A 111,792-nucleotide genomic window follows, 5' to 3' on the forward strand; every position below is an offset into this window, starting at 1 on the left:
CGACACGGTCGGCATCACGCGCCCCTGCACCAAGCACAACTGGCTGGTCAAGGATGTCAACGAACTCGCCGGAATCATCCACGAAGCCTTTCGTATCGCCCAGACCGGCCGTCCGGGGCCAGTCGTTGTCGATATCCCGAAAGACATCCAGTTCGCGACGGGTACCTATACGCCGAAACCCGAAATTGCCGCCAATATCAGCTATCAGCCGAAGACTCAGGGGGACCTCAAGGCCATTCAGGCCGCGATTGATCTGATGGCCACGGCGCGCCGTCCAATCCTCTATACCGGCGGCGGCGTCATCAATTCCGGGCCGGAGGCCTCGCGCCTGCTGCGTGAACTGGTTGAGCTCACGGGTTTCCCGATCACCTCCACGCTGATGGGGCTCGGCGCCTATCCCGCTTCCGGTGCGAACTGGCTCGGCATGCTCGGCATGCACGGATCCTACGAAGCCAACATGGCGATGCACGATTGCGACGTCATGGTCTGCATCGGCGCCCGTTTCGATGACCGCATTACCGGCCGCCTCAATGCGTTTTCACCGAATTCGCGCAAGGTTCACGTCGATATCGACCCGTCATCGATCAACAAGAACGTTCACGTCGATATCCCGATCCTCGGCGATGTCGGTAGCGTACTGGAGGACATGGTTCGGCTGTGGCGGGCGCTGCCAAAGAAGCAGGTCAAGGCACAGACGGAGGAGTGGTGGCAGGAAATTACCCGTTGGCGTGCCCGGAAATCCTTTTCCTACAAGAACTCCAACGACGTCATCATGCCGCAATACGCGCTGCAGCGGCTCCATGAGTTGACGAAAGACCGCAATACCTACATCACGACCGAGGTTGGCCAGCATCAGATGTGGGCGGCGCAGTTCATCGATTTCGAGGAACCCAACCGCTGGATGACCTCCGGCGGCCTCGGCACCATGGGCTACGGCTTTCCCGCTGCAATCGGCGTCCAGGTCGCGCATCCGGATGCGCTGGTCATCGACGTTGCCGGTGACGCGTCGATCCAGATGTGCATCCAGGAAATGTCGACGGCGATCCAGTATAATCTGCCGGTCAAGATCTTCATCCTGAATAACCAGTACATGGGTATGGTCCGCCAGTGGCAGCAGCTGCTGCATGGCAACCGCCTGTCGAACTCCTATACCGAGGCGATGCCGGACTTCGTGAAGCTTGCGGAAGCCTATGGCGCCGTCGGCATGTATTGCGACGATCCGAAGGAACTGGACGGCAAGATCGAGGAGATGATAGCGGTCAAGAAACCGGTCATCTTCGACTGCCGCGTCGCCAATCTCGCCAACTGCTTCCCGATGATCCCCTCGGGCAAGGCCCATAACGAGATGCTGCTGCCGGACGAGGCGAGTGACGAAGCGGTTGCCAATGCGATCGATGCGAAGGGCCGCCAGCTCGTCTGAGACGAGCTTCGAACCTTAAACGGAATTCTGAGGAAACGGACCCAATACCATGAATGCGCATCAGCAACCGACCGGATCTGCCTACTTTATCGCACCGGAAACGGCCAAGGCGGAGAGCCATACGCTCTCCATTCTCGTCAACAATGAGCCGGGAGTGCTTGCCCGGGTGATCGGCCTTTTTTCCGGGCGCGGCTACAACATCGAGAGCCTCACTGTTTCGGAAACCGAGCACGAAGCCCATCTTTCCCGCATCACGATCGTGACGCGCGGCACGCCGACCGTTCTCGAGCAGATCAAGGCGCAGCTGGAGCGGATCGTCCCGGTCCATCGCGTCGTCGATCTGACCGTGCGGGCGCGCGAACTCGGCCAGGAGCGGCCGATCGAGCGGGAGGTCGCTCTCGTCAAGGTCGTCGGTCGTGGGGAACATCGCGCCGAGGCGCTGCGGCTTGCGGATGCCTTCCACGCCAAGGTGGTCGATGCCACGGTCGAGCATTTTATTCTTGAGATTACCGGCAAGTCCTCAAAGATCGACCAGTTCGTGGCCGTCATGAAACCGCTCGGCCTGGTCGAGGTCTGCCGTACCGGGATTGCCGCGATGAACCGCGGCCAGCAGGGGATGTGAGCCGGGCGTTTAAGGGGATGCATGCGGATAGGGGGCGGAATCGGACTTCATGAAAGATTGGTATCCTCCCAGCGCCATGCGCTTAGGCGCCACTCATTATGTGACGCGATCTGCGCCATGGCTGAAGCACTATTTCGGTTTGCATGAACTGGAGTCGGCTTTTTCGCCGGGAATTAGGGGCATCGTATTCTGGGGCGGGCGATCCACCGCCAAGCTGGCGCGCCGCATAGCCTGGTTTCGCAGGTTGCGCTATTGGTATCTCGAAGACGGATATCTTCGATCGGTAGGACTCGGCAAGGAGAATACCTTGCCGATCTCGATCGTTGTCGATGATCTCGGCATGCCGGTGGACGCCGCGAAGGCTTCCCGACTGGAGGGGCTGATTGCAGGCTCGGCGGACATGGATGTCGGCTCGCTGGGGTCAGATATCCGCAACGCGCTCGTGGAAAACAAGCTCTCGAAATACAACAACCTGCCGCATCGCCAGCCTAAGCTCGATCGCACGACGAAGCGACGTGTTCTCTTGGTCGATCAGGTGTTTGGCGACGTCTCCGTTCCGATGTCCGGCGGTTCGCCGGAAAGCTTTGCGCGAATGCTCGATGACGCCGTGGCAAGCGGCTCTCAATGCGTGGTGCGCACCCATCCGGATGTGGTGGCCGGTTTCCGCAAAGGTTACCTCACCGAAAGAGCGGCCCAAACGCCGGGAGTGATCCTGCTTGCGGATGCGGTTTCGGTGGCCTCCATGTTGGAGGTCGTGGACGAGGTCTGGACCGTTTCAAGCCAGTTCGGGCTCGACGCCTTGCTGCGCGGCCTGCCTGTGCGTTGTTATGGAGCGCCTTTCTACTCCGGTTGGGGACTGACGGAGGACAGGCTAAGCCAATTTTCGAGGACAATGCTGCCGCGACGGCAGGCGCGGCCGAGTGTCGATCAACTGGTCGCCGCAACCTTCGCACTCTATCCCAGCTATCGCGACACCGGGACATGGGCTGAGATCGACGTTTTCCGGGCAGTGGATACGTTGGTGGCCGAGCGGAAGGCGCTCGATCTGGACTGAATACGTTTAGATCATCGCCAGTGGCCTTTTTTCTCTCGGCGGCGGAAAGGCGGTATCAATGGCCGCCCAGTCCTCATCGCTGATATCCAGCTCGGCCGCGGCCGCATTTTCCGCAACCCGGTCGGGATTGGCGGATTTGGGGATGGCTATCACACCCTCGCGCTCCAGCAGGAAGGCGAGGGCCACCTGTGCCGGCGTCGCCTGATAGGCCTTGGAAATCTGGATCAGTTTGTCGTTGCGGAGCAGCCGACCCTGCTCGATCGGTGAATACGCCATGACGGCAATACCGCGCTCCTGACACCAGGGCAGGAGATCGTATTCGATGCCTCGGCGCGAGAGGTTGTAGAGGACTTGATTGGCAACACAGTTCTTGCCGTCCGGTACGGTCATCAGCTCTTCCATATCCGCGACGTCGAAGTTCGAGACGCCCCAGGCACCGATCTTGCCGGCACGCTGCAATTCCTCGAGACCGGCAACGGTTTCGGCAAGCGGATGTTCTCCACGCCAATGAAGGAGATAGAGGTCGAGACGGTCCGTCTTCAACCGCCCCAAGCTACGTTCGCAGGCATCGATCACGCCTTGGCGGCTTGCGTTCCACGGATAGACCTTGCTGACCAGAAACACCTCGCCGCGACGGCCGGCGATCGCTTCGCCGGTGATCTTCTCAGCTCCGCCTTCGGCATACATTTCGGCCGTATCGATCAAGGTCATCCCGAGGTCGAGGCCGCGTTTCAGGCTTTCGATCTCGGCATTTGCCTTGCGGCTGTCGTCTCCCATGTTCCAGGTGCCAAGGCCGAGCGCCGGCACGGATTGGCCTGATGCAAGGGTGACTGTCGGGATGTCGGGCATGGGAGACCTCGGTCGATCGATTGCGGACGTTCGTGACTAATCAGATATAGCTTTAATCCCGGCTGCCAAGTTCCGCTTGCAGATCGACCGGAACGATCCTATCACCGGCATACGGCCTCCCGCAGAGGAGGCGACGCAAATAACGGGATCGGATTGGCGCTCGGGAGTCATTATGCCGCTGGAAACCTTTCTGGCCCTTGTCCTGTTCGCCTTCACCACCTCGATCACGCCAGGGCCGAACAACATGATGCTCTTCGCATCGGGTGTGAATTTCGGATTTGCGCGAACGATCCCGCACATGCTCGGCATCGGCGTCGGTTTTCTTTCGCTGCTGATCGCAGTCGGGTTTGGGCTTGGGGCGCTGCTGCAGACCGTGCCGGTCGTCTATACGGCGCTGAAATTCGCAGGCGGACTGTACCTGTTGTGGATCGCCTGGAAGATCGGCACCTCGCGCAGCCTCTCGGATGGCAAGACCGGCGCGCGTCCGATGACCTTTTTCGGCGCCGCTGCATTCCAATGGGTCAACCCGAAGGCCTGGGTCATGGCGGTTACAGCCATGGCGACCTACACCAACCCCGACTATTATTTTCCGACCGTGCTCCTGGTGGGGCTCGCGTTTGCCGCCGTCAACGTGCCAAGCGTATCCACCTGGGCGGGTTTCGGATCTGCCTTGCGGGAGTGGCTGTCCGTGCCGGTCCGGCTCAAATGGTTCAACATCACCATGGCCGTCTTGCTCGTTGCAAGCCTCTGGCCGATGCTGCGATGAAGGAAATCGCCATGTCTGCAGACCATCATCACCACGATCATGGTCATGACCATGATCATCACCACGACAACCGCTACAGCGACATGCAGGCGCGGGTGAAGGCGCTGGAAACCGTGCTGACGGCGAAGGGACTGATCGATCCGGCTGCGATCGATGTGATCGTCGAGACCTACGAGACGAAGATTGGGCCGCGCAACGGCGCCCGCGTTGTTGCCAAGGCCTGGAGCGATCCGCACTTCGCCGCGTGGCTGAAGGAGGACGCAACGGCTGCGATCGCGAGCCTCGGCTATACCGGCCGGCAGGGGGAGCATATGCGGGCGGTGTTCAACACCCCCGAAACGCATAACCTCGTCGTTTGCACCCTCTGCTCCTGCTATCCCTGGGCCGTGCTTGGCCTTCCGCCCGTCTGGTACAAGGCGCCGGCCTATCGGTCTCGTGCGGTCATCGATCCGCGGAGCGTGCTTGCCGAATTCGGGCTGACGCTGCCGGAAGACAAGAAGATACGAGTATGGGATTCGACTGCCGAGCTACGCTACCTCGTCATTCCCGAACGCCCGGATGGTACTGACAACATGAGTGAGGAGGAGCTTGCGGAACTCGTCAGCCGCGATGCGATGATCGGCACGGCGATTGCGGGGGCACCGGCATGAACGGGCCTCATGATCTGGGCGGGCAGATGGGCTTCGGCCCCGTGGCGCCCGAAAAGGACGAGCCCTATTTTCACGCGGAATGGGAAAAGCGGGCCCTGGGGTTGACGCTGTCCTGCGGCGCTTTCGGTGCCTGGACGATCGATGAAAGCCGCCATGCGCGCGAAAACATCCCGCCGGCGGCCTATCTCTCCGCGAGCTATTACGAGATCTGGATGCGGGCGCTGGAAGTGCTGCTCGAAAGGCATGGATTTGCGACCAGAGGCGAGATCGACGCAGGCGCGAAGCAGATGGAGCCGGCCACCCCGAAGCGCGTTTTGAAGGCTGAGATGGTGCAGGGGGTGCTCGCCCGCGGCGGCCCTTGCGACCGTCCCGTCGACACGGAGCCGCTTTTCCAGCCGGGCGACAGGGTCAGGACGAAGAATTTCAATCCCGAGACCCACACCCGGTTGCCGCGTTATGCCCGCGCCAAGACCGGGGTCGTTGAGGCGGTGCAGGGCTCTTACGTCTTCCCGGACGGCAATGCGCATGGCCAGGGCGAAAACCCGCAATGGGTCTATACCGTCGTCTTCGATGGTGGCGAGATCTGGGGCGGGGGGAGCGATCCGACACTCACCGTTTCGATCGACGCATGGGAGAGCTATCTTGAGCGCCTGTGAAATTCGCTCGCCGCTTGCGCGTTCGCCGGGCTTGCCGAAGTCGGCGGAGGGCGATCCGACCTTTCCCGAGCCCTGGGCCGCGGAGGCTTTTGCCATGACCGTGCATCTGCACGAGAAGGGCCTGTTCACCTGGAGCGAATGGGCAGCGGCTCTTTCCGCAGAAGTACACAAGCCCGGCCGCGCCGAGGACGGCAGCGATTATTTCGACTGTTGGGTGGCGGCCCTGTCGGGCCTTCTCGTCGATAAACACATCGCGGACGCCGATGCCATTCTTTCTCTCCAGAAAAGCTGGCAGCGGGCGGCGGAAGCGACACCGCATGGCCAGCCGATCGAACTTGAGAACGATCCGCTGCGCTAGGTTTCCGCCTCAGAACCCGGTTATGTCCGGCTTGGTCAGCATCAACCACAAGATGGCAATCACCGCGAGAAAAGCGGGAAATCCGCATGCGAACCAGATGCGGTAGAGACCGAACCATTCCGGCGGCAGCGGCGCCGAGTTTCCTGCCGCGATGCGTGCGAGGTTGCGCAGTCTCATCTGGATCCAGACAACCGGAAGCCAGAACAGTCCCGTAACCACATAGAGGACGAGCGACAGCGCGATCCAACCCTCCGCCAATGACCAGCCTGTCCTTTCGGCGAGCAGATAGCCCGTGATCGGCTGCAGGAGCACCGCCGTCGCGGTGAAGACCGTGTCCGCCAAGACGACCGTGCCTGCGGTATGGGCGATCAATTTCGGATCTTCGGTGCGACGGGCAATCACCATGAAGAAGGCGATGCCGGCGCCGGTTCCGAGCAGGACCGTTGCGCCGATGACGTGGACGAGGCGGAGCAGGCCGTCGATATCCACCATCATCGTTCGTCCAGAATGGCAAGTGCGGCGAGCGTCAAAGCGACCGAAGGCAACACCTTGACGAGCGGCCCGAGCGGATCAAGCCAGAGCCATGGCTCCAGAAGGGTAGCGCCGGTGAGGTAGATGAGGCTTACGGCAATCATGCCGATCATTGCTTTCCGCGCCTGTTGGCGGAAAAGGATGGCAAGCCCAAGCAGGATATCGACAAGGCAGGCGGTGATGGCCAGTACCGTGCCTGTTCCGGCAGACATGAAGCGCGGGAAATGGGATGCCGCTGCGGCGAGGTCGAAGAACGGAATAAGACCCGAAAGCAGCCAGAAGAGCGACAACGTCACGATCATGACCGGCTTCATCAGATAGAGCCGAGCAAACCAGAGATCCTGAACGCCACTCGGATGGGCAGCCAGAGTCGCGGCGGCGTCGGCAAAAACAAGGTCCGCCGGTTTCGGCCGCGTACTCAAAACGCCTTCCGACATGACCGCCATGGCCGTGGAACGCAGCGGCGAGCGCCAGCCGAGCCGGCCGGCCAGATCGGCGGCCAAAGCGGCCGGTTTTTCCAGCCACGGGGGTAGATGAACGACACGGGCAGGAGGCAAACCGAGCCAGGCACGATGAAGCTGCATGAGGTCCGACAGCGTCGGTCCGTTGTCGGCGGCAAGATCGAGGTCGCCGCCGGGCGGGATAGCACCCTGGATGGCAAGTGATACTGCTCCAGCAACGTCTTCCACCGAGACGGTTTGAACCGGGCTTTCCGCATGGATGAGCGGCAGAACGCCGGGGAAGCTTGCAAGCGACCTCAAGAGCGCCGTGCCGCCATGCGCGTTGCGGCCGATGACCAGTGCCGGGCGGAGAATCACGAACGGCAGACCGCTCGCGGCCAGCGCCTCGTCGGCGCGGCGTTTCGTCGCCAGGAAAGGCAATGCGGCAGCCGGACCATCCGTGCGGGCGGAAATCTGTACGATGAGCTTGTCGCCCGATTCTTTCACCGCCTCATAAAGCCCGATCATCGCCCTTTCCTGCGTGGGGGCGAGATCGTCGGCATATCCGTCCTGCAGCGCGCCGGCGCAATTGACTATGACATCCCGACCTTCGATCAGCGGACGCCAGTCCTCTACGGAAAGCGTTGCGACGTCGGCTCTCAGCCACTCGGCTGCAGGCCATTTCATCCGCGCCTTTTGCGGGCTGCGTCCCAATCCCGTGACATGATGCCCGTCCGATACGAGCCGTTGCAGGACCGTGGAGCCGATAAAGCCGGTTGCGCCGAGAATCAGAACGTTCATGCGCGGATCATAGGCGACCAAGATAACAACTGAACAGCGGAGAGGCGCCGCGACTTGATCTACTTTCGTTCTTTTTCTGTTGCGATTCCCCCTCGAATCCTGCCAAGTCGCGCCCATGCAATTTGCACCGCAACAGGACGAGGCTCTCAAAGCCGTTTCACGCTGGCTGAAGGAAGGCCGCAGCCAGATTTTTCGGCTGTTCGGCTATGCCGGCACAGGCAAGACGACGCTTGCCAAGCATTTTGCCGAAAATGTCGATGGCGACGTGCTGTTCGCCGCCTTCACCGGCAAGGCCGCTCAGGTGCTGCGTTCGAAGGGCGCTCGCAACGCCAAGACCATTCATTCGCTGATCTACCGCCCCCGCGGCGAGGAGGCAGTGGAGGACGAGGAAACCGGCAAGACGTCGATCGCGCCGATGTTTTCGATCAATCGCCAGAGCCCGGTCGCCAAGGCGGCACTGATCATCATCGACGAATGCTCGATGGTGGACGAGGCACTGGGCAAGGATTTGATGAGCTTCGGAACGCCGATCCTGGTGCTTGGCGATCCCGGTCAGTTGCCCCCGGTTTCCGGCGGCGGTTTCTTCACCGAGCAGGAGCCGGACTATCTGCTTACCGACATCCACCGCCAGGCCCGCGACAACCCGATCATCCAGCTCGCCATGAACGTGCGCGAAGGCAAGGAGATCATGTATGGCGACTACGGCACGGCGAAGGTGATCTCACGCGACGAGGTGACCCAGCCGCTGGTGCTGGAGGCCGATCAGGTATTGGTCGGCACCAACAAGACCCGCAAGCGCTACAATCAGAGACTCCGGGAGCTGAAGGGCTTCACGGCCGACTATCCCCAGTCCGGCGACAAGCTGGTTTGCCTGCGAAACGATCAGGTGAAGGGCTTGCTCAACGGGTCGCTCTGGCAGGTAATGAGCTCCTCGCGGGAGACCGTGAAGCCTGGAATCAATCTCATGATCCGGCCCGAAGACGACGACATGGACCGGGGTGCGGCGAAGATCAAACTTCTCAAGCAGGCGTTCGAAAGCGACGAGGAAGTCCCCTGGTCGACCCGCAAGCGCTACGACGAGTTCGACTACGGCTATGCGTTGACCGTGCACAAGGCGCAGGGTTCGCAGTGGAACAATGTCGTGCTGTTCGATGAAAGCTTTGCCTTCCGCGATACACGGGAGCGCTGGCTCTACACCGCGATCACCCGCGCGGCGGAGACACTGACGATCGTTCGCTGATCAGTTGGGCACCATGCCAAGGAGCAGCGCCTTGGCGACGGCCTGGAAACGGTTGGTAGCCTGAAATTTCCGGATGATGCCGTCTTCCATTTCACGGAGTTCTTCGAACTGCAGATCGAGGGTGCGTGCGAGGCGGGGCGCGGAATAACCTTCCGCCATCAGTGCCAGACACCGTTTCTCGATGTCGGAGAGGACCAGCGACATGGGGCGCACCGTTTCGGTCGTGCCATCCTCCTCGTCCGCAGAAAGAAGGCTCTCGATCTGCTGCATCTGCCGGCGGATATTGGATATGTCCGCGGTCAGTTCGCGCTTGCGCCGCGCCAGCATGTTCTGGAACAGTTCGTCCGCTTCCGTCTGGGAGGTCGTGCCGGCCAGCTCGTCCATCAATTCCTGGATCACCGCAACCGACATGCCGATCTCCCGGCAGGCATTGATGACGGCCATGCGCTGGATATGTTCGCTGCCGTAGACCCGCATGGTACCCGATCGTTCCGCCGTGATCAGGCCTTTTTCCTCATAAAAGTGCAGGGTGCGATGAGTGACGCCGAAGAGATCCGCCATTTCGGCAATCGCCAGCGGTTCCTCCGGCAAGTCGAAGGGCAAGGAAACCTGGGGAAGAAACTTGGTCTGTCCACCGGCTGTCACTGCATTGAATCCGGCTGTCGGGTATCTGGCGTCGCTTCGCATCGGGCCTCCCTGCGAATGGCGTCTGGCTAAAGCCTCATCTCAGAGTTGCACGCATATCGCGCGCGCCCTCGGGTGAGCTCTCGGTACTGAAAATGCGGACCCGATATGATTGGCTAACAGAATTCGCCGGCAAGTCCTATATTCCGCCGCTTTTGGTCCGGCCGGCGAATTCTGTTAGCAATACATTATGTAAAATTTTAGAAAATGATAGTCCCTTGAGCCCCGTGGATTCTCGTCGATGAAAACTCTTTATAGGTGTAATTCCTCAAAGCCGGTGGTGTTTGTGCGGTCCATGTCCTAAAAGCTCGGCACGTCCTCTGAAAAACGGATATTGCCATGCCGACCAAGCTCTCCGTAAACCTCAACGCAGTCGCCATGTTGCGCAACCGCCGGGACCTTCCTTGGCCGAGCGTCGAGGGATTGGGGCGGATCGCGCTCCAGGCAGGGGCGGCAGGACTGACCGTGCATCCGCGTCCTGATCAGAGGCACATCCGTTTTTCCGATCTGCCGGTGATCCGTGCTTTGATCGATGACGAGTTTCCGGCGGCGGAGTTCAATATCGAAGGTTATCCCAGTGAAGACTTTTTGGCGCTCTGCGAGAAGATCGAGCCGGAACAGGTGACCCTGGTGCCGGACGATCCGAGCCAGGCGACGTCGGACCACGGATTTGATTTCCGCGCCAGCGGCGAAATGCTGAAGCCGATCGTCGCGCGTCTCAAGAAGAAGGGCATGCGAGTGTCGCTGTTTGCCGATGGCGACGGAGATGTGGAGGCGGTCAAGCTGGCGAAGGCGACAGGAGCGGATCGTATCGAACTCTATACCGGGCCTTACGGCGGCTGCTTCGACGATACGCAGCACGGCGCGGAGGTCCTCGAATTGCTCGGACGTACAGCGGACGCGGCATTGACCGAAGGACTCGGGGTCAACGCCGGTCATGATCTGACGGTCGGCAATCTGCCGGCACTTGTCAGGCGGATACCCAACCTGGCCGAAGTTTCGATCGGCCACGGCTTGACCGCGGACGCGCTGGAATATGGTATGGCGGAAACCGTTCGCCGTTTCCGCCGCGCATGTGGTCAGGCGATTTAAGCGGCCGAAAGTTTTGCCTCGCCGAGCTCGAGCTCCCAGGTCTGGCCGGTGCATTCCGGCCCGAACATCGCATGTCTCTCTTCGGAGACAAGCCTGAAACCCGTCTTTTCATAGATGTGGATGGCGGCAGACAGAACATCGTTGGTCCAAAGCGACAGCTTTCGATAGCCGGCTAAGGTTGAGAACTTGATGCATTGTTCCACCAGCGTTCGGCCGAGGCCGAGGCCCCGGGCAGCCGGATCGAGATAGAGAAGACGCAGCTTCGCAACCCCGTCGCCACCATCGGCCACGAGCACCGAACCAACCCTCCGGCCGCTGCGCTCCGCGATCCAGCAACGTTCGCGTTCAGGGTTGAAATGGGCGATGAATTTGCCGGCGACTTCCGCAACCAGTCCTTCGAACTTCTCGTTCCAACCATATTCGCGGGCATAGGCGGCCGCCTGGGCCTCGATCAGCCATCCCATGTCGCCAATCTGGTGGGATCGAATGACGACAGGCGGCGAGGGCACTGCCGACTTCGGGTCGAGGATCATCCGGATCGCCTGCATGGAGCCGATCAGCTTTTCACGGTTGGACTCGTCCACATTGCCAAGATCGTTTTCGATCTGCCGGCGCGAGCGCTCGCCGAGCATCTCGTACTCGGCTCGTCCCTCCGCCGTGATCGTCAGTACCTGGCTTCGCTTGTCGGCGGGGTCGGGTTGGCTGTCGATAAAACCCGCCTCTCGAAACTTCTTCAACACCCGGCTCAGATAGGCCGGATCAAGGCCGAGATCATAATTGAGTTCCGTGGCGGAAACCCGCCTGCGCGCGCCCATCTCGTAGAGGATGCGCGCTTCCGTCAGCGTGTAGGGGGAATCGAGATAGCCCTTCGCGAGAAGGCCCAGCTTGTTCGTGTAGAACCGGTTGAAGGCGCGAACGGTGTCCAGAAAGGCGGGATCGGTCATGGCGGAAAAACCTCCTGTTAGGAGATTTTGTCCACCAGTTAATTGACTAAGTCAACTAAATTAAGCCGCAACCTGATTTGCTTTCGCATGACCGAGAGCGAAATCCACGGCGGCCCCTGCGTGGATTGCGGTCGAATCTACACCAGGAAGCGGCAGATCTTCCGGATCGAGCAAAAGGCAGATCTCGGTGCAGCCGAGGATGATGCTGTCGGCACCTTCCGCTTTTGCCTTTTCGATCATGGCGATCGCGCGATGGCGGGACGCTTCGGCGACGGTTCCGGCGCAGAGTTCGTTGAAAATGATGTTATGGATAGCGGTGCGATCGTCGGCATCCGGAACCATGACATCGACGCCGAGAGATTTCATCCGGTCGGAATAGAATCCGTGCTCCATGGTGTAGCGGGTGGCGAGCAGAAGCGGACGCGCCAGGCCCCGCGACTTCAGGGCTTGAGCCGTTTCATCGATGATGTGGATGACAGGGGCATCGACTGCCGCCTGGACCTCGGGCGCGACGAGGTGCATGGTGTTGGTGCAGATCAGAATGCATTCGGCCCCAGCGCTTTGGAGGCTGCTGGCACTTTTTGCGAGATGCTCGGCCGCCAGATCCCAGCGGCCGGCTTTCTGCATGTCGACGACTTCGGCGAAGTTGACCGAATGGAGAAAAACATTGGCGGAGGCGAGGCCGCCGAGACGGTCGCGGACCATCTCGTTGATGAGGCGGTAATAGACTGCGGTGCTTTCGAAGCTCATCCCACCAATCAAGCCAATCGCGCGCATTTTTTCTCCAAATCAGATAGAATTTAGTAACTCCATCTAATTATCGCGAATTTTGGAGATTTGCAATCCTCTGAGAGGAATTAGCCCGAAAGCGCCGCCTTTTGGGTTTCAAGATAGGCGCCAAGCGATTGAGGTTTGCTTCCGGTCAGCTTTTCGAACGTGTCCGTCAACAGATCGAAATTGCCCGCGCGGATATTGGCGTCCGCGGAAACCAGCATTTCCACGACGAAGGGCGGGAGGCTTGCGCCGGTAAGACCGTGGGAGAGTTGCTCATCCGTGACGTGAACGACCTCGAGCGGCTTTCCGACGGCCTTCGAAACGCGCGTGGCAATGTCTTCGGCCGAGAGCGATTCGGGACCGGTGAGGGTCAGTGTCTGGCTGCCGGCGGGCGGATTGGCGAGCGCGGCGGCAGCGGCGCGGGCGCAATCGTCGCGGCTGATGTTTGCCACCTTGCCGGCGCCCGTGGCGGTGTACCACCGGCCGACCTGCAGATTGTGCGGCATCGACATGAGGTAGTTGTCGCCATACCAGGAATTGCGCAGGATCGTGTAGGGGACACCGCTCGCCTTGATCGCCTCTTCCGTTCCAAGGTGGTCCGGAGCGAAGCTGACGAGCGATTTGTCCGGGTTCGGCATCGAGGTGTAGATGATATGCTTGACGTCGGCCTTGGCTGCGGCGGCAACCGCATTCCTGTGCTGGGCGATGCGCTTTCCGGGTGTTGCGAGTTCATCGGTCGAGATGATCAGCACGCGATCGATGCCGGTGAAGGCCTTGACCAGACCTGCTTCGTCATCGAAATCGGCCGCACGGGTTTCAATTCCCGCCGCTGCGAACTCGGCCAGTTTTTGGGGATCGCGGCTTGCTGCGACGATATCGCCAGGCGCGACCTTGGAGGTCTGCACCAGGTGATGCAGGACGGCGCGACCGAGCTGTCCGGCGGCGCCGGTGACGAGAAGTCTGGTCATCTCAAACATTATCCTTCTATCAATTGACCCGACGCCGTTGGCGTGGATGTGAACGTTAGTCTCAAAAAGAGACTAGCGCTAAAATAAGAATTGACGCCTGGCTGTAAAGGAGGCAGTTTTGAGGGAGATGGTTATCTGAAGGGAACCACTGTCATGGTGCTCAAGGCGGCGCGAAAGCCTGCGCTCGGCGGTCAGGAATGCGATATGTCCGGTTGGGATGGCGGAAATTGTCCGGTGCGCGACGTGATCGACCGCATCGCCGGCAAATGGTCTACGCTGCTGCTGGAAGCGTTGTCGCGCCGGCCCTACCGTTTCGGCGAGTTGCGGCGACTGGTGCCGGATATCTCCCAGCGCATGCTCACTCAAACGCTGCGCGATCTGCAACGCGACGGATATGTCGAACGGGAAGTCTTTCCGACAAAGCCGCCGAGCGTCGAATACCGGATGACGGATCTTGGGCGCTCGCTCTTCGAACCGCTTTCGAAAGTCTTGCAATGGGCAGAAAAGAATCACCCCTCGGTCAAGGCCGCACGGGCGAAATATGACGAGAGCGAATTGGCTTGAGGCGAAAAGCAGGACCACCGGCAGCCTGCGTGAGAAGTCCGCAAATCAGCTAGATTGGCCGCATCGGAAAACGGTGCGGCCATTTTCCGTGGCACATGTCGCACTTCCACAATCTTGCTGCTAAAAGCCGGAGCAATCGCATGGAAGGAGATTCCCGATGAGCCGTTCTTGCCTTGCCGTCATCCTTGCTGCTGGCGATAGCACGCGGATGAAATCGTCGATGTCGAAAGTGCTGCATCCGGTCGCCGGTCGGCCGATGATTGCGCATGTGATGGCGGCAATCGCATCGACCGACGTTTCCGATGCAGCGTTGGTCGTCGGGCGCGACGCGGAGGCAGTCGCCAAGGCCGGCGCAGTGGACGGTATTTCCGTCGAGACATTCCTTCAGACGGAGCGGCTTGGTACGGGCCATGCCGTACTCACGGCGAAGGAAGCGATTGCCCGCGGCTACGATGACGTTCTGATTGCCTATGGCGATGTCCCGCTCGTGACGTCGGCGCCCTTTGCAGCGGCACGCGAAAAGCTGGCGCAAGGCGCCGATGTGGTGGTCATCGGCTTCCGCACCGACAACCCGACCGGCTACGGCCGCCTTCTGGTCGAAAATGGTGAGCTGATCGCGATCCGCGAGGAGAAGGACGCCACGGAAGAGGAGCGGAAAATCACCTGGTGCAATAGCGGGTTGATGGCGATCGACGGCCGCAAGGCCTTGCCGATTCTCGAAAAGATCAGCAATAACAATGCGAAGGGCGAGTACTATCTCACCGACGTGGTCGAAATCGCCCGTGCGGACGGGGGTAGGGTCATGGCTGTCGACGCACCGGAAACGGAAGTCGCCGGCTGCAACAATCGCGCCGAACTCGCTTTCCTCGAAAAGCTCTGGCAGGAGCGCCGCCGTCACGAGCTGATGGTCTCCGGCGTCACCATGATCGCGCCCGAAACCGTCTTTCTTTCCTACGATACCGAGATCGGGCAGGACGCACTGATCGAACCGAACGTCGTCTTCGGGCCTGGCGTGACCGTGGAGGGCGGCGCCGTGATTCATGCCTTCTCGCATCTTGAAGGCGCGTCTATCAGCGCCGGTGCGACGGTCGGGCCGTTCGCACGCCTGCGTCCGGGTGCCGACCTTTCGGCCGGAGCCAAGGTCGGCAATTTCTGCGAGGTCAAGAACGGCAAGATCGGTGAGGGCGCCAAGGTCAATCATCTGACCTATATCGGCGATGCCGTGATCGGCGCCCATTCGAATATCGGTGCTGGAACCATTACCTGCAACTACGATGGTGTGAACAAGCACGAAACACGCATCGGCTCCAATGCCTTCATCGGCTCGAATTCGGCCCTCGTCGCTCCCGTTTCAATCGGCGACGGCGCCTATGTCGCTTCCGGCAGCGTCATTACCGAAAACGTGCCCGCGGATGCGTTGGCTTTCGGCCGGGCACGCCAGGAGGTGAAGCCTGAACGTGCCAAAGTGATCCGGGAACGCGCCCTTGCGTTCAAGGCCGCTAAAAAAGCAGCGAAATAAACAACTGCGCCTTTACCGCCGAGCATTACTTTCCGACATCGAAAGTGACCGGCCAGCCGGTTGCGCGGCGCCGGCAATCGGCTAGGACTTCGCGCAGGTTCCAACGAAACGAAGAGGGTGGTTTATGTGCGGTATTGTCGGGATCGTCGGGAAAGAACCGGTGGCTGCGCGTCTGGTCGATGCGCTGCGGCGGCTCGAATATCGCGGTTATGATTCCGCAGGCGTCGCGACCATCCATGACGGCAAAATGGACCGTCGCCGCGCCGAAGGAAAGCTCTTCAACCTCGAGAAAAAACTCGATGCGGAGCCTCTGCCCGGCACGATCGGTATTGCCCATACCCGTTGGGCGACCCACGGCGTGCCGAACGAGACCAATGCCCACCCGCATTTCGTCGACGGCGTCGCCGTCGTCCACAACGGCATCATCGAGAATTTTTCCGAGCTGAAGGATGAGCTACTGGCTGAAGGCGCAGTTTTCCGGAGCCAGACAGATACCGAAGTCGTTGCCCATCTTCTGGCGAAGTATACGCGTCAGGGGCTCGATCACCGCGAAGCCATGCTTGCTATGCTGAACCGTGTTTCTGGCGCTTACGCGCTGGTGGTGATATTCGAGGACGACCCGGCCACGATCATGGCGGCTCGCTTCGGGCCGCCGCTCGCCATCGGCCATGGCCGTGGCGAGATGTTCCTGGGCTCGGATGCCATCGCGCTATCGCCCTTCACGAACGAGATCACTTATCTTGTCGACGGCGACTGCGCGATCATGACCCACAAGGGTGTCGAGATCATCGACTACAAGGGCAACCCCCTGAAGCGGCAAAGCCAGATCTCGCAGGCCGCAGCCTTCATGGTCGACAAGGGCAACCACCGCCATTTCATGGAGAAGGAGATCTACGAGCAGCCGGAGATCATTTCCCATGCGCTCAGCCACTATATCGATTTCGCTTCCTACACGGTGAAGTCGAATGAAACGGAGATCGACTTCGGCAAGATCTCCGGCCTCGCCATTTCCGCCTGCGGTACGGCCTATCTCTCCGGTCTGGTCGGCAAATACTGGTTCGAGCGCTATGCCCGCCTGCCGGTCGAGATCGACGTCGCCTCGGAGTTCCGCTACCGCGAACTGCCCCTGTCGCCAAGCCAGGCGGCACTCTTCATCTCGCAATCCGGCGAGACGGCCGATACGCTCGCATCGCTTCGGTACTGCAAGGACCAGGGCCTGAAGATCGGTGCGGTCGTCAACGTCAAGGAATCGACGATAGCCCGTGAATCGGACGCCATCTTTCCGATCCTGGCAGGCCCGGAAATCGGCGTCGCGTCCACGAAAGCCTTCACCTGCCAGCTCGCGGTGCTGGCCGCGCTTTCGATCGGTGCCGGCCGTGCCCGGGGCACGGTGACCGCCGACGACGAAAAGGCGATGGTCAAGCACCTTGCCGAGATGCCGCGCATCATGAGCCGGGTGTTGAACGACATCCAGCCGCAGATCGAGGTGCTGTCGCGCGATCTGGCCCGTTTCAAGGACGTGCTTTATCTCGGTCGCGGCACGAGCTTTCCGCTCGCCATGGAGGGCGCGCTGAAGCTCAAGGAAATTTCCTATATCCACGCCGAAGGTTATGCCGCCGGGGAGCTCAAACACGGCCCGATCGCGTTGATCGACGAGAACATGCCGGTGATCGTCATTGCGCCGCACGACCGCTTCTTCGAAAAGACCGTGTCCAACATGCAGGAAGTGGCGGCGCGCGGCGGCAAGATCATCTTCATCACCGACGAAAAGGGCGCGGCTGCATCGAAGCTGCCGACCATGGCGACCATTGCGCTACCGAATGTCGAAGAGATCATCGCGCCGATGATCTTTTCGCTGCCGATCCAGTTATTGGCCTATCACACGGCAGTATTCATGGGGACCGACGTCGACCAGCCGCGCAACCTCGCGAAATCCGTCACCGTCGAGTGATGCCTGCCGCTTTTCCTTGCATCGCAGTATTGCATCCGGCATTGTCGCATTCATATGAATGCGGCGGTGTTTTAGGTGATTAGGGAAGCGGAATGAGCGACAGTCCAGAGCGAATATCGCTGGCCGGCCGCCTCCGGAACAACTTCCTGACCGGGCTCATCATCTGTGCGCCGCTGGCCATCACCATATGGCTGACCTTCACCTTTATCGACTGGGCCGATAGCTGGGTTACGCCCTACATTCCGCAGCGCTACGATCCGCAATATTATTTCAACATTACCATCCCCGGCACCGGACTGGTGATGGCGGTTGTGCTGATCACCATTATCGGCTTTCTCGGCAAAAACCTGATCGGCCGCTCCATCGTCAATTTCGGCGAATCGATCCTGCATCGCATGCCGCTGGTCCGCACCATCTACAGGAGCGTCAAACAGATCCTGGAGACCGTGCTGAAGGAACAGTCTACTTCTTTCAAGAAATGCGGACTGATCGAGTTTCCCAGTCCCGGCATGTGGGCGCTGGTCTTCATTTCCGGCGATGCGCAGGGAGAGATCGCAGCAAAGCTCAATGCGGAGGGAGAGGAAATGGTCGGCGTCTTCCTGCCGCCGACGCCGGTGCCGACAGCAGGCTTTCTGATGTTTGTGCCAAGAAGCAAGGTCATCATGCTCGATATGACGCCGGAAGAGGGCGCCAAGCTGCTGATCTCCGGCGGCCTGATCGCGCCGGACTACAGGCCGAGTGCCGGCGCGCCAACTGCGGTACTGCCGCCGCCCGTCGTTCAGGGGTGATTATCCGGCCCTTAAGAAGCGGATCGCCTCGTCGCGGCGATGGAGGTAGAGCAGCACGCGCATATTCTGTCCCCGCTCACTGGTGAGCTCCGGGTCTCGTTCCAGCAGATAGGCCGCGTCCTTGCGGGCGATCTCCAGAAGATCCGCATGCGCCTCCAGGCTTGCGATCCGGAAACCGGGCGTGCCGGATTGCCGGGTCCCCAGAAGCTCTCCCTCGCCACGCAGGCGCAGATCCTCTTCCGCGATCAGAAATCCGTCCTCGCTGTCGCGCAATATGGAAAGCCGCGCCCGGCCGGTCTCGCTCAAAGGACCCTTGTAGAGCAGGATGCAGGTCGATGCCTCGTCGCCGCGCCCCACGCGACCGCGAAGCTGATGGAGCTGGGCAAGCCCGAAACGCTCGGCATGCTCGATCACCATGATCGTCGCGTCAGGAACGTCGACGCCGACCTCCACCACCGTCGTCGCGACCAGCAAACGCAGTTCACCACTTTTGAAGGCGGTCATGACCGCATCCTTCTCCGGCCCGCTCATGCGTCCGTGGACCAAGCCCACATTGGAGCGGCCAAGTTCCTGCACCAGCACCAGATAGCGCTCCTCCGCCGACATCAGGTCGGAAACATCCGATTCTTCGACAAGCGGGCAGATCCAGTAACCTTTCTTTCCTTCGGCGATCGCGGTTTTAAGGCGGGAGACGATCTCCGCGATGCGTTCGGTGGGAATGGTGACGGTCTGGATCGGCTTTCGTCCCGCGGGCTTTTCGGTGAGCTTGGAAACATCCATGTCGCCGAAGGCGGCGAGCACCAGCGTGCGCGGGATAGGCGTCGCGGTCATCACCAGCATATGCGGCGAGATACCTTTGGCCGTGAGCCGCAGGCGCTGGTGGACACCGAATCGATGCTGTTCGTCCACCACGGCCAGCAATAAATTCTGATAGTTGATCGTATCCTGGAAGAGCGCGTGAGTACCGATGACGATCTGGGCTTCGCCGGAGGCGATGCGTTCAACGATCTGGTCGCGTTCGCGGCCCTTGGTTCGGCCGGTCAGCACTTCCACCGTCACGCCCGCGGCACCCGCAAGCTTCGAGATCGTTGCGAAATGCTGGCGTGCGAGGATTTCGGTCGGTGCCATCAGAACCGCCTGGCCGCCCGCTTCGACGGCGGCCGCCATGGCAAGCAGGGCGACCAGTGTCTTGCCGGCACCGACGTCGCCTTGCAGCAGTCTCAGCATGCGATCGTCGCCGGCCATGTCCTTCAAAACATCTTCGACGGCCTTCTTCTGGCTCGGGGTGAGCGAGAAAGGCAGGTGAGTGATGATCCTCGCTGCCAGATCGCCTTTCACGCGGACTGGTTGCCCGGGCACCTTGCGGATGCGTTGCCGCACCAGAGCGAGCGACACCTGACCTGCCAGGAATTCGTCATAGGCGAGCCGCCGCCGGGCTGGCGATTGCGGATCCACATCCGTCTCGTCGCGCGGATCGTGCAGCCGCTGGAAGGCTTCCGTTACGGAAGGAAAGCCCTGACGTTGCGTTAGGTTGACGTCTGCCCACTCCGGTAGGATCGGCAGGCGCGCGACCGACCCGTCGATCGCTTTACGCAAGATCTTCGGGGAAAGGCCTCCCGTAAGCGGATAGACGGGTTCGATCAGCGGCAAGTTCTCCGCTTCGGAGGATTTCACGATGAAATCCGGATGCACCATCGACGGACGGCCGTTGAACCAGTCGACCTTGCCGCTCACCATCACCGTCTCGTCGATCGGCAGCGATTTTTCGAGCCAATTGCCCTTGGCGCGGAAGAACGTCAGCGCCAGCTCGCCGGTGTCGTCATGCAGAAAGACGCGATAGGGCAGGTTTGGTTTGCCCGGCGGCGGCGGTTGATGTCGGTCGACCCGGCCTTCGATCGTCACGATCGCGCCCTGTGGCGCAAGGGCTATTCCCGGCCGATTGCGCCGGTCGATCAACGAATGGGGGGCATGAAAGAGGAGGTCGACGACACGGCAGTCGTCCGCGTCCTCTCGGCCGGTCACGCGGGCGATCAGGTCTGCAAGCTTCGGCCCCACGCCCGCAAGCGAGGCGACCGGTGAGAAGAGCGGATCGAGGACGGCAGGACGCATGGCGCGCAAAATGCGATGAATTTTGGCCGTTTGGCAAGGTGACGAGGCGGTATTTCCGTCCTATATGAACCGCGAAACAAGGACACCGATATGACAGGACTATCGCGCACCAGCGCGGATCTGGACCCGCGCCGCCGTCGCATCCTTTATCGCTGCTGGCATCGTGGCATCCGCGAAATGGACCTCGTCTTCGGAAGCTTTGCGGAGGCTGAGATCGCCCAGCTTTCGGACGAGGAGCTCGACGAATTCGAGACGATCATGGGCGAGGATGATCATGACCTGCATGCCTGGATCACGGGGGCCATGCCCTTGCCGGAGCACCGGAAGACGCCGCTTTTTGCGCGGGTCGCCGCCTACAGACCCGATTTCGACCCTGTCACCAAAGCTTCCCTCGAAGCCAGGCTCGGGCAGACGCAATGATCCCAGGATTTGATGCCAAGAAAATAGCGGCCGCGCAGGTACCGCTGACCATCAGCAATGTGCCTCCCGGCATGGAACCGCTTGTGCTGGCCGAACTGGCAAGGGCGGGCCAGCCGGTGACCTATATCATGTCCGACGGCCAGAGCATGCCGGATCTCGAGCAGATGCTGTCCTTCGTCGCGCCGGAAATCCCCGTGCTGACACTGCCTGCCTGGGACTGTCTGCCGTATGACAGGGTGTCGCCGAGTGCCTATATCTCCGCCCGGCGACTCGCGGCGCTTTCCGGCCTAATCTCGCATCGCAAAAAGCCCCATGCCGCGATTGTGCTGGTGACAGTCAATGCGATGCTGCAGAAGATCGCTCCGTCGGAGATTATCGAGAGCCTCGCCTTCTCGGCCAAACCCGGCAATCAGATCCGCATGGACGACATTGCCGCGCGGCTGGAGCGCAACGGCTTCGAGCGCGTCGCGACCGTCCGCGAAGTCGGTGAATTTGCGGTGCGCGGCGGCATTCTCGACGTCTTCGTGCCGGGCACCGAAGAGCCCGTGCGGCTGGATTTCTTCGGCGATACGCTGGAATCGATCCGCTCATTCGATCCGGCCAGCCAGCGGACGACCGGGCAGACTCGTTCCCTCGATCTCAATCCCATGAGCGAGGTGACGCTGACCCCGGACACGATCAGCCGCTTCCGGAAGAACTACCTCTCCCTCTTCGGCGCGGCCACTCGCGACGACGCGCTTTATCAGGCGGTCTCGGAGGGACGGCGCTATGCCGGCATGGAGCATTGGCTGCCGCTATTTTACGACGGGCTCGAGACAGCCTTTGATTACCTCAAGGGTTTTCGTGTCGTCACCGACCACACCGCCCGCGAGGCGGCGAACGAGCGTTCGAAACTGGTCCTCGACTATTACGAGGCACGGCGAGACAGCGGGACGCAGGGCAAGGGTGCCGCGGCCCAGGCCGCCCCCTATAAACCGGTTTCGCCCGGCGAGCTTTATCTCAACGGCAAGGCTTTCGCCTCTGCTCTCGACGCGGTCAATGCGCTGCGGCTTACGCCTTTTAACGAAATGGACGCCGAAGGTCGCCGGGTGGTGACACTCGATGCGCATGCCGGGCCACGCTGGGCGAAGTCGCAGACCGAGGACAAGGAGGGAGACGAACGCGTCAACGTATTCGATCTGGTCGTCAAGCATATTGCCGACAAGCGAGCGGCGGGCAGCAAGGTGCTGGTCACAGGCTGGTCGGCCGGGTCGCTCGATCGTCTGCTGCAGGTGCTGGACGAGCGTGGCCTGAAGCGTATCAAACAGATCGAGAAACTCTCGGATCTCGATACGCTCGAAAAAGGTGAAGCGGCCTCGGCAGTGCTGAGCCTGGAAGCGGGGTTCGAAACCGATAAGATCGCCGTTATCGGCGAGCAGGATATCCTCGGCGACCGCATGGTCCGACGCGGCAAGCGCCGCAAGCGCGGCGCCGATTTCCTGACCGAAGTGGCAGGCCTCGACGAAGGCTCGCTGGTCGTTCATGCCGAACACGGTATCGGTCGCTTTGTCGGCCTCGTCACCATTGAAGCCGCCGGTGCGCCGCGCGCCTGCCTGGAACTGCATTATGCAGATCAGGCAAAGCTCTTCCTGCCGGTCGAGAATATCGACCTGCTGTCCCGCTATGGTTCGGATGCCGCTGAAGCGCAACTGGACAAGCTCGGCGGCGGCGCCTGGCAGGCCCGCAAGGCCAAGCTCAAGAAACGCCTGCTCGACATGGCGGATGCGCTTATCCGCATCGCCGCGACGCGTATCACCCGCCGTGCCCCTGTATTGACCACGCCGGAAGGGCTCTACGACGAATTCGCCGCACGTTTTCCCTACGACGAGACGGATGACCAGGCGAATGCGATCGATTCCGTACGGGACGATCTGGGAGCGGGCCGGCCGATGGACCGGCTGATTTGTGGGGATGTCGGATTTGGCAAGACCGAGGTTGCGCTGCGGGCTGCGTTTTTTGCGGCGATGAACGGCGCACAGGTCGCGGTCGTCGTGCCGACCACGCTGCTCGCCCGCCAGCACTACAAGACCTTCCGAGACCGTTTTCGCGGTCTGCCGATCACCGTTGCCCAGGCCTCTCGGCTCGTCGCAGCGAAGGAACTGGCGGAAACGAAGAAAGGTCTGACCGAGGGAAAGGTCGATATCGTCGTCGGCACCCATGCGCTGCTCGGCGCCGGCATCCAGTTCGCCAATCTCAGCCTGCTGATCATCGACGAGGAGCAGCATTTCGGCGTCAAGCACAAGGAGCGACTGAAGGAGCTGAAGAGCGACGTGCATGTTCTGACGCTCTCGGCGACGCCTATTCCCCGCACGCTGCAGCTTGCGATGACGGGCGTGCGGGAGCTCTCGCTCATCACCACGCCGCCGGTCGATCGCATGGCAGTCCGCACCTTCATCTCGCCCTTCGACCCGCTCGTCATCCGCGAGACGCTGATGCGTGAGCATTACCGTGGCGGCCAGAGTTTCTACGTCTGCCCGCGGGTGGCCGATTTGCCGGAAATTCAGGCTTTCCTTCAGTCGGACGTTCCGGAGCTGAAGGTGGCCGTAGCCCACGGACAGATGCCGGCCGGCGAGCTGGAAGACATCATGAATGCCTTCTACGACGGCAAGTATGACGTGCTGCTGTCGACGACCATCGTCGAATCCGGCCTCGACGTTCCGACCGCCAATACCCTGGTGGTGCATCGCGCAGACATGTTCGGACTGGCGCAGCTCTACCAGCTTCGCGGCCGCGTCGGCCGCTCCAAAGTACGCGCTTTTGCGCTCTTCACCCTGCCGGTCAACAAGCCGCTCACGACGACGGCGGAACGTCGCCTTAAGGTTCTCCAGTCGCTCGACACCCTTGGCGCCGGGTTCCAGCTTGCAAGCCACGATCTTGATATCCGCGGCGCAGGCAACCTGCTCGGTGAGGAACAGTCCGGCCACATCAAGGAAGTGGGTTTTGAGCTCTACCAGCAGATGCTGGAAGAAGCGGTAGCGGAGGTGAAGGGCGACGACGAGATTGTCGATACCGGCTGGTCGCCGCAGATTTCCGTCGGCATCACGGTGATGATCCCGGAATCCTATGTGCCGGACCTGCATCTGCGCATGGGGCTCTATCGCCGTCTCGGCGAAGTCTCCGAACTTTCGGAGATCGACGGCTTCGGCGCGGAAATGGTTGACCGGTTCGGACCGATGCCGCCTGAGGTACAGAACCTTCTGAAGGTCGTCTACATCAAGTCCCTATGCCGGAAAGCGAATGTCGAGAAGCTGGAGGCAGGGCCAAAGGGTGTGGTCGTTACCTTCCGCGACAAGCAGTTCCCGAATCCGGCAGCGCTTGTGGGATATATCGCCAAGCAGGGAACGCTTGCGAAGATCCGGCCGGATCAGAGCGTGTTCCTGACGCGGGAGCTTCCCACGCCGGAAAAAAGGCTGACGGCCGCGGCCCAGGTGATGACCCAGTTCGCGGATCTGGCGAAAGCCTGATTCTGCTGGTCACTATTGCGCTTGGATGTCGCGGTATCGGCCCTTGCGAGCCGCTTCGGTTCGCAAGGGCCGAATCTGGCGAATCAGATCATGCCTTTGCGGGCTTCGGCCTTGAGTTTCGCGATCTCCCGCAAAGCATTGACGAAGACGTCCGGGGTTTGCGCTCCACTCACTGCATATTGTCCGTCGATGATGAAAAAGGGCACGCCGGTGACGCCCATCTTCTGGGCCGAATCGATTTCGGAAAGAACCGTGTCCTTGTCCGCATCCGTTGCCAGAAGGTTTTCGATCACCTTTCGGTCAAGGCCGGATTGCTCGGCGATATCTGCCAGCACCTTGGGATCGCCGACATTAAGCCCTTCTTCGAAGTTTGCCCTGAAGAGAGCGGTTGCGACCTTGTCCTGAGCTTCGCGGCCTTCGGTCATCGCCCAATGCAGCAGGCGATGCGCGTCGAGTGTATTCGGGCCGATCTTGATTGCCTCGAAATTGTAGCGGATGCCCACATCCTCGCCGAGCTTTTGCAGCATGGCATGGGCACGATCCACCGCGTCCTCGCCCCCGAGCTTGCGGGCCAGATCGCTCTGGTGATCGACGCCTTCCGGCGGATGGTCCGGATTGAGCCGGTATGGGCGCCAGTTGATGTCTACCCCGATCTCGTCCTGCACTTCGGCGATGGCGAGTTCCAGTCGCGCTTTTCCCAGATAGCACCAGGGGCAAACGACGTCCGAAACGATGTCTATGGTCACGCGCTCCATTACGGGCTTCCTTTCCTGGGCCGGCTTGGTTCGGCTATTGCGCCCGTTTGTCCCACCAGGTGTTGAGCTGGTAGCCATAAAGCGGCAACTTCTCCGGATAGCTGATGTAGCTGCGGCGCGCCAGCCACTGTTCGGGTATGTGATAGAGCGGCACCAGATAATGGCCGGAAATCAGCAGCCGATCATAGGCACGTACTGCCGCCTCGAAATCCTCCTTGCTGCGGGCAGACAGGATGGACTCGATCAGCTTGTCGACATCAGGGTCGGCGACGCCAGCGAAATTGAAGCTGCCCTGCCGATCGCGGGAAGAGGATCCCCAGCGGCCTACCTGCTCGATGCCGGGTGAAAGCGTCGAGGGATAGGACTTGACGATCATGTCGTAGTCGAAGCTGCCGGAACGGGCCTGATATTGAGCGTCGTCGACGGTGCGAATCGACATATCGACGCCGATCATCTTCAGCGTACGCTGATAGGCGATAGCAAGCTTTTCCTGGTCCGGGGTCTGCGTCATCACCTCGAAGACGAGCGGTTTTCCCTTGGCGTCGGACATTTTGCCGTTCTTGATCGTGTACCCGCCTTTTTTCAGGAGATCGACTGCCTCCCTCATCACCTTTCGATCGGCCCCGGAGCCGTCTGTTTTTGGCAGACGATAGGTGCCGTCGAGAACCGCAGGTTGGATCTTGTCCTTGACCGGTCCGAGGATGGCGAGCTCGCGTTCATCTGCCGGTTTGCCGAGTGAAGAGAGCGGCGAATCCTGCCAGTAGCTTTCCGTACGGGTATAAGCGCCTTCGAAGAGGTTCTTGTTGGCCCATTCGAAATCGAGGGCCAGAGATAGACCTGCACGCACGTTGACGTCGGCAAAGACCGGGCGGCGGATGTTGAACACGAAGCCGAGCATGCCTGTCGGAAGCTGCGGCTTGAAGGCATCCTTTATGACGTCGCCTTTCTGCACGGCGGGAAAATCATAAGCGCGACTCCAGTGCGTTGGGCTGCCTTCCAGATAGACGTCGATGACGCCCTTCTTGAAGGCTTCGAAGAGGGTGTTTTCCTGGAGGAAATATTCGATCGAGATCTGATCGTAGTTGTCGAAGCCGATCTTCGAGGGAATGTCCTTGCCCCAGTAATCCGGATTTCGCTCATAAACGATGCGTTCGCCGGGCGACACGGATTTGACGAGGTAGGGTCCGGATCCGACTGGCGGCTTCAAAGTCGACTGGTCGAATGTCGCAGGGTTTATGACGTGTTTCGGCAGTATCGGGGTCGAGGTAGCGAGGATGAGCGGAAATTCGCGGTCGACCTTGTCGTTGAAGGTGAAACGCACGCCGCGTTCGCCCACCTTTTCCATCTTTTCCACGGGCGCGAGCCGATTGGAAAAGGGAATGCGGCCCTTCTCACGCAGGATTTCGAACGTGAAGATCACGTCCTCCGGGGTCACCGGCTGGCCGTCCGACCACCTTGCCTTCGGATTGAGGTTGAACTGTATGAAAGTACGGTCCTCATCCCATTCGACACTCTCGGCGAGCAGCCCATAAAGCGTGAACGGTTCGTCGCTGGAACGGGTCATCAGGGGTTCGTAGAGGAGGTGCCCGAAAATGGTGTCCCAGAGCCCGCGCGCGGTGGTGCGCATGCTCTTGAGCACAAACGGATTGAGGCTGTCGAAGGTACCGACCACCCCATAGGCCACCCTGCCGCCCTTTTTCACGTCTGGATTGACATAGGAGAAGTGCTTATAGTCTTGCGGCAGGGCCGGGGCGCCATGCATTGCGATCCCATGCAGGGGCTGGGCCGCCGCGGGCACGCCCATCAGAACGGCTGCGATGAGGGGAACAAAGCGTCGCATCGAACTCATGGTGAAGACGTCCTCGCTGATTCGAAGGCAAGATAACGCATACCCATATGGGGACCAACCCGGCCCTGCGCGCGAAAGAGTGAACGGCCGCGTTAACGCCTTGTGAAAAAATACGAAAGAGGGGGCTGGATATCGTGGCCGCCGCGATGTAACAGGTTTGCCGGACGGGCGGGTCATTCAAATGCCTCATTTCGCCGACAGGTGACGGGCAGTAGGACACCCCGAGGGAATAGAACGGCGTCTTGCCGTACCCACGGATTTCAGGAGACGGATCTCGTTATGATGCTTAAGGCAACCCAAGTTCTGCGGACGGCAATGTCCGTTCTCGCTCTCTCGGTTGGCGCAAGTGTGCTGCCGGCTGCAGCCCTTGCACAGGATGCCGCGGCACCTGCCGCTGCCGCTCCGGGTGCGCCGCCGCTCGGCTGGTTCAAGACTTGCAGCAAGCAGGATGACAGCGACATCTGCGTCGTGCAGAACATTATCGCCGCCCAGAACGGGCAGTTGGTCACGGCTGTCGGCCTGATCACCGTCGAGGGCAAGGTAAACCGCAAGATCCTGCAGGTTTCGGTGCCGACCGCGCGCCTCGTGCCGCCGGGCATTATCATGCAGATCGATGGCGGCAAGGGCCAGAAACTGGATTATGTCGTCTGCCTGCCGGACAAATGCACCGCGGAGGTGCCCTTGACGGACGCGATGATCGCCAGCCTCAAGAAGGGCAACGACGTCGTTTTCACCTCGATCAACTTCCGCCGCGCACCGAACCCGATCAAGGTACCGCTGTCGGGCTTCACCGGTGTATTCGACGGCCCGGCCATGCCGCAGGAGCAGATCGCCCAGAGCCAGCGCAGCCTGGAAGAAGGCCTGCAGAAGAAGGCGGAAGAAACCCGCAAGAAACTGGAAGACGCACAGAACGCTGCCAAGCAGGGCCAGTAACCGTTCTCACGTTTCATTTGAGGAAAAGCCCGACCTTCGCCGGGCTTTTCTGTTAGGTGGTCCTGACAAGAAAGGCGCCGGCTGATGCCGACGCCTTTTTGCGATTTACGATGCCGATCAGTGAGCCAGAATGACCTTGGGCTTCAGCTGGCCTGACGGACCGCGATCGAAGATCTGGTAGACCTGAGGATTGCGTAAGGGGGCATCGCTCTCGTCATGTTCCAGGTTTTGTTCCGAAACATAAGCGACATATTCCGTCTCGTCGTTCTCCGCGAGGAGATGGTAGAAGGGCTGGTCCTTGTTGGGCCGGATTTCGACCGGAATGGCATTCCACCATTCTTCGGAATTGGCGTATTCCGGATCCACATCGAACACGACGCCCCGAAACGGAAAGACCTTGTGGCGGACCACCTCTCCGATTGTAAACTTAGCGTTACGTTGTTTCATGGTGCGATGTCCTTTCGCATCCTAATGTGGGAATAGAATTCCCTGACATCAAGAGAGTAATGCGCACCGCCCACCATCGTTCCATGGATAGACTTAGGCAGGTATCTGTCTGCTTGGTTCTGTCGTTGCCGAGATTACGTCATGGAGGATAAGAACGATCGCGACGGCATGACAATACTCGAAAGTCTCATCGAGAAGAACACGGCCGCGAGATTGGAAACCGGCGGCATCTCGTGAAGGGGCGCCCGTAAAAGGTAACGGCGGGCCTGAGCCCGCCGTTCGGAAATGCCGATTGCAGAAGCGCCGGATCAGGCCGAGTAGTACATGTCGAATTCGACCGGATGCGGGGTCATTTCGAAGCGCATGACTTCCGTCATCTTCAGCTCGATATAGGCGTCGATCTGGTCGTCGTCGAAGACGCCGCCGGCGGTCAGGAACTTGCGGTCGCGATCGAGGTTTTCGAGCGCTTCGCGCAGCGAGCCGCAAACCGTTGGGATCTTCTTGAGCTCCTTCGGCGGCAGGTCGTAAAGGTCCTTGTCCATGGCCTTGCCAGGATGGATCTTGTTCTTGATGCCGTCGAGGCCGGCCATCAGCATGGCGGCGAAACCGAGATAGGGGTTTGCCAGCGGATCCGGGAACCGGACTTCGACGCGCTTCGACTTCGGCCCGGTTCCGAACGGAATACGGCACGAAGCGGAGCGGTTACGCGCTGAGTAGGCGAGCAGCACCGGCGCTTCATAACCCGGGACGAGACGCTTGTAGGAGTTCGTCGTCGGGTTGGTGAAGGCGTTGATCGCCTTGGCATGCTTGATGATGCCGCCGATGTAGAAGAGGCAGCTTTCGGAAAGGCCGGCATATTCGTCGCCGGCGAAGGTCGGCTTGCCGTCCTTCCAGATCGACTGGTGTACGTGCATGCCCGAACCATTGTCGCCGAAGACCGGCTTGGGCATGAAGGTCGCGGTCTTGCCATAGGCATTGGCGACCTGATGCACGACGTATTTGTAGATCTGGATCTTGTCGGCGTTGCGCACCAGCGTGTCGAACTTCACGCCGAGTTCGTGCTGAGCGGAGGCGACTTCGTGGTGATGCTTTTCGACGACCACGCCCATTTCGGTCAGCACCGTCAGCATTTCCGAGCGCATGTCCTGCAGGCTGTCGACCGGCGGTACCGGGAAATAGCCGCCCTTGACGCGCGGCCGGTGCCCGAGGTTGCCGGTTTCGTAATCGGTGTCGTCGTTGGAAGGCAGTTCCGACGAATCCAGCTTGAAGCCGGTATTATAGGGGTCTGCCTTGTATTTGACGTCGTCGAAGACGAAGAATTCCGGTTCCGGGCCGACGAAGATGGTGTCGCCGATACCGGACGCCTTCAGATAGGCTTCTGCCTTTTTGGCAGTTCCGCGCGGGTCGCGGTTATAGGCCTCGCCGGAAATCGGATCGAGGATGTCGCAGAAGATGACCATCGTCGACTGCGCAAAGAAAGGGTCCATATGCACCGTGGCGGGGTCGGGCATGAGCACCATGTCGGACTCGTTGATGGCCTTCCAGCCGCCGATCGAGGAACCGTCGAACATGACGCCGTCGGCGAACATGTCCTCGTCGACCGATGCAATGTCCATGGTGACGTGCTGCAGTTTGCCCCGCGGGTCGGTAAAGCGCAGGTCTACGAACTTGACGTCGTTTTCCTTGATTTGTTTCATGATTTCGCTTGCGCTCGTCATATGACCTTCCTCGATGTAAGATGACGATGAAGCCCGGGGCCGGCGGCCGCGGGGCGGATTAGATGGCGTCTACGCCCGTTTCACCAGTGCGGATGCGGATGACCTCCTCCACATTGGAGACGAATATCTTGCCATCCCCGATCCGTCCAGTCTGTGCGGCGTTACGAATCGCTTCTATGACCGCTTCCGCGTTTTCGTCAGCCAGGACAACCTCCACCTTAACCTTCGGCAGAAAGTCGACGACGTATTCCGCACCGCGATAGAGCTCCGTATGGCCCTTCTGACGGCCGAAACCCTTTGCTTCGGTGACGGTGATTCCCTGCAAGCCGACCTCCTGAAGGGCTTCCTTCACTTCATCCAGCTTAAAAGGTTTAATGATCGCTTCGATCTTTTTCATGAGAAACTATCTCTCCGCTTCTCCCTTGAAGCAGGCTTTTACCCGCTCGGCCATGCCAATGCAGTTATCGTGCCAAACTCGGAAGGGACTTTCAAAAAAATAATGCGTTTTTGAGCGAAATCCCCGCAGAACGGCGTGTTCCGTGGCGAAAATGCTTCCACTTTTTCCGATTTTTGTGCGTTGCGGTGCCAGAATGGACGTTTTTCGGCATTTTCTCGAAACGTGAGGAAATGCGAATACAAGCAGGGTTATGATTAATATAAAGGCAAATGCATATTTTTTGTGCTGGTCGAGGATTGCATCTCCGCTTGTTTTTTGACCATCTTTGCGTTCAATAGCAGCATGGGCCTTTCCATCGATCATTTGCTTCTGACACCGAACGAAATGACCGCAGCCGACACCGCCGCTGCTCGGTCCGGGATACTCTCGTTCGACCTGATGGAACGGGCAGGGCGAGCCGTTGCGGCGTCCGCCTTGCGGAATTTCTCCTCAGCATTACGCTTCGTCGTCCTCTGCGGCCCAGGCAACAATGGCGGCGACGGTTATGTCGCTGCACGCGCGCTGGCTGAGGCGGGCGCGTCCGTCGATGTCTTCCATCTCGGTGAGCCGGAGGGACTGCAAGGGGATGCGCGGCGCGCACGCGACCTCTGGGAAAGATCGTCCAAGCCGCTCGAATGCTATCAACCCGAGCAAGGTGATGTCGTAGTCGATGCCCTTTTCGGCGCCGGCTTGAGGCGGGACGTGCCGGAAGCCGTGGCGCTGGTGATCGCCAAGGTGGACGAGGCGAAAGTCCCTGTTCTGGCGGTCGATCTGCCCTCCGGTCTCTGCGGCCGCCGCGGCGTGCCGCTCGGCGCGTCTTTCACGGCCCGACATACCGTCACCTTCATGACCCGCAAGCCGGGACATCTGCTGTTGCCGGGGCGGTCACTCTGCGGAGACATCGAAGTTTTCGACATAGGCATTCCGGCTCGGATCATCCGTTCCGTTGCTGGCAAGATCCGTGAAAATAGCCCGCCTCTCTGGCGTGATCTGGTTCCGGCGCCGGAAGCGGGGACGCACAAATACCGGCGCGGGCATCTGGTTGTTTTTTCCGGCGAGGGGGCGAGGACAGGGGCCGCCCGGCTTGCGGCCACGGCGGGTCTGAAAGCCGGCGCGGGACTGGTAACCGTTTCGTCACCCGCCGATGCCTTGCCGGTCAATGCCTCGTCGCTCACCGCCGTCATGCTGCGTCAGGTCGACGAACTGAGCGATCTCCAGAGCTGGATGGGTTCGGCAAAGCTCTCTGCCTTCGTGCTCGGCCCCGGTTTCGGCGTCGGCGAGAAAACTCGTCAATTCGTCCTGACGCTCAAGGATCGGCCGCTGGTGCTGGATGCCGACGGCATCACATCCTTCAGGGAGCAGCCCTCGAAACTCTTCGACGCGTTTGCTGAGGGCGAGACCCGCCTAGTGCTGACACCGCACGAGGGCGAATTCTCCCGACTGTTTCCCGACCTAGCTGCGGATGTCCATCTCGGCAAAGTGGAGAGGGCAGTGCAGGCGGCGGCGCGGGCGCGCGCCGTCGTGGTCTACAAGGGGGCCGACACCGTCATCGCCAGTCCGGAGGGAGAAGCTTACATCAACGCCAACGGACCGCCATGGCTGGCGACAGCCGGTTCCGGCGACGTGCTGGCCGGCATGATCGGCGCGCTCCTGGCGCAAGGCATGCCCGCTTTCGAAGCAGCGGCCGCCGGCGTCTACCTGCATGGCGAGGCGGGAAAGCGTGCGGGCAGGGGCGTGACGGCGGAGGATCTAGCCGCTCACGCGGGGGTCGCGCTGACCGGCTAGTTTTTGTTTTCCAGAAGTTCGCTCATTGCCATTGCCCCGTAGGGAGCGTTGACTTTGCCTTCATGGATGAAGAAGGCGAAGACGTCGCGCGGCTCCTTCTTCGGCTTGTGGCTTTCATCGATCAAAGGCAGGTCGTCCGGCACGCCGCCTTCCGCCCAAGTTTCCAGTCTGCGCGCCCACGCCTTCATATCCTTCTCGGCATAACAGGTCTTGATATCGTCCGAACCCTTTTGCAGACGGGTATAGACGAAATCGGCGGTGACGTCGGCGATCATCGGATAGTCGAAATGATCGGCGCAAACCGGCGCGATATTGTATTTGGCAAGCAAGGCAACGAATTCGGGTACTTTGAAGCTGTCGTGTCGAACTTCGACCGCATGCGTGAGTTTCAGCCCGTCCAAGGTGTTGGGAAGCAGTTTCAGGAACGCTTCAAAGTCGTCGGGCTCGAATTTCTTGGTCGGCGCGAACTGCCAGAGCAGCGGCCCAAGGTGGCTCCCGAGCTCCGTCAGGCCTTGCGACAGGAACCTCTCGATCGACTCTCCAGCTTCCGCCAAGACCTTGCGGTTGGTGGTGAAACGGCTGGCCTTCAATGAAAAAATGAAACCCTCGGGCACTTCGGAGGCCCATTTGGCAAAGGTCTCCGGCTTTTGCGAGCCATAATAGGTTCCATTGACCTCGATGACCTTCAGCTTGCTGGCCGCGAACTCGAGTTGCTTCTTCTTCGCCAATTTTTCGGGATAGAACGTTCCCTCCCACGGCTCGAAGGTCCAGCCGCCGATGCCCGTCCGGATGATGCCGGCTTTTTTCATGAGTTCCCTCCATCCCGTTACCCGACTATTCCGCCGCTTCCACCTTCTTCGCAGGTCGGCGCTCCAGCAGTTCCTTGAGGAAGTGGCCCGTATAGGAGCGTTTTTCCTTGACGACCTGCTCGGGCGTGCCGTACGCGACCACCTCGCCACCGCCCGTGCCGCCTTCCGGCCCGACGTCGATGATCCAGTCGGCCGTCTTGATGACTTCGAGATTGTGCTCGATCACCACCACGGAGTTACCCTGGTTTACCAGCTCATGCAGCATTTCCAGGAGCTTGGCGACATCGTGGAAATGCAGTCCCGTCGTCGGCTCGTCGAGGATGTAAAGCGTACGTCCGGTCGAGCGTTTCGACAGTTCCTTGGCTAGCTTGACGCGTTGCGCCTCGCCACCCGAAAGCGTATTGGCCTGCTGGCCGACCTTGATATAACCGAGACCGACATCGAAGAGCGACTGCAGCTTGTCGCGCACCGCCGGCACCGCGGAGAAGAACTCCACCCCTTCCTCGACCGTCATGTCCAGCACGTCGGCGATCGACTTGCCCTTGAAATGCACGTCGAGCGTCTCGCGATTGTAGCGCTTGCCATGGCAGACATCGCAGGTGACATAGACATCCGGCAGGAAGTGCATCTCGATCTTGATGACGCCGTCGCCCTGGCAGGCCTCGCAACGGCCGCCCTTGACGTTGAACGAGAAGCGGCCGGGCGCATAACCGCGTGCCTTGGCTTCCGGCAAGCCGGCAAACCAGTCACGGATCGGCGTGAAGGCGCCGGTATAGGTCGCCGGGTTGGAACGCGGCGTGCGGCCGATCGGCGACTGGTCGATGTCGATGACCTTGTCGATGAATTCGAAGCCGTCGATCTTGTCGTGTTCGGCAGGTATTTCGCGCGCACCCATGACGCGGCGTGCGGCAGCCTTGTAGAGCGTCTCGATGAGAAACGTGGACTTGCCTCCGCCGGATACGCCGGTAACGGCCGTGAAGACGCCGAGCGGAATGGCGGCGGTGACATTCTTGAGATTGTTGCCGCGTGCGCCAAAAACCTTGATTTCCTTGCCCTTCTTGGGCTTGCGGCGCTCCATCGGAACCGGCACGCCGAGTTCGCCCGACAGATATTTGCCGGTCAGCGACTTGGGGTTGGCCATGATGTCCTTTGGCCCACCCTGCGCTACCACCTGGCCGCCGTGGATACCGGCGGCCGGGCCGATGTCGACCACATAGTCCGCCGTCAGAATAGCGTCTTCGTCATGTTCGACGACGATCACCGTATTGCCGATGTCACGCAGGTGCTTCAACGTCTCGAGCAGCCGCGCATTGTCGCGCTGGTGCAGGCCGATCGAGGGCTCGTCCAACACGTAAAGCACGCCAGTGAGGCCCGAACCGATCTGCGAGGCGAGACGAATGCGCTGGCTTTCGCCGCCCGAAAGCGTGCCGGAATTGCGGGAGAGGCTGAGATAATCCAGGCCCACATCGTTCAGGAACCGCAGTCGCTCGCGAATCTCCTTCAAGATCCGCACCGCAATTTCGTTCTGCTTGGCGTTCAGAGCCTCCGGCAGGGTCACGAACCAATCGCGGGCCGCCCTGATCGACATCTCCGTGACCTGTCCGATATGCAGCGTGTTGATCTTCACTGCCAGCGCTTCCGGCTTCAGGCGATAGCCATTGCAAGCCGGGCAAGGGGCGGCGGACATGTAACGCTCGATATCCTCGCGCGCCCAGGCGGAATCCGTCTCCTTCCACCGCCGTTCGAGGTTCGGAACGATCCCCTCGAAATTTTTCACGGTTTTATAGGACCGAGCGCCATCGGCGTAGTGGAACTCGATCTTCTCTTCCGTGCCATGAAGGATCGCCTTCTGGGCCTCTTCCGGAAGTTCGTTCCAGCGGTTGGAAAGCTTGAATCCGAAAGCCTTGCCGAGCGCCTCGAGTGTCTGATTGTAGTAGGGCGAGGTCGATTTCGCCCAGGGCGAGATGGCGCCGTCGCGCAAGGTACGGCCCGGTTCGGGGACGATCAGGTTTTCGTCCACCTTCTGCTGCGAACCCAGACCGTCGCAGGTCGGGCAGGCGCCGAAGGGATTGTTGAACGAGAAAAGCCGCGGCTCGATCTCCGGAATGGTGAAGCCTGAAACGGGGCAGGCGAATTTTTCCGAAAACAACACGCGCTCGTGCGTCTCGTTCAATGACTTGTTGGCCGAACCACCGGCGGCGGTCTCTTCCGCCGGTAGCGGCTTGTCGGCGAATTCGGCGACTGCCAGGCCATCGGCGAGCTTCAGCGAGGTTTCGAGACTGTCCGCCAGACGGGCCCCGATGTCGGCGCGCACGACGAGGCGATCCACAACCACGTCGATATCGTGCTTGTATTTCTTGTCGAGTGCCGGAACCTCGGCGATCTCGTAGAACTGGCCATCGACCTTGACGCGCTGAAAACCCTTCTTCATCAGATCGGCGAGTTCTTTTTTATACTCGCCCTTTCGTCCGCGGATCATCGGGGCGAGGATATAAAGCCGCGTGCCTTCCTCGAAGGCGAGAATGCGGTCGACCATCTGGCTGACCGTCTGGCTTTCGATCGGCAAACCTGTCGCCGGCGAATAGGGCACCCCGACACGCGCAAAGAGCAGGCGCATATAGTCGTATATCTCGGTGACGGTTCCCACCGTCGAACGCGGATTTCGCGACGTCGTCTTCTGTTCGATGGAAATCGCCGGCGAAAGCCCGTCGATCTGGTCGACGTCCGGCTTCTGCATCATTTCCAGAAACTGGCGTGCATAGGCCGACAGGCTTTCCACATAACGCCGCTGGCCTTCCGCATAGATCGTGTCGAAGGCGAGGGACGATTTGCCCGAGCCGGAAAGGCCGGTCATGACGATCAGCGAATTGCGCGGCAGATCGAGATCGATGCCCTTAAGGTTATGCTCACGCGCGCCACGTATGGAAATGGTTTTGAGTTCACTCATCATCATGCTCTTTGGGAGGATCGAGGTCCTTATGTAGTGATTGATCCGTGCCTGTCGAGACGAAACTGCTGCGATTGCGGGCGGTTCCGAGTCGGTTGACAGCACTATAGGAATAAAATAGAACAAATAAAGAACAATTTGCCTGTGGATTAAAAATCATGGATGCCCAACCGGGCGGATCGATGGGCTAAAGTGACACGATTGGTTTCAAGGCCGCAAAGCAGGCGGCGGACGAGGTGAGAGTTATGGCTGGCAGCGTGAACAAGGTGATCCTGATTGGGAATGTAGGCGCCGATCCGGAAATTCGCCGCACGCAAGACGGCCGTCCGATCGCCAATCTTCGCATCGCGACTTCGGAGACCTGGCGTGACCGCAATTCCGGCGAGCGGCGGGAAAAGACCGAATGGCACAGTGTCGTGGTCTTCAACGAAGGCCTCTGCAAGGTCGTCGAGCAGTATGTGAAGAAAGGTGCAAAGCTCTATATCGAGGGCGCGCTGCAGACCCGCAAATGGCAGGATCAGACCGGCAACGATCGGTATTCGACCGAAATCGTTCTGCAGGGGTTCAACTCGACGCTGACGATGTTGGACGGTCGCGGTGAGGGCGGCGGCGATCGTGGCGCCCGTGGTGGCAATGACTTCGGCGGTGACGACTTCGGTGGCGGTTATGGCGGCGCAAGCGACAATGACCGCCGGCCCTCCGGCGGTTCGAGCCGCGGCGGCAACCAGCCTTCCGGCGGCAATTTTTCACGCGATCTCGACGACGATATTCCGTTCTGATCGAAACGACTCCCGCCGGCCCGCCGTACCTGTGGGCAACCGCCCGCCCGCTGTTTCAAGCGGTCAGGCGGGTTTCCGTATTCTGGTTCGCGCTGTCCGCGAGCATCGCCACCAGCACGTCCGACTGCGATAGTATCCCCACCAGCTTGTTGGTTTTGCCGGTCACCGGCAGATAGTGCAGCCCTTCTTCCGCGAAGATGACGATCGCGTCGGCAATCGGTGTGTCGGGTGCGACGGTCCGGACGGGTGTGGTCATGATATCCTTGACGGTATCGTTCGGGGCGCTTGCTCCGGAGAGCACAAGCCGGAGCCGCTGGACAAAGCCAATTCGCGGTCGCCCCTTGGTCCAGGTCGCCTTGTCCAGGAAATCCGTCTGGGTGATGATGCCGACGACCTCCGCGCGGTCGTTGGTAACCGGCAGCGCCCGGAAATGGTGGCTGCGCATCACGTCCTGCGCCTCTTTCAGCGAATTGTCGGGGGCGACCGCCACAACATCGCGAGACATGATGCTCGCGCAGTCGAGATGCGTGGCGCGCCGGCGGTAGGATCGCAGCTCGGTTCTTCTGAGGATAGTCTCCAGGTCGTCGCGATCGATATCCAGAAATTCGTCATATTCCTTCAGGACATCGTCGAGATCGGATGATGTAAAGCCGATCCGCTGCATCGGAGCAGGGTCGGTGGTTCCGTGATCGGTCGCCGGCGGCTTGATGGAGTGAGGGTAGGGGCGCCCCGTCAGGTTGTTGAAGATCAGAGCGAGAAGCAGCAAGGCGAGCGAGTTGCCGGCCACCGGCCACAATACGAAACCGTATCCCAGGTCATGAATGGCAGGCCCGCCGAGGACGGCGGTCAGCGCGATTGCTCCGCTTGGCGGGTGCAGGCATCTCAGTGCCATCATTGCGGCGATCGCGACGCCGATGGCGATCGCGGATGCCAGGAACGGGTCGTTTATCGCGAGCGCCGCAGTGACGCCCACAAATGCGGCAACGGTATTGCCGCAGAGAATCGACCAGGGTTGGGGCAAGGGGACTGGACGGAACCGCAAACAGAAGAACTGCCGAGGCCCCCATCGGAGCGATCAGTGCCGGAAGAGAGGCATCGGCCCGCAGCGCCAGACTGCCAAGAAAACCTGTTGCGAGGATCCCGGCCAGGGCTCCCGAGGCTGCGCGCAGCCGTTCTTTCGTACTGATGGAGGTGGCTTCGGGAAGAAGCCGCCACAACACACGCCGCATGATAAGACCTTCTTTGATTCCTGTTGCGGCGGCTTTTAGCAGAAAAACCTAAAATGTCGCGCCCTATGACGGTCTCGTATTGCTAGAGATTGAAGGCGGAGCGGACGCCGTCGAGCACGAACTGCACCGAGAGAGCGGCCAGGATGACGCCGAGCAGCCGCGTGAGAATTGCGCGGCCGGTCACGCCGAGAAAACGATCAAGCCGCTCGGCCACCAGAAGCGTCACATAGACGAGCATCATGATCAGCGCGATGACCCCGATCAGCAGAGCCCGGTCGAATGGGCCGGGGAAGGCGCCCGCAAGCAGTACGGTGGCGGAGATGGCGCCGGGGCCGGCTATCAATGGAAGCGCCAGCGGAAAGACTGCGATATTGTGAAGATGGTCTATGGTGATTGCGGCCTGAGACGTCTTCTCCTTCCGCTCCTGGCGTTTTTCAAAGACCATTTCGAAAGATATCCAGAAGAGCAGCAAACCGCCCGCGATGCGGAAAGCGCCGATCGATATCCCCAGCAGACCCAGGACGTTCGACCCGAACAGGGCAAAGAGCGCTAGGATGCCGAAGGCGATCAGGGAGCCACGAAACGCGACGTGGCGGCGCTGGATTCCCGTCATGCCGACCGTCAGGCCGAGAAAGACCGGCGCCAGCCCCGGTGGATCGAGCGTTACGAGCATCGTGGTCAACGCATTGACCAGCATATCGGGGCTTGCCATATCTTCTCCTGCTGTGCTGCGATCCTTGCAGTCGGACTTGAAGATTGTTAGGACAGGCGCACGGTTTAGGAAAGCCCGCCTCACGGCTTTCTGCCGTCGTCGCGTGCCAGGGAAAATGCCTGGAAAAGACCGCAAAAGCTGTTCAAAACGACGGTGGAAATTGGCGCTCGGAACCGCTTTCCGCTATAAAAAAGAAACTGATTCCGAACAGAGATCGTGATCCGATTTGACTGAGCAAAGCACACCCGGCGGCGGAAAGCTGCCTCCAGGCATTGAACCCATTTCCATTATGGAAGAGATGCAGCGGTCCTATCTCGATTACGCCATGAGCGTGATCGTCAGCCGCGCGCTTCCAGACGTGCGCGACGGACTGAAACCGGTCCACCGGCGCATCCTCTACGGCATGTCGGAACTCGGCATCGACTGGAACAAGAAATACGTCAAATGCGCCCGCGTTACCGGGGACGTGATGGGTAAGTTCCATCCGCACGGCAACTCGGCGATCTATGACGCGCTGGCGCGCATGGCGCAGGATTGGTCACTCCGCCTGCCGCTGATCGATGGTCAGGGCAATTTCGGTTCGATCGACGGCGACCCGCCGGCGGCCGAACGTTACACCGAATGCCGCCTCGAGAAAGCTGCCCACGCCCTGCTCGACGATCTCGACAAGGAAACCGTCGATTTCCGCGACAACTACGATGGCACGCTTTCCGAGCCTGTCGTGGTGCCGGCAAAATTCCCGAACCTGCTGGTCAACGGGGCAGGCGGCATCGCTGTCGGTATGGCGACCAATATCCCGCCGCACAATCTCTCGGAAGTGATCAACGGTTGCATTGCCCTGATTGACAATCCGGCGATCGAACTGCCGGAAATAATGGACATCATTCCCGGTCCGGATTTTCCGACAGGCGCCCTGATCCTCGGGCGTTCCGGCATTCGTTCCGCTTATGAAACCGGACGAGGATCGGTCATCATGCGCGGCGTTGCGGCGATCGAGCCGATGCGCGGCGATCGCGAACAGATCATCATCACCGAAGTTCCCTTTCAGGTGAACAAGGCGGCGATGGTTGAAAAGATCGGCGAACTGGTGCGCGAAAAGCGTATCGAAGGCATTTCCGATCTGCGTGACGAGTCCGACCGCCAAGGTTATCGCGTCGTGGTGGAGCTGAAGCGCGATGCGAATGCGGAAGTGATACTTAATCAGCTTTATCGCTACACGCCGCTGCAGACCTCGTTCGGCTGCAATATGGTGGCGCTCAACGGCGGCAAGCCGGAACAGCTCACGCTGCTCGACATGCTGAGGGCCTTCGTGTCCTTCCGCGAGGAAGTCGTCAGCCGCCGTACGAAGTACTTGCTGCGCAAGGCCCGTGAGCGTGCCCACGTCTTGGTCGGTCTGGCGATTGCAGTTGCCAATATCGACGAGATCATTCTTCTGATCCGTCGCGCGCCCGATCCGCAAACGGCGCGTGAGCAGTTGATGACGCGTCGCTGGCCCGCGGCGGACGTAGAATCCCTGATTCGGTTGATCGATGACCCGCGCCACAAGATCAACGAGGACGGCACCTACAACCTTTCGGAAGAACAGGCCCGCGCTATCCTCGAGCTCCGTCTCGCTCGTCTGACGGCGCTTGGCCGTGACGAAATCGGCGACGAATTGAACAAGATCGGCGCCGAGATCAGCGACTATCTCGATATCCTGTCGTCGAGGCTGCGCATCCAGCAGATCGTCAAGGACGAAATGGCCGCGGTGCGCGACGAATTCGGCACGCCGCGCCGTACCGAAATCATGGAAGGCGGTCCGGACATGGACGATGAGGATCTCATCGCCCGTGAAGACATGGTCGTGACCGTTTCCCATCTTGGCTATATCAAGCGCGTGTCGCTCGGCACCTATCGTGCCCAGCGCCGCGGCGGCAAGGGCCGGTCCGGCATGGCGACGCGGGACGAGGATTTCGTCACGCGCCTGTTCGTGGCGAACACCCATACCCCGGTTCTGTTCTTCTCGTCGCGCGGCATCGTGTACAAGGAAAAGGTCTGGCGCCTGCCGATCGGTACACCGCAATCGCGCGGCAAGGCGCTGATCAACATGCTGCCGCTGGAGCCCGGCGAACGCATCACGACGATCATGCCGCTGCCCGAGGACGAAGCGACCTGGGAGAACCTGGACGTGATGTTCTCGACCACCCGCGGCACCGTTCGCCGCAACAAGCTGTCGGACTTCGTGCAGGTGAACCGCAACGGCAAGATCGCCATGAAGCTGGAGGAGGAGGGCGACGAAATCCTCTCCGTGGAGACCTGCAAGGGCCCCAACCTCGACCTCAGTGAGCCCGGCGACGACGTGCTTCTGACGACCGCGCTCGGACAGTGCATCCGCTTCCCCGTCGACGACGTGCGTGTCTTTGCCGGCCGCAATTCGATCGGTGTGCGCGGCATCTCGCTCGGCGAAGGCGACCGCATCATCTCGATGACGATTGTCGGCCATGTCGATGCAGAACCGTGGGAACGCGCATCCTACCTCAAGCGCTCGGCTGCCGAACGGCGTGCCGCAGGTGTCGACGAGGAGGACATCGCGTTGGTCGGCGAGGAAGTCACCGAAGAGGGACAGCTTCCTGACGATCGCTACGAGTATCTCAAGGAACACGAACAGTTCGTGCTGACGGTCTCCGAAAAGGGCTTCGGCAAGCGCTCGTCCTCCTACGATTTCCGAACCTCGGGTCGCGGCGGCAAGGGTATCCGCGCCACCGACACCTCCAAGACGGCGGAGATCGGCGAGCTTGTGGCTGCATTCCCGGTCGAGGACAACGATCAGATCATGCTCGTCTCGAACGGCGGTGTGCTGATCCGCGTACCGGTTAACGGCATCCGCATCGCCAGCCGTGCGACCAAGGGTGTGACGATCTTCTCGACAGCGAAGGATGAAAAAGTCGTCTCGGTCGAGCGCATCAGCGAGCCGGAAAGCGACGAGGAAAACGGCAACGGCCTGCCGGAAGAGATAACCGCAGAAACCGGTGATCTCGGAGCTGCCCCGGATGAAGGTCCGGCAAACGACGAGGGTGCGGCCGAATAGGTCGCACCATTCTCAGCAGTTGAATGTTTTGAATAAAATAAAAGCCGGAGGATCAAAAATCCTCCGGCTTTTCTTTGAACTGGCTGCGACGGGAGTCTGCGAACGCTCAGTTCACTACCGTGAAATGGTCAAAATGCACTGTGGCGTTTTGCGAAGTCACGAAAATCCTTCATGTCCTCGCGTTCACGGCGAAGCTCGGAAATCGTGGAGGCCACGGATGCCACGAACATGATGCTGATCAAGCCTGCAAGTACAGTCAACGTCACGAACATGGTTATCCTTTCTTGGGCGTTTACCGCATCAGTAATAGGAAAGGTCGTTGTAGTTTCCAGTTACCTGCGGATAGTTCAGATCTATCAAATCGGATTTATCTTGATAAAGGGTGACTGTTGCAGTCAACATTACAGCGATCATTGCCGTCCACACCAGGTTGATCATGGTGATCTTGTCAGGCATGATCGTTTTCCTCTTCGCGATCATCTCCGTCTGTCCTTCTTGTTTGCCTGAACGCGCATCGCGCAAACAGGTTCCACCGCATTTTGAGAGAGACTTACCTAGGCCGCTCTGAAGCATCCTTGAACGCTCTGTTCATCTGGCGTTCAGAATTCAAGGTCGTCAGGCTTGGCTTGCCTCGTAAGCAACGACTATGGCTTCCACAGCCAGGGTGAAGACAACCGCCGTCAATACCATGACTGCCAGCATTCTCTTCGTCTCTCCCTCGGTATGGACGGGTTTGTCTCCGTCACGGTGTCCATAGACCATACTTGCTGTGAAACCCGCTTGAACGGGCCATTCATCTCTTGTTCAGAAAGGGAGGGGCGCTTGCAGATGCCCCGCTTCCATGACAAAAGGCGCAGGAAATTCTGTTGAAACAGGCCAAGACCTAAGCATGACAACTGCTTTTTATCCCGGCTCCTTCGATCCGATGACACACGGCCATCTGGATGTGCTCGTGCAGGCGCTCAATGTGGCGGAGAAGGTGATCGTTGCGATCGGCGTTCACCCGGGTAAGGTGCCGATGTTCAGCTTTGAGGAAAGGGCGGAGCTCATCCGCGCGTCGCTCGCCGAAGCTGTGCCCCAAAAGACAAATTCGGTTTCGGTTGTTTCTTTCGACAAACTGGTCGTCGATGCGGCAAGGACGAGCGGCGCAACGCTTCTCATTCGGGGTCTGCGCGATGGTACCGACCTCGACTACGAGATGCAGATGGCCGGCATGAACCGCCAGATGGCTCCCGATATCCAGACGGTCTTCCTGCCGGCCGGCACCGCCTCGCGGCCCATTACCGCCACATTGGTCCGGCAGATCGCCTCCATGGGCGGCGACGTGAGCGCCTTCGTTCCTGCAGCAGTCCTTAAGGCGCTGAACAACAAGCTGAAACGCTGATCGTTTCCGAAATCCGGAGTTCCTGTCATGAAACTGTTTCGTCTCGCTATTGCCGGCGCTTTTGCCTTTGCTTCGATGGTCGTGCCGGCCGCGGCAGCACCTGACGACTTCCTGACCGTCCAGCTGAAGGACGGGCCGGTGGTGATCCAGCTGATGCCGGAGACTGCACCCAAACATGTGGCCCAGGTCAAGGCGCTTGCCGCCAAGGGCGCCTACGACAATGTCGTGTTCCACCGGGTGATCGACGGGTTCATGGCGCAGACCGGCGACGTCGAGTTCGGCAAGCAGGACGGCAAGAACTTCAACCCGGCGCGCGCCGGCACCGGCGGCTCCGATCTGCCGGACCTTCCGGCCGAATTCTCGAAGGTGCCGTTCCAGCGCGGTACCGTCGGCATGGCGCGTTCGCAGGATCCGAATTCCGCCAATTCGCAGTTTTTCATCATGTTCGATGAGGGGGCCTTCCTGAACGGACAGTACACGGTGGTCGGCAAGGTGGTGTCCGGCATGGAATTCGTCGACAAGATCAAGCGTGGACAGGGCCGCAACGGCGAAGTGACGAACCCCGACAAGATGATCAAGGTCACCGTCGGCAAGAAATAGGCAAAAGGTCGCCCAGCCGCGGACGAACGTCCCGGGCGCCGCATAAAGGAGAAAGCACATGGCCGAGATCAAGGATCCGGAAAACACTCTCATCATGGAAACGACCAAGGGCAAGGTCGTCATCTCCCTCCTGCCGGATCTGGCTCCCGGCCATGTCGCGCGCATCAAGGAGCTTGCTCGCGAGAATGCCTATGACGGCGTGGTATTCCACCGCGTTATCCCGGATTTCATGGCGCAGACAGGCGACGTGAAGTTCGGCAAACAAGGGGGAGAGAGCTTCAACCCGGCACGTGCCGGCATGGGCGGCTCCGAAAAGCCGGATCTGAAGGCTGAATTTTCCGCTGTCCCGCACGTCCGCGGCACATGCTCCATGGCCCGCTCGCAGAACCCGAACTCGGCGAACTCGCAGTTCTTCATCTGCTTCACGGATGCTCCGTGGCTCAACAAGCAGTACACGGTCTGGGGACAGGTTATCGAAGGCATGGACTTCATCGACCAGATCAAGAAGGGCGAACCCGTCAAGGATCCGGATTCGATCGTTTCTGTGCGGGTCGCCGCAGACGTCTGATTTCAATTGAACGAAGACCCGCTCTGCCTTTTGGGTGGGGCGGGTTTCGCTTTTCTGGATTTTTTCATGCGCGTTGATCTGTTCGATTTCGATCTGCCGGACGAAAATATTGCGCTGCGGCCCGCCAGCCCTCGCGACAGCGCGCGGCTGCTTGTCGTCCGGCCCGATGGGGGGGCACGACTTGCCGATCACCGCGTGTCCGACTTGGCCCAGTTCCTCAAGGCTGGAGACGCGCTGGTTTTCAACGATACCAAGGTCATTCCGGCGCAGCTCGAAGGCCAGCGGATCAGGGAGGGCGGGCATGAACTTCCGGTGTCTGCGACCCTTCACATGCGGGCCGGCCCCGAACGCTGGAAGGCATTTGCCAGACCCGGCAAGCGTATCAAGGTCGGCGACCGTATCGCCTTCGGCCACACCGGAAATGCCTGCCTGCTCGGAACTTTGAACGCAACGGTCGAGGCAAAGGGCGAGGGGGGAGAAATCACCCTGCTGTTCGATCTCACCGGGCCGGCGCTGGACGAAGCGATCATGACCGTAGGGCACATTCCGCTGCCGCCCTATATCGCCGACAAGCGGCCCGAGGACGACCGCGACCGGAAGGACTACCAGACCGTCTATGCCAGGGAAAACGGTGCCGTCGCGGCGCCGACCGCCGGCCTGCATTTTACGCCGGAGCTGTTTGCGACACTCGACGCAGCAGGTATCGAGCGACATTTCGTGACGCTGCATGTCGGCGCCGGTACTTTTCTTCCCGTCAAGGCAGATGATACGGCCGATCATAAAATGCATGAGGAAATCGGTCATGTGAGCGTCGAGACGGCTTCGCTGCTGAACGGCGTCAAGGCGAGGGGCGGCCGGATCGTCTGCGTCGGCACCACCTCGTTGCGCCTCATCGAAAGTGCGGCAACAGAAGATGGCAGCATTCAGCCCTGGAGCGGAGCGACGGATATTTTCATCACGCCCGGTTACCGCTTCAAGGCGGTGGATATGCTGATGACCAACTTCCACCTGCCGAAGTCGACCCTTTTCATGCTGGTATCCGCTTTTTCAGGGCTCGAGACCATGCGCTCGGCCTATACCCACGCAATTCAATCCGGCTATCGCTTCTATTCCTATGGCGACGCAAGCCTTCTTTTCCGGGCCTCAAAATGACCGAGACGTTTCAGTTCAATCTCAAGGCTACCGACGGCGGCGCGCGCCTCGGCGAGATCACCATGCCGCGGGGCGCGATACGGACCCCCGCCTTCATGCCGGTCGGCACCGTCGGTACGGTCAAGGCGATGTATCTGGATCAGGTACGCGATACCGGCGCCGATATCATCCTTGGCAACACCTACCACCTGATGCTGCGGCCGGGCGCTGAACGGGTCGCACGTCTGGGCGGGCTTCACAATCTTATCCGCTGGTCCCACCCGATCCTGACCGATAGCGGCGGATTCCAGGTCATGTCCCTTTCGGGCCTGCGCAAGCTCGATGAGAAGGGTGTTACCTTCAAGAGCCATGTCGACGGCAGCCTGCACCACATGTCTCCGGAGCGTTCGATCGAGATCCAGGGTCTGCTGGGCTCCGACATTCAGATGCAGCTTGACGAATGCGTGGCACTGCCGGCGGAGCCCAAGGAAATCGAAAGGGCTATGGAATTGTCTCTGCGCTGGGCGGAGCGTTGCCGCGTCGCGTTCGGAGACCAGCCGGGCAAGGCGATGTTCGGCATTGTCCAGGGGGGCGATCAGCCGGACCTGCGAATCCGGTCGGCGGAAGGGCTGAAGCAGCTGGATCTCAAGGGATATGCAGTCGGCGGTCTCGCTGTTGGAGAGCCGCAGGATGTGATGCTGAAGATGCTGGAAACCACATTGCCGGTGCTGCCGTCGGAAAAGCCCCGCTACCTGATGGGCGTCGGGACACCGGACGACATCCTGAAGTCCGTGGCACGCGGCATCGACATGTTCGACTGCGTCATGCCGACCCGCTCCGGTCGTCACGGGCTGGCTTTTACGCGGCGCGGCAAGGTCAACATTCGCAATGCCCGTCATGCGGAAGACCTGCGCCCGCTGGATGAGGAATCGAGCTGCCCGGCCGCGCGCGATTATTCTCGCGCCTATCTGCATCATCTCGTCCGTTCCGACGAAGCCCTCGGCGGCATGCTGTTGTCCTGGAACAACCTGCATTACTACCAGGATCTGATGAAAGGCATCCGCCAGTCGATTGCCGAAGGCCGTTTTGCCGATTTTTATGCGGAGACGCAGGAAACCTGGGCCAAGGGCGACCTCGACCCGGTGTAAGGCCGGAAGCGGGAAGGATCAGATGCCCTGGCTTGCGGTATTGCGGATCATCCGCACGCCGTTCACCTTGTAGGAACCGTCGTCCATCAGCCGCATCTCGTAGATCGCGGTCCAGTCCTTCCCTTCCTTGGCGCTGATCATCACCTCCTGCAGTACGACCTCGCCGCCGCCGATCATCTTGGAGCGGCCGAAAGCATAGTTGCCGGCGTCATAGACCGGCTCGTAGGTCTGTCTCACCATATTCAGGAACTGATCCTTGTTCGGATAGAGGCTACGGATGCCGGGCGAGGCGAAAGAATAGGCTTTCTCGGCGTCGTTTTTCTTCAATGCATCGATCTGGTGGGAAATAACGGCCTGCGCCTCCGCAACCGGATCTTCGGCTCTGGGATCGGTGGCGGAAAAGAGGACGAAACTCAGAACGACGGCAAGAAATCGAACGGGCATCGGTTCTCTCCAGGTGAGGGTACAAGAAGCCTAGCGCCTTTCCGTTGAAGGGGAAGATGGCCCATGCAAATTTTTCGGGCCGAGCCTTTGGAGAAGGCAGCCGAAGCCGGATGTTTGGAATGGATCGCGGCTGCAGGCGAGGGCGGTCCTGATCGGCGTCTTTCCGATCTTTCCTCTTCTCTTGCCGACGCAAGGCAGATTTCCGTTATCGGTGCTTGTCGGCTTCCTCCGCCGCTGGCAGGAAGGGCTCGGGATCTGTGATTCGCCCGGACAGCAATTTCATGAAGTTTCTTTTGCCTCCCGCGCTGCTTTATTTCAGCAACGCCATATTGTTCATTTCGCTCTTTACCCGGCTGCCCGCCATCCAGGCTTCGATGGGCATCGACAAGGCCGTTCTGGGATTTGCCTTGTTGAGCGCGCCCGTCGGAACGTTTCTGGCGCTGCCGATCGCCGGGCGCATCACCGATAGATTCACCCCGAGGCTGACCGCGCTCGTGACCTTGCCGCTTTGTGCCTTGCTGACGCCCGCGCTCACAGTTCTGCCGGTCGGCGGTTTCCTTTTGTGTTTCTTTTTCTTTGGTTTCTTCCGCACGATTTTCGACGTGGCAGCCAATATGATTTCGGCGGGCATCGAGCAGCGCAGCGGGACGAAGATATTGGCGCGCTCCCACGGTTTCTGGTCGGTGGGACTTCTGGTCGGCTCCTTGTGCTCAGGCTTCCTGGCCGAGAAGGCGATAACCCCCTTTGTCCAGCAGACGATGGCGGCTGCATTCGTCATCGCAGCCTGTCTGTTGGTATTCGCTATTACGCCAAAAGACGTCGCTCCGGAGATCCAACCGGATCGAAGGCGATCAGCTTACGTACTGCCGGATCGCACTATCCTGCTGATCTGCGTCATGGTGTTCGGTCTCTGCATCGTCGAAGGCGCGATTTACGATTGGGGAATCTTCTTCCTCCGGGAAGAGCTCGGCGCCGATCCGGCGATCGCGGGCGTGCTTTACGCGGCCTTCACGATCGGCATGGGATTGACCCGGCTCTCGGGGGACATGCTGCGGGACAGTTTCGGTCCGATCATCCTGGTGCGGGCTTCGGCCATTTCCGTTGCTGTCGGCATCACGCTGCTGGTGATAGCGCCGGGGCACATATCCGCAGGGGTCGCGCTCTTTCTGATCGGCTGCGGCGTTGCGCTCGCCTTTCCATTGGCCGTCTCGGCCACGATCACGCTCGGCAAGGGCAAGCCGTCGGAAAATCTTGCAGCGCTGTCGCTGACGCTGATGCTCTCGACCATCGGCGTCCCGCCACTTTTGGGGTTCATTGCCGAACATGTCAGTCTTGTCGCGACCTTCCTGGTCCTGTTGCCATGCGTTGTCGTCAGCTTCCTGATGGCGCCGGTTTCGGACGGCCGACGCCCGTCGTGGTTTTCGCAATTCAAATAGGTTGTGGGAAACGCGGGCAGGGCATCGGTGCCCCTAAATTGGCCACAAGAATGGATAATGGGTTGAGCCCGTGGGCCTTAGCCGTTACGACGATGAAATTGATTGCCGAAAGCAGGTGACACTGTGATCGACCCTTATGAGATGCTTGGTGTTTCCCGCGAGGCGGATGGCGCAGCCATCAAATCGGCCTATCGCAGACGTGCGAAAAGCGTCCACCCCGATGCCGGCGGAGACGTCGACGCCTTCAGTAAGCTGACGATGTCCTATGAACTGCTGTCCGACCCGGTCCGTCGCAAGGTTTATGACGATACCGGCTACGATCCGGAACTTGCCGATACCAAGGATCTGCAAGGCCTTGTGATCCTGGAGACGCTGGTCAACGAGATCATTCTGGATGAACGCGAGCCGGGAAGCTTCGATCCGGTCGCTGCCATGCGCCGAAAGCTGACCGACAAGATCGTCAATGCGCGCTTCCATATTCTCGAAATGGAGCGGCATCGGGCGCGGATCCGCAACCATATCGACCGCATCGGCAGGAAGCCGGATTCGGATGTTCTCGGGCGCATGCTGAGATCGCGCTGCGAAGCCATCGACGATGCGATAAGCAAGGCGGAGACCGAGATCGGAAATATCGAGCAGGCCTACGGCATGCTTGATGGATACTCCTACGAGCTTGAGGCGCCGGAGATCAAGACCGCCGCCGAGTAGTGCCGACGAGGCCGGCTTGACATGGCATGTTGCTTCGAGACATAGCTTTAGCTCTTTATTTCTAAAGGATTTTTCATGGCGCTGACCTTACGTGAGGCCGTTCGGGAAGATGCGGCGACGCTTCTCGGTTTCATTCGCGAGTTGGCGATCTACGAAAAGGCCGAACACGAAGTTGCCGCGACCGTCGAAACAATCGAGGGATCGATCTTCGGACCAAACTCGGTGACGCGCGCCTTGATATGTGAACACCACGGCGAACCGGTCGGCATGGCGATCTGGTTCTACAGCTATTCCACCTGGCAGGCCAGGAACGGACTTTACCTCGAGGACCTCTATGTCACGCCGAAGGCCCGCGGACTGGGCGCCGGCAAGGCCATGTTGAAGCGGCTGGCGCAGATCGCGCTGGAGAACGGCTGCGGCCGCTTCGAATGGAGTGTGCTCGATTGGAACGAGCCGGCGATCCGCGTCTACGAAGCGATCGGCGCCGATCCGATGAGCGAATGGATTCGCTACCGGCTGACCGGCGACAGGCTGAAAGCTTTCGCAGACAGCTGAGGAGGAGGCGACCTAGGCAGGGGAAGCCGTCGCCACTCTACTCCAACTCTATATGAAGATCACATAAGATAGATTATGGAACTAGCGGATATCCACAAAACGGACTGTAGCTAGAGATCGACTTCGATTTCGAAAGCCAGGCCGTCATAGGCCGGCTCCACATGCGGCGGCGTTTCGCCCATGACCGTCTCGTAATCCAGAGGAATATGCATGTGGGTCAGGATAGCGTGCTTCGGCGCAAACCGAGCTATCCATTCAAGCGCCTGTTCGATCGAGAGATGGCTTGGGTGATAACGGTATTGCAGTGAATCGATGATCAATACATCGAGGCCACCCAGCTTGCTGACGCTTTCCGCCGGAAAGTCGCTGACATCGCTGCAATAAGCCACGCCGCCGATTCTGAAGCCGAGCGAATTGATGTCGCCGTGGACCTGCATATGCGGCAGGAAGCGGATCGGCCCGCCGGGGCCATCAATGATGATTGGCTCCTCCATGGTCTCGATGAGCACGGGACGGACGATCGGCGGATAACTTCCGCCCGGCGGAGTTTCAAGGCAGTAGCGGAACCCCTGGCGGATACGCTCCATGGTGAACGGGTCGGCATAGATTGGAATGCGGTGCTTCTGAAGGATGAAAAAGCCACGCAGGTCGTCGATGCCGTGCAGGTGATCGGCATGGGCATGGGTGTAGAGAACCGCATCGACGCGCTGCACGCGGTTGGCGATCATCTGCTCCCGGAAGTCGGGCCCGGTATCGACCACCACGACAGTGCTGCCGCCGTCCGGCCCGATCTGTTCGACCATGAAGGCGGCACGGGTGCGCCTGTTCCTCGGATTGCTCGGATCGCAGGCCCCCCAGTCTCCATTCAGCCGTGGAACGCCGGGCGACGACGCGCAGCCTAAGATGGTGAAGCGCCGACGATAGCGAGCCACGGTCAGAGCCTCGGCATCCTGGAGAAGATCCGAAACGCGTTCTCGGTCGTGATCCGCGCGATCTCCTCGTAGCTGACGCCCTTGCACTCGGCCAGAACCTCGGCCGTGTTGACCACGTATGAAGGCTCGTTGCGTTTGCCGCGCCAGCGTTTGGGCGCCAGATAAGGTGCATCGGTCTCGACCAAAAGCCGGTCGAGCGGCACGCTTCTGGCAATCTCCCTCAGATCCTCCGATTTCGGAAAGGTCAGAATGCCGGAAAACGAGACATAACCGCCGAGTTCCACGCCTATGCGGGCGAGTTCGGCACCCGACGAGAAGCAATGCAGGATGAAGGGAAACGTCCCCTTCCCGCTTTCTGTCGTCAGAATTTCGATCATGTCGTCGTCGGCGCTGCGGCTGTGAATGACCAGCGGCAGCCCGGTCTGACGTGCCGCAGCAATATGCCGGATCAAGCCGGTCTTCTGGTCGGCGGGTGTCTGCGTGTCGTAGAAATAGTCGAGGCCGGCTTCGCCGATCGCGACGATTTTTTGGTGGGCATTCGCAAGACGAACCAGGTCCTCCGTCTGAATGTCGAGCTCGTCGCCGGCATTGTTCGGATGGGTTCCGACCGAGCAGAAGACGGAGGGATATCTCTCCGTGATCGCCAAGAGTCCGTCGAGTTTCAGCACCCGAGTCGAGATCGTCACCATCTGCGTTACGCCCGATTCATGGGCGCGCGCGATGATCGCATCGCGTTCTTCTGCAAAATCGGAAAAATCCAGATGGCAGTGAGTATCGATCAGCATGGCAAGCCTTGAGCCTCAGGCAGTCGCTTCCGGAGCTACATAACGCGGAAAGACCGGCGTCGGCGCCTCCAGCTGGGTTCCGGGTTTCAGGCGCCCGGCTTCGCCAAGCGCCGCGAAGCTGCGACCGTCGGCCCCGACAGCGAGCAGATCAAGCAGTCTTGCCGATGATTCCGGCATGAACGGCTGCAACAGGATTGCGATCTGCCGCACTACTTCGGCCGTGACATAAAGCACGGTGCCCATGCGCGCCTGATCCGTCTTTCTGAGGACCCATGGCGCCTGCGCGGCGAAATAGCGGTCGGTTTCAGAGACGACGCCGATGACCGCCGCCAGCGCCCGGTGAATGGCCTGCTTGTCCATATCCGCGCGGCAGGTTTCGAGCAGCGCGTCGGCGGCCGCCATCAACTCCTTGTCGGCATCGGTCAATTCGCCCGGCTCAGGCAATTTGCCGTCGCAATTTTTGACGATCATCGAGAGAGACCGGCTTGCGAGATTGCCAATGCCATTGGCGAGGTCGGCATTGACCCGTGCAGCTATGAGCTGTTCGTTGCAATTGCCGTCATGGCCGAAGGAGATTTCACGGCAAAGATAGTAGCGCACGTAGTCGAGCCCGAACTGTACGATGAGCTCGAACGGATCCACGACATTGCCGAGGGATTTCGACATCTTCTCGCCGTTGTTCAAAACGAAGCCGTGCGCGAAGACGCGCTTGGGCAGCGGCAGCCGCGCCGACATGAGGAACGCAGGCCAATAGACGGCGTGGAAGCGGATGATGTCCTTGCCGATGATGTGTACGTCTGCCGGCCAGTACTTTGCACGGGGATCGCTGGTATCATCCAGATAGCCGGTTGCGGTGAGGTAGTTGGTAAGCGCGTCGACCCAGACATACATCACATGCGCCGGATCGTTCGGTACCTTGATACCCCAGTCAAAGGTGGTGCGGGAAACCGAAAGGTCCTTGAGGCCGGATTTCACGAAGGAAATCACTTCGTTGCGGCGCTCGTTGGGACCGATGAAATCGGGATTTTCCTCATAGTGCTTCAGAAGCTTGTCGCCATAGGCCGAGAGCTTGAAGAAATAGCTCGACTCCTCGACCCATTCGACGGGCGTCCCTTGAGGCCCATAGCGCACACCGTCGCGGACTTCGGTCTCGCTCTCGGCGTAGTAGGCTTCGTCGCGCACCGAATACCAGCCGGCATAGGTGTCCTTGTAGATATCGCCGTTTTCCGCCATCCGGTTCCAGATATCTTTCGACGCCTCGTGATGACGCGGTTCGGTGGTGCGGATGAAGTCGTCGTTGGACGCGTTCAGCAGCTTCCCCATCTGACGGAATTCGCTGGAATTGCGCTCCGCCAACGCTTCCGGGGTGACGCCCTCGGCGCGCGCGGTCTGCTGCATCTTCTGGCCGTGCTCGTCCGTGCCGGTGAGAAAGAAGACATCCTTTCCATCGAGGCGCTGGAAACGCGCCATGGCATCGGTCGCAATCAATTCGTAGGCATGCCCGATATGCGGCTTGCCGTTCGGATAGGAGATCGCGGTGGTGATGTAATAAGGCGTCTTGTCGGACATGAGGCACTCGGACACTTTGAAAAAGAGTTGATGCCGCTCTTAGCGTATGTTTTGCGGATGCGAAACACAAAGTTCCTTGCGGGGTTCCCGCCCCTCATCGCCGTGCTACTGCCGCGCAGCGTCGAGGATGGAAAGAATGGTCTGCTTCCGGTCGAGATTGTAGGCCTGCGCGATGGTGATCTTTTCGCCGATGTCGCTGACGAGTTTGGCCTGCCGATCGGCGGTCGTGAGGTCTCCGGCTAGCGCCGCATTGCGGGCCTGCGCGATAAGATGGTCGCTGAGATGCTCCAGGAAAAAGCCGAAGATCACCTCGCTCTCCTTGCCGGACAGGACATCCGCCAGCCGATGCATCGCCTTGCGGGCCGTCGGGCCTTCAGCAGCGATCACCTCGTCGAACGCAGCGATGATTTCAGTGCCGCCATAGTTCAGGAGCTTCAAAGCCTGCGCAACGCTGCCCTTCGACAGCGACAACACCGTCTCTTCGGTCTTGCCCCCATCCAGCGGCATACCGAGGCCCGCCAGCGCCTGCGAAAGATCGCCGTCACCCAAAGGTGACAGCCTCAAAGGCTGGCATCGGGAGCGGATCGTCGGCAGCAGCTTTCCGGGCGCATGGGAAAGCACCAGGAAAAGAGCCCGTCGGGGTGGCTCCTCCAGGATCTTGAGGATCGCGTTTGCCGCATTGCGGTTGAGATCGTCGGCCGGGTCGATGATGACGATCCGCCAATTGCCGGTGCCGGATGTCTGCGAAAAAAAGTGTCCCGCCCTTCGAACCTCGTCGACGGTGATCGCCGTCTTCGCCTTGCCGGTCTTCTCGTCGACGGGACGCGTCAAATGCAAGAGATTGTGCGAGGCGCCGGAGGCGATCTGGCGGCTTACTGGCGAATCTATATCCGGATCGGCGATATGGCCGGGCGCCGTCGCAGGATCGGGATGGGCGAGCACATGGTTGGCGAAGCGGAAGGCTAACGTAGCCTTGCCGATCCCTTCCGGTCCTTCGATCAGGATTGCATGGTGAGCCTTGCCGGATTGATAGCTGCGCGCCAGAAAATCCTCGGCCGCGCGATGTCCGTAAAGATGCGGATTGCGCGCCGGCGGCAATGCGCCGTCGAGAATGCCGACTGATTCTTCGCTCATCCGACCGATTCCGCGCTGCTGGAATGGGTAAAGCCGAGTTCGCGCGCCAACGGTTCCACCACCGCAAAAATCTCGTCGGCGATCTCTTCTTCAGAACGCTCGGCATTCACCACGTGACAGCGTTCAGGTTCTGCTTCGGCGATCTCGAGATAGGCCGCCCGTCGCTTCTCGTGCGTTTCTATCTCTTCACGCTCGAAGCGATCGGGAGCGTTGCCGGCGCCGCGCTTGCGGGCGCGCTTCAATCCGATTTCCGCCGGCAGGTCGAGAATTAACGTGCAATCGGGCACGACTCCATCGATCGCGATCCGCTGCAACCTCTCGATGAAATCCCATTCGAGGTTGCCGGTCACACCCTGATAGACCCGGGAAGAATCGATGAAGCGGTCGCAGAGCACGACGGCGCCGCTTTCCAGAGCCGGCCGGATGACTTCTTCCACATGGTCATTCCGCGCCGCAGCAAAGAGGATTGCCTCCATGCGCACGCCGAATTCCTCCGCGGCGCCCGACAGGAGCACATGCCGCACGGCTTCGGCGCCCGGTGACCCCCCAGGCTCGCGGGTTACCAACACGTCATGGCCGCGGCGGCGCAGCTGATCGGCGAGCCGGCGAATCTGGGTGGATTTGCCAGCCCCCTCACCGCCTTCGAAAGTCACGAACAATCCCGAATGTTCTGCCACGCGTATTTCCGCACTCATCTTCTTGGAGACTTATAGACCAAATGGGTGCGCCGCGAAATAAGCGTCTCTGTCAAAGCCAGAAGAACATCAGTTCGAGCAGCGCATCCGTCGCCCTGCTCGTCAGCGTTCCCGTTCCGACAGATTGAGCGGTCATGAGCGGCACCTCCCGCACGACCCGGTCACCTGCGGAGATCCTCAGGACACCGACCTCCTGACCCTCGGTGACTGGAGCTCGCAGCGGCCATTTGTAGACAATACGACCCGAAAGCCTCTCGGGATTGCTCGTCGCCAGATAGATGTCGACCGGCTCTTTGGCGATAAGATCGACATATCGCGACGTTCCGCCATAGACGCTTATCTGGCCGATCACCTCGCCTTGTTTGAAAAGGACTTTCGTCTCAAAAGAAGAAAGGCCCCATTCAAGAACCCGTCGGGCCTCCTCGAGCCGTTCCTTGTCGCTCGCAAGCCCGCCTATGGCCAGGAAAAGCCGCGTCCCGTCCCGTTGTACCGACGCGACCAGCGCATAGCCAAAGCCTTCCGCGAAACCGGCGCCAAGGCCATCGACGCCGATGTTCAATCCCAAAAGGGGATTCTTGTTGCGCTGGAAGATCTTGTTCCACTCGAAATCGGGATGCGAATAAAGCGGGTAGAACTCCGGGTAGCTGCGGTAGATATGCCGGGAGAGTTCAACGAGATCGCGGGCCGTCGTGCGGTTTTCCACGCCCGGGAGGCCGGTGGAGTTGCCGAAAACGGAACGGGTGAGGCCGAGGTCCCTCGCCCGGGCGGTCATGCGGGCGGCAAACTCGCCTTCTGAACGGGAAAGACCTTCGGCGAGGATGATGCAGGCGTCGTTGGCGTTCTGCACGATGACGCCCCTGATAAGGGCGTTGACGGGCACCTGCGACTTCAAAGCGGCGAACATCGTGGTTGTGCCCGATGGTGCGCCGCCGGTGCGCCAGGCGTATTCGCTCACCGGATAGATGCTGTCGAGACCGACGTCTCCCCGCTTTATGGCGCTGAAGACGACCTCCATGGTCATCAGTTTCGCGAGCGATGCCGGCGGGAAGCCCTGGTTTTCGTTGGAAGCAAGCAGGACCGTTCCGGTTTTCGCCTCCACCATGTATATCTGCTTGGCTTTGGTGACGAAGGCAGGCGCGGGCTCCTGTGCGCTTGCCGCCCCTGCAAGAGGGAGACCGCCAAGGAGGATAAGGACTAGAAGGATCAGCCGCCGCATCATTACCCCGTAGCTCGTTTCACCTATGCCTATCAGCGCCCTTCATGAGGGGCAATCGGCTAGGATTTCAACGCACGGGCTTTTGAGCGGGCCTTGCAGATTCCAGGACGACATTGCCGAACATCACCTGCGGCGTTTTCGCCTGCGGTTCGGCTATGTATGCGGCTGCAACCGTTGCCGTCTGCGGCCTCGCGCCATAGCTGACCGGACGCTCGGCAGGAAGCGGTCCGATCTGCGGCAACGCGGCGAACTGGTCGAATACCTGGAATGCCTGTGGAGCGGCGGATACGGGAGCCGGACCGCTCGGCGTGCGTCCGGCAAGCGCAATGGGCGCGGGCATCGCCGAGCCGTAGCTTTGAAGCTGCTCGCGGAGTGGCTGATTCGATGCGACCATGACGCCCGTTGCGATCTGCCCCTCAGGCCGGATCGACGGCAGGCGGTCGCCCTTGCGGACGTACGAGGCCATCAGGAATGGCATGTCCTGGCCGTCCATGCGGGCTCGGCCGACATATTGCACATTGACCTTCGCGGTGCCGGTCCGCTTCATATCGAGGAGTTCGGCTGTCTTGCCCGAGACGTCGATGATACGACCCGGATGGTAGGGCCCACGGTCATTCACCCGCACGATCACCGAAGACCCGGTGTCGACATTCGTCACGCGAGCATAGCTCGGCAGCGGGAAGGTCGGATGCGCTGCCGACAGATGGGCGCTGTCATAAACTTCACCATTGGCGGTCAGGCGTCCGTGAAAGGCCGACCCGTACCAAGAAGCAAGACCGCTTTTGCGGTAGTTCGGATCTTCCTTGGGAACGTAAGTCTGACCCTTTACCTGATAGGGCTGTCCCACCATGAAGCGGCCGCCGCCCTTCGGCACGGGTCTGCCGTCGGAAACCACCCTGGGGCTCGCCTTGACGCCGTATTCTTTTTCCGAAAAATATTCTTTGCTGCGGGGCTTCTTCTTTGGCGCCTCAGTCGTGGCACAAGAAGCCACACCGACGCAGACCATCGTTATCCCGAGCCATTTCGCACCCAGCGAAAGCTTGCCGCCACTCAAACCCAAACCCGTCCGTCCCATGCCGCCTTCACCGTCTCAGGCAGGTAAAGGCCCTCGCGACCACCCCTGCCCTTGCCGGCCAATGAACCGGTTCGGGACATACCCCTATGTCCGCGAACCAATGGTGTTCCAGTTTTGCTGGCAACGTGGCGAAAATGCGAACGAAAACTGTGGAGTAGTTAAAATTCTACGCAGTATGCTTAATGGAGGGTTACGGGGCCTAGCGGTCTGGCGGACCGAGAATCTAGCTGAACACCTAAAGAGCAAGATCCAAGCCTTGCAGTCCTTATCAGAAGTCGGATATCCAACTGCTGCCAGTCATTCGTAGGCTGAATGCGCGGCCGGCCCATGTTGATCGCCGCCAGTACGACAAAAAGCTTTAGAGGTCTGTTCGGGCGCTCGCCGGACTGGCGTATAATCGGGAGTAAACATCCTAAGCGAATCTGGGCAGATCGATGACAAATCTGTCCACTAAACGCAACGTCCCAGCCAAGCGTACATCGCGGCGAGGCCAAAAAACCTACCACGAAAATATAGTGTTGTACTGGGTGAAAGCTTTTCTTAAATATCGCCTTCGATAACTGTGCGGTTCGCAGCGGTTCTGAGAGCCGCGGCCTTCGAACGGGGAAAACAGATGACGGGTAGCTTCACTTCAACCAAAATCCAATCACCCTCAGGTAACACTCTGGTTGATGGCGTTTTGAGCGGCGGTGCGTGGGCCGGAACGGTGACCTATGCCTTTCCCACAAGCTCTGCAAGCTATAGCTACACAGGAGAGCCTTTCACCTTCGGCGCGATTTCCTCGGCTCAGCAGGCGTCAGCACTCTTCGCGCTCGAAGTCTCCTACGGCCGCGCGGCCAATGACGGCTTCTCGGTGGAAGGGTTCACCAACCTTACCATTTCTGCTGGATCGGCAACGACCGCTACACTTCGTTTCGCCGAATCGGCAGCGCCATCAACGGCCTGGGCATATTTACCGGGCGAGTATACGCAAGCAGGCGATGTCTGGTTCGGACGAGGGTACGACTATCGCAGCCCTGTCGCGGGTAACTACGAGTGGCACACAATGTTGCACGAGATCGGCCACGCCCTCGGACTTAAGCATGGCCACGAAAGCGAAGGAGGATTCGATCCCCTTCCCACCGAATATGATAGCATTGAGTACTCGATCATGACCTATCGGGGATATATCGGCAGTGGGCTTGATGGGTATCGCTACGGAATAACTGATGCCCCTCAGTCCTACATGATCGCCGATATCGCGGGTCTGCAGGAGATGTATGGTGCAGACTACACGACGAACAGCGGAAATACTGTATATAAATGGCAACCTGGCTCAGGTGTGACGCTTGTCGACGGCCGGGTAGGCATAGCGCCTATGGGAAAAGAGATCTTCGCGACGATCTGGGACGGAGGCGGGTTTGATACGTTCGATCTCACCGCCTACTCGACAACCCTGAAGATTGATCTTCGGCCCGGCATGGCTTCCCTCTTCAGTGGGGTTCAGGCAGCATATCTTGGTGGCGGTCCAAATAACGGCTATGCGCAGGGTAACATCTACAATGCGCTGCTGTACAAGGGAAACGCGGCCTCGCTCATTGAGAACGTGAAAGGGGGTAGCGCTTCCGACTCCATCATTGGTAACCAGGTGAACAACGCCCTTTGGGGGTACTCGGGGCACGATATCCTAAACGGCGATGCCGGCAACGATACGCTCACAGGTGGGCTTGGGGCCGACCGTCTGTACGGCGGGACTGGCTCGGACACGGCGTCCTATGCCGGAGCCAACGCCGGCGTCATTGCCAGTCTTGCGACCCCAACCTCAAACAGCGGCGAAGCGTTGGGCGACCGCTATTCCTCAATCGAGAACCTGGAGGGATCCTCGTACGGCGACGAGCTCTATGGCGACGGAGGCGCCAACCGTTTGAATGGCGAGGCTGGCAACGATATCTTGAGTGGCGATGCCGGTAACGATCTTTTTTATGGCGGCGCTGGGGCCGATAGATTTTACGGTGGAACCGGATCAGATACGACAGATTACGCGACCGCAAAAGTGGGAGTATGGGCAAGTTTGGTATCGCCCAACATCAATACTTATGATGCCGCTGGGGATCGTTATTCGTCCATTGAGAACCTGGCCGGTAGCAAGTACAATGACCGGTTATACGGCGACGCTGGAGCTAACATATTGTCCGGCGGGGTTGGGCACGACATGCTCGTAGGCGGGGCGGGAGCTGATCGACTGATCGGCAGCGATGGAAATGACAAGCTGTACGGCCAGTCCGGAAATGATCTGATGGCGGGCGGCTTGGGTAGCGACGCATTCTATTTCGATCTCGGCTTCGGAAAGGACCTGATAGGGGACTTTTCCACCGTCGGCGGCGACGTCATACAGTTCGCGGTCGCCGTTTTCTCTAACTTTGCTGAATTGATCGACGCGGCGATCCAGCAAGGACGGGATACGCTTATCGCCGGCGACGCTAATAACGTGCTGACCTTGAAAAATGTTTCGTTGACGAGCTTTCAAAGCGATGACTTCCTCTTTGCATAAGCGCCGCTACAAGACGAAGCTTGAGGTGCCACCCGTTGTACCGAACGCAGTATTTATTCCGCGACAGTCCGCAATAACGGTTTAAACCGTCTATTGCTCTTTTGCGGTAGAGTTTACCTTCGACGAGGCTGTATAAGTGATCGGTTGATACTCGTAGTGTTAGCTTGCGCGACACTGTGTAGTGGCAACAGTCATGACAACGACGTGAACCATAGAAGGAAAACATCCTTAAGGTATAGGATCAATGTTCGTTGGAGAACGCCTACTTGCGATAGAATTTTCGATCGTTATCGGCGTTCTCAAGGCGCGTATGTCTCCGAACGGCCGCCGAGCAAGTTGACGCTGCGATCAAAGCTGCTAAAAAGCCAGCCGTCGAGTGATTAGGGTAGCAAATCGGTAGCATACGCCGATTTCGAAAAATCAACCATCTGGTGATTGTTCATCCTTTTCAATTAGATGGAAGAGTGTCCGAGTGGTTTAAGGAACCGGTCTTGAAAACCGGCGTGCGGGAAACCGTACCGTGGGTTCGAATCCCACCTCTTCCGCCATTTCATGCATGGTGATGTCCCGTGTCCAGTTCGGCGCAAGCCACGATTTCTATCGTCTCCCTAACCGGAATGATGCCGGCCGCAATTTGGGGACAATGACATGTCGAACGATACCACTTCCTTTACCCAGCCCTCCGAACAGTCGATCGCGCTGTTCCTGCAGGACAACGACGCCGACCAGTTGACCGATATCCTGGTCGAGGCGCTCTACGAAGCATTCCGCACGCTCGAAGACGAAATCCGCCTCGACACCGTCCACTGATCGTTGCCCGTCAGGCGCCGCCGGATTGAAGCGCCTGTTCGTAATAAACTTTGAGTGCCGGAATATCGCGCGCCAGGTTCGGCGCCAGCCGCTGCTGGCTGCCAACATCCCGGCGATAATGTGCTTCCAGGAATTGACGATGTGCCGCGAGCGCGTCTTCGGCGCATTTGCGCGTGACGGTGAAGACAGGTGATTCTTCTGTCTTGCCCTTGACCGTGATCCGGTCGAGTTCCAGCACGGCAAAGGCATCGCTCACCGAGCGCGCTGTCCCCTCGCCGAGCAGCAGCGGTACGCCATAGGCTTTCGATGCTCCCTCGAGCCTCGCCGCCAGATTGACCGCGTCACCCAGAGCCGAATAGTCGAAACGGCTGGTGGAGCCCATATTTCCGACGACGCATTCGCCCGTATTGATGCCTATGCCGATCCTGAGGGCATAATGGGTTCTGCCGGTGATGTCGGCCTCGGCCTTGAGATCCGCGTTCAGCACCTCGATGGCCTCGAGCATATCGAGTGCCGCAGAAACCGCATGCACCGCATGGGCGGGATCGTCCAGCGGAGCGTTCCAGAAAGCCATGAGGCAATCGCCGATATATTTGTCGATCGTTCCGGAATGCGACAGGACGATCTCGGAGAGCGGTGTCAGAAGCCGATTGATCAGCGCCGTCAGTTGCTGCGGATCGTTCTTCAGCTGCTCCGAAATCGTGGTGAAGCCGCGCACGTCGCAGAAGAGAATGGAAAGCTCCCGCTTTTCGCCGCCGAGCTTCAGCTTGGATGGATCGCGGGCAAGCTGATCGACCAGCGCCGGCGCCAGGTATTGCGAAAAGGCGCGCGTGATCTGCCGGCGGTTTTTCCGCTCCTGGGCGTAGTCAAGCGTAGCCTGCGCTGCCGCGATACCGATGAAGGCGAGCGAAGGCGCCAAGGGAGGGACAAACACCCGGCCGAAGCGCAGCACCAGATAGCTGACTGCGAAGAGGACAATGATCGCGGCGGCGCCGACCGCGACGGTGCGCCAGCCGGTCCCGTTCCACACCAGCGCGACTGCCGACAATACTGAGAGCAAAAGAAGCCCCAGCTTTACCGGCTCCCCGGCCTCTTCGATCCAGTTCCTGAGCCGCAGGTTGTCGAAAATGGTCGCCTGTATCTCCGCACCCGCAGTCAGCCTGCCGGTGTGAACGGTATAGGATGTCGCAAAGGCATCGGCTCCGCCGTTTTCGATGGAAGGCGCGTTCTGCAGGCTGAGCCCCACGATGACCGTGCGATCCCTGAAGATCCCCGCGGGCAGAAAATTTTGCGGATCGAGCGCCTGATAGTAGGAGACGGTCGGATAGGTCCTTTGGCCTCCGAATGTCTGGATCAAACCGGTCCGTTCCGGCAGCGCTACGTCCGCCCCGGCGGCGGTCGCAACCATCGCCGCAAAGCCGTCGTCATAGCGGGGCATTTCGCGCAGGACGCCATCGCGATGCAGCCCGACCGAGGCGATGCCCGTCAGTGCCAATTTTTCGGAAAACATCTGCAGCGGCAGGACGCGAATGAACTGGTCGGCCTGGTCCGACGTCACCAGCGTCTCGTCGCCGGCAAGGACCACATCCGGACCGAGCGCCGCAGCGAGCGCCTCGTCCTCTTCCGGCGTCGAGGGCTCGGAAAAAATGATGTCCAGGCCGATCACCTTCGCGCCTGCGGCACGAAGAGCCGAAATCAACTTGGCGTGCTGGCTGCGTGGCCAGGGCCACTGCACGTTGATCTCTGCAAACGACGGCTCGTCGATCGCAACGATGATCGGTCCTTCCTCCGGCAACGGTGGAGCGCCGATGGTGGAGAGATAGTCGAAAGCGCGGTAGTCGATCAGCGGCCATCCCGGAAGCCGGCTAAATAAAGCGACTGCGGCTAGAACGAAAACCGCGACGATCACGACCCGCGCGGGTCGTGACGAAAAGAAACGCGGTGCCGAACGTGATGGAAGACGCCGACGGGCCATCAGAAGCGAACTTTAAGCGTGCCCTTGAAGACTCGGCCCCAGCCGGGCAAGCCGGCGTTCAGCTCGATCTCTTCATCGAGCAGATTGTAGGCTGCCAGCTCCAGCTCGAACAGCTTGTCGAAGGGCTCCCAGACAAGGTTGGCATCGAGTGTCCAATAATCGTCGAGGTTGGTGCCGCCTTCATTGACGCGTTGCCCGACGTAATTCGCGGCGATGGTCGCTTTGACATTGGCCTCATTGACCCAGGTCAGTGCTACCTGCCCGGCCCATTCAGGAATATAGGGAAGCGAATTGCCGAAGCTCGCGGACGCAGGATCTTCGTCTTCGGAAGCGGTGTAGGCCACGGTTGAAGACAAGCCGAAACCATGGCCCAGCAGGAGGTTGGCGCTGGCGCTAGCCCGGTCGATCCGGCCTTCGGACGTGGTGAAGGGAATGGCGGACAAGGGAATTGTTATTTGCGGATCTTTGATGTCCTGATGTTGGAATTCGACAGCGGTGAAGAAATCAGGCGTCCACTCAGCATCCCACCGCATCGCGAGGGTGTCTGTGTATCCTTCCGTTTCAGTGGATATCTGGTTCGGCTGCAGACCGACAATGCCAATAGGCGAGAGGGTTGGCGTGGAGATATCGACGCTATTTCGAATAAATCCGGCCCTCAGCCATTGGCCCTCTGTCGGCGACCAAGCAAGTCCCACCCGCGGGTCAAGGCGTAGGATATTCGTCTCATCTCCCGAAAGCATTGTACCGAAAAGAGCGTACTCCGCCTTGATATTGGGGTTAATCTCGTGAAGCAGATCGACGTAGGTTCGGCCGATCCCGATGCTACTGGATGAGGAAAGAGTCGCGACAGTAGTTGGAAACGTCGTGAAATTTTCCATCCGCTGAAAAACATTGTCGTGGAGCCAGCCACCCTCGATGCCGTAACGCCACACGAAATCACCCATAGCTACTGTATGGTTCAACGCACCGATATATGATTCTTGCTCGAAGTCGCTTTGCATGGTGTCGATCGCTAAAGGTATCCCGAAGAAATCCAGGACCCTACTCATATCGCTCTGGCTATCAAGCCGATTGAACAGCAGAGCAGTGTTCACGACATTCTGATGTCCGATCGTATGGCTCCAACCGATTCCGCCATTCGTTACCGTGTTAGACTGCGACTGCTGAAGTGTAACGGGAAGCAGGAATGGCCCTGGAATCCCCAAAAGCGGTGCTACGTCGACCTCATTTTGTACCTCAAAATTGAAGTCGCTTTTTGCCTGATTGAAGTAGAATACGATCCGGTCATATGGTGTCGGGTTGGCTGTCAGATAACCGTTGCCGCCGAGGACTTTGTTTTCAGTAACGAGATCGCTCAACGCCACTACGTCACGGCTTTCCGGGACCGTTTCCCATTTCAGGTTTCCATAGAAACTGATCGGGAACGGCAGGTTGCTATAACCTCGCACTTCGCCCTCGGCGACATACCCCATCTCCCCGCTCGTCTCCGTAACCCCTCCCCCGAGCGAGGTTTCGAAAAATGGTCGCCGGAAGAAGTTCGCCGAACGCGAGCGACCCGATATCATGTGAGGTTCGAGCATCAGCGCTTGCAGAAAGCCTGAAAATGACTGCCCGTTCGCGCTGTTGTTGAAGATATCCGTGCCAGGAGAATAGTCGTTGGCGAATATGTCGGCGCTGCCGCGAATGCTCTGGTCAAGATATGCCGTGCCGGCGAAGGGATCGAATACTGCATCGCTATAGTATTCCGCCCAGGAATTCATCCCCTGGAAACGAAAGGCGTCGTTAAGCGTCGAGCCGGCAGCCTGATTTGCTCCCAGCGAGCTGTAGTGACCACCGCGTGCGCGGGAGCGCTTTACATAGTCCTGCGCGTGCCGGATTGCCCCTTCCGAGTCGTAGCTGTCGATCGCCAAAGCAGTACGAAAGGCCGAGACCGCAGGGCTGTTGTTGTCCAATCGGTCGGCATTGTCCAGTGCCTGACCGGCTGCTACCCGATCTCCCTTTTCGTAATGGGCGGCTGCGAGCATAGTCTGGCCGGCGGAATACGCCGGGTTGGCGACGGTGCCGCCGAGCATGTCTTCCAGGCCGGCATCGAGGTTGCCGGTCTGCAGGTTGTAACGGCCACGGTCCACGAGTGCGAGATCGAAGCTAGGGTCAACCTCCAGAGCCTTATCTATGAGCGCCTTGGCTTCCTTGACGCGATATTGGCTAAGATAGTGGTTGGCGAGATTTGAATATGCAATCGGATCATGGGGATCCAGCGCTATGGATTTTTTGAAAGCAGCTTCCGCCGACCTGTCGTCTCCGCGTGCTGACTGTATGTTTCCCAGTGCATTCCAGAAACCGGTTGAGCCAGGCGCTGTCTTCAGCGCGGCCTGAATATCTGCGAGAGCGCCCTCAAGATTACCTTCGAAATCGGAGCGATAGTTGGCGCGTGCTTCAAGAGCGGTCGGCTCGGCGGGATCAAGCGTCAGCGCGCGCCCGATCGCCTCCTGAACCTGCGCGCGGTCGTTCAACAGGATTGCAAGTTGCGCACGATAGGCCGGCAACGTCGGGTCATTCGGGAATTGTCGTTCGGCGTCTCGAATGACTTTGATCGCCGCGGGAATGTCTTCCAGAAACCCTGCGGCATAAGCCTTCAGAAGTGCCGCATATGAGTTGTTGACGGTCGTCGGGGGCCGTTCCACCCGCTCAGGCTTGGCAAGGGATCTCGCGTAATAGCTTCCATAAGAGGCGACGTTGCCCCGTTTTGCATCAAGACGCGGCGAAGCGCTTGCAAAAAGCGTGGCAGCCTCGTCGTATCGTCTTTCGGCGGCGGCGAAGATCCCCCTCATCAATTCAAGGCGGCCGCGTTCGGCGCTCGACAGCGTCCGGCCGTTCAACAGCGCGAGGGTTGCCTGCGCCTGCGCGTGGCCTTCAAGCGAGGTTTGGACCTCGGCCAATGTAAGAATGTCTTCCGTCTTCCGCCGGGAAGCAGGAATGGCGGCAATGCGATCGGCCTGACGGCGCATCTCGGCAACCGGTAGCGGCGAAGCCGGCATGAAATTGAAGGCATTTCTCGGGGCCAGATAATAAAGCATCTGCTCCCGATCGTCGGATTCGACGATAACGATCTTCCGCGGCGCCTGCCCGATCGAGGCCACGGCGCCCTCGCCCTGCTGCACATCGACACTGCCCTGCGGATTGCTGAGCTGCACCAGGCCTTCGAGCACCTGCAGCGAAGTCTGGCTGCCCTTGACGGTCATCGTCCAGTCGGTGCCGCGGATGGCTGCCGCGGCGGCGGGTGTCTCGACCCGTACTCCCGGCCCGCCGCGTTCGGCGCGCGCCCAGATGGTCCCCGACTGCAGCTCCAGAATGGTGTCGGCGCTCGTCCCGGCGGTCAGCTGCTTGACGACCAGCGACGAGTTGCGGCCGAGGCGCACCTGGGTCCGGTCGGAAAAGACGATCGCGAGCTGGCCGGTCGCATTGGTACGCAGGATATCGCCCGTCAGCAGGTCCTGCTTGAGATCGACGACCTGCCAGTTGGATAGGTCGATGAAACGGACTTCCTCGCCTGCTTTGCGGGCTATCACTGCTCCGGCTGCGGGCGCCGAGCGCGCAACAGGCTCCGCCGATGCGGGAGCCGTTATCGCACCCGCAAGTATAGGCAGCGCAATGGCTGCAATATAAAGTCGATTGAAATCCCCCACCATGCCTCACCAGTGCTAAGAAATATGGCGGGAGTCAAGACAGAGGCATCGTCACCGGATTGCTTTCCCGGCAAAGTGTATTAACAGGGAAACAGTTTTAGGCGGGGACGATCGACTTGAGTGACTTCGACAGCGCACCGACAGAGATGCTTGAAATGCCTATGGCGACAGGTGAGGTCACCGAGGAATATTTCAATCACGTCCGCAAGATAAATGACGTCTATTACGACCAGATCAAGATATCCGACCAGAAGGCGGCCTATATATTTACCTTCATGCTGGCGTTCCTCGTTTCGTCTACCGAAGGGCGGAACGTTTTTAATTGGGCACGTTATACAAAAGGCGACTTGCCTGAAATTACTCTGTCAGCCGCGCTGGCGCTTGCATCCGTCTTCTCGATCCTCTCGGCAATTCTCGTGGTGCTTCCGCGCCGCATCGAAAAATCCACTTCGCTTTTCTGGGGTACGTGGCCGAACCATCGGCCGCTTTTTGAGCAGGCGGCACAACGCAGCGATGTCAGCTATCTCTTCAACGAATACCTGGACAATGCCGATGTGCTGTCGCTGATCGCCAGGCAGAAATACAAGTTTGTGTCCTATGCCTTCCGCGGGCTGGTGTTCACAGTCCTTGCCTATGTGCTGCTGCTGCTGGTCAGCCAGAACGCGAGTTGACTTCCGCAGTGGCTACCGTGGAAGCGTCAATTTCGGTGAACACGCTTGTCTTTCTGCGTCGGGCATGGTTGCCGTGAGCATCTCGACCCTTCACGGATTCGCCACATGCCATCAACTGCAGTTCCCTTGGCCACAATCGGCTTCTTGATCCTCTCCAACGTCTTCATGACATTCGCCTGGTACGGCCACCTCAAATTCGAGAACAGGCCGCTTTATCTGGTGATCCTTGTGAGCTGGGGGATCGCATTCTTCGAATATTGCGCCCAGGTGCCGGCAAACAGGATCGGCTACGGCTATTTCAATGCCGCCCAACTCAAGACGATCCAGGAAGTCATCACGCTTTCCGTCTTCGTGGTTTTTTCGGTTTTCTATCTGGGCGAGCCTATCCACTGGAAGCAGATCCTTGGTTTCTGCTTTATCGCTCTCGGCGCCTTCTTCATCTTTACAAAATAGTCGCCCCGGAACTCTCGCCCCGACCGGACGTTGGGTCACGGTGATTTCAGGTGGTGCGATGAGAAAACATTTGGGCGACATCCGGATCGGCATTTCAGGCTGGACCTACAAGCCTTGGCGCGGCGTCTTTTATCCGGAAGGGCTGCCGCAGAAGCAGGACCTGAGTTATGCGGCGGAGCATTTCCGCTCGATCGAAATCAACGGCACCTTTTACGGCCTGCAGCGTCCGAGCAGCTTTGCCGCATGGTATGATGCAACGCCTGATGATTTCGTCTTCGCCGTCAAAGGCTCGCGTTACATCACGCATATGCGGCGCCTCAAGGATATCGAGATCCCCTTGGCCAATTTCCTGGCCTCCGGCGTCCTTCGGCTCGGAAAGAAACTCGGCCCGACCCTCTGGCAGTTTCCGCCGCGGATGAAATTCGATGCCGAGCGCTTCGAGGCTTTCTTCAAACTGCTTCCCAAAGATACCGAGGAAGCCCGCGATCTGGCCGGGCGGCATGATGCTCGCCTCGATGACCGAGCCTATGTTGAGGCCGATGAGAGGCGGCCGATGCGTCACGCCGTGGAAATCCGCCACGACAGCTTTCGCTCGCCTGATTTCATCGATCTCCTGCGCCGCTACCGGATCGGTCTGGTTGTGGCCGACACGGTGGATTGGCCGCTCCTGATGGATCTGACGGCCGATTTCGTCTATTGCCGCCTGCACGGCTCCGAACAGCTTTATGTCAGCGGTTATGACGACGCGGCGCTTGATCATTGGGCCCATCTGATCGCCGAATGGGTGAAGGGCCGTGATCCGAAAGAGGCTCCACGTGTCTCTCCGCCATCGCCCTCCCGTACACACGGCCGCGACGTCTATGTCTACTTCGACAATGATGTGAAGGTTCGGGCGCCGCGGGATGCCGAATCTCTTGCCAACCGCCTGAATGCGGGTGCCGCGGTCTCCCGCCCGAAGGGCTTTAAGCGCGCTTGAGCACAGGCTGCTCGCTTTTCGATCTCCATGCCTTCATTTCCGTCTCGGTTTGATTTAGAGACAGTCCTTCAAACCGCCTGACAAGGCGGCCTGACTGTTCACAAGGTATGTCGATCAATGCTTGATTCCCTCAGAAACGCCGCCCGCTCGTGGGTTGCCAAAGCTCTCCTCCTGCTACTGGTTGTTTCCTTCGGCGTATGGGGTGTCTCCAGTTCCCTTTTGACGACCAGCAGCAACACCGTGATGACGGTTGGGGATCAGCAAATCTCGACTGAGGAATTCCGTCTCGCCTATCAGCGCCAGCTCGCCAATCTGAGCCGGCAGTTCGGCACGCAGCTTACCCCCGAGCAGGCCCGCGCGTTTGGCGTCGAGAACGATGTTTTTGCCCAGCTTGCCGCCGGTGCTGCTCTCGACCAGCTTTCGGACGACATGAATCTCGGCCTCTCCGAAGATCGTCTCGCCACTTTGATCTCCGAGGACCCGGCCTTTAGGAGCGTCAACGGCCAGTTCGACCGCAACCTCTTCGCCTCGCGCCTGCGCAATGCCGGCCTCCGCGAGGACGACTATATCAAGGAGCGCAGCAAGGTCGCCGTGCGCAGCCAGGTGGTCGAGGCTGTTTCGGATGGGTTCAAGCCGCCGCAGGTTCTTGTCGACGCGCTCAAGCACTACCGCGACGAGACCCGGTCGGTCGACTATCTCCTGCTTTCCAATGCCAATATCGATCCGGTCAAGGCGCCGGCCGAAGATGTGCTTGCGGCATGGTTCGAAGGGGTAAAGACCCGGTATCGCGCCCCGGAATTTCGAACCTTCGCTTATGTGAAGCTGCAGCCCGCCGATATTGCTGATGCGTCGTCGGTCACGGACGAAGCGGTGCGTGCCCAATACGAAAAGGGCAAGGACAGCTATAAGACACCCGAAACGCGCACGATCGAGCAGCTCCCTTTCCCCAACAAGGAGATGGCTGAAGCCGCGGCAACGCAGCTCAAGGATGGCACGGCCACGTTCGACCAGCTGATCACCGATCAGGGCAAGAACAGTTCCGACGTTCTGCTCGGCGACTTTACCAGGGACAATCTCCCCGATGCCGCATTTGCGGATCCCGTCTTCAAGGTCGCTTCTGCAGGAGGCACGACACCGGTCGTCCAGGGTACCTTCGGACCCGTGATCCTGCGTGTCACCAATATCCGCCCGGAAACGACCCGTTCCTTCGACGAGGTCAAGGAAGATATCCGCAAGCAGCTCTCCGTCGGCACGGCATCCCAGGAGGTGTTGAGCGTCCACGACCGCTTCGAAGACATGCGCGGTGGCGGCACCTCGCTTGAGGAAACCGCAAAAGCGCTCAATCTCAAGGTCGTGACCGTTACCGCCGATGCGTCCGGCCGCAATGAACAGGAGCAGCGGATCTCCGATCTTCCCGCCTCTACGCAATTGTTGGGCGAAGTCTTCCGCACCGAGCCCGGCGCCGACACCATTCCGGTCAATCTCGGCAATGACGGCTATGTCTGGTTCGAGGTGCGCAATATCGTCCCCGAACGCGAGCGTCCGCTGGCCGACGTCCGTGACAAAGCGGTTGCCGACTGGACGGCCGAGCAGCAGCGCCAGGCGCTTACCGCCAGGGCAAACGAACTGAAGGGTCGGCTCGAGAAGGGCGAAACGCTTGCCGCGATCGCCGAAGAGCTGGGCCTGGCTGTCGAAACCAAGCAAGGTCTGCGCCGCGGCGCCGAGGATGCGATCTTCGGCGGCGAGGCAATCGCCGCGGCGTTCTCCGGCCCTGTCGACACGACGGCGACCGCACTTGGGGCCGACGGCGAAAGCCGCCTGCTGTTGAAGGTCACCGCAATCGATCAGGCAACGACCGATGCCCTCTCCGGCGACGAACAATTGCAGCGGATGGCCGAGTCGGCGGGCGACGACATGCTCGACCAGATGGTCAACAGCCTCAAGAACACCTATGGCGTCTCGGTCAATCAGACCGTGGTCGATCAGGTCATGCTCCAGTAACAAAGGATAACCCGGGTATGCCTGAGCTGAAGCCCCTCATTGCCAAGGTCGCCAACGGTGAAAGCCTAAGCCGCGAAGAAGCCCGCGAAGCCTTCGATATCCTGATGTCGGGCGAGGCGACGCCCTCGCAGATCGGCGGCTTCCTGATGGCTCTTCGCGTCCGCGGAGAGACCGTCGCCGAGATCACCGGAGCGGTCTCCACCATGCGGGCAAAGATGTTGCCCGTCACAGCACCCGACGACGCGATCGATATCGTCGGCACGGGTGGCGATGGTACCGGCACCTACAATATTTCCACCCTTGCCTCGTTGATCGTCGCCGGCTGCGGCGTGCCCGTCGCAAAGCACGGCAACCGAGCCTTGAGCTCGAAATCCGGTGCGGCGGATACGCTGTCAGCGCTCGGGGTCAACCTGGAGATCGGCCCGGATCAGATCGCCCGCTGCATCAGCCAGGCAGGCATCGGCTTCATGTTCGCCTCCATGCATCATGCGGCCATGCGCCATGTAGGCCCGAGCCGGGTGGAACTCGGCACGCGGACGATCTTCAATCTGCTGGGTCCGCTCTCGAACCCCGCGGGCGCCAGGCGTCAGCTTTTGGGCGTCTTCGCGCCGAAATGGCTTGAGCCGATTGCCGAGGTGCTGCGGGATCTTGGCTCCGAGACCGTCTGGGTCGTGCATGGCGATGGGATGGACGAGATCACCACGACAGGCATCACTCAGGTCACTGCGCTTGAAGATGGAAAGATCCGCTCCTTCGAGCTGACGCCGATGGATTTCGGGGTTACTCCCGCGACGCTTGCCGAACTGAAGGGCGGGGATGGCGTGGCGAATGCGGCCGCCTTGCGCTCGGTCCTCGGCGGTGCCAAAAATGCCTATCGTGATATATCTCTCTGCAACGCGGCAGCGTCGCTTGTCGTCGCCGGCAAGGCCGAAACGATCGCGGACGGCATGAGGCTTGCTACCCGTTCGCTGGAAAGCGGTGAAGCTGCGGCCGCTCTCGAGCGTCTGGTCGCGGTATCGAACGACGAGGATTGAGGCCGTGACGGATATCCTGAAGAAGATCGAAGCCTATAAGCGCGAGGAAATCGCCGCTGCGAAAGCGAGCGTGCCGCTCGCCGACCTGAAGGCCCGCGCCGCCGACCAGCCGTCCCCGCGCGGTTTTTACCGAGCCTTGAAGGCGAAACAGGATAGCGGTGCTTTCGGTCTGATTGCCGAAATCAAGAAAGCCAGCCCGTCCAAAGGACTGATCCGTCCCGATTTCGATCCTCCGTCGCTTGCCACGGCCTACGAGGCGGGCGGAGCCGCCTGCCTCTCCGTACTCACCGACAAACCGAGTTTCCAGGGCGCACCAGAGTTTCTGACGGTCGCGCGTAACGCCTGCACCTTGCCGGCTCTGCGCAAGGATTTCATGTTCGAGCCCTATCAGGTTTACGAAGCGCGGGCGTGGGGCGCCGATTGCATTTTGCTGATCATGGCGTCGCTCTCTGACGACGAGGCGCGGGAACTCTACGATGTAGCCGCAGAACTCGGGATGGATTCGCTGATCGAGGTGCATGACGAGGCGGAGATGGAACGGGCGTTGAAGCTCCCCTCGCCGCTTATCGGCATCAACAATCGCAACCTGCGGACTTTCGAGTTGAGCCTGGAAACGAGCGAGACGCTCGCCCCCATGGTTCCGGCCGATCGTTTGCTGATAGGCGAAAGCGGCATCTTTACTCATGAGGATTGCCAGCGCCTGAAGAAGGTTGACATCAACACGTTCCTGGTCGGCGAAAGCCTGATGCGCAAGGACGACGTTGCCGCGGCGACCCGATTGCTGCTCACCGGCCAGACCGCGCTGGCGGCGGAATAATGGGGAACCTGACCCATATCGGCGCCTCCGGTGAGGCGCATATGGTGGATGTCGGTGACAAGACCGACACCGTGCGCCAGGCGACCGCCGAAGGCTATGTCAGGATGATGCCGGCGACACTGGCACTCATCCGCGAAGGCAATGCCAAGAAGGGCGACGTGATCGGCACGGCGCGGCTTGCCGGCATTATGGCGGCCAAGAAGACGTCCGATCTCATTCCGCTCTGTCACCCTCTGATGCTGACCAAGGTTTCCGTAGAGATCGTCGAGGATGAGACGCTGCCGGGGCTCCGCGTCAGTGCGACCGCGAAACTCACCGGCAAGACGGGGGTCGAAATGGAGGCACTGACGGCGGTATCCGTTGCCTGCCTGACGGTCTACGACATGGCCAAGGCCGTCGACAAAGGGATGGAGATCGGCGGCATCCGCCTTCTCGAAAAGACCGGCGGCAAATCCGGAACCTACCGCGCGGGAGATTGAGAATGGCGCTATTGCCCGTCTCGGAAGCGAAAAGGCGGCTTCTGGCCAAGGCGATCCCGGTCGAAGCGACAGAGACCGTGCCGCTGGCCGATGCCGATGGGCGCGTGCTTGCCGCCGACGTAGCTGCGCGACTGACACAGCCGCCATTCGATGCATCCGCGATGGACGGCTATGCGCTGAGAGCCGCGGACGCTTCCCGGATCGATACAGAACTGACTGTCATCGGCAGTGCTGCGGCCGGCCACGCTTTTTCGGGCGCTGTCGCGGAAGGTCAGGCCGTACGGATATTCACCGGCGCACCGGTCCCGGATGGGGCCGATTCCGTGCTGATCCAGGAGGACGCCGAAAAACTCGAAGGCGACCGTATCCGTACCAAATTCGCTGTGACGAAAGGCCGTCATGTGCGCCCTCGAGGTCAGGATTTTAGCGCGGGTGAAACCGTATTGTCGGCGGGCACCGTGCTGGACTTCTCCCATGTCACCGTCTCGGCGGCGATGAATTACGCGGAGCTTTCCGTCCATCGCCGGCCCCGCATTGCCATTCTTGCGACCGGCGACGAACTCGTTCAGCCCGGCAATATGCCTGGCGCGGCGCAGATCATCGCCTCCAATACGTTCGGTATCGCGGCACTGGTGAAAGACAACGGCGGTGAAGTCCTCGACCTCGGCATCGTCAACGATCGGGAGGCGGATATAGCTGCCGCTATCGCAAGAGCGAGAGCCGCCCGCGCCGACGTACTCGTGACGCTCGGCGGTGCATCGGTCGGCGATCACGATCTCGTCCAGACGACCCTGAGAAACGCCGGCATGGAACTCGATTTCTGGCGTATCGCTATGCGGCCGGGAAAGCCGCTGATGGTCGGCCGGCTCGGGGACATGCAGGTGCTCGGCCTGCCGGGCAACCCGGTCGCGAGCCTCGTAACCGGCATGCTCTTTTTGGAGCCGCTGGTGCGAAAACTGGCCCGCCTGCCGGAGAGACGGCGGCAGATAGAAGGCACCACCGCCGCAAGGCTGCCGTCTAACGATCAGCGGCAGGACTATCTCCGCGCAAAGCTCTCCAGGGACCGGGAGGGCAATGTGATTGCCGAGGCCTTCGACAAGCAAGATTCCTCGATGATGAAGATTTTTGCCCATTCCGACGGGCTTATCATCCGCCCACCGCATGCGCCCGAGCTGCCTGCCGGCGCACCCTGCCCGATCCTTCTCATCAGACCCTAGTCCTGCCGCACCGCGTCGCCATACCGGCCATGCCCAGCATCGTCCATGCGCCGCCACGCGTGCAGGCTGGTCAGGCCGACGGCGCCATTTCTTCCGAAACCTCAGCCTCGTCCGATCGCCCGATCAATACCCAGATGTGGCCGCCCGGATCGAAGATCGACGCCACTTCCCGGTCGCGAAGGTCGGTTTGCACGGGATCTCGAATCATGCCGCCGGCTTCGAGGGCTGCGTTCACGACTTCGCCGACGTCAGGCACGGTAAGCTGGAAGATGGTGCTGACGGCACCCGGGGTCTTTGGATAGAACGGTCCGGCGTAAGGCGGGGCAGCTTCGTGTTTTGGGTTGGAGCCGCAGATGACGATACTGAACGGACCGAGCTGTAGCTCGATCATCAGCAGCCTCAGCATCTCGTAGCAGTTGAGCTCTTCCGCTCCGAAAACCGCCTTGTAGAACTCGGCGGTTGCGCGTTCCTGCCCCTGCTCTACGAAAAGGCTCAAACTCAAGCTGATTTCATTGCCAGTCATCATTCTCATCGCCTTGATTCCGGCGTCAGGATAACGGGAAATGCGTGACAGAGCCACGTCAGTCGCCGCTATAACGGATCATTCCGCCGACCGTGTGAGCGGGAGCCGATGGCGGGGCCGATATAGCGGGCACGGGGCCTGATCAGATGCCCGCTTTCGACCTGCTCCATGGCATGAGCAAGCCAGCCGACGGCATGGGCGAGCGCAAAAATGACGAGTGGCGCTTCCTCGGGAAGCTGGAATTTGGCAGCGAGCGCAGCCAGCGCGAAGTCGATATTCACCGGCTCGCCGAGGATCTCTTCGCCCGCCTCGGCAAGGTTGGTATAGAGTTCGGGGGCATCGAGGTCCGCCATCAGTGCTTTGGCGCGCGGATCGCCTTGCGGATACAACCTGTGTCCGAACGCGCGGACGAGGCCTTCCGAGGACAACGCGCCGCGGATCGCTTCCCGTGATCCAACCGATGCAGCCTGTTCCGCAAGCAGCGCTACACTCACCCACGCGCCGCCGTGACGTGGACCGGAAAGAGCGGTCAGCCCAGCCAGTACCGCAGCGGAGAGAGCGGCTCCCGAGGAGGCCGTCACTCGGGCTGCAAAGGCCGATACGTTGAGTTCGTGCTCAGCGGAGAGCACCAGCGCCTTCCGGATAAGTCCCGCCGCCTGCGGCTGCTGCCAGCTCAATGCCAGCCTATCATGCAGTGGCAGCTGTTCCGGCCATGGGGCAAGTGCTTCGGCCAGCGTCGATAGCACGTCCGCGGCCTCAACCCGAAGAACCGAGGCATTTCTTCCCAATGCTGGAAGATCGGTTGGGACGCGGGCGGCGAGCCTCATGAAAGCCGCGCCCATCCGAGACGCTCCCGGTTCAACTTGGCCGCCTGCGGAGATCCGTAAGTGGGCATTGTTCCAGAGGAGCGCTGCCGCCTCCTCCAGCGTTGCATGCCGGGAAAGTTCGACAGCGTCCAAGCCGCGATAGAAAAGCTTTCCATCGGCGATAGCCGAGATCGTCGTGGGCAGGATCGGATCGCCCCAGCGAATCGTTTCGGCCGCGACCGCCGCGGACTGCCGCCGCCCGGCGTTGCGTTCCGCCAGTCGGTTGACGTCGGCGAGCTGGTAGAGGCTGCGGCGCGGATCTGACGGGTCGGCCTTTGCGCGAATACGCCCGCGGCTGACATTGGCATAAAGCGTCTGCGGTTTGGTGCCGAGAAGGGCGAGCGCCTCTTCGGCGGTGATCCAGAGCGTGTTCATATTGATCGATTGCATCAAGATTGACGTCAATAAGACTAGGTCCGATCATCTTCACCGTAAAGGAGAAACACCCATGAAAAACGGACTTGAAGACGTCATCGCCGCAGAAACGAGGCTTTCGGACGTTGATGGAGACGCCGGCCGGCTGATCATACGCGGGGTATCGCTGGAGCAACTCGTCGAAGGTGCGAGCTACGAGGACGTTGCCGCCTTGCTGCTCGATGGACTGTTGGAGCGCCCGGTCAGCGCGGGCGAGCTTCGGACCTTTCTGGGTCGGACGCGCGCCGAAGTCTTTGTCCATGTGCAAGCCATGGACGGTTCGCTGACGAACCTGCCGCCGGTGGATGCCGTGCGCGCGCTGATCGCACGCCTGCCGGATGGCGATGACTTCTTGACGGCGCTCCGTTTGCTCGCCGCCCCCGCCGTTTTTCTGCCGGCGGTCCTCAGGCTTCGGGAAGGCAAGGCGCCAATCGCTCCCGATCCGTCGCTTTCCCAGTCCGCAGACATTCTGGCAATGTTGACGGCAAGCCTGCCGACCGCCGAGCAGATATCGGCGCTCAATGCCTATCTGGTGACAATTTCAGACCACGGGCTCAACGCGTCGACCTTTGCCGCCCGCGTGATAGCCTCCACCAAGGCCGGCCTCACCTCGTCGGTGCTGGCCGCCATCAGCGCACTCAAGGGGCCTCTGCATGGTGGAGCGCCGGGGCCAGTGCTGGATATGCTGGATGCCATCGGTACGGAGGCAAACGCAAGGAGATGGCTCGCACAGGCGCTCGATCGCGGTGAACGTCTGATGGGTTTTGGGCACCGTATCTATCGCGTGAGGGATCCCCGCGCCGACGCGCTGAAGGGAGCGCTCGCTCCCTTGGTCGCGACCGGCCAGGTTGATGCCGACCGCATCCGGCTCGCCGAAGCCGTCGAGCAGGCAGCCCTTGCAATCTTGAGAGAGCGCAAGGCCGACCGCACGCTTGATGTGAACGTGGAGTTCTACACCGCCCTGCTGCTTGATGCGCTGAAGTTTCCGCGTGAGGCATTTACCGGCGTCTTCGCGATCGGCCGGACGATCGGCTGGATCGCGCATGCTCGCGAGCAGGCGCTCGAAGGACGTTTGATCCGTCCGCGGTCGGCCTATATCGGACCGGTGCCGCAGGCCGCCTGAAAGAAAACCCGGGCCTGAGCACCGGGTTTTCTCGATTCCATCAAACGAGGCGGCTCTGTTCGAGGGCCGCTTCGATGAAGCTTGCAAAGAGCGGGTGCGGATCGAGCGGCCGGCTCTTCAGCTCCGGATGGTACTGGACGCCGATGAACCACGGATGATCCGGATACTCGATCGTCTCCGGCAGAAGGCCGTCCGGCGACATGCCCGAGAAGACCAGCCCGCAATTCTCCAGCCGCTCCTTGTAGTCCACGTTCACCTCATAGCGGTGACGGTGACGCTCGGAGATATCCGTCGAGCCGTAGATGTCGGCGATCTTGGTCTCCTTCTTGAGGGCCGCCTTGTAGGCGCCGAGGCGCATCGTGCCCCCGAGGTCGCCGGCAGCCGAGCGGATTTCCAGCTCGTTGCCCTTCACCCACTCGGTCATCAGGCCGACCACGGGCTCCTTCGAAGGGCCGAATTCCGTCGATGATGCCTTCTCGATGCCGGCAAGATTGCGGGCGGCCTCGATGACTGCCATTTGCATGCCGAAGCAGATGCCGAAATAAGGCACCTTGCGCTCACGGGCGAAGCGCGCGGCATTGATCTTGCCCTGAGCGCCGCGCTCGCCGAAGCCGCCCGGTACCAGGATCCCATGGACCTTTTCCAGCCACGGCGCCGGCTCTTCCTTCTCGAAGATCTCCGATTCGATCCACTCGAGCTTGACCTTGACATGGTTGGCTATGCCGCCGTGATGCAGCGCCTCGATCAGCGATTTGTAGGCATCCTTGAGGCCGGTATATTTGCCGACGATCGCGATCGTCACTTCGCCTTCCGGCGTGCGGATGCGATTGCAGACTTCTTCCCAGGGCTCCAGGCGCGGCTTCGGGGCCGGCTCGATGCCGAAGGCCGCGAGCACCTCGTTGTCGAGGCCTTCCTTGTGATAGGCCATCGGCACGTCATAGATGTTCGCCACATCAAGCGCCTGAATGACGGCTGAGGGCCGCACGTTGCAAAACAGCGACAGCTTTCTCCGTTCGGCCTCGGGAATTTCCCGGTCGGCGCGCACGAGAAGAATGTCGGGTGCAATGCCGAGCGCCTGCAGTTCCTTGACTGAATGCTGGGTCGGCTTGGTCTTCAGTTCGCCGGCGGCCGGAATGTAGGGCATCAGGGTCAGATGGACATAGATCGCGGTTCCGCGCGGCAGATCGTTGCCGAGCTGACGGATCGCTTCCATGAAGGGCATCGCCTCGATGTCGCCGACCGTGCCGCCGATCTCGCAGATGACGAAGTCGTAGTCGTCATTGCCCTCGACGACGAAATCCTTGATCTCGTTGGTGACGTGCGGGATCACCTGCACCGTCGCGCCGAGATAGTCGCCGCGCCGTTCCTTGTCGATGATGTTCTTGTAGATGCGACCCGTGGTGATGTTGTCGGTCTTGGTCGCAGAACGCCCGGTAAAGCGTTCGTAGTGCCCGAGATCGAGGTCGGTCTCCGCTCCGTCGTCCGTGACGAAGACCTCGCCGTGCTGCGTCGGGCTCATCGTGCCGGGATCGACATTGAGGTAGGGGTCGAGTTTTCTGAGCCGCACCCGGTAGCCCCGGGCTTGCAGCAGTGCTCCAAGTGCTGCGGCCGCAATTCCCTTTCCGAGGGAGGAAACCACGCCGCCAGTGATGAATACATATCGCGCCATGGGAGTCACCGGATACCTTTTCATTCGCGATTCCGCCAGTCCAAATCGTCCGATCGACGAAAACGGCTGTGGAATCTCCACAAAATAAAACCGGCAGGCTTTTGGCCTGCCGGAGCTTGAAGCGTCGACCGGGTCTTATTGACCGGTCGGAACACCCGTCGGTGCCGCTGGTGCGGCCGGCGCTGCGGGAGCCGGAGCAGCGCCCGTTGCCGGCGCTGCAGGCGCCGGTGCGGCAGCGCCGGAACCCGAAGGAACGCCGTTGCCCGATTGGGCTGGAGCCTGGGTCGGTGCCGGGCCGAGCTGATCGAGAATACCGCCGCCCTGGCCCTGCTGGCTCTGGGGAATGCGGTTCAGAATATCGCTCGGACGGCTTTCGTAGCGCGCCAGAATACCGAGAGCCAACGAGGTGATGAAGAAGAGCGTCGCAAGAATGGCCGTGGTGCGGGTCAGCGCATTGGCGGTGCCGCGTGCCGACATGAAGCCGGAGCCGCCGCCGACGCCGAGCCCGCCGCCTTCGGAGCGCTGGATCAGCACGACGCCCACCAGCGCGAGCACGATCATGAGGTGAATGACGATCAGAACGGTCTGCATATCAAAATCCATGCCTCCGGAGGAGAGGCAACACTAGAGTTGGCGGCTCTTTACATGAGAGCCGCGCGCATTCCAAGCCCCTTGAAGAGCTTTAGGCGCTCAGCCCATCATAGACGCGATAGATGGCAAGGAAGTCAGCCGCTTTCAAGCTCGCTCCGCCGATCAGCGCACCGTCGACATTGGCGACGCTCATCAATTCTTTGGCGTTTGCAGGCTTCACGGATCCGCCATAGAGAATGCGCATCCGCCTGCCCTCCTCGCCGAAGCGAGCGGCAAGTTCGGAGCGCATGAAGGCGTGGGCGGCCTTCACGTCTTCGGTGGTCGGAGTGAGCCCGGTGCCGATCGCCCATACCGGCTCGTAGGCAATGACGGTGTTGCCTGTAGTGGCTGCGGCTGGAACCGAGCCTGCGAGCTGACGCTTCAAAATGTCGAGCGTCTGTCCGGATTGGCGCTCGTCGGCCGTCTCGCCGATGCAGATCATGGCCGTCAGGCCTGCGCCATATGCAGCTTCCGCCTTGGCACGCACGAGTTCGTCGCTTTCTGCATGGTCCGTGCGCCGCTCCGAGTGGCCGACGATGGCATAGGTTCCGAAGCAGTCGGCGATCATCTCCGCCGAAATATCGCCCGTGTGGGCGCCGTTGCTTTTCTGGTGGCAATCCTGCGCGCCGATCGCGAGCGGGCTGTCCGTGCACAGTGCCGTTGCGACATAGAGCAGCGTCGCAGGCGGGCAGATCAGCGCATCGACCTTTTCCGACAAGGCGCCCTGGACACCTTCGGCCATAGTCTTGATCTCGTTCAGGGACTCACGGGTGCCGTTCATTTTCCAATTTCCGGCAACGAGCGGGCGCACTTCTGGCGTCATGGGCAGCTATTCCTCTCTTGCGGTCTTGTCGACCAAGACCGAAAACCTCTGCGGATAGGGCAGGTGTTTAGACGCTTCCTGCGAAAATTGGTACGCAAAACACGAACGTTGTTCAAAGACTTTGGTTGGCGCGCTCGGTTCAACGCACACCCAGCACGAAGTTCAAGGCCTTGCGCCAGTCCACCATGCGGATCGGCGTGCCGTGACTGCCGGTTTGAAACAGTGTGAAGCGGACCGGATAACCGGCACGCTTGAGCTTGCGAAAGATCGCCGTCTGCTCTTCCGCCTTGTAGACGCTGTCGGCGCTTCCATGGGCAAAGTAGATGGGTACCCGTTTCGCAGCGAGACCACTGCCCGGCAGGGTCGGGTCCGGAGGCCCTCCGAGCAACACCATGCCCTTGATGTAGCGCACAGCCTCCGTGTCGCGGCTGATCCCCTGACAGATGAAGCCCCCCATCGATGCGCAGGCAAGGATCACCGGCCGACCGGAGGATTGCTGGGAGGAATAGCGGATCAAGGCGGCGATGTCGGCGACACCTTTGTCATCGAAGGAGGTGACGCTCGGCGCATAATAGGTGCCGCCGTTGTTCACGGCGAGGTTCTTCAGCCGGTTGAAGTTGCCGCCGAATGTATAGTCGTTAGCCCCGAGCCGTCTGTCGCCGCCCCGCCCATGGATGAAGATGACCGTGAAGGTCGCGCCCTGAGCCTGTCCCGCCCTGGTGACATCGAGCTTTCGGTTTTCGATCGCCAGTGTCTCGTTCTCCTGGTAGCGGCGCACTCCGGGGGAAACATAGGCGTCCTTGACGCGGCGCTCGGGCTCCCGGTCGCGGCCGTTGATGTCGCGCATTTCCTGGTAATCGATCACCTCGTAAGCGCCGCCATCCTCCATCCGCAACACCGTCTGGCCGGAGAACAGGTCGTCCTTGAACGGCTTGATCGGGCCTTCCGCTGCCGCGGCCGATGTGCCGGCAAAGGCGAGCAAACCCGCAAAAACCGTGCCGAAGACGAAATGAATTGTGGACATGGTAGGCATCACCTGTTTACTGCATCCGTAGCGCCTTGCCATTCGCGGCCGCGCGACGCATTCCTCGCATAAGACGTTTCCTCGCGACATCGCGAAAAAGCCGGGTTTCTGGCAGAATCGCGAGTGATTCGAAACAGCACGAGATGGGTATGGCTTCTTCCCCCGCACCCCGACAGGTAGTACCGACGCAGCCGATGGATGACAATAACGACCTTTTCGCGGACCTGCCTTTGACGTCAAAGCCGGTCGCCGCCGAACCCGCGCCCGCCATACAGGCCGAGCCTTCGACACCGCGCCCTGGCCCGGTACAATCTTCCGGCGACGATTACGGCGCGTCCTCGATTCGCGTGCTCGAAGGCCTGGAACCGGTGCGTATGCGTCCGGGCATGTATATCGGCGGCACGGACGAGAAAGCGCTCCATCACCTTTTTGCGGAAGTCATCGACAACTCGATGGACGAGGCCGTGGCCGGCCATGCGAACTTCATCGAAGTGCATCTGGATTCGGAAGGTTTTCTGACTGTCACCGACAACGGTCGCGGTATCCCGGTCGAAAATCATCCGCAGGTGCCGGGCAAATCGACCCTCGAAGTCATCATGACGAAGCTCCATGCGGGCGGTAAATTCGACGGCAAGGCCTATGAAACGTCGGGCGGTCTGCACGGGGTTGGCGTGTCCGTGGTCAATGCCTTGTCGGACTCGCTTGAAGTCGAAGTCGCCCGCAACCGCAAGCTCTATCGCCAGCGCTTTTCGCGCGGCGTCCCGCAGGGTGGCCTGGAGGAATTGGGCGACGTCCACAACCGACGTGGCACCAGGGTTCGCTTCCATCCCGATCCGCAGATCTTTGGCGAGCATGCGCGATTCGAGGCCGGCCGCATTTTCCGCATGGCCCGTTCCAAGGCCTATCTCTTCGGCGGCGTCGAAATCCGCTGGAGCTGCGATCCGGGCGTCGTTATCTCCGGCGGCGACATTCCGGAAAAAGCGGTCTTTCATTTCCCCGGTGGCCTTAAGGATTATCTCTCCGCCACCCTCGGCAAGGAATTTACCGTCACCCGAGAGATCTTTGCCGGGCGTACGGAAAAGACCGGCGGTCACGGCGCCATGGAATGGGCGATCACCTGGTATGGCGGCGATCCCCAGGTCCATTCCTATTGCAACACCATCCCGACGCCCGAAGGCGGCACGCACGAAGCCGGTTTGCGTATCGCTCTCACCAAGGGACTGAAGAACTATGCGGAGCTGACGCAGAACAAGCGGGCGGCGCAGATCACCACCGATGACGTGATGATCTCAGCCGTCGGCATGCTCTCGGTCTTCATCCGTGAACCGGAATTCGTCGGCCAGACCAAGGATAAACTTGCGACGGTCGAAGCGCAGCGTCTCGTTGAAAACGTGCTTCGCGATCCCTTCGACCACTATCTCGCAGGCAACCCGAACGAAGCGGCAAAACTTCTCGACTGGGTGATCGAGCGCGCCGAAGAGCGGTTGCGGCGGCGCAAGGAAAAGGAAGTCAACAGAAAGACGGCCGTCCGCAAATTGCGCCTCCCCGGCAAGCTCGCCGATTGCTCGCAGAATACGGCCGAAGGCGCCGAACTCTTCATCGTCGAAGGCGATTCGGCAGGCGGTTCGGCAAAGCAGGGTCGCAATCGCGCCAATCAGGCGATTCTGCCCCTCCGCGGCAAAATTCTGAACGTCGGCAGCGCCAGCCGTGAGAAGCTTTCCGCCAACCAGCAGATCGCGGATCTCATCCAGGCGCTCGGCTGCGGCACGCGCACGAAATACCGGGAGGAAGACCTCCGTTACGAGCGCGTCATCATCATGACCGACGCCGATGTCGACGGCGCCCATATCGCATCGCTCCTGATTACATTCTTCTATCAGGAAATGCCGGAACTGATCCGTGGCAATCATCTCTATCTTGCCGTGCCGCCGCTCTACGTGCTGCGCCAGGGCGCCAAGACCGTCTATGCCCGCGACGATGCGCATAGGGCCGAGCTGATGGAAACGGTATTCAAGGGCAAGAAGGTGGAGATCGGCCGCTTCAAAGGTCTCGGCGAGATGATGCCGGCGCAGCTCAAGGAAACCACCATGGATCCTGCCCACCGCACGCTCTTGCGCGTGGCCATCGACGATGTGGATTTTGAAGGCACCCGCGAGGCGGTCGATAACCTGATGGGCACCAAGGCGGACGCCCGCTTCCGGTTCATTCAGGAGCGAGCCGCCTTCGCCGACAATCTCGACATCTGATCACTGGCGGTCGGCGAGTACCTTGGTGACGGCGCCGATCAGTGCCGCTGCCTCATAGGGCTTGCGAACGACAGGGGCGGAAAAGCTTGACGGTATGATCGACCTGTCGCTGTAGCCGGTGGCGAAGATGAACGGCACATCACGCCGCATCAGCTCCTCGGCTATAGGCAGAGACGTATCCGAACCGAGGTTGACGTCGAGGATGGCGACATCAGGAGTGAAATCCTTGAGCTTCCGGAAGGCGTCGGCGGCGGAAGGCGTCGTCGTTACCTTGGCGATTCCGTAGTCGGCGAGCATTGCTTCCACATCGGCGGCGATCAGCATCTGGTCCTCGACGAGAAGGAACTCCAGATCAGTCAGTTTGGAAACCCCGGTCTTTTCGGGAGCCTCCGGGACTGCGTCCAGGCTCTCGATCTCCGGCAATTCATCGTCACGGTGAATGTGCTTGGATGGCACCAGGAAGCGAGCCCTGACACCTTCTTTCCCGTATTCAACCTTCGACGCCCCTTCCAGCTCGTATGGGACGCTACGGGTAATCAGAACGCTGCCGAAACCGCTACGGCTAGGCGGATTGACCGGCGGACCCGCGCTTTCCGTCCAGAAAAGCTCGCAATCACCGTTTGCAAGCCGTGACCATTCGATATCGAGCTGTCCATTGGGAACTGATAGCGAACCGTATTTCGCCGCGTTGGTGGACATTTCGTGAAACACCAGTGCCATGACGGAAAAGGCCCGGCTGTCGAGCCAAATGCGCGGTCCCTTGAGATTAACGTTACGCGTCCCCTCGCTATAGGGTTTCAGCTCCGCCTCGAGCAGATCCGACAAAACCCCGCCGTCGCCGCCGCGCACGACCTGGTCATGAGCGAAGGCTAGAGCCTGGATGCGGCCCTTCAGCGAACCGATATAGTCCTTTAGGCTGACATCGGCGTCGATCGAATGGCCAACGAGCGCCTTGATCACCGAGAGTATGTTCTTGACGCGGTGGTTCAGTTCCTCGTTCAGCATGCGCTGGCGAAGGTCCGCCTTGCCACGCTCGTCCGCCAGAAGCTCCTTCTGATGCAGAACGATCTCCACCAGAACGTCACGGATGGCGTCCGCGATCTCGCGATCGCTCAAAGTCCAGGGGGCAGCCTGCTGCCGTACCGTTTCCTTCCAGATGGCAAAGCTTTTTCGGGGCGTCAGCCGGTCTCCGAGCGGCCCGGTATCATAGGATTTTTCCGGGTTGCCCGCCCAGTTCAGCGCTTGAACCATCTCGCGACGGAAGAAGAACAGATAGTCCCGCGCCCTCTGGGACAGGGGGATCGCCAAGACGCCGCAGATGTCCTCGGGCAGAGCGACCAGTCCGGGTAAATCCCGGGAAATCTGATGGCTCGCCCAGATTTTTCCGCCCGAGATCTCGCCGATCTGGGCTGCCAGATCCTCTATCACATGACGAAGAGAGGCGGCGCTGTCGGTGGTCCAGCTACCGTCCAGCCACAACCCTACCCCGTCGCATGGCAGCATCTTGCCGAAATCGGAAAGCGAGCTGCGCAAAAGCGCGCCGACATCGGCGTGATGGGAGGCGGCTTGCAGGAAACGGTCCAGGGATCGCCGGGCGCTGTCAGCAGCATTCATGAGTTGCCGCTGTTTGAGCGCGCCCAGATGCAGCGAAAAGAACTCGCCGAAGGTTTCCGCTGCCACGCGCTGCGGCATGGAAAGCACTTTCGGTGAATAGTGATGGCAGGTGATCAGACCCCATAATTCGTCGTCGATCACGATCGAGATCGACATCGACGCGGCGACGCCCATGTTGCGCAGATATTCGCAATGGATGGGCGAGACGCTGCGAAGATGAGCGAAGGACAGGTCGAGCGCCTCCCCCTCTTCATCGATTTCCGGCATTATCGCCACGCGCGGATTGGTGGCGTCCGAGATCACCCGGATCGTGTTCTTGACATAGAGCGCGCGAGCCTGCTTCGGAATGTCGCCTGCGGGAAAATACTGGCCTTTGAAGCTTTCCAGATCCCTGCGTTTGTATTCGCTGATGACCTTCCCTGCCCCGTCCTCCTCGAAGCGGTAGATCATGACGCGATCATATCCGAGCATGGCATACATCAGCCGTGCGCCGTTTTCGATCAGCCGGTCGAGGCTCGTCATGTTCCGGACGCGGCTGATCAGCATGCGCGCGACTTCGAGCGGTTGATCGGAATCCGTAGACGCCGGTTCGAATTCCAGGATGACCTTGGAATTCAGCTGGTGGATCGAAACATCGAAGCTCCCGCCGGAGGCAAGCCGCAGGCCATGCCTCAGCGCTGGCCGCGCCGGATCGTCGCAGGTCGCGAGCGCGTTCCGCAATGCATGGGCGGCCTCGCCGCCGATGATGTCCTCGAGCCGTCGACCGTTGAGATCGCGCGGCACGGAGAGCATCTCGGGGACGTTCTCGGAATGCTGAACGATGACCGCCCCTGCGGCATCACAAGCCAAAAGGCATCCGTGAGGCTGAATGCTGCCGGGGATATGGATAGGCTCTCGGTCGCAGTTCGTCAGGTCGACCGTATCCATGGGAGGCATATTTCAAGTCCCTGAGGTACGTTCCGCCAAGCCGCAGAAAGCGGCGGACGCCTCGGCATCCGTCGAGGCTTAAAGAAGCCTCATCAAGAAGGTTGATTTGCAATTCCGGTTGTAACCGAAGGCTGATTTCATATTTCTATCGCATCTGGCGTCTAGGGCAAGTAAGTAAGCTTCCTTTTAACGGCGAAGAGCATAGTCTTGTAGCCCGGCGCTGCAAACGCCATATGACGCGAAACCGGGAAGGATAACGGGTGAGTTTGAGCAACGATCGCAACGGACCGAAGGAGCCGCGGTGGCTGGGGCCTGCCGCGCCGAGGGTGGCTCTCATACCGCCTATCTCGGCAGCGCGTTGGCTTCTGGTGTTGATCGCCGCGGCCGCCATCTACTTCTTCCATGGCTTTGTGGTCCCCGTCCTTGCCGCTCTGGTGATCGGTTTCGCGAGCTGGCCGCTTTATCGCAAGCTTCTTGGCCGTATCGGCGGCAACACGACCCTTGGCGCTTCCCTTGCGATAATCTTCATCCTGGGCTTCCTCATCGTTCCGATCGGAATCGCCATCTCCTATACGATCGATGAAGTTCGGCAATGGATTGTCTGGGCTGCCGAGGTCAACCGTTTCGGTGCGCCCCCACCGGCCTGGATTATCGGATTACCCTGGGCGGGCGAATGGCTGGGCGTGCAGTGGGTCCAGCATGTCGGATCTCCCGGAGCCATCGGCGAACTGATCCAGCTCGTCAGCGGCGCCAATATCGGCAACATCTACCGGGCGGTCGTAGCCGCCGGCGGTGGCGCTTTCCACCTGCTGCTGATGCTGCTTTTCATGCTGATCGCGCTTTTCTTCGTCTATCGCGACGGCGCCTCCTTTTCCCAGCAGATCGATCTGCTCGGCGAACGCATCTTCCCGTCGCGCTGGGAGCGTATTTCCCGCGTGGTCCCGGCAACCATCAGCTCCACGGTCACCGGTCAGACGCTGATCGCAATCGGGGAAGGCATCGTTCTCGGCGTCGCCTACTTCATTGCCGGCGTTCCCTCGCCCGTCACCCTGGGCGTGATTACCGGCATCATGGCCCTTATACCGGGTGGCGCTCCGCTCTCCTTCACCCTCATCTCGTTCTATCTGGTAGCGAACGGTTCCTACGTCGCTGGTGGCAGTCTATTCCTGTGGGGAACGGTCGAGCTTTTCATCGTCGACAAGACATTGCGGCCCCGCCTCGTCGGCGGCCCCATCAAGTTGCCGTTCCTGCCGACCTTCTTCGGACTGGTGGGCGGCGTCAGCACCATGGGCTTCCTCGGCCTGTTCATCGGTCCAGTGCTGATGGCGCTGCTGGTCTCCATCTGGCGCGAATGGATCCGTGAAGCCCGGATGGCCGAAGGACCGGAAGCAGAACCTGTCGATCTCGCCGCCCCCGCGGCAACCGTCGAGGAATTCCCGCCCGAACTGCCGGTCAGGAAAGCCTCTTCTCCATGAAAATGCTCAAGGGATCGGGCCTGTAGTTGCCGAAGGCCTCGATCTCGACGAAGCCGTAGGCACGATAGAGGCCGATCGCCTCCGGCTGGTAGATCCCGGTTTCCAGTCGGACGGCCGAAAGTCGGAGCATATCGCCCCGTTCGAGGATCGCCTCCATCAGCCGGCGCCCCAATTTGAGGCCACGGGCAGCCTCGTCCACGAACATGCGTTTGATTTCAGCTGTGCCGTCGCCCGCGTCCACCAGCGCACAGCAGCCGATCACCCTGTCTCCATTGCGCGCAACGAAGAACGAAACCTCCGGCTTTTCCAGGCTGGAGACGTCGACCATGTGGTTGCTGTCCGCCGGATACAGGGAAGCCGCGTAAGCGTCGGAGAGTTCCAGAAGACTCACGACGTCTGCCTGTCGAGGCGGTTCCAGAGCGATCGTTACGGTCATTGGCTTTCGTTCCTGCTGGGATTCGGTCACCTTGGGCAACGCATCTATGAAAGCTGCCTTGGTCGGGTCAAGATTGATGGCTTTATGACACGGATCATCTCAAGGAAACGACATGAACGCTGCTCTCATCGTTATGACCATACTCGGCTGCAACGACGCCGCGACCGACTGCCACTACGTCGCCACGGTGGATAACCGCTGGCCGACGATCGAGATGTGCGATGCGGTGTCGGAACAGCAACTCGCCGGTTACGCCAACCAGCCTTATCCGATGATTATCGCCGTATGCCAGAAGCCGGAGGGATCTGAAGTCGCGAATGTTCCTCTGCCGCAGGAAAAACCCGCATTGCCGACACCCGAGCCGGCGCCCCAAGCGCCGGAGGTAACGGCGCAGGAAAAGGAAACGCTCGCGGGCCGCGCCATTCAGCGGGTCAAGAACGTCCTGCCGACGACCGAAGGCGTGACGACGCTGATGACAAAGCCGGTGCGGCTCGTCGAAGACGGGTATTCATGGGTGGCGAAGAAATTCCAGCGCTAAAACTTTAAGCAGCCAGCGCTATTTCGCTCGCATAGGAGCGGGCGTCGAGCCGCATCTCCAGGTGATGAAGTTTCTCGATCATTCCCAGCAACTCGGCCACCGGCGAGAGCAGCATGTCGACCCGCTGGAACTTATTCAGCAATAGAGCCGATATGCTGTTAGGTGCACCCGTAGCAGCGGCATCGCGCCAGAGCAAGACCGCCTCGACAAACACCACTGCGATATCCCGCTGCAGTCCGGAGGCTTCAAAAAGTGCGCGGACCGCGTGCATCCGTCCGGTCGCAAGGATGGCCCGGACGCGGCGGTCTTCCAGGCCGGACAGTGCCACCATCGCACCGGCAAAGAAATCCACCTTGCCGCTGCAGAGCGCATGAATGAGAAATGCAGGCGTCAGACACGCGGCAGCGCGCAGATGCTCGACGAGGCCGGGAATTTCTTCCGTCGGTACAAAACCGGCAATCGTGACTGCCGCCACCTCTCCTGCCTCCCGCGTGACCTGGTCTATGCGAGCCGGTCCCAGCACGGCGCGCATCAGGCCTGAATTGGCAAGAGCAGCGGAAATCTGGTTCACGAGCATATGCCGTGCGTCCGCCGGCAGGCCGTCTCGGTCGAGCAGCAGATTGCGGATATCGCTGTGATGCCCGAACCGTTCTGCAATGCGCCGCAGCGAAATCCGGGTGACCGAGGCGGTTTCGTTCTCGAGAAGGATCGTCACCTCGTTTTCGGATCCGATCTCGGCGATCGCCGCGGCAGCCCCGCGCGAAAGGGCGCGTCTTGCTGCAATCATCCCCCGGGTCAGGCTGTCGCCGCGCCCGATCAGATCGACGAGATCACCTTCAGCGAGCACAGGCGAGCGGGCGATCACCGTGCAGGCGATTTCCGGCTGATCTTCCGCAAGCGAAAGCATGATGGCGCGTGGTGCTTCAATGGAATCGGCAAGAGCCTCGGCCAGAGCCAGCCGTACGAGCGGCGACGGATCATCCAGAAGATGCGTCATTGCGAGCGCTGCGGCCCGATGATGTTCCTGCGCAAGCGTCGAGCGCAGGTAAGCCCGGCCAAGAGCATTGGCCGCCTTCGCCCTGTCTGCCGCCTTTGCCGTTTCCGCCCAACGAAGAAATGCCTGTACGATCACGCCCAGCCCCGATAACAAATGCCAGAACGCGCCTGGCTGGCTGAAAATACGCTACGGGCAAAAAGTTTAAGATTGGTTCACCATCCTTGTTAACCATGGAAAACTCTTGGAAAATCCGCTCGTGGTTCTTGGTTGAGCCGTCTGCCGACCCGGCCGGAATACTTCGCAGCGGCGCAGACAGGATCGTCGCCGATCTGACCGGGCCTGTTGAGTCCTGGCGGCCCCTGGGTGACTTCTGGCGAATTTCTGCCGAGGCTCCCACTCCGCTCTGCGTCTTGCTGCCGCCATTCTCCTCGGCCCGGACAGAGGCGGGCGTGGAGCTGGCGGTCCGGGCGGGAGCCGAATCAGTGCTTCTTGAAGGCGCCCGCGGCGGTGCAGACGTCCAGCATCTCGACGTACTTCTGCGGGTTGCCGAATCGAAGGCTGGCCGCCCCGCGCATGACACCAGCATCGTCGCGCTTACCGATGCTGCCGGAATACTCGCCGCCGCGAGCTTCCAGCGCTGCAGCAGGCGTCTCACCGGCCTCGGCTGGCATGTCCAAGGCGCAGCCGTTTCAGACGCAGTCCAACTTGCACGCGGCACCGTCGCGCTTGCGGCGGCGGCGGCAGGTGTCATGGCGGTGGATGCCGTTTCGGATACGACCGATGAAGCCGGCTTGAGGTCGGCATGCATTGCGGCGCGCAATAGCGGTTTTCACGGCAAGCTTAGCCGGCTAAGCTTGCAAATTCCGACAATCAACAAGGTCTTTTCGGATCAACTGCCTGTTGGTCTGGTCATTTCGAAGACATCCGATCCGCCGTCCGCGTAGTCGCGATAGCCCATGCGTGCAATCGGCTTTGCGAGGCCCATGTCGATTCGACCGTCCCGCAAAATGTCCTCGCTGATATGGATGCCGACTACCTGCCCGAAGACCATGAAGGCTTCGGATTTTTCCCCGTCCAGACCCTTCGGCCGGATGATCTCCGTCACGCGGCACTCCAGCGCCGTATAGGCCTCGGCCACATAAGGGGCGTCGACCAGCTCGGCCATCTTCGGCGTCAGTCCCGCCACGTCAAACTCGCTGATCCCGTAGGCGACCGCCGCCGATGAAGCATTCACCTGTTCGGCAAGATGCCGGCTTGCAAGGCTTGCGGTAAAGACGCCCGTCTCTTCCGCGTTCTGGAGGCTGTGCTTGCGGCCGCTGGAGGAAAACATCACCAGCTTCGGGTTGTCGGAAACGATGTTGAAGAAGGAATAGGGCGAGAGGTTCAGCGAACCGTCCCTGCCCTTCGTGCCGATCCAGCCGATCGGCCGCGGCGCCACGATCGCCTTGAAAGGATCGTGCTTCAGGCCATGCTGATTGGCATCGGTCGCGTAAAACATCAGAGCCCGCCTTCGCCCGCATAGGTGACGACTTGGGAAAGTTCTGGCCGCGGACGATCGGGCGTCTGGAAATCGCTGGAGCCGATATGGACGAAGCCCGCCACCTTTTCGCCCGGCTTGATGCCGAGAAGCGCGAGCGCCGCCTCGTCGTAGGCGATCCATTCGGTGCGCCAGTTGGCGACGTAGCCATGCGCATTTGCCGCAATCAGCATGTTGAGGCAAAGGGCGCCAGCAGAGAGAAGCTGCTCCCATTCGGGGATCTTGACATGCGGCGCAGCCGTGCTGACGACGCCTACCACGAGCGGCGCCCGGGTAAATCGGGTGAGTTCGGCCTCCTTGGCGGCATCGGCCATATCGGGGGTATTTTTGAGCGCAAGGGCAAGGAACGCCTCCCCGAGCTTTCTGCGTAGATCTCCGCGATAGACGACCAGACGCCACGGCGCCAGCTTGCCGTGATCCGGAACACGTGTGGCAAAGGTGAGGATCGCTTCCAGTTCCTCCTGCGACGGGCCGGGCTCCCTGATCTGGGCTACGGGTGTCGAGTGCCTGTCGCGCAGGAAGTCGATGAGTTTAACGTCATTTTGCATGGTCAAAACTTTCGCTGGGAACGGAATGCGATGGGAAGGTCTTGAAATTGCCTTGGCATTGGTCTTCAAGTGACGTTTCGGAAAAGAAGAGTCAACCGGTACACAACAGATGTCAGGCACTTCCTTCGCGGCACGCTGGATCCTCGCTGGAAGCATGGCTTTCGGCGTCACTGTCAGTGCATTCGGTCAGGATGATGCCTTCAGGAATTTCCGCCAGCTCGACAGCACCGCCAAGATGCCGAAGCTCAATGCGTTTTCGGCGCTGCCCGGCGGGACGGCCGGCATTGCAGGAAAAGATGTGCTCTTCGACGCCAAGCTGACGGCCGATGGCGACGTCATGCAGGAAGGCCTCGTCTGGCGTGTCTTCAGCCCGATCGCCGCCGAAGACGGAAAATTGCCGCTCGTTGCAAGCTCTGAGGGCGGTTCGGCCGCCTTCCAGCTGGTACCGGGCGACTACTTCGTCAACTGCGCTTTCGGTCGCGCCGGTGTCACCAAGAAACTGAACGTGCCAGCCGACGGCGACGTGTCGAAACAGACACTGGTGCTCGATGCCGGCGGCTTCGTCCTCAACGCCGTCGCGGGTGCCGACCAGCGCATTCCCCCGAACGAACTCAGCTTCTCGGTCTATTCGTCGGAAGTTCGAGAGAACGGCGACCGGCCGCTCGTCATGACGGACGTCAAGCCGAACACGATCGTGCGGCTCAACGCTGGCACATATCACATCGTCTCCGAATACGGTGACGTCAATGCGGTCGTGCGGGCCGATATTCAGGTGGAGGCCGGCAAGCTTACCCAGGCGGTGCTGCAGCATCGTGCCGCGCAGATCACCCTGAAGCTTGTATCGCAGCCCGGTGGCGAGGCGATAGCCGACACCGCCTGGTCGGTGCTGACGGCGGCCGGCGACGTTGTCAATGAAAGCGTCAGCGCCTTTTCGACCATGGTGCTGGCCGAGGGCGAATATCTTGCCGTCGCCCGCAACAAGAACAAGATCTATCAGCGATCGTTCACCGTCAAAGCAGGCGGGAATACCGAGGTCGAAATCCTCATGCGCGATGCCGCGCAAGTCGCCGGGGCGGCCAACGAGCAGGATTGAACTCTGCCGGCTTCTTAACTTCGACGTTGCCGACGGCCCTAAGCCGCATCTTCACTGAAAAGGATGCCGACAGCGCCTGCGGATGGCAGGCGCTGTCGGCATGACGATCAGGCCGCTGCGGCCTTTTTTGCTTCGATCCGGCGGAGCAAATCCGGAGGCGTTGCTTCATGGCCGAGCGAAGCGATGGCCTCTTCGAGCGTCATCGACGTCTGGGCCTGAGATCCGAGGCGGCGGATGTTGACCGAGCGCTCCTCCGCCTCCTTCTTGCCGCAGACGATGATGACCGGCACCTTGGTGACCGAGTGCTCGCGGATCTTGTAGTTGATCTTCTCGTTGCGGAAATCGGTTTCCACCACCAACCCGGCGTCGCGTAGCGCTTCGGCCACCTCGCGGCCGTAGTCGTCCGCATCCGAGGTGATGGTTGCCACAACGACCTGCATCGGCGCGAACCAGAGCGGCATATGCCCGGCGAAGTTCTCGATCAGGATACCGAGGAACCGTTCCATCGAACCGCAGATGGCGCGATGGATCATCACCGGCTGGCGCTTTTCCGAGTTCTGGTCGATGTAGAAGGCACCGAACCGTTCCGGCAGGTTGAAGTCCACCTGCGTCGTGCCGCATTGCCATTCGCGGCCGATCGCATCCTTCAGCGTATACTCGAACTTCGGGCCGTAGAACGCACCTTCGCCCGGCAGGATGCCGGTCTTGATGCGCCCGCCGGATTGCGCTTCGATCGTCTTCAGCACGTCCATCATGACGCTCTCGGCGCGGTCCCACAGCTCGTCGGAACCGACGCGCTTTTCCGGCCGCGTGGAGAGTTTCACCACGACTTCCTTGAACCCGAAATCCTCGTAGACGGAGAGAATCAGGTCGTTGATGCGCAGGCATTCGGCAGCCATCTGCTCCTCGGTGCAGAAGACATGCGCGTCGTCCTGGGTGAAGCCGCGAACGCGCATCAATCCGTGAAGCGCGCCGGATGCTTCGTAACGGTGTACGAGGCCGAATTCTGCAAGCCGGATAGGCAGTTCGCGGTAAGACTTGAGACCGTGCTTGAAGATCTGTACGTGTCCGGGGCAGTTCATCGGCTTCAGCGCAAAGACGCGGTTGTCCGCTTCCTTGTCCTCCGGATGCGTGAAGGCGTAGGCAGACTTTACCGCGAACATGTTCTCCTGATACCAGCCCCAGTGGCCGGAAGTCTCCCACAGCGAGGCATCGAGGACCTGCGGCGCGTTGACTTCCTCATAGGTGCCGGCAAGCCGGCGGCGCATGTAAGCCGTCAGCGTCTGGAACATGCGCCAGCCCTTGCCGTGCCAGAAGACGACGCCCGGGCCTTCTTCCTGGAAGTGGAAAAGATCCATTTCCCGGCCGAGCTTCCGGTGGTCGCGCTTCTCCGCCTCGGCCAGCACGTGGAGATACTGGTCGAGCTCTTCTTGCGTCGCCCAGGCGGTCGCGTAGATGCGCGTCAGCATCGGGTTGTTGCTGTCTCCGCGCCAATAGGCGCCTGCCACCTTCATCAGCTTGAAGGCAGTGCCGATCTGGCCCGTGGAGGCCATATGCGGGCCGCGGCAAAGGTCGAACCACTTGCCCTGGCGATAGATCTTGAGGTCCTGATCCGCCGGGATCGCATCGATAAGCTCGACCTTGTAGGTCTCGCCCATCTCGCCGAATACCTTGCGGGCTTCGTCGCGTGACCAGACTTCCTTGGTGAACGGGTCGTTGCGCTGGATGATCTCCTTCATCTTCGCCTCGATCTTCGGCAGATCTTCGGGCGTGAAAGGCCAGTCCTCACCGCTCTCCTTATGGACGCGCTTGAAATCGTAATAGAATCCGTTCTCGATCACCGGGCCGATGGTGACCTGGGTGCCGGGCCAGAGTGCCTGCACCGCCTCCGCCATCACATGGGCGGCGTCGTGGCGGATCAGTTCCAGCGCCTGCGGGTCCGTGCGGGTGATGATGGCGATCGAACCGTCGGTGACGGGATCGGCCAGATCCTGCACGGCGCCGTTGATGGCAACCGCGACTGCCTTCTTGGCGAGCGACTTGGAAATGCCCTCGGCAACGTCACGGCCGGTCGTTCCGGCGTCGAAAACGCGGACGGAGCCATCGGGAAATGTAAGGGAAACGGATTGGGACATGTCTTTCTCCTGTCCAGTCCCGCCAACGAATGCGGGTGGTGGCAAAAAAATGGCCGGATCGGCCGGCTGTTAACGGGCGCGGTGATAGTGTGTTTCGCCGATTTAGTAAAGGCGGCCCGCGGTTCAGGCGACCATTTCTGCGAGGCGAGCGACGGTGTTGGCGTTGCGGGCCGTGCCTATGCCGAGCTTCTTCGTCGTCATCGCGGAGAGAAGCCTCGTCTCGCTTGCCTTTCCGCCGAAATCGACCCAGAGATTGCCGTCGACGACAGCTATTTGTTCTCTTTCCCTGTGCCGCTCGAGCAAGGTCTTGACGCTTTCGTCGAGCGGCGTGCGCATGACGCGCACACCAACCTGCGAACCGTCCCTCCCGGGAAACGGATTGGTCGCGGCAAGCTTGAGCCAGTCCGACCGCGAGCGCACGAGGATGTCGACATGTTTGCCGAACCGGTGGGCGAAAGCGGTTTCCAGCACCTTCTCGATATCGGAGACGGGTGACCGGGCCGCTTCAAAGACAAGGTTGCCGGTGGAGACCAGTGTCCGGCAATTCGTATAGCCGATGTCTTCGGCCATCGCGCGCAGGTCGGTCATGACAACCCGCCTGCCCCCGCCAAGAACGATGCTGTAAAGGAGCGCGACGTAGATCATTGCGGCAACGATGCCTTCCGGGAAGAACCTCGCCAGTAGCGCCAGGGCGTCCACCAGTGCAGTCGTTGGTCAAGAAGACTGGGGACCGGATCCAGTCCGCCGCTTCCGCCCGGCCCGCAGCGGGCGACGCGGAACAGGGTCATCCATCCGCCCGGCCACAACCCGTGGCGCGCGATTGCCTCGTAGCCATATTCCGAACAGGTCGGGATATGGCGGCAGGAGTTGCCGATGAAGCCGGAAAGCGTCAGTTGGTAGAGGCGGATCACCCCCATGCCGAGCAGCCTGCCGGGCGTCTTGCGAAACGGGCCGGACCAGTTGCGGGTGCGGCGCGCTGGTTGCTGTGGCTGGGGATGGCGGCAATCCGGACTGTCGCACATGATCAGACGGCGGCCGCCTCGGACCGTTCCTTCACTTCGATCTGATTGATCGCGTCGACCACGGCTTCGAAGGTCAGCATCGTGGAAGCGTGGCGAGCCTTGTAGTCCTTGACCGGCTTCAGGTAGCGCATGTCCCCGAAACGGCCCTCCGGCCCTTCGCCGCCCTCCTTCAGCATCGCAAGCATGTCCTCGCGGGCCTTCCGGATTTCACCGGCCGTCGCGCCGATGACATGCCGCGCCATGATCGAGGACGACGCCTGACCCAGGGCGCAGGCGCGCACCTCGTGGGCGAAATCCGTGACCGTGCCGTGATCCATCTTCAAATAGACGCGTACTTTCGAGCCGCAGAGCTTGGAATGTTTTTCGGAACTCGCATCCGCATCCGGCAGGCTACCCGCGTGGGTAATGTTGCCGGCGAATTCGAGAATTTTGCTGTTGTAGATTTCGTCCATCTCAGGCTCGCTTGTAATGCCATCGCGATGTTGAACACATTGTCTCGCTCGCCGCGGACTACCGTAAAGGGGCTTGTGCCACTATATGTGGTTTTGACCGGGCGTCATCAAGGAAGGATGTTTTCACGAAATCCGACCGAAATGGGAATAGCATGCCTTGTCAAAACGCCTGCTAGCGATCAGATAGCATAAGATTGCATAAAAATCAGTCGTGATGCCCTCACACTGTTCAGTCCTTGAGTAAAGCCAGTCGGGTGCGGCCTTGAACCGCATCAGGAGACGATAGATGGATGCCATAGTGAAGAATTTCCCGGCCTCGAAAGAGAAGCTGGTTCGCCCATCCCAGCAGGAAGCCGAGGAGGCCGTACGCACTCTGCTTCGTTGGGCAGGCGACGATCCTGCTCGCGAAGGCCTTGTCGACACGCCGAAGCGGGTCGCCGCCGCCTATCTCGAACTGTTTGGCGGCTACGATCAGTCGGCGGAAGAAGTTTTGGGCCGGACCTTCGAGGAGGTCTCCGGCTACGACGACATCGTGCTCGTGCGTGATATCCCGTTCTTCTCCCATTGCGAACACCACATGCTGCCGATCAAGGGCAAGGCGCATGTCGGCTATTTGCCGAACGGTCGCGTTCTCGGTCTTTCGAAGATCGCCCGCGTCGTGGAGATATTCGGCCGGCGTCTGCAGACGCAGGAAAACCTCACGGCCCAGATCGCCCATGCCATCGAGGAAACCTTGAAGCCTCGCGGCGTTGCCGTGATGATCGAGGCGGAGCACATGTGCATGGAAATGCGCGGCGTGCAAAAGCAGGGTTCGCAAACGATCACGACGACCTTTACCGGCGAGATCAAGTCGGACGCCGCCGAACAGGCCAGGTTCTTCATGCTGGTCCGCAACCGCTGACGGGCACAAATTCCAATGTCCATCTCTTTTGAAAAGCCGTCGGCCGACAAGGCCGAGATCGAAGGTGCAGGCGCCTTTACGCCGCGGTTCGACGGCAACGGGCTCGTCACCGCGGTCGTGACCGATATGCGCGACGGCGAACTGCTGATGGTTGCCCACATGAACGCGGAAGCCCTGGCGCTGACCATCGAGACGGGAATCGCTCACTACTACAGCCGGTCGCGCGGCAAGATCTGGAAGAAGGGCGAGACCTCCGGCAACCTCCAGACGGTGCACGAACTGCGGACGGACTGCGATCAGGATGCCGTTTGGCTGAAGGTTTCCGTCTCTGGCCATGACGCAGCATGCCATACGGGCCGCCGCTCCTGTTTCTATCGGACGGTAAGAAAAAGTGACAGCAGCGCTGTCCTTGAAATCACCGACGATGAGCGCCATTTCGATCCGGAAGCCGTCTATTCGGACGGGGGAACCAAATAAGCAACTGTTTCGTTTTTCGACACCGAGAGGTCGGATAAACGATTTCGAAACCTGTCCGCGCGCTATAATCGCCAGACTGGGGATTGTTCAGCTTGGAGGGTTTTAGTCGATGCTGAACTGGAGTTGGAATCGTCACGATCCGCAAGCTGCGCCTGCCGAAGGCGGCGGTGCGCGAACCTTGGAACCACCACATCCCCCGATCGTCGAACCGCCCCCAAAAGCAAAGCTTGCGCTCGCCCTTGGCGGAGGCGCTGCCCGTGGCTGGGCTCATATCGGCGTGTTGCGCGCGCTCGACGAAACCGGCATCGAGGTCGGAATGATCGCCGGCACTTCGATCGGCGCCCTCGTGGGTGGCTGTTATCTGGCCGGCAAGCTCGACGAACTCGAAACCTTTGCCCGTTCACTCACCATGCGCCGGATCGCCGGACTGCTGGATCTGACGATCGGCGGCGGTGGCCTCCTAGGCGGCATGCGGCTGACGAAACGGATGCAGGAGCACCTCGAAGGGCTCGCGATCGAGGATCTCGACCGGCCGTTCGTGTCGGTGGCAACCGAGCTTCACACGGGCCATGAGGTCTGGATTTCCAGCGGATCGTTGATCACAGGCCTGCGGGCCTCCTACGCCCTTCCAGGCATTTTCGAACCGGTGAAATGCAACAACCGCACGTTGGTAGACGGCGCGCTGGTCAATCCTGTCCCGACGTCGGTCTGCCGCGCCTATGAGCAGCCGCTCGTGGTCGCGGTCAACCTGAACTACGAAATCTTCGGCCGTTCCGCGGTGGTCAAACACAGCGCCAGCGTCCAACCCATGGACGACGACCGCAAGAGAGATGGCGTTCGTGTCGGGGTCACAGGGACGATGGTCCAGGCCTTCAACATCATCCAGGAACGGATTTCGCGCGCGAGGCTTGCGGGTGATCCCCCGGATCTGGCATTGCATCCCCGCCTCGCCGATATCGGCCTTTCCGAATTTCATCGGGCCGGCGAGGCGATCGACCGCGGTTATGCCGAAACGATCGCTCAGATCTCCGCTCTCAAACGCATGCAGGAAGTGTTCGCCCGCTAAGCGTGGAGCACGACCCCGCCGGTAGGCGGGGTCGTGACGGCAAGGCTTAGCCGGCGATGTAGGCCTTGATCTGCTCGGCCTCGAGTTCGATTTCCCGGATGCGCGACTTGACGACGTCCCCGATCGAAATGATGCCGGCGAGTTTCCCGTCCTTTTCGACCGGAACGTGACGGAAGCGCCCGCCGGTCATGATGCCCATCAATTCGTCGACGGTCGTCTCCTCCCTGCAGCGCTGGACCGTCGTGGTCATCGCAGATTTGACCGGCTTATCAAGCACGCTCGGCCCTTTGCCGGCGATGGCACGCACGAGGTCGCGCTCGGTGAAGATGCCGGCAATCCGGCCCTCCATGGCGATGACCACCACTGCGCCGATCTTCTTTTCGTGCAGGATGCCGGCGACCTCCAGCAATGTCTTGTCCGGGGTCACCGTTACGACATCGCGGCCTTTCGCATCCAGCATGTTCTTGACGACTATTGCCATGGCTCTCTCCTCGTAGACCAGAATGGCTGAGGCGCCGCCCTCCCCCAAGGATCGGCGCAAATGCGCAGTGAAGACTCCCTGCCGAAAGCGAATTTTAGAGCTAAGTCAAAAACATATCAAGGTTGCGTAATCGGCATCCGGCTCGGAGGAACCGGATCGAACAATCCGAAGAGCAGGAAGCCGAACAGGAAGCCGCCGATATGAGCGTCCCAGGCGATCGGCCCCATATCCGCGCCGAAAAGCTGCACGCCGAAGGCGATCAGAAGATTGCCGGCGAACCACATCACGGTAAAGATTACGACGGTCCGGTTTCTAAACGAACCGAGGATGGATTGCCGCGGATAAAGGTGGCCATGGGTCCTGTCGTAGCCGCGGTCGCCCGGAAAGGCGAACCGGCAGGCAGCCCCCATCAGCGCCGAAACGACCCCCGATGCTCCGATCAGAAGGGTTTCGTTGTTCCAGTTCAGCAGTGCGTGGAAGAAAGCTGCCGCCACCGCCGAGAGAATCCAGAAGACCACATACCGGACGGTCCCGATGCGCCTGACGACCGGGGCCCCGAACGCCATGAGCCAGAGCGCGTTGAAGAGAATGTGTTCAACCCCGCCGTGAAGGAGCGAATAGGTCACCGGCGACCACAGCCAGGCGAGATCCTGGTCCGCCAAAGGGAAACCGTAGCGGAGCGGGATGAAGGCGAATGTGAAGATGAACTCGCTGCGCGCTGCCTCGTCCAGCAGATATTCCTGAATAACATAGATCCCGGCGAGCAGGGCCAATGTCACCACGAGACTTTGCGGCAGGTTGAAGACGGGTGGTGAACCTTCGTTCGGTTCGCGCCGTTCTTCTGCCATGTCCGGCTCGTCGCTCATTCCTGTCCCCTTGCTTCCAAACCAGCGATGGAATCCTCCGTCAGCCTTATAGGAGCGGCATGTCGAAGGAAAGCATTTCGGGTGTGACGGCCCGGCGCCGTCGAGATTGATGGTTCCTTAACCACGATGGCCGCGCCATGGCACGATATTCGCTCCGCAAAGGTTGAAGGTCGCGCATGAGGCGCGATTTGTCCCGAAATGTGACAGGTAGTGGCGGATGCGAAACCAGGCGACCCGAGCGGTCTTTGATTACTGGATCAATCTGAAAGGCGATCGCGCCGCGCCGCTGCGGACCGAAGTCGATCCAACGGCGCTGCGCCACCTGCTTCCCCATCTTTTTATCGCCGCGGTGGATGAAGAGGGCGTGCTGGCTTTTCGGCTGGCCGGAACGCGAATCTGCGACCTCTTCGGTCGTGAGCTGCGCGGCGCGGCCTTTGACCAGGTGTGGTTCGAAGCCGAGCAGCCGCAGCCCTTGCATATCGCTCGGAACGTCATTCGGCACGAGCAGCCGGCTCTTGTCGATCTGGTTGCAGCGAACGCCCAGGCCCGCCAAGCCTACGAAATGCTTCTCCTGCCGCTCCGCTCCGCCGCTGGAATGGAAAGTGACCGCCTTTTCGGAGCGCTCCTGCCGCGCGGCGCTCCTTTCCCGGCGGTCGCCCTTCCTGTTAACGGACTGGAGATGGAGAGCTGGACTTTCCTCACCGGCGGGGCATCGCATTTCGGCGTGCCGGTCACCGTCGACCACAACAGTCCACCCGGCGGTCTACGTCGGCATCCACCCTCTCAAGACCGGAGATTCTGACGTCCTCTCGCATTCGCGGCTCTCGAATAAAAGATTCTGTTAACCGCGGTGCGCTATCAATTTCAGGTACACTCTCGACGAGAAAAGCTCTTTCAGATGTATTCATTTCAGTCGGCCCAGACCCCAGCCAAGCAAGCCGTTCCCGCCCAGCGGACGTTTCAGCGAGTGTCTGTCAATGTTGCCGGGCGGCTGATGCTGGCGACGCATGAGGAATTTCCCTGCAGCGTTGTGGATATGTCCCCGGGCGACGTCACTTTTGCCTGTTTCGGCCGACCTCGCGTCGGTGAGCGTGTGATCGCCTATCTCGACCATATCGGCCGGCTGGAAGGCACCGTCCTCAGCCTGTCGGACGATGGTTTCGCGATGTCGATCAACGCGACGGACCGCAAGCGCGAAAAGCTTGCCGCCCAGCTCACCTGGATCGCCAACAAGCACGAACTCGGCCTGCCGGAGGATCGCCGCCACGATCGCCTTGCGCCACGCAACACCCGCGCCGAAATCACGCTCGATGACGGTCGGCGGTATGAATGCCGCATCATGGACCTTTCGCTCTCGGGCGCCGCCGTCGACCTCGACGTCCGCCCATCGATCGGCACCCCCGTTCGGCTCGGGAGCATGCGCGGCCGCGTTGTCCGTCATTTCATGGAAGGCGTGGCGATCGAATTCAATTCGGTCCAGTCCCGCGAAGCCCTGACGGAATTTCTTTAAGGCGCCAAGGCGCTTTTCTGCCTCCCAATCCCGCCGTGAACACTGTTCAGGCCCGCCGTTGGTGACGGACGGCGGAGCAGTGCATCGCTCATTTCTCTCTCGACCGTCCGCACCTCCTCAAAAAAATGTGCCCTTTTGGCACTTTTTTTGTAGGGCGTCAGAGCCCGAACGAGCAGCCGGACGCCCTTTTGGCCTCTCCGTTGAAGAGTCTGCCAAGTCTCTTTGGTTAATTTGGTAGCCGGAGGCTTCGCCTCGTCCGACGTTATCGTCCCGCGTTCCTCTCGAAAAGTCTTTCGTGTCGAGGAACTTACCCTCACGACGCCAACGATCGCGGCGATGTTCGAGGTTTAAGTGTTCTCGCCAAAAACTCACCGAATTAGCTAGAATTTGATTCACATTCAAATTGTATTTTAGGCAAAATGAATTCAAATAAGACTTTGATTTTACTTCGCTATTTTGCGGTCGCTCAAGCCCTCTGTGTCAGTGTTCTTCCCACAACGGGGAGACATAAAAATGAAATTCAGCAAGGGACTGGGCCTCGCCGCCATCACCGCATTCGCAGCGATCTTTACCGCCGGCAGCAGCTACGCGATGCCGGCCGGCGCCATGCGCGTCATCAGCCAGGCCAATCCGCCGGTCGGCCACTACGAGTTCTGCAAGACCTATACGAGCGAATGTGCCGCGACCTACCAGGACGCCGGTCCCATGCCCCTCACCGAGGACAAATGGCGGACCATCCTGGACGTCAACTATACCGTCAATTCCTCGATCACGCCGATGACCGACCAGGAGATCTACGGAGTCGAGGAACGCTGGGCCTATCCGCGGACCGTCGGCGACTGCGAGGATTTCGTTCTGCTGAAGCGCAAGATGCTGATCAAAAAAGGCGTCGATCCTTCCGATCTGCTGATCACCGTGGTGCTTCAGCCGAACGGCGAAGGACATGCGGTCCTCACGGTCCGTACAGACCACGGCGATTTCGTGCTCGACAACATGCGCAACAAGGTCATGCTCTGGTCCGACACGGAATATACCTATCTGAAGCGCCAGGCCTCCGACGATCCGTCCCGCTGGGTCAAGCTCCAGGACGGGCGTGCGACGGCGGTGGGTTCGGTCGGCCAGTAATTCACGTCCTGCGACGAGCGCGATCAGGGAACATCGCTGCATATCTGAAAACGATTGCCGAAGGGGTCGTGGAAGCTCGCAAACACCACATGCCCCTCGAAGACGACCGGCTCGCCGCAGGCGACGCCGCGGCACCGAAGATCGTCCACTGCCGCATAACAGTCCCTGACGTTGAGAACCACCGTCGTCCCCGTCGATGGCTCCCAATCCGGTCCTGCCACCGTCACGGCGAGATTGCCGCCCTGTCCGCCCGTCGAAAACTCGAGCCAACCGGCTTCCGGCAAGTCGTACAGCGGCTCCCCGAGCCCAAGCGTCTCCCCGTAGAAAAGCCGTGCCCTGCCGAGATCGGTCACCGAAATCGAGACGACGTTGATTCCCTGAAACAGCTGCACCTGTTCCTCCTTGCCGGCGCCGATCGACTTTAACGAAACATTAAGGATGAAATTCCAGACTGGCGCGCAATCGCCGGACCGCGTTCCGTATCCTCATCTCCGTCTCATTCCGGTGCATGGCGAATTTCCTTCCGGTGAACATGGAGCGCACGTCATGGCAGGTCCAGCCCCCGATACTACGGCTGAAGAAACGCCGCTGATCTCGAGCCGGTTTCTCTACCGCTTGACGACAATCGTCGCGTTCGTCGCTGCCATGACTCTGGCGGTCAGCGTCGGTGGCCGCTGGTTCGGCGAACGCATCGCGCTTGCCGGCCACACTGACAGTACCGAGGAGTTCCTGATCCAGATCGGACAGGACAAACTCGGTCTACCAGCCAACATGATCCGCTTCCGCGACCAGCGCCGCAATGGCGTCGCCGAACGTGTCGACATTTATTTCACATGGCCGGAACGACAGGGTTACAGTTCTGCGCTGCGCGCCCGGTTCGATGATGTCGCCCAGTCTTCGAATTTGATTTTCCTGCAGATTTCACAGAGCACGATGTCCCGCGACATGTCCGGCCGCCTGGAGCCGATCTATTCGAAGCTCTTTGACGGCGATCCGCAGCCCGGAAAGTTCGGCCTGACGCTCCATCGACTGCGGCCTGATTCCGGTTATGGAAACGAACTCATCCTGTCTGCGCAACGCCCCGATTCGCCTGACTATGTCGTCCGCTGCCTCCTGCCCGGCGCCGGCGAGAAGCCGACCAGCGGAGACTGCCAGCGCGATATCCACATCGGTCAGGATCTGACGGTGCTCTATCGCTTCTCCAGCGTGCTTTTGAAGGATTGGCAACATATTGATGCCGCAGTTCGGCTCTTTGTCGAAAACCGGCTGGCGAAATAGCCGCCGCGGACGGACGGGTTGATGTCTAAAATGCAGCACATCGAGGCAAGCTGCTGTTCATCATAAACCTCTTGGTAACGCTGTTCTCCTAGAGTGTCGGCAACGGCTGCGACGGGGGAGCGTCCGGACGTGGCAAACTTGATGCAAGCGATGAGTGCGGCAGTGTCGAAAGCAATGTTTTCAGCATCCTTCCCCAAGGATGGCGTTACGGTCCCGGGACGGTTTCTCGGATATCTATTCACCTTGGTTCTGGCGGTTTCGATTTTTGCGGCGCCTGCGGCGGCCGCTCCGAAATATGCCGGCATCGTCGTCGACGCGAAGACCGGCAAGGTTCTCTACGGCGAGGACCCGGATGGCCTTCGTTATCCTGCCTCGCTGACCAAGATGATGACGCTTTATCTGACCTTCGAAGCACTCGAAGCCGGACGCATCAGCCTTGACACGAGCGTGCCGGTATCGACCAACGCAGCCGCGGAGCCTCCCTCGAAGCTCGGCGTCCGTGCCGGTGGCTCCGTAACGGTCGACCAGGCTATCCGGGCGCTTGTAACCCGCTCGGCAAACGACATAGCGACGGCGCTCGGTGAATTCCTCGGCGGTTCCGAAGATCGTTTTGCCCAGATGATGACCGGCAAGGCCCGTGCGCTCGGCATGACGCGAACCACCTATCGCAATGCCCATGGTCTGCCCAACACGGCACAGATGACGACGGCGCGCGACCAGGCTCGGCTCGGCATGGCTCTGCGTCAGCACTTTCCGCAATATTACGGCTACTTCTCGATCCGCACGTTCAATTTCGGCAAGCAGGTAATCGGCAACCATAACCGTCTCGTCGGCAACGTAAGAGGCGTCGACGGCATCAAGACCGGCTACACCCGCGCCGCCGGCAGCAATCTGGCGACGTCGGCTCAGTCCGACGGTCGTTCGATCGTCGCCGTCGTGCTCGGTGGCCGCTCCAGCGCTGCCCGTGACGCGACCATGCGCCAACTGGTCGCCGAATATCTGCCGAAGGCCTCTCGCGGCGGCAATTCGAACCTGATCGCGCAGGCCGCTCCGGTTGCGCCGATCGCGGCCGCTCCCGTCAAGCCGGCACCGGCCGCCGCAGCGCCCACTCCGTCCGAAGCCCGTCAGATGGCGGCCCTCGATCTGCCGAACAGCGGCCCCAAGCCAGGCGCTCGCTACAACGAACAGCCGGCAGCCGCGTCGCCGTCGCCGTCGCCGTCGCCCGTCGCCTATGCGGCCGAACCGGCCGAGAAGAAAGTCATCAGCCAGGTTATGAACACCGCAATGGCGAGCGCCGCAGCCGTGCCGACCCCCGCCCCGGAATTCATTCCAGAGCGCAAGGAAGAGGTCGCCGCGCTACGGGCACCAAAGCCGAGCGTCGATGAAGTTACGACCGCCTCGACCAAGGCTTCCGTCAAGGAAAGCCAGTCCTCCGGGCCGAGCGGTTGGGTCATTCAGATTGGCGCGTCGCCCAATCAGAAGATGGCTCAGGATCTCCTGCAGAATGCGCAGGATAAAGGCGGCAAGGTATTGCGTTCCGCCAAACCCTTCACTGTCGCCCACAGCAATAACGGCGAACAGATCTACCGGGCCCGCTTCGGCGGCTTCGATGACCAGAAGAAGGCCGTCGATGCCTGCAATGTACTGAAGAAGAAGGGCATTAGCTGCTGGGCGTCGCTCCAGTGAGCGGGGGCTGTCAAAACGAAAGTGGCCGCGCCGATATTTCGGCGCGGTGGAATCTCGAAAAGTAAAGCGTAAACGGGGTTTCCGATGGGAATGAATGAAAACAGCGCGGAGTTTGTCTTCAAACCCGCATCCAAGACGAGAGCAAGGGGCGTCGCCCTCAATCCTCTCCACGAGGCGGCTATGCGGCTGGCAGGTGTCGGCTTGAGTCGTTCGAAGGAAAAGACCCGCGATCTGGTTGCGATGTTATTGAGCCACGGCGCCCGCGCCTGGCGCCACTCTCAACCGGAAGCCAATATCCATCTTCATATCGGCATTCGCTCCGGTCGGGCGCCGATCCGCCTCAAGATCCGCTGATTTAAAGCAATCCGAGTTCGGCGAGCTCCCGCCGAAGGTCTTCAGGAAGCGCCGCAACACCCTCGCCCAGTCCGCCGAGGTCACGCGGCGCTTCTTCTGCTTTCAGATACCGCCAGCCCTGAAACGGCCGCTTCGGCTGTGGTGCGGTCTCGATCACTTCCGGTCCGAGGACCAGGTGACAGCGCTGGATGCCGTCGCCGCCGGTGAACGTTTCCACCCCCAGGAGCTTCTGCCGGGCAGCCACCTGCCCCTTGATCACCCAATAGAGCGAACCATCCTCCAGAAGCTCCTCGACACGCTTTGGCACCATTCGCGTGGTGTGGACGCTGTGCGGTTCGAGCCCGGCCGCAATCGCATTGAGCGACCGCTCCGAGACCCAGTCCCGAAGATCCTGGATCGAGTCCGCGCCGACGCAGAGTTTGATGAGATGAAGAGCCATGGTTTCGTTGAAAACCCATCCGGGCGCGCGGTCAAGCGTTTGCTCGATCACTCCACAGCGGCGAAACGGCTCAGCACTCCACCACGTTGACGGCAAGGCCGCCGGTGGAGGTTTCCTTGTACTTCTCGCTCATGTCGTTGCCGGTCTGGCGCATCGTCTCGATACAGGCGTCGAGCGGCACGAAATGGGTACCGTCGCCCTTGATCGCCAGCGATGCGGCGGTAACGGCCTTTACAGCTCCCAAGGCGTTGCGTTCGATACAGGGAACCTGGACGAGGCCCGCAACGGGATCGCATGTCATGCCGAGATGATGTTCGAGAGCGATTTCCGCAGCGTTTTCGATCTGCTCCGGTGATCCGCCCATGACAGCGGCAAGCCCCGCTGCGGCCATGGCTGCGGCCGACCCTACCTCGCCCTGACAGCCGACCTCGGCGCCCGAGATCGAAGCATTGTGCTTGATGATGCCGCCGACGGCCGCCGCCGTCAGCAGGAAATTGCGGATATCCTCCTGCGTCGCATCCTCGTGGAAATGCAGATAATACCTGACTGCCGCCGGGATCACGCCCGCGGCGCCGTTCGTGGGCGCCGTGACGACGCGGCCGCCGCCGGCATTTTCCTCGTTGACGGCCATGGCATAAACGCTCAGCCAGTCGTTGGCGAGCACCGGGTTCAGCCGATTGCTGCGCCATTCTTCGTTCAGCTTGTCATGGATTGCGCGTGCCCGCCGCTTCACCTTCAATCCGCCGGGCATGATGCCGTCGACCTTGAGGCCGCGGTCGATGCAGCTGCTCATCGCCTCCCATATGCCGTCGAGGCCGGCGTCGAGCTCCGCCGCGCTCATCTTCGTCTCTTCGTTCGCTCGCTTCATCTGGGCAATCGTCAGGCCTGAGCCGCGCGCCATGTCGAGCATCTGTTTTGCGGTGGAAAAAGGATAAGGGACACGGGCGTCGCCGGACGCCTTCTTGGGGGTGCGCATGGCCTCCAGTTCGGTGTCCGTCACCACGAAACCGCCGCCGATCGAATAATAGATGCGCTTCAGGAGAAGCCGTCCGTCCCGGTCGAAGGCCGAAAAGCTCATGCCGTTGGCATGGCCCGGCAATGGCTGCTTCTTGTCGAAGATCAGGTCCGTCTTGGGTTGGAACTCGTAGGCCGGATGGCCGGGCGGCGTCACGCGGCCGGTTCGTTCTACTTCGGCAATGATCTGGTCCATCCGGTCCGGATCGATGCTTGCCGGCTCTTCGCCCATCAGCCCGAGGACCACCGCCCTGCCCGTCCCATGGCCTATTCCGGTAAACGCCAGCGAACCATGCAGGCTGACCTTCAGCGCCGCGACATGCGCGCCCGTCGGCCTCGGCCAGTCGTTGGACAGGATCAGCGCCAGGAAACGGTTTGCGGCCGACATCGGCCCCATCGTGTGCGAGCTGGATGGGCCGATACCGATCTTGAAGACGTCGAACACAGAAAGAAACATGGCGATCCCGGCGCTGATACGGTTATGGCCCTGAGTCTATGTCAGGCGTGCCGGCTTTTTCGGCGACTGCCCGACATCCCTTTTGACGGCCGCGACATAAGCACAAATAGAAACGGCGTGGTTCGAATACCACGCCGAATGAATGGAAATCTAATTATGGGCGAAAATCAGATAGCGCCGAACAGGTAGGCAAGAGCCAAAGCACCCGCAAACCCCGCCAGCGCCTTGATGGTGACGCCCCAGCAGGATTTCTCCACAGTTTCTTCCATTTGGTCTCCGTCGGAATGCCGCATTTTAACGTCCTCAGCGGACCGCCATGGCTAATCGTTTATTAAACTCCACCCGCTTTCGCAATAACGAAGATGGCGGAAAAATGGCGCTGGCCACAGCTTTATCGCAATTGAACGTGCGGACCCGTGCCGAGTTCCAGCCGCACTTGCCGATAGGCAGGAAACAACGCATGACGGAAGACATGGACCGATTCCCATCCGGTGAGCACCATGACGACAGCTGACTACATTGCGCTTGCCCTCTTCGCCCTGCTCTGGGCCGCATACTCCTGGATCACCGCCGGTGCCGGAGCCCGCTTCTTCCCGCGCTCCAGCCTCAACCGCGCCATGGCCGAGCGACGCAAGCTGTGGATCTACAATTCCTTGCGTCGCGACCTGAAGATGATCGACACCCAGATCATGGCCGGGCTGCAGAACGGCACCGCCTTTTTCGCCTCGACGTCGATCTTCGCGATCGGCGGCTGTTTTGCATTGCTGGGAGCGACCGATCAGGTCGAAGCCGTGTTCAGTAGCCTGCCGCTCGTCGCTTACGGCGGACGTACGGCCTTCGAGATCAAGGTGGCCGGCCTGACGTTCCTGTTCGGCTACGCCTTCTTCAAGTTCGGCTGGTCATACCGGCTTTTCAACTACTGCACCATTTTGTTTGGCGCGCTGCCGATGATGCACGACACCAATGTCGATCGGGCTGCCGCCGAGCGTGCCGCCGATCAGGTGGTGCGCATGAACACCATCGCCGCGAAACACTTCAATGCCGGGCTCAGGGCGCTCTTTTTGTCGGTCGGTTATCTCGGCTGGTTCGCCGGCCCCTATATGTTCATGGCGATGACGCTGTTCGTCATCTTCGTGCTCGCTCGTCGCCAGTATTTCTCCGAAGCGCGGCTGGCGATCATGGACGAGATTCGCAGTAACTGAGAAAGGCCGTCAGTGACCGTTGCAGATATTCCCGGCCCCGTGTTGCGGGCACCCCGCATCACGCTCATCGATACCCTGCGCGGCGTCGCGCTCGTCGCCATGGCGACCTACCATTTTACCTGGGACCTCGAGTTCTTCGGCTATCTGGAGCCGGGCACCGCAACGCAGGGCTTCTTCCGCATCTATGCCCGCGCGATTGCGAGCTCCTTCCTGTTCCTGGCCGGCGTCAGCCTGGTTCTTGCGCATTTCCCGGCGATCCGATGGCGCTCCTTCTGGAACCGTTTTGCCGTCGTTGCGGGCGCGGCATTGGCCATCAGCGTCGCCACATGGATCGCCTTCCCCAACGAATGGATCTATTTCGGCATCCTGCACAATATCGCTCTCTCGAGCCTGATCGGCCTTGCCTTCCTGCGCCTGCCCATCCTGCTCACCGCCGGTGCGGTGGTGGTGATCGTCGCCGTGATGGTCGTCAACTACGGCCTGATTCCCGGCATTCTCGATTCGGCCGCGTTCAACACGCGATCCCTCGCCTGGCTGGGTTTTGCGGAAATACCACCGCGTTCGAACGACTATGTGCCGCTGTTTCCCTGGGTCGCCGCCTTGCTGGCAGGTATAGCCGCGACACGGCTCGCGGTATCGAGGCACTGGCTGCCGCGCCTTGCCGCCGTGCAAACGACACAGAACCTCCTTTCGAAGGCCGGGCGGCACAGCCTCGTCATCTATCTCCTGCACCAACCGGTGCTGATCTCTGCGGTCTATCTGTTCTCGCTGGTGCAGCCGGCGCCGCCGCCGGATCCCCGCGTCGGCTACATGTTCAGCTGCGAAGCAGCCTGCCGCGGCGAAAATAACGATCCCGGTCTCTGCCAGCGCTTCTGCGGCTGCACGGCCGACCGGCTGATCTCGCAATCGCTGCTTGTTCCGCTGCAATCCGGCCAGGTGTCGCCGCAGGATGACCGCGTCCAGTCGCTCGCGCAGCAGTGCTCCATAGAGGCACAATAGCCGCCGAAATAGCGATATCGATAAGGATCAGGTGCCGACGCCGATTTCAGCCAGCCGCGTCAGGCAGGCCTCTTCGGCATTGTTGAGCTCGTCGAGCGTCTCGTCGATGTCCTTGCGCTTCTGGCGAAGCTCCTCACGCTTCTCGTCGATGCGCTTCATCATCAGCTTGAGCTGGCCGAGTTCGCCCGGCGGCTCCTTGTAGACCTTGATGATCTCGCGGATCTCGGCGATCGTGAAGCCGATCCGTCGTCCGCGCAGGATTTCCTGGAGCAGCCGTCGGTCCGCCGCGCGGAAAAGCCGGGTGCGGCCCCGCCGGTCGGGCTGGAGAAGACCTTCATCCTCGTAGAAACGAAGCGTGCGGGTCGAAACGCCGAATTCGCGCGTCAGCTCCGTTATGCTATAATATTTGTTCACGATCCCATCCTGCTACTCGTCAGGCGAAAATAATTGACTTTTACGTAACAGTCAATTTTTGCAGGATCAGCCCAGCAGCCAGAGCGTCGCCAGGCCGAGAAACGAGAAGAAGCCGGTCGTATCGGTAATCGCCGTGACGAAAACCGCAGAGGACACCGCAGGGTCGGCGCCGGCCCGATCGAGGACCAGCGGAATCATGATGCCGGCCATGGCGGCCGCAAACATGTTGATCAGCATGGCGGTGGCAATCAGCCCGCCGATATTGACGTCGTGGAACCACAGACCGGCCACTATGCCGACGAGGCAGCCTATCACCACGCCGTTTATGAGCCCGACGCCCGCCTCGCGGCGGGCAACGCGCCAGGCATTGTGGATGTCGAGGTTCCGGGTGGCGAGTGCCCGCACCGTCACGGTCATCGTCTGGGAACCTGCATTGCCCCCCATCCCGGCGACGATCGGCATCAGGATCGCCAGCGCCACCACTTCCTCGATGGTCGCCTCGAAAAGCGAGATGACGGAAGCGGAGATGAAGGCGGTGAAGAGATTGATCAGCAGCCACGGCACGCGGGACCGGGAGGTCTCGGTAACCGAGTCGGAGAGTTCTTCATCGCCGACGCCCGAAAGGCGCATGATGTCCTCTTCCGCCTCCTCCTGGATCACGTCGACCACGTCGTCGATGGTGAGCACGCCGACGAGTCTGCCATTTTCGTCGACCACCGCGGCCGACAGAAGGTCGTATTGTTCGAAGAGCTGGGCAGCCTCTTCCTGGTCCATGTCGGCCGGGATCGGATAGTTTGTCTCCCGCATGATCGTCTCGATCTTCACCTGCCGCTTGGCGCGCAGGATGCGGTCTAGGTCGAGCACGCCGAGCAGCTTGAACGTCGGGTCGATGACGAAGATCTGCGTGAAGCTTTCCGGCAGGTCCTCCTCGTCGCGCATATAGTCGATCGTCTGGCCGACGGTCCAGAATGGCGGCACGGCGACGAACTCCGTCTGCATGCGCCGGCCGGCCGATTGCTCGGGATAGTCAAGTGCCCGGCGCAGTCTCACCCGTTCGGTGAACGGCAACTGCGCGAGAATCTCCTCCCGGTCTTCCTGGTCGAGGTCTTCAAGGATGTAGACCGCGTCGTCCGAATCGAGATCGCCGATCGCCGCGGCGATCTGCGCATTCGGCATCTGGTCGACGATCTCCATGCGGATCGCTTCGTCGACCTCGGTCAGTGCGGTCAGGTC

General features: G+C 60.4%; 106 protein-coding genes, 1 tRNA gene and 1 pseudogene (2 of these 108 cut by a window edge). 56 read left to right on the forward strand and 52 right to left on the reverse strand.

Annotated elements, in window-relative coordinates; genetic code table 11:
- The 3 genes in view from C5L13_RS05300 to C5L13_RS05310 are tightly spaced (at most 49 nt apart) and all read left to right on the forward strand, a layout consistent with a single transcriptional unit that may run on beyond the window.
- Window positions 1-1,420, forward strand: the 3' portion of a protein-coding gene (locus C5L13_RS05300) for an acetolactate synthase 3 large subunit (protein ID WP_105382231.1). It extends 374 nt beyond the left edge of the window; the window shows 1,420 of its 1,794 coding nt (coding positions 375-1,794); its start codon lies off the left edge, out of view; its stop codon occupies window positions 1,418-1,420.
- 49 nt (window positions 1,421-1,469) lie between these two features.
- On the forward strand, window positions 1,470-2,042 hold the full coding sequence (gene ilvN, locus C5L13_RS05305; protein ID WP_105382232.1) for an acetolactate synthase small subunit: 573 nt from the start codon (window positions 1,470-1,472) through the stop codon (window positions 2,040-2,042).
- A gap of 49 nt (window positions 2,043-2,091) precedes the next feature.
- Window positions 2,092-3,096: a capsular polysaccharide export protein, LipB/KpsS family gene (locus C5L13_RS05310; RefSeq protein ID WP_245423256.1), complete on the forward strand. Its 1,005-nt coding sequence runs from the start codon at window positions 2,092-2,094 to the stop codon at window positions 3,094-3,096.
- Window positions 3,097-3,102: 6 nt separating this feature from the next.
- On the opposite strand, the gene C5L13_RS05315 is transcribed toward C5L13_RS05310, so the two are convergent.
- Complete coding sequence (locus C5L13_RS05315; protein ID WP_105382234.1) at window positions 3,103-3,945, reverse strand: aldo/keto reductase; 843 nt, start codon at window positions 3,943-3,945, stop codon at window positions 3,103-3,105.
- A 172-nt stretch (window positions 3,946-4,117) separates the two neighbouring features.
- On the opposite strand from C5L13_RS05315, the gene C5L13_RS05320 reads away from it, so the two are divergent.
- From C5L13_RS05320 to C5L13_RS05335, 4 genes are read left to right on the forward strand one after another with little or no spacing between them, the layout of a single operon-like run.
- Window positions 4,118-4,711 (forward strand): LysE family translocator, encoded by a 594-nt coding sequence (locus C5L13_RS05320; RefSeq protein ID WP_105382235.1) that lies wholly within the window; start codon window positions 4,118-4,120, stop codon window positions 4,709-4,711.
- A gap of 11 nt (window positions 4,712-4,722) precedes the next feature.
- Window positions 4,723-5,361, forward strand: a complete 639-nt coding sequence (gene nthA, locus C5L13_RS05325) for a nitrile hydratase subunit alpha (RefSeq protein ID WP_105382620.1) — start codon at window positions 4,723-4,725, stop codon at window positions 5,359-5,361.
- Window positions 5,358-6,017: a nitrile hydratase subunit beta gene (gene nthB / locus C5L13_RS05330; RefSeq protein ID WP_105382236.1), complete on the forward strand. Its 660-nt coding sequence runs from the start codon at window positions 5,358-5,360 to the stop codon at window positions 6,015-6,017. Before nthA ends, nthB begins: the two co-directional genes overlap by 4 nt.
- Window positions 6,004-6,375 (forward strand): nitrile hydratase accessory protein, encoded by a 372-nt coding sequence (locus C5L13_RS05335; RefSeq protein WP_105382237.1) that lies wholly within the window; start codon window positions 6,004-6,006, stop codon window positions 6,373-6,375. Before nthB ends, C5L13_RS05335 begins: the two co-directional genes overlap by 14 nt.
- A gap of 9 nt (window positions 6,376-6,384) precedes the next feature.
- Here the strand turns inward: C5L13_RS05335 and C5L13_RS05340 are convergent, their stop codons facing one another.
- A complete protein-coding gene (locus C5L13_RS05340) occupies window positions 6,385-6,867 on the reverse strand; it encodes a DUF2269 family protein (protein ID WP_407070411.1) in 483 nt (160 codons plus the stop codon).
- Entirely contained in the window at window positions 6,867-8,147 is a 1,281-nt protein-coding gene (locus C5L13_RS05345; protein ID WP_105382621.1) for an SDR family oxidoreductase, read from the reverse strand. Before C5L13_RS05345 ends, C5L13_RS05340 begins: the two co-directional genes overlap by 1 nt.
- Window positions 8,148-8,262: 115 nt before the next feature.
- Here C5L13_RS05345 and C5L13_RS05350 point away from each other — a divergent pair, with 115 nt between their 5' ends.
- Window positions 8,263-9,387, forward strand: coding sequence for an ATP-dependent DNA helicase (locus C5L13_RS05350; RefSeq protein WP_105382239.1), 1,125 nt, complete (start codon window positions 8,263-8,265; stop codon window positions 9,385-9,387).
- Here the strand turns inward: C5L13_RS05350 and C5L13_RS05355 are convergent, their stop codons facing one another.
- Complete coding sequence (locus C5L13_RS05355; RefSeq protein WP_105382240.1) at window positions 9,388-10,074, reverse strand: MerR family transcriptional regulator; 687 nt, start codon at window positions 10,072-10,074, stop codon at window positions 9,388-9,390. It abuts the gene before it with no gap.
- Between the two features lie 336 nt (window positions 10,075-10,410).
- Here C5L13_RS05355 and C5L13_RS05360 point away from each other — a divergent pair, with 336 nt between their 5' ends.
- Window positions 10,411-11,163, forward strand: a complete 753-nt coding sequence (locus C5L13_RS05360; RefSeq protein WP_105382241.1) for a pyridoxine 5'-phosphate synthase — start codon at window positions 10,411-10,413, stop codon at window positions 11,161-11,163.
- Here the strand turns inward: C5L13_RS05360 and C5L13_RS05365 are convergent.
- The 3 genes from C5L13_RS05365 to C5L13_RS05375 all read right to left on the reverse strand — a co-directional run bounded on the left by C5L13_RS05365 (window position 11,160) and on the right by C5L13_RS05375 (window position 13,849).
- Entirely contained in the window at window positions 11,160-12,107 is a 948-nt protein-coding gene (locus tag C5L13_RS05365; protein WP_105382242.1) for a bifunctional helix-turn-helix transcriptional regulator/GNAT family N-acetyltransferase, read from the reverse strand. The two genes, C5L13_RS05360 and C5L13_RS05365, sit on opposite strands and share 4 nt — an antisense overlap.
- Before the next feature lie 60 nt (window positions 12,108-12,167).
- A complete protein-coding gene (locus tag C5L13_RS05370) occupies window positions 12,168-12,884 on the reverse strand; it encodes an aspartate/glutamate racemase family protein (RefSeq protein ID WP_105382243.1) in 717 nt (238 codons plus the stop codon).
- Window positions 12,885-12,964: 80 nt separating this feature from the next.
- The gene (locus C5L13_RS05375; RefSeq protein ID WP_407070403.1) at window positions 12,965-13,849 is read right to left on the reverse strand and encodes an SDR family oxidoreductase; all 885 of its coding nucleotides are present in this window, start codon (window positions 13,847-13,849) and stop codon (window positions 12,965-12,967) included.
- A 153-nt stretch (window positions 13,850-14,002) separates the two neighbouring features.
- Here C5L13_RS05375 and C5L13_RS05380 point away from each other — a divergent pair, with 153 nt between their 5' ends.
- From C5L13_RS05380 to C5L13_RS05395, 4 genes are all read left to right on the forward strand, one after another.
- Window positions 14,003-14,413: a winged helix-turn-helix transcriptional regulator gene (locus C5L13_RS05380; RefSeq protein WP_105382245.1), complete on the forward strand. Its 411-nt coding sequence runs from the start codon at window positions 14,003-14,005 to the stop codon at window positions 14,411-14,413.
- A gap of 157 nt (window positions 14,414-14,570) precedes the next feature.
- On the forward strand, window positions 14,571-15,932 hold the full coding sequence (gene glmU, locus C5L13_RS05385; RefSeq protein WP_105382246.1) for a bifunctional UDP-N-acetylglucosamine diphosphorylase/glucosamine-1-phosphate N-acetyltransferase GlmU: 1,362 nt from the start codon (window positions 14,571-14,573) through the stop codon (window positions 15,930-15,932).
- 124 nt (window positions 15,933-16,056) lie between these two features.
- Window positions 16,057-17,883 carry a glutamine--fructose-6-phosphate transaminase (isomerizing) gene (glmS, locus tag C5L13_RS05390; RefSeq protein WP_105382247.1) on the forward strand — a complete coding sequence of 609 codons (1,827 nt, stop codon included), beginning with the start codon at window positions 16,057-16,059 and terminating at the stop codon, window positions 17,881-17,883.
- Between the two features lie 92 nt (window positions 17,884-17,975).
- Window positions 17,976-18,671 carry a DUF502 domain-containing protein gene (locus C5L13_RS05395; RefSeq protein WP_105382248.1) on the forward strand — a complete coding sequence of 232 codons (696 nt, stop codon included), beginning with the start codon at window positions 17,976-17,978 and terminating at the stop codon, window positions 18,669-18,671.
- Here the strand turns inward: C5L13_RS05395 and recG are convergent, their stop codons facing one another.
- Window positions 18,672-20,780: an ATP-dependent DNA helicase RecG gene (gene recG, locus C5L13_RS05400; protein WP_105382249.1), complete on the reverse strand. Its 2,109-nt coding sequence runs from the start codon at window positions 20,778-20,780 to the stop codon at window positions 18,672-18,674.
- A gap of 90 nt (window positions 20,781-20,870) precedes the next feature.
- Between recG and C5L13_RS05405 the strand changes: the two genes are divergently transcribed.
- Window positions 20,871-21,200, forward strand: coding sequence for an FAD assembly factor SdhE (locus tag C5L13_RS05405; RefSeq protein WP_105382250.1), 330 nt, complete (start codon window positions 20,871-20,873; stop codon window positions 21,198-21,200).
- Entirely contained in the window at window positions 21,197-24,703 is a 3,507-nt protein-coding gene (gene mfd / locus C5L13_RS05410) for a transcription-repair coupling factor (RefSeq protein ID WP_105382251.1), read from the forward strand. Before C5L13_RS05405 ends, mfd begins: the two co-directional genes overlap by 4 nt.
- Window positions 24,704-24,786: 83 nt before the next feature.
- Here the strand turns inward: mfd and C5L13_RS05415 are convergent, their stop codons facing one another.
- Together C5L13_RS05415 and C5L13_RS05420 are read right to left on the reverse strand one after the other, a co-directional pair.
- Window positions 24,787-25,458 carry a DsbA family oxidoreductase gene (locus C5L13_RS05415; RefSeq protein WP_105382252.1) on the reverse strand — a complete coding sequence of 224 codons (672 nt, stop codon included), beginning with the start codon at window positions 25,456-25,458 and terminating at the stop codon, window positions 24,787-24,789.
- Between the two features lie 34 nt (window positions 25,459-25,492).
- Window positions 25,493-27,307 (reverse strand): extracellular solute-binding protein, encoded by a 1,815-nt coding sequence (locus tag C5L13_RS05420; RefSeq protein WP_105382253.1) that lies wholly within the window; start codon window positions 27,305-27,307, stop codon window positions 25,493-25,495.
- Between the two features lie 279 nt (window positions 27,308-27,586).
- On the opposite strand from C5L13_RS05420, the gene C5L13_RS05425 reads away from it, so the two are divergent.
- Window positions 27,587-28,240: an invasion associated locus B family protein gene (locus tag C5L13_RS05425; RefSeq protein WP_105382254.1), complete on the forward strand. Its 654-nt coding sequence runs from the start codon at window positions 27,587-27,589 to the stop codon at window positions 28,238-28,240.
- Between the two features lie 117 nt (window positions 28,241-28,357).
- Here the strand turns inward: C5L13_RS05425 and hspQ are convergent, their stop codons facing one another.
- The 4 genes from hspQ to C5L13_RS28655 form a co-directional block, all read right to left on the reverse strand.
- Entirely contained in the window at window positions 28,358-28,687 is a 330-nt protein-coding gene (gene hspQ, locus C5L13_RS05430; RefSeq protein ID WP_105382255.1) for a heat shock protein HspQ, read from the reverse strand.
- A 308-nt stretch (window positions 28,688-28,995) separates the two neighbouring features.
- Window positions 28,996-30,405: a type I glutamate--ammonia ligase gene (gene glnA, locus C5L13_RS05435; RefSeq protein WP_105382256.1), complete on the reverse strand. Its 1,410-nt coding sequence runs from the start codon at window positions 30,403-30,405 to the stop codon at window positions 28,996-28,998.
- A gap of 58 nt (window positions 30,406-30,463) precedes the next feature.
- Entirely contained in the window at window positions 30,464-30,802 is a 339-nt protein-coding gene (locus C5L13_RS05440; RefSeq protein WP_003515720.1) for a P-II family nitrogen regulator, read from the reverse strand.
- 6 nt (window positions 30,803-30,808) lie between these two features.
- The gene (locus C5L13_RS28655) at window positions 30,809-31,165 is read right to left on the reverse strand and encodes a hypothetical protein (protein ID WP_158693389.1); all 357 of its coding nucleotides are present in this window, start codon (window positions 31,163-31,165) and stop codon (window positions 30,809-30,811) included.
- Here C5L13_RS28655 and C5L13_RS05445 point away from each other — a divergent pair.
- The gene (locus tag C5L13_RS05445) at window positions 31,145-32,626 is read left to right on the forward strand and encodes an NAD(P)H-hydrate dehydratase (protein ID WP_105382622.1); all 1,482 of its coding nucleotides are present in this window, start codon (window positions 31,145-31,147) and stop codon (window positions 32,624-32,626) included. The genes C5L13_RS28655 and C5L13_RS05445 overlap by 21 nt on opposite strands.
- Here C5L13_RS05445 and C5L13_RS05450 read toward each other — a convergent pair.
- Window positions 32,623-33,435, reverse strand: a complete 813-nt coding sequence (locus C5L13_RS05450) for a DUF72 domain-containing protein (RefSeq protein ID WP_105382257.1) — start codon at window positions 33,433-33,435, stop codon at window positions 32,623-32,625. The genes C5L13_RS05445 and C5L13_RS05450 overlap by 4 nt on opposite strands.
- A gap of 25 nt (window positions 33,436-33,460) precedes the next feature.
- Window positions 33,461-36,382 carry an excinuclease ABC subunit UvrA gene (gene uvrA, locus C5L13_RS05455; RefSeq protein WP_105382623.1) on the reverse strand — a complete coding sequence of 974 codons (2,922 nt, stop codon included), beginning with the start codon at window positions 36,380-36,382 and terminating at the stop codon, window positions 33,461-33,463.
- A 245-nt stretch (window positions 36,383-36,627) separates the two neighbouring features.
- On the opposite strand from uvrA, the gene C5L13_RS05460 reads away from it, so the two are divergent.
- Window positions 36,628-37,161, forward strand: coding sequence for a single-stranded DNA-binding protein (locus tag C5L13_RS05460; RefSeq protein WP_105382258.1), 534 nt, complete (start codon window positions 36,628-36,630; stop codon window positions 37,159-37,161).
- A gap of 55 nt (window positions 37,162-37,216) precedes the next feature.
- On the opposite strand, the pseudogene C5L13_RS05465 reads toward C5L13_RS05460, so the two are convergent.
- Together C5L13_RS05465 and C5L13_RS05470 are read right to left on the reverse strand one after the other, a co-directional pair.
- A pseudogene (locus tag C5L13_RS05465) lies at window positions 37,217-38,390 on the reverse strand (HPP family protein).
- An 82-nt stretch (window positions 38,391-38,472) separates the two neighbouring features.
- Window positions 38,473-39,102, reverse strand: coding sequence for a MarC family protein (locus tag C5L13_RS05470; RefSeq protein ID WP_105382259.1), 630 nt, complete (start codon window positions 39,100-39,102; stop codon window positions 38,473-38,475).
- 226 nt (window positions 39,103-39,328) lie between these two features.
- Between C5L13_RS05470 and gyrA the strand changes: the two genes are divergently transcribed.
- Window positions 39,329-42,169: a DNA gyrase subunit A gene (gyrA, locus tag C5L13_RS05475; protein WP_105382260.1), complete on the forward strand. Its 2,841-nt coding sequence runs from the start codon at window positions 39,329-39,331 to the stop codon at window positions 42,167-42,169.
- A gap of 128 nt (window positions 42,170-42,297) precedes the next feature.
- Here gyrA and C5L13_RS28915 read toward each other — a convergent pair whose 3' ends face one another.
- Window positions 42,298-42,435, reverse strand: a complete 138-nt coding sequence (locus tag C5L13_RS28915) for a hypothetical protein (protein ID WP_162711614.1) — start codon at window positions 42,433-42,435, stop codon at window positions 42,298-42,300.
- Window positions 42,436-42,469: 34 nt separating this feature from the next.
- Window positions 42,470-42,625, reverse strand: coding sequence for a hypothetical protein (locus tag C5L13_RS05480; protein WP_158693390.1), 156 nt, complete (start codon window positions 42,623-42,625; stop codon window positions 42,470-42,472).
- Window positions 42,626-43,058: 433 nt separating this feature from the next.
- Between C5L13_RS05480 and coaD the strand changes: the two genes are divergently transcribed.
- From coaD to tgt, 5 genes are all read left to right on the forward strand, one after another.
- Window positions 43,059-43,553 (forward strand): pantetheine-phosphate adenylyltransferase, encoded by a 495-nt coding sequence (gene coaD / locus C5L13_RS05485; protein WP_105382262.1) that lies wholly within the window; start codon window positions 43,059-43,061, stop codon window positions 43,551-43,553.
- A 27-nt stretch (window positions 43,554-43,580) separates the two neighbouring features.
- Entirely contained in the window at window positions 43,581-44,153 is a 573-nt protein-coding gene (locus C5L13_RS05490; protein ID WP_105382263.1) for a peptidylprolyl isomerase, read from the forward strand.
- Between the two features lie 58 nt (window positions 44,154-44,211).
- Window positions 44,212-44,721, forward strand: coding sequence for a peptidylprolyl isomerase (locus tag C5L13_RS05495; RefSeq protein ID WP_105382264.1), 510 nt, complete (start codon window positions 44,212-44,214; stop codon window positions 44,719-44,721).
- Window positions 44,722-44,787: 66 nt separating this feature from the next.
- Entirely contained in the window at window positions 44,788-45,873 is a 1,086-nt protein-coding gene (queA, locus tag C5L13_RS05500) for a tRNA preQ1(34) S-adenosylmethionine ribosyltransferase-isomerase QueA (RefSeq protein ID WP_105382624.1), read from the forward strand.
- Window positions 45,870-47,000, forward strand: coding sequence for a tRNA guanosine(34) transglycosylase Tgt (tgt, locus tag C5L13_RS05505; protein ID WP_105382265.1), 1,131 nt, complete (start codon window positions 45,870-45,872; stop codon window positions 46,998-47,000). Before queA ends, tgt begins: the two co-directional genes overlap by 4 nt.
- An 18-nt stretch (window positions 47,001-47,018) precedes the next feature.
- Here the strand turns inward: tgt and C5L13_RS05510 are convergent, their stop codons facing one another.
- The gene (locus C5L13_RS05510) at window positions 47,019-47,444 is read right to left on the reverse strand and encodes a DUF4864 domain-containing protein (protein WP_105382266.1); all 426 of its coding nucleotides are present in this window, start codon (window positions 47,442-47,444) and stop codon (window positions 47,019-47,021) included.
- Between the two features lie 281 nt (window positions 47,445-47,725).
- Here C5L13_RS05510 and C5L13_RS05520 point away from each other — a divergent pair, with 281 nt between their 5' ends.
- The 3 genes from C5L13_RS05520 (at window position 47,726) to C5L13_RS05530 (ending at window position 50,143) form a co-directional block, all read left to right on the forward strand.
- A complete protein-coding gene (locus C5L13_RS05520) occupies window positions 47,726-48,880 on the forward strand; it encodes an MFS transporter (RefSeq protein ID WP_158693391.1) in 1,155 nt (384 codons plus the stop codon).
- Window positions 48,881-49,003: 123 nt separating this feature from the next.
- Window positions 49,004-49,588 (forward strand): J domain-containing protein, encoded by a 585-nt coding sequence (locus tag C5L13_RS05525; RefSeq protein WP_105382269.1) that lies wholly within the window; start codon window positions 49,004-49,006, stop codon window positions 49,586-49,588.
- 75 nt (window positions 49,589-49,663) lie between these two features.
- Window positions 49,664-50,143: a GNAT family N-acetyltransferase gene (locus C5L13_RS05530; protein ID WP_105382270.1), complete on the forward strand. Its 480-nt coding sequence runs from the start codon at window positions 49,664-49,666 to the stop codon at window positions 50,141-50,143.
- Window positions 50,144-50,253: 110 nt separating this feature from the next.
- Here the strand turns inward: C5L13_RS05530 and C5L13_RS05535 are convergent, their stop codons facing one another.
- The 7 genes from C5L13_RS05535 to C5L13_RS05565 all read right to left on the reverse strand — a co-directional run bounded on the left by C5L13_RS05535 (window position 50,254) and on the right by C5L13_RS05565 (window position 57,549).
- Window positions 50,254-51,075, reverse strand: a complete 822-nt coding sequence (locus tag C5L13_RS05535) for an MBL fold metallo-hydrolase (RefSeq protein WP_105382271.1) — start codon at window positions 51,073-51,075, stop codon at window positions 50,254-50,256.
- Window positions 51,076-51,077: 2 nt separating this feature from the next.
- The gene (locus tag C5L13_RS05540) at window positions 51,078-51,860 is read right to left on the reverse strand and encodes a TatD family hydrolase (RefSeq protein ID WP_105382272.1); all 783 of its coding nucleotides are present in this window, start codon (window positions 51,858-51,860) and stop codon (window positions 51,078-51,080) included.
- 15 nt (window positions 51,861-51,875) lie between these two features.
- On the reverse strand, window positions 51,876-53,444 hold the full coding sequence (gene metG / locus C5L13_RS05545) for a methionine--tRNA ligase (protein WP_280952598.1): 1,569 nt from the start codon (window positions 53,442-53,444) through the stop codon (window positions 51,876-51,878).
- Between the two features lie 90 nt (window positions 53,445-53,534).
- Window positions 53,535-54,563, reverse strand: coding sequence for a DNA polymerase III subunit delta' (locus C5L13_RS05550; RefSeq protein WP_105382274.1), 1,029 nt, complete (start codon window positions 54,561-54,563; stop codon window positions 53,535-53,537).
- The gene (tmk, locus tag C5L13_RS05555) at window positions 54,560-55,258 is read right to left on the reverse strand and encodes a dTMP kinase (protein ID WP_407070404.1); all 699 of its coding nucleotides are present in this window, start codon (window positions 55,256-55,258) and stop codon (window positions 54,560-54,562) included. Before tmk ends, C5L13_RS05550 begins: the two co-directional genes overlap by 4 nt.
- Before the next feature lie 52 nt (window positions 55,259-55,310).
- Window positions 55,311-56,477 (reverse strand): D-alanyl-D-alanine carboxypeptidase family protein, encoded by a 1,167-nt coding sequence (locus C5L13_RS05560; RefSeq protein WP_105382276.1) that lies wholly within the window; start codon window positions 56,475-56,477, stop codon window positions 55,311-55,313.
- Window positions 56,478-56,541: 64 nt separating this feature from the next.
- Window positions 56,542-57,549: a septal ring lytic transglycosylase RlpA family protein gene (locus C5L13_RS05565; RefSeq protein ID WP_105382277.1), complete on the reverse strand. Its 1,008-nt coding sequence runs from the start codon at window positions 57,547-57,549 to the stop codon at window positions 56,542-56,544.
- Window positions 57,550-58,162: 613 nt separating this feature from the next.
- Here C5L13_RS05565 and C5L13_RS28660 point away from each other — a divergent pair.
- From C5L13_RS28660 to C5L13_RS28920, 3 genes are all read left to right on the forward strand, one after another.
- A complete protein-coding gene (locus C5L13_RS28660) occupies window positions 58,163-60,079 on the forward strand; it encodes a M10 family metallopeptidase (protein ID WP_158693392.1) in 1,917 nt (638 codons plus the stop codon).
- A gap of 458 nt (window positions 60,080-60,537) precedes the next feature.
- A tRNA-Ser gene (locus C5L13_RS05575) sits at window positions 60,538-60,627 on the forward strand.
- Window positions 60,628-60,727: 100 nt separating this feature from the next.
- Window positions 60,728-60,889 (forward strand): hypothetical protein, encoded by a 162-nt coding sequence (locus tag C5L13_RS28920; RefSeq protein WP_170117211.1) that lies wholly within the window; start codon window positions 60,728-60,730, stop codon window positions 60,887-60,889.
- A 10-nt stretch (window positions 60,890-60,899) separates the two neighbouring features.
- Here C5L13_RS28920 and C5L13_RS05580 read toward each other — a convergent pair whose 3' ends face one another.
- Window positions 60,900-62,864 (reverse strand): CHASE2 domain-containing protein, encoded by a 1,965-nt coding sequence (locus C5L13_RS05580; protein ID WP_105382278.1) that lies wholly within the window; start codon window positions 62,862-62,864, stop codon window positions 60,900-60,902.
- Window positions 62,864-66,553, reverse strand: a complete 3,690-nt coding sequence (locus tag C5L13_RS05585) for a FecR domain-containing protein (protein WP_105382279.1) — start codon at window positions 66,551-66,553, stop codon at window positions 62,864-62,866. The genes C5L13_RS05580 and C5L13_RS05585 overlap by 1 nt, the downstream gene beginning before the upstream one ends.
- Window positions 66,554-66,666: 113 nt before the next feature.
- Between C5L13_RS05585 and C5L13_RS05590 the strand changes: the two genes are divergently transcribed.
- The 8 genes from C5L13_RS05590 (at window position 66,667) to C5L13_RS05625 (ending at window position 74,198) form a co-directional block, all read left to right on the forward strand.
- Window positions 66,667-67,221, forward strand: a complete 555-nt coding sequence (locus C5L13_RS05590) for a Pycsar system effector family protein (RefSeq protein ID WP_105382280.1) — start codon at window positions 66,667-66,669, stop codon at window positions 67,219-67,221.
- 105 nt (window positions 67,222-67,326) lie between these two features.
- Window positions 67,327-67,674, forward strand: a complete 348-nt coding sequence (locus tag C5L13_RS05595; RefSeq protein WP_105382281.1) for a DMT family protein — start codon at window positions 67,327-67,329, stop codon at window positions 67,672-67,674.
- Window positions 67,675-67,732: 58 nt separating this feature from the next.
- On the forward strand, window positions 67,733-68,650 hold the full coding sequence (locus tag C5L13_RS05600) for a DUF72 domain-containing protein (RefSeq protein WP_105382282.1): 918 nt from the start codon (window positions 67,733-67,735) through the stop codon (window positions 68,648-68,650).
- Between the two features lie 117 nt (window positions 68,651-68,767).
- Window positions 68,768-70,651 (forward strand): peptidylprolyl isomerase, encoded by a 1,884-nt coding sequence (locus C5L13_RS05605; RefSeq protein WP_105382283.1) that lies wholly within the window; start codon window positions 68,768-68,770, stop codon window positions 70,649-70,651.
- 17 nt (window positions 70,652-70,668) lie between these two features.
- On the forward strand, window positions 70,669-71,685 hold the full coding sequence (trpD, locus tag C5L13_RS05610; RefSeq protein WP_105382284.1) for an anthranilate phosphoribosyltransferase: 1,017 nt from the start codon (window positions 70,669-70,671) through the stop codon (window positions 71,683-71,685).
- A gap of 4 nt (window positions 71,686-71,689) precedes the next feature.
- Window positions 71,690-72,502 (forward strand): indole-3-glycerol phosphate synthase TrpC, encoded by an 813-nt coding sequence (gene trpC / locus C5L13_RS05615; protein WP_105382285.1) that lies wholly within the window; start codon window positions 71,690-71,692, stop codon window positions 72,500-72,502.
- Window positions 72,502-72,981, forward strand: a complete 480-nt coding sequence (gene moaC, locus C5L13_RS05620) for a cyclic pyranopterin monophosphate synthase MoaC (RefSeq protein ID WP_105382286.1) — start codon at window positions 72,502-72,504, stop codon at window positions 72,979-72,981. The genes trpC and moaC overlap by 1 nt, the downstream gene beginning before the upstream one ends.
- A gap of 2 nt (window positions 72,982-72,983) precedes the next feature.
- The gene (locus C5L13_RS05625; protein ID WP_105382287.1) at window positions 72,984-74,198 is read left to right on the forward strand and encodes a molybdopterin molybdotransferase MoeA; all 1,215 of its coding nucleotides are present in this window, start codon (window positions 72,984-72,986) and stop codon (window positions 74,196-74,198) included.
- 70 nt (window positions 74,199-74,268) lie between these two features.
- Here the strand turns inward: C5L13_RS05625 and C5L13_RS05630 are convergent, their stop codons facing one another.
- Complete coding sequence (locus C5L13_RS05630; protein ID WP_245423258.1) at window positions 74,269-74,724, reverse strand: VOC family protein; 456 nt, start codon at window positions 74,722-74,724, stop codon at window positions 74,269-74,271.
- A 65-nt stretch (window positions 74,725-74,789) separates the two neighbouring features.
- Window positions 74,790-75,977, reverse strand: coding sequence for a citrate synthase (locus tag C5L13_RS05635; protein ID WP_245423259.1), 1,188 nt, complete (start codon window positions 75,975-75,977; stop codon window positions 74,790-74,792).
- A gap of 58 nt (window positions 75,978-76,035) precedes the next feature.
- On the opposite strand from C5L13_RS05635, the gene C5L13_RS05640 reads away from it, so the two are divergent.
- Window positions 76,036-77,124, forward strand: a complete 1,089-nt coding sequence (locus C5L13_RS05640) for a citrate synthase/methylcitrate synthase (RefSeq protein WP_105382288.1) — start codon at window positions 76,036-76,038, stop codon at window positions 77,122-77,124.
- A gap of 40 nt (window positions 77,125-77,164) precedes the next feature.
- On the opposite strand, the gene C5L13_RS05645 is transcribed toward C5L13_RS05640, so the two are convergent.
- From C5L13_RS05645 to C5L13_RS05660, 4 genes are all read right to left on the reverse strand, one after another.
- Window positions 77,165-78,793, reverse strand: coding sequence for a CTP synthase (locus tag C5L13_RS05645; RefSeq protein WP_170117212.1), 1,629 nt, complete (start codon window positions 78,791-78,793; stop codon window positions 77,165-77,167).
- A 135-nt stretch (window positions 78,794-78,928) separates the two neighbouring features.
- Complete coding sequence (secG, locus tag C5L13_RS05650) at window positions 78,929-79,384, reverse strand: preprotein translocase subunit SecG (protein ID WP_105374315.1); 456 nt, start codon at window positions 79,382-79,384, stop codon at window positions 78,929-78,931.
- A 91-nt stretch (window positions 79,385-79,475) separates the two neighbouring features.
- A complete protein-coding gene (gene tpiA / locus C5L13_RS05655; protein ID WP_105382290.1) occupies window positions 79,476-80,246 on the reverse strand; it encodes a triose-phosphate isomerase in 771 nt (256 codons plus the stop codon).
- A gap of 139 nt (window positions 80,247-80,385) precedes the next feature.
- Complete coding sequence (locus C5L13_RS05660; RefSeq protein ID WP_105382291.1) at window positions 80,386-81,270, reverse strand: alpha/beta fold hydrolase; 885 nt, start codon at window positions 81,268-81,270, stop codon at window positions 80,386-80,388.
- Between the two features lie 194 nt (window positions 81,271-81,464).
- Between C5L13_RS05660 and parE the strand changes: the two genes are divergently transcribed.
- A complete protein-coding gene (gene parE / locus C5L13_RS05665; protein ID WP_105382292.1) occupies window positions 81,465-83,516 on the forward strand; it encodes a DNA topoisomerase IV subunit B in 2,052 nt (683 codons plus the stop codon).
- Here parE and C5L13_RS05670 read toward each other — a convergent pair whose 3' ends face one another.
- Window positions 83,517-86,066, reverse strand: a complete 2,550-nt coding sequence (locus C5L13_RS05670; protein WP_105382293.1) for an HWE histidine kinase domain-containing protein — start codon at window positions 86,064-86,066, stop codon at window positions 83,517-83,519.
- 251 nt (window positions 86,067-86,317) lie between these two features.
- On the opposite strand from C5L13_RS05670, the gene C5L13_RS05675 reads away from it, so the two are divergent.
- Window positions 86,318-87,532, forward strand: a complete 1,215-nt coding sequence (locus C5L13_RS05675) for an AI-2E family transporter (RefSeq protein ID WP_105382294.1) — start codon at window positions 86,318-86,320, stop codon at window positions 87,530-87,532.
- Here C5L13_RS05675 and C5L13_RS05680 read toward each other — a convergent pair.
- Window positions 87,510-87,968 (reverse strand): GNAT family N-acetyltransferase, encoded by a 459-nt coding sequence (locus tag C5L13_RS05680; RefSeq protein WP_105382295.1) that lies wholly within the window; start codon window positions 87,966-87,968, stop codon window positions 87,510-87,512. The two genes, C5L13_RS05675 and C5L13_RS05680, sit on opposite strands and share 23 nt — an antisense overlap.
- A 112-nt stretch (window positions 87,969-88,080) precedes the next feature.
- On the opposite strand from C5L13_RS05680, the gene C5L13_RS05685 reads away from it, so the two are divergent.
- Entirely contained in the window at window positions 88,081-88,506 is a 426-nt protein-coding gene (locus C5L13_RS05685) for a hypothetical protein (protein ID WP_105382296.1), read from the forward strand.
- 4 nt (window positions 88,507-88,510) lie between these two features.
- On the opposite strand, the gene C5L13_RS05690 is transcribed toward C5L13_RS05685, so the two are convergent.
- Window positions 88,511-89,638 carry a DUF2336 domain-containing protein gene (locus tag C5L13_RS05690; RefSeq protein WP_105382297.1) on the reverse strand — a complete coding sequence of 376 codons (1,128 nt, stop codon included), beginning with the start codon at window positions 89,636-89,638 and terminating at the stop codon, window positions 88,511-88,513.
- A 128-nt stretch (window positions 89,639-89,766) separates the two neighbouring features.
- On the opposite strand from C5L13_RS05690, the gene C5L13_RS05695 reads away from it, so the two are divergent.
- A complete protein-coding gene (locus tag C5L13_RS05695; RefSeq protein WP_158693393.1) occupies window positions 89,767-90,447 on the forward strand; it encodes a hypothetical protein in 681 nt (226 codons plus the stop codon).
- On the opposite strand, the gene C5L13_RS05700 is transcribed toward C5L13_RS05695, so the two are convergent.
- Both C5L13_RS05700 and C5L13_RS05705 read right to left on the reverse strand, forming a co-directional pair.
- The gene (locus C5L13_RS05700; RefSeq protein ID WP_105382299.1) at window positions 90,393-91,001 is read right to left on the reverse strand and encodes a flavin reductase family protein; all 609 of its coding nucleotides are present in this window, start codon (window positions 90,999-91,001) and stop codon (window positions 90,393-90,395) included. The two genes, C5L13_RS05695 and C5L13_RS05700, sit on opposite strands and share 55 nt — an antisense overlap.
- Window positions 91,001-91,588, reverse strand: coding sequence for a nitroreductase family protein (locus tag C5L13_RS05705; protein ID WP_105382300.1), 588 nt, complete (start codon window positions 91,586-91,588; stop codon window positions 91,001-91,003). Before C5L13_RS05705 ends, C5L13_RS05700 begins: the two co-directional genes overlap by 1 nt.
- Before the next feature lie 109 nt (window positions 91,589-91,697).
- Here C5L13_RS05705 and C5L13_RS05710 point away from each other — a divergent pair, with 109 nt between their 5' ends.
- The gene (locus C5L13_RS05710; protein WP_105382301.1) at window positions 91,698-92,681 is read left to right on the forward strand and encodes a hypothetical protein; all 984 of its coding nucleotides are present in this window, start codon (window positions 91,698-91,700) and stop codon (window positions 92,679-92,681) included.
- Between the two features lie 107 nt (window positions 92,682-92,788).
- Here C5L13_RS05710 and thrS read toward each other — a convergent pair whose 3' ends face one another.
- The 4 genes from thrS to C5L13_RS05730 form a co-directional block, all read right to left on the reverse strand.
- Window positions 92,789-94,816: a threonine--tRNA ligase gene (gene thrS / locus C5L13_RS05715; protein WP_105382302.1), complete on the reverse strand. Its 2,028-nt coding sequence runs from the start codon at window positions 94,814-94,816 to the stop codon at window positions 92,789-92,791.
- 123 nt (window positions 94,817-94,939) lie between these two features.
- On the reverse strand, window positions 94,940-95,461 hold the full coding sequence (locus C5L13_RS05720) for a DUF1697 domain-containing protein (RefSeq protein ID WP_105382303.1): 522 nt from the start codon (window positions 95,459-95,461) through the stop codon (window positions 94,940-94,942).
- Window positions 95,458-95,838 (reverse strand): membrane protein insertion efficiency factor YidD, encoded by a 381-nt coding sequence (yidD, locus tag C5L13_RS05725; RefSeq protein WP_105382304.1) that lies wholly within the window; start codon window positions 95,836-95,838, stop codon window positions 95,458-95,460. Before yidD ends, C5L13_RS05720 begins: the two co-directional genes overlap by 4 nt.
- A gap of 2 nt (window positions 95,839-95,840) precedes the next feature.
- Entirely contained in the window at window positions 95,841-96,290 is a 450-nt protein-coding gene (locus C5L13_RS05730) for an iron-sulfur cluster assembly scaffold protein (RefSeq protein WP_105382305.1), read from the reverse strand.
- Window positions 96,291-96,576: 286 nt separating this feature from the next.
- On the opposite strand from C5L13_RS05730, the gene folE reads away from it, so the two are divergent.
- The 3 genes from folE to C5L13_RS05745 all read left to right on the forward strand — a co-directional run bounded on the left by folE (window position 96,577) and on the right by C5L13_RS05745 (window position 98,734).
- Entirely contained in the window at window positions 96,577-97,191 is a 615-nt protein-coding gene (folE, locus tag C5L13_RS05735; RefSeq protein ID WP_105382306.1) for a GTP cyclohydrolase I FolE, read from the forward strand.
- 15 nt (window positions 97,192-97,206) lie between these two features.
- Entirely contained in the window at window positions 97,207-97,668 is a 462-nt protein-coding gene (gene hisI, locus C5L13_RS05740) for a phosphoribosyl-AMP cyclohydrolase (RefSeq protein WP_105382307.1), read from the forward strand.
- 109 nt (window positions 97,669-97,777) lie between these two features.
- The gene (locus C5L13_RS05745) at window positions 97,778-98,734 is read left to right on the forward strand and encodes a patatin-like phospholipase family protein (RefSeq protein ID WP_105382308.1); all 957 of its coding nucleotides are present in this window, start codon (window positions 97,778-97,780) and stop codon (window positions 98,732-98,734) included.
- 46 nt (window positions 98,735-98,780) lie between these two features.
- On the opposite strand, the gene C5L13_RS05750 is transcribed toward C5L13_RS05745, so the two are convergent.
- Window positions 98,781-99,215 (reverse strand): CBS domain-containing protein, encoded by a 435-nt coding sequence (locus C5L13_RS05750; RefSeq protein ID WP_105382309.1) that lies wholly within the window; start codon window positions 99,213-99,215, stop codon window positions 98,781-98,783.
- A gap of 116 nt (window positions 99,216-99,331) precedes the next feature.
- Window positions 99,332-100,081, reverse strand: coding sequence for a rhomboid family intramembrane serine protease (locus tag C5L13_RS05755; protein WP_105382310.1), 750 nt, complete (start codon window positions 100,079-100,081; stop codon window positions 99,332-99,334).
- A 217-nt stretch (window positions 100,082-100,298) separates the two neighbouring features.
- On the opposite strand from C5L13_RS05755, the gene C5L13_RS05760 reads away from it, so the two are divergent.
- From C5L13_RS05760 to C5L13_RS05770, 3 genes are all read left to right on the forward strand, one after another.
- Complete coding sequence (locus C5L13_RS05760) at window positions 100,299-100,883, forward strand: PAS domain-containing protein (RefSeq protein ID WP_105382311.1); 585 nt, start codon at window positions 100,299-100,301, stop codon at window positions 100,881-100,883.
- 96 nt (window positions 100,884-100,979) lie between these two features.
- Window positions 100,980-101,591, forward strand: coding sequence for a PilZ domain-containing protein (locus C5L13_RS05765; RefSeq protein WP_105382312.1), 612 nt, complete (start codon window positions 100,980-100,982; stop codon window positions 101,589-101,591).
- A gap of 513 nt (window positions 101,592-102,104) precedes the next feature.
- Entirely contained in the window at window positions 102,105-102,716 is a 612-nt protein-coding gene (locus C5L13_RS05770) for a transglutaminase-like cysteine peptidase (RefSeq protein WP_105382313.1), read from the forward strand.
- Window positions 102,717-102,739: 23 nt separating this feature from the next.
- Here C5L13_RS05770 and C5L13_RS05775 read toward each other — a convergent pair whose 3' ends face one another.
- Complete coding sequence (locus tag C5L13_RS05775; RefSeq protein WP_105382314.1) at window positions 102,740-103,108, reverse strand: VOC family protein; 369 nt, start codon at window positions 103,106-103,108, stop codon at window positions 102,740-102,742.
- A 154-nt stretch (window positions 103,109-103,262) separates the two neighbouring features.
- Between C5L13_RS05775 and C5L13_RS05780 the strand changes: the two genes are divergently transcribed.
- The 3 genes from C5L13_RS05780 (at window position 103,263) to C5L13_RS05790 (ending at window position 106,034) form a co-directional block, all read left to right on the forward strand.
- On the forward strand, window positions 103,263-103,994 hold the full coding sequence (locus C5L13_RS05780) for a hypothetical protein (RefSeq protein ID WP_105382627.1): 732 nt from the start codon (window positions 103,263-103,265) through the stop codon (window positions 103,992-103,994).
- A gap of 141 nt (window positions 103,995-104,135) precedes the next feature.
- Entirely contained in the window at window positions 104,136-105,680 is a 1,545-nt protein-coding gene (locus tag C5L13_RS05785) for a D-alanyl-D-alanine carboxypeptidase (protein WP_105382315.1), read from the forward strand.
- 84 nt (window positions 105,681-105,764) lie between these two features.
- Window positions 105,765-106,034, forward strand: a complete 270-nt coding sequence (locus C5L13_RS05790) for a hypothetical protein (protein ID WP_105382316.1) — start codon at window positions 105,765-105,767, stop codon at window positions 106,032-106,034.
- Between the two features lies 1 nt (window position 106,035).
- Here the strand turns inward: C5L13_RS05790 and C5L13_RS05795 are convergent, their stop codons facing one another.
- Window positions 106,036-106,473, reverse strand: coding sequence for a DUF1489 family protein (locus tag C5L13_RS05795; RefSeq protein WP_105382628.1), 438 nt, complete (start codon window positions 106,471-106,473; stop codon window positions 106,036-106,038).
- A gap of 70 nt (window positions 106,474-106,543) precedes the next feature.
- On the reverse strand, window positions 106,544-107,944 hold the full coding sequence (locus tag C5L13_RS05800) for an L-serine ammonia-lyase (RefSeq protein WP_105382317.1): 1,401 nt from the start codon (window positions 107,942-107,944) through the stop codon (window positions 106,544-106,546).
- Between the two features lie 316 nt (window positions 107,945-108,260).
- Between C5L13_RS05800 and C5L13_RS28665 the strand changes: the two genes are divergently transcribed.
- From C5L13_RS28665 to C5L13_RS05810, 3 genes are read left to right on the forward strand one after another with little or no spacing between them, the layout of a single operon-like run.
- Window positions 108,261-108,458 carry a hypothetical protein gene (locus tag C5L13_RS28665; RefSeq protein ID WP_158693394.1) on the forward strand — a complete coding sequence of 66 codons (198 nt, stop codon included), beginning with the start codon at window positions 108,261-108,263 and terminating at the stop codon, window positions 108,456-108,458.
- Complete coding sequence (locus C5L13_RS05805; protein WP_105382318.1) at window positions 108,445-109,146, forward strand: DUF599 domain-containing protein; 702 nt, start codon at window positions 108,445-108,447, stop codon at window positions 109,144-109,146. The genes C5L13_RS28665 and C5L13_RS05805 overlap by 14 nt, the downstream gene beginning before the upstream one ends.
- A gap of 12 nt (window positions 109,147-109,158) precedes the next feature.
- Window positions 109,159-110,145, forward strand: a complete 987-nt coding sequence (locus tag C5L13_RS05810) for a heparan-alpha-glucosaminide N-acetyltransferase (protein WP_245423260.1) — start codon at window positions 109,159-109,161, stop codon at window positions 110,143-110,145.
- Between the two features lie 27 nt (window positions 110,146-110,172).
- Here C5L13_RS05810 and C5L13_RS05815 read toward each other — a convergent pair whose 3' ends face one another.
- A complete protein-coding gene (locus C5L13_RS05815) occupies window positions 110,173-110,559 on the reverse strand; it encodes a MerR family transcriptional regulator (RefSeq protein ID WP_105382319.1) in 387 nt (128 codons plus the stop codon).
- Window positions 110,560-110,625: 66 nt separating this feature from the next.
- On the reverse strand, window positions 110,626-111,792 hold the 3' portion of the coding sequence (mgtE, locus tag C5L13_RS05820) for a magnesium transporter (RefSeq protein ID WP_105382320.1). The gene runs 249 nt beyond the window's last position; the window shows 1,167 of its 1,416 coding nt (coding positions 250-1,416); its start codon lies off the right edge, out of view — the gene reads right to left on this strand; the stop codon is at window positions 110,626-110,628.

It is taken from the genome of Neorhizobium alkalisoli (genome assembly GCF_002968635.1).
In the GTDB taxonomy this organism is placed as follows: Bacteria; Pseudomonadota; Alphaproteobacteria; order Rhizobiales; family Rhizobiaceae; genus Neorhizobium; species Neorhizobium alkalisoli.

Excerpts from the sequence above, each read along its gene's own strand:
- C5L13_RS05645 (WP_170117212.1), bottom strand. The coding sequence starts at position 78,793 with ATGGCGCGATATGTATTCATCACTGGCGGCGTGGTTTCCTCCCTCGGA.
- moaC (WP_105382286.1), top strand. The coding sequence starts at position 72,502 with ATGGGGAACCTGACCCATATCGGCGCCTCCGGTGAGGCGCATATGGTG.
- C5L13_RS05320 (WP_105382235.1), top strand. The coding sequence starts at position 4,118 with ATGCCGCTGGAAACCTTTCTGGCCCTTGTCCTGTTCGCCTTCACCACC.
- C5L13_RS05495 (WP_105382264.1), top strand. The coding sequence starts at position 44,212 with ATGGCCGAGATCAAGGATCCGGAAAACACTCTCATCATGGAAACGACC.
- C5L13_RS05790 (WP_105382316.1), top strand. The coding sequence starts at position 105,765 with ATGGGAATGAATGAAAACAGCGCGGAGTTTGTCTTCAAACCCGCATCC.
- coaD (WP_105382262.1), top strand. The coding sequence starts at position 43,059 with ATGACAACTGCTTTTTATCCCGGCTCCTTCGATCCGATGACACACGGC.
- tgt (WP_105382265.1), top strand. The coding sequence starts at position 45,870 with ATGACCGAGACGTTTCAGTTCAATCTCAAGGCTACCGACGGCGGCGCG.
- C5L13_RS05450 (WP_105382257.1), bottom strand. The coding sequence starts at position 33,435 with ATGAAAAAAGCCGGCATCATCCGGACGGGCATCGGCGGCTGGACCTTC.
- C5L13_RS05705 (WP_105382300.1), bottom strand. The coding sequence starts at position 91,588 with ATGCAAAATGACGTTAAACTCATCGACTTCCTGCGCGACAGGCACTCG.
- C5L13_RS05800 (WP_105382317.1), bottom strand. The coding sequence starts at position 107,944 with ATGTTTCTTTCTGTGTTCGACGTCTTCAAGATCGGTATCGGCCCATCC.
- hspQ (WP_105382255.1), bottom strand. The coding sequence starts at position 28,687 with ATGAAACAACGTAACGCTAAGTTTACAATCGGAGAGGTGGTCCGCCAC.
- C5L13_RS05345 (WP_105382621.1), bottom strand. The coding sequence starts at position 8,147 with ATGAACGTTCTGATTCTCGGCGCAACCGGCTTTATCGGCTCCACGGTC.
- C5L13_RS28920 (WP_170117211.1), top strand. The coding sequence starts at position 60,728 with ATGTCGAACGATACCACTTCCTTTACCCAGCCCTCCGAACAGTCGATC.
- C5L13_RS05530 (WP_105382270.1), top strand. The coding sequence starts at position 49,664 with ATGGCGCTGACCTTACGTGAGGCCGTTCGGGAAGATGCGGCGACGCTT.
- C5L13_RS05395 (WP_105382248.1), top strand. The coding sequence starts at position 17,976 with ATGAGCGACAGTCCAGAGCGAATATCGCTGGCCGGCCGCCTCCGGAAC.
- C5L13_RS05310 (WP_245423256.1), top strand. The coding sequence starts at position 2,092 with ATGAAAGATTGGTATCCTCCCAGCGCCATGCGCTTAGGCGCCACTCAT.
- C5L13_RS05760 (WP_105382311.1), top strand. The coding sequence starts at position 100,299 with ATGCGAAACCAGGCGACCCGAGCGGTCTTTGATTACTGGATCAATCTG.
- queA (WP_105382624.1), top strand. The coding sequence starts at position 44,788 with ATGCGCGTTGATCTGTTCGATTTCGATCTGCCGGACGAAAATATTGCG.
- C5L13_RS05605 (WP_105382283.1), top strand. The coding sequence starts at position 68,768 with ATGCTTGATTCCCTCAGAAACGCCGCCCGCTCGTGGGTTGCCAAAGCT.
- tpiA (WP_105382290.1), bottom strand. The coding sequence starts at position 80,246 with ATGACGCCAGAAGTGCGCCCGCTCGTTGCCGGAAATTGGAAAATGAAC.
- C5L13_RS05355 (WP_105382240.1), bottom strand. The coding sequence starts at position 10,074 with ATGCGAAGCGACGCCAGATACCCGACAGCCGGATTCAATGCAGTGACA.
- C5L13_RS05765 (WP_105382312.1), top strand. The coding sequence starts at position 100,980 with ATGTATTCATTTCAGTCGGCCCAGACCCCAGCCAAGCAAGCCGTTCCC.
- tmk (WP_407070404.1), bottom strand. The coding sequence starts at position 55,258 with ATGAGTGCGGAAATACGCGTGGCAGAACATTCGGGATTGTTCGTGACT.
- C5L13_RS05640 (WP_105382288.1), top strand. The coding sequence starts at position 76,036 with ATGAAAAACGGACTTGAAGACGTCATCGCCGCAGAAACGAGGCTTTCG.
- C5L13_RS05750 (WP_105382309.1), bottom strand. The coding sequence starts at position 99,215 with ATGGCAATAGTCGTCAAGAACATGCTGGATGCGAAAGGCCGCGATGTC.
- ilvN (WP_105382232.1), top strand. The coding sequence starts at position 1,470 with ATGAATGCGCATCAGCAACCGACCGGATCTGCCTACTTTATCGCACCG.
- C5L13_RS05585 (WP_105382279.1), bottom strand. The coding sequence starts at position 66,553 with ATGGTGGGGGATTTCAATCGACTTTATATTGCAGCCATTGCGCTGCCT.
- C5L13_RS05580 (WP_105382278.1), bottom strand. The coding sequence starts at position 62,864 with ATGGCCCGTCGGCGTCTTCCATCACGTTCGGCACCGCGTTTCTTTTCG.
- thrS (WP_105382302.1), bottom strand. The coding sequence starts at position 94,816 with ATGTCCCAATCCGTTTCCCTTACATTTCCCGATGGCTCCGTCCGCGTT.
- C5L13_RS05315 (WP_105382234.1), bottom strand. The coding sequence starts at position 3,945 with ATGCCCGACATCCCGACAGTCACCCTTGCATCAGGCCAATCCGTGCCG.
- C5L13_RS05420 (WP_105382253.1), bottom strand. The coding sequence starts at position 27,307 with ATGAGTTCGATGCGACGCTTTGTTCCCCTCATCGCAGCCGTTCTGATG.
- C5L13_RS05480 (WP_158693390.1), bottom strand. The coding sequence starts at position 42,625 with ATGCCTGACAAGATCACCATGATCAACCTGGTGTGGACGGCAATGATC.
- C5L13_RS05445 (WP_105382622.1), top strand. The coding sequence starts at position 31,145 with ATGGGCCTTTCCATCGATCATTTGCTTCTGACACCGAACGAAATGACC.
- nthA (WP_105382620.1), top strand. The coding sequence starts at position 4,723 with ATGTCTGCAGACCATCATCACCACGATCATGGTCATGACCATGATCAT.
- trpD (WP_105382284.1), top strand. The coding sequence starts at position 70,669 with ATGCCTGAGCTGAAGCCCCTCATTGCCAAGGTCGCCAACGGTGAAAGC.
- C5L13_RS05630 (WP_245423258.1), bottom strand. The coding sequence starts at position 74,724 with ATGATGACTGGCAATGAAATCAGCTTGAGTTTGAGCCTTTTCGTAGAG.
- C5L13_RS05670 (WP_105382293.1), bottom strand. The coding sequence starts at position 86,066 with ATGCCTCCCATGGATACGGTCGACCTGACGAACTGCGACCGAGAGCCT.
- glmU (WP_105382246.1), top strand. The coding sequence starts at position 14,571 with ATGAGCCGTTCTTGCCTTGCCGTCATCCTTGCTGCTGGCGATAGCACG.
- C5L13_RS05780 (WP_105382627.1), top strand. The coding sequence starts at position 103,263 with ATGGCAGGTCCAGCCCCCGATACTACGGCTGAAGAAACGCCGCTGATC.
- secG (WP_105374315.1), bottom strand. The coding sequence starts at position 79,384 with ATGCAGACCGTTCTGATCGTCATTCACCTCATGATCGTGCTCGCGCTG.
- C5L13_RS05405 (WP_105382250.1), top strand. The coding sequence starts at position 20,871 with ATGACAGGACTATCGCGCACCAGCGCGGATCTGGACCCGCGCCGCCGT.
- C5L13_RS05490 (WP_105382263.1), top strand. The coding sequence starts at position 43,581 with ATGAAACTGTTTCGTCTCGCTATTGCCGGCGCTTTTGCCTTTGCTTCG.
- uvrA (WP_105382623.1), bottom strand. The coding sequence starts at position 36,382 with ATGAGTGAACTCAAAACCATTTCCATACGTGGCGCGCGTGAGCATAAC.
- C5L13_RS05375 (WP_407070403.1), bottom strand. The coding sequence starts at position 13,849 with ATGACCAGACTTCTCGTCACCGGCGCCGCCGGACAGCTCGGTCGCGCC.
- C5L13_RS05805 (WP_105382318.1), top strand. The coding sequence starts at position 108,445 with ATGACGACAGCTGACTACATTGCGCTTGCCCTCTTCGCCCTGCTCTGG.
- C5L13_RS05425 (WP_105382254.1), top strand. The coding sequence starts at position 27,587 with ATGATGCTTAAGGCAACCCAAGTTCTGCGGACGGCAATGTCCGTTCTC.
- C5L13_RS05785 (WP_105382315.1), top strand. The coding sequence starts at position 104,136 with ATGCAAGCGATGAGTGCGGCAGTGTCGAAAGCAATGTTTTCAGCATCC.
- C5L13_RS28655 (WP_158693389.1), bottom strand. The coding sequence starts at position 31,165 with ATGATCGATGGAAAGGCCCATGCTGCTATTGAACGCAAAGATGGTCAA.
- C5L13_RS05730 (WP_105382305.1), bottom strand. The coding sequence starts at position 96,290 with ATGGACGAAATCTACAACAGCAAAATTCTCGAATTCGCCGGCAACATT.
- parE (WP_105382292.1), top strand. The coding sequence starts at position 81,465 with ATGGATGACAATAACGACCTTTTCGCGGACCTGCCTTTGACGTCAAAG.
- C5L13_RS05540 (WP_105382272.1), bottom strand. The coding sequence starts at position 51,860 with ATGCTGATCGATACTCACTGCCATCTGGATTTTTCCGATTTTGCAGAA.
- C5L13_RS05710 (WP_105382301.1), top strand. The coding sequence starts at position 91,698 with ATGTCAGGCACTTCCTTCGCGGCACGCTGGATCCTCGCTGGAAGCATG.
- C5L13_RS05440 (WP_003515720.1), bottom strand. The coding sequence starts at position 30,802 with ATGAAAAAGATCGAAGCGATCATTAAACCTTTTAAGCTGGATGAAGTG.
- C5L13_RS05755 (WP_105382310.1), bottom strand. The coding sequence starts at position 100,081 with ATGAGCGACGAGCCGGACATGGCAGAAGAACGGCGCGAACCGAACGAA.
- mfd (WP_105382251.1), top strand. The coding sequence starts at position 21,197 with ATGATCCCAGGATTTGATGCCAAGAAAATAGCGGCCGCGCAGGTACCG.
- C5L13_RS05415 (WP_105382252.1), bottom strand. The coding sequence starts at position 25,458 with ATGGAGCGCGTGACCATAGACATCGTTTCGGACGTCGTTTGCCCCTGG.
- C5L13_RS05560 (WP_105382276.1), bottom strand. The coding sequence starts at position 56,477 with ATGATGCGGCGGCTGATCCTTCTAGTCCTTATCCTCCTTGGCGGTCTC.
- C5L13_RS05700 (WP_105382299.1), bottom strand. The coding sequence starts at position 91,001 with ATGTTTTACGCGACCGATGCCAATCAGCATGGCCTGAAGCACGATCCT.
- C5L13_RS05550 (WP_105382274.1), bottom strand. The coding sequence starts at position 54,563 with ATGAGCGAAGAATCAGTCGGCATTCTCGACGGCGCATTGCCGCCGGCG.
- C5L13_RS05795 (WP_105382628.1), bottom strand. The coding sequence starts at position 106,473 with ATGGCTCTTCATCTCATCAAACTCTGCGTCGGCGCGGACTCGATCCAG.
- C5L13_RS05350 (WP_105382239.1), top strand. The coding sequence starts at position 8,263 with ATGCAATTTGCACCGCAACAGGACGAGGCTCTCAAAGCCGTTTCACGC.
- C5L13_RS05680 (WP_105382295.1), bottom strand. The coding sequence starts at position 87,968 with ATGACCGTAACGATCGCTCTGGAACCGCCTCGACAGGCAGACGTCGTG.
- glnA (WP_105382256.1), bottom strand. The coding sequence starts at position 30,405 with ATGACGAGCGCAAGCGAAATCATGAAACAAATCAAGGAAAACGACGTC.
- C5L13_RS05520 (WP_158693391.1), top strand. The coding sequence starts at position 47,726 with ATGAAGTTTCTTTTGCCTCCCGCGCTGCTTTATTTCAGCAACGCCATA.
- C5L13_RS05510 (WP_105382266.1), bottom strand. The coding sequence starts at position 47,444 with ATGCCCGTTCGATTTCTTGCCGTCGTTCTGAGTTTCGTCCTCTTTTCC.
- C5L13_RS05470 (WP_105382259.1), bottom strand. The coding sequence starts at position 39,102 with ATGGCAAGCCCCGATATGCTGGTCAATGCGTTGACCACGATGCTCGTA.
- C5L13_RS28660 (WP_158693392.1), top strand. The coding sequence starts at position 58,163 with ATGACGGGTAGCTTCACTTCAACCAAAATCCAATCACCCTCAGGTAAC.
- C5L13_RS05770 (WP_105382313.1), top strand. The coding sequence starts at position 102,105 with ATGAAATTCAGCAAGGGACTGGGCCTCGCCGCCATCACCGCATTCGCA.
- recG (WP_105382249.1), bottom strand. The coding sequence starts at position 20,780 with ATGCGTCCTGCCGTCCTCGATCCGCTCTTCTCACCGGTCGCCTCGCTT.
- C5L13_RS05625 (WP_105382287.1), top strand. The coding sequence starts at position 72,984 with ATGGCGCTATTGCCCGTCTCGGAAGCGAAAAGGCGGCTTCTGGCCAAG.
- C5L13_RS05380 (WP_105382245.1), top strand. The coding sequence starts at position 14,003 with ATGGTGCTCAAGGCGGCGCGAAAGCCTGCGCTCGGCGGTCAGGAATGC.
- C5L13_RS05360 (WP_105382241.1), top strand. The coding sequence starts at position 10,411 with ATGCCGACCAAGCTCTCCGTAAACCTCAACGCAGTCGCCATGTTGCGC.
- C5L13_RS05365 (WP_105382242.1), bottom strand. The coding sequence starts at position 12,107 with ATGACCGATCCCGCCTTTCTGGACACCGTTCGCGCCTTCAACCGGTTC.
- glmS (WP_105382247.1), top strand. The coding sequence starts at position 16,057 with ATGTGCGGTATTGTCGGGATCGTCGGGAAAGAACCGGTGGCTGCGCGT.
- C5L13_RS05685 (WP_105382296.1), top strand. The coding sequence starts at position 88,081 with ATGAACGCTGCTCTCATCGTTATGACCATACTCGGCTGCAACGACGCC.
- folE (WP_105382306.1), top strand. The coding sequence starts at position 96,577 with ATGGATGCCATAGTGAAGAATTTCCCGGCCTCGAAAGAGAAGCTGGTT.
- nthB (WP_105382236.1), top strand. The coding sequence starts at position 5,358 with ATGAACGGGCCTCATGATCTGGGCGGGCAGATGGGCTTCGGCCCCGTG.
- C5L13_RS05660 (WP_105382291.1), bottom strand. The coding sequence starts at position 81,270 with ATGTCCACAATTCATTTCGTCTTCGGCACGGTTTTTGCGGGTTTGCTC.
- C5L13_RS05635 (WP_245423259.1), bottom strand. The coding sequence starts at position 75,977 with ATGCAATCGATCAATATGAACACGCTCTGGATCACCGCCGAAGAGGCG.
- C5L13_RS05340 (WP_407070411.1), bottom strand. The coding sequence starts at position 6,867 with ATGGTGGATATCGACGGCCTGCTCCGCCTCGTCCACGTCATCGGCGCA.
- yidD (WP_105382304.1), bottom strand. The coding sequence starts at position 95,838 with ATGTGCGACAGTCCGGATTGCCGCCATCCCCAGCCACAGCAACCAGCG.
- C5L13_RS05720 (WP_105382303.1), bottom strand. The coding sequence starts at position 95,461 with ATGATCTACGTCGCGCTCCTTTACAGCATCGTTCTTGGCGGGGGCAGG.
- C5L13_RS05600 (WP_105382282.1), top strand. The coding sequence starts at position 67,733 with ATGAGAAAACATTTGGGCGACATCCGGATCGGCATTTCAGGCTGGACC.
- C5L13_RS05370 (WP_105382243.1), bottom strand. The coding sequence starts at position 12,884 with ATGCGCGCGATTGGCTTGATTGGTGGGATGAGCTTCGAAAGCACCGCA.
- C5L13_RS05565 (WP_105382277.1), bottom strand. The coding sequence starts at position 57,549 with ATGGGACGGACGGGTTTGGGTTTGAGTGGCGGCAAGCTTTCGCTGGGT.
- C5L13_RS05745 (WP_105382308.1), top strand. The coding sequence starts at position 97,778 with ATGCTGAACTGGAGTTGGAATCGTCACGATCCGCAAGCTGCGCCTGCC.
- C5L13_RS05595 (WP_105382281.1), top strand. The coding sequence starts at position 67,327 with ATGCCATCAACTGCAGTTCCCTTGGCCACAATCGGCTTCTTGATCCTC.
- hisI (WP_105382307.1), top strand. The coding sequence starts at position 97,207 with ATGTCCATCTCTTTTGAAAAGCCGTCGGCCGACAAGGCCGAGATCGAA.
- C5L13_RS05460 (WP_105382258.1), top strand. The coding sequence starts at position 36,628 with ATGGCTGGCAGCGTGAACAAGGTGATCCTGATTGGGAATGTAGGCGCC.
- C5L13_RS28665 (WP_158693394.1), top strand. The coding sequence starts at position 108,261 with ATGGCTAATCGTTTATTAAACTCCACCCGCTTTCGCAATAACGAAGAT.